Below are 115,343 nucleotides of genomic sequence, written 5' to 3' on the forward strand. Positions count from 1 at the left end.
CAAGCAGGGCGTTCGCGGTCTTCATACGCTGTTCCGCATCGGCGCGAAACTCCGGCGGCAGGCGGTCCGGATGGTTGCCGGCAGCAAAGGACCGGCGCAGACGCTGTAGTTCGGCGCGCTTCAAACCGGGGCGAAGATCAAGCTCGCGCCTTATAGCGTCCGGTGACTGGTTTTGCATGCGGACTGCGATTTCATGCCGCTCTGTTTCAAGAAGGGTCTCAGGCCGCTCAGTCTCGCCGCTCTTTTCCTCAAGGTCAAAGAGGGGAGCAAGATCAACTTCCGGTCGCGATGGTGCGGCACTATCGCTAAACCCTGCGGAGAAGACCGCCGATGCGAGATTGATCTGCGGCCGGATCACGGTTTCTTCCTGACCGGAGCTTGCTTCGGCTTCTTTCAGGACAGTTGCAAAATCCGGGAAGGCCTGCCGCATCGGTCTCAGCGCACCGCAACGGCCGAAAGGGCGGTGGCCAGTGTGCGGGTAAGTATGATGGGCGGGATCGGCTTCTGGAAGACCGGCACTTCGGGATAGCGCGCTGCGAGTTCAGCGGGCAGTCCGCCGCCTGTATGGATGACGACGAATGTGTTGCGGCTTTTCAGCCGGTCGAGAATAGGTTCGACATTGCCGTCAGCCAGGTTCACATCGAGGATGGCGGCGTCGACTTCGTTCCTGCTGATGAGATCCATCGCCTGCCGGACAGTGCCGACCGGACCGACAACCGTCCCGTTCGCATCTTCCACAGTCGCGGCAACGTCGAGAGCGACGAAAATTTCGTCCTCCACAACCAGTATGCGCCGCTGTTCAAGATCGTTCATCACTGTCTTTCACCTCTACGGGAGCCCACGTTGCGAGGCCCGCGCTTCCATTCAGAAAATGCGCGAACACTAAGGGTGGTTCCCTTCACTGCATGATAATTCACTTATGGTGAATCAAATCTTTACCGCAGGAAGAGGTCCCGAAGACAATCAGCCGATGTTTAGCCGATGCTCAAAATGCTGTGAAAGTCAGCGTGGTCAGGGAACGCACGATATTGGGAATGTTGAGCACGTTCTCATTGATGAATTTGCCGATATCGTGGTCCTCGGTGACGTAGATTTTCGCCAGCAGGTCGAATTCGCCGCTGGTCGAGTAAAGCTCGGACACGATCTCGCGCTGGAAGAGAGTGTCGGCAACCTCATAGGTTTTACCGGGAGCGCACTGCAGTTGCAGGAAAACGGGCTTCATGTCTCTACCTTTCGCATCGGATGGCGGCGTTCGAGGTTTCAAACACGGTCGGGCAGGCGAAATCAAGAGCCATTGCGCGATAGAACCTGCCCACTTGCTGCAAATTCTGTTCGAAACCTGATCGACCGCATGACCAAAAGCTGTGGTCAAATGGAGCGATGGGGCACAATTGCTCTGGTAATATATCAATTTCAGGTGATGATCGGCTTTGCGTCCCAAATCGCTGTTATAGTCCCGCGCTCTGCGTCGGAGTACAATTTTCACCCTACACCGATGCATTTGCGAGGAGTATCCGAAGGTCTCATGAAATTTATGTCTGTTCTGTCCCCGGCTTTTGCCGTCGCTTGCCTTGTCTCTCTGGTTTCGATGGCTTTGCCGGCTTCCGCAATGAATGCTTCTGAAAAAGCGCAGCTCGAAAAGCTCGATCCAGATACCCGTCTGGAGCAGCGTTGCGATGTGGAGGCCATGGAGCGGATAACCCGCGAACAGAATAAATTCTCGGTCGACAAGGTGCTGGCCTACGCTTTTTCCGATCCGGTGACGCAGAAAAACTCCATCGATGCAGAAGGCGCTGCATTCCGCAGCCGCGAGCGCTGGTACAAACTCGCCTTCACCTGCAAGACCGATGATGAGCACATCAATATCACGTCGTTCAAATATGATATTGGCGATGAAGTCCCTGAAGACCAGTGGGACAAGCACTATCTGGTGCCTTGATCAGGCTCGGTTTCCTTTTACTCTAGCGAATTTTCATTCGAATGGCTGATCCCGCCTGTTGCAGGCGGGGCAGGCGCGCGCGACCAATGATCCCGAATATATTGGGCCCGAATATATTGGGGTTGCCTGCCTGTGCGATGTGTGGTCTCACTGTATTAATTATTGCTAAACTTATAACAATAATCGGTTTTCTGGATATGACGCTTAATATCACCGTTGCATTTATCGTTGTCGGCTTGCTGTTTTGCTATCTCAAATGCCGCAAGCTTGGCCTTGTTTCTATTGCCATCGGCATTGTTCTTTATGGCGCAATCGCATCGGCAATTCTGCCTGATTTTCTGATGCAGCGCTTGCAGTCGCCTTATTCATCAAGGCTGCCATCGCCAATCCAGGACAACACCGCCTTTATCATTTTCGGCATGGGGACGCAGACGGTCACCGAGCGTGGTGAGAAAGTGGTTGAGCCGCTTGCCTTTTCTTATGGGCCGATTCTTGCCGCTGCGGGCATGAATCATCAATGCGTCGCGAGCGCTTTGAAGTGCACCTTTATTGTCAGCGGTGCGGATGTGGCCGGGACGGGTGTAACCGAGGCAGCGTCAATCGCCGCACAATTGGTGAAGGCAGGCGTCGATCCCGCGTCCATTTTGTTGGACGGGAAAAGCCGAAACACCTGGCAGAACGCCAAAAATACCGCCGCTATTCTGCGCGCGATCAAGCCTGCCAAAGTCGTGCTGTTGCAGAATGCACCGATCATCAAGCGGGACCTCTTGTATCTGGCGCATTTCGGCGTGACGCCTGAGCCGGTCGCGGCTGGCTTTCTGACGGCAGCGCATACCAATATGTCTTCGGCTGGCCTCTATTTTCTGATAACCGATCTGGCGCTGCATGAAGCGGTTGGCATCTGGCGCTACGACTTTTACAATTACATGGGCTGGAACGAGCCGAAACAGCCACCTCTTGTATTGAACGCAGCTTCGGCGGCGATTCCCGCCCCTGCCCGGTGAGTTAATGATGCTACGTCCGGCGTGTTTCCATAGGGTGCCGGAAAAAATATCCCCGAAATATCCTCAAAAGGGAGTAGATTTTTCGAAGCCGTTTTAAATTTCGGTGAGGTTGTGGCATCCTGTCGTCAAAGACCTCTGATACTGTCCTGACCAATGGATACTCGAGGGATAACCCGTGGGGGGACCCAAAGGAAACAATGGAGGCGGTCGTGAAATTATCGAAACTTTCACTCACTTTGGCGGCATTGGTGGCAGCGGCATCGCTGGCTGGAACCGTTCAAGCAAGCCATGCGGATCAGACGCTTCTGAATGTGTCCTACGATCCAACGCGTGAGCTGTACAAGGATTACAATGCGGCCTTTGCGGCACATTGGAAGAAGGAAACAGGCGAAACGGTCACCATCCGCGCATCGCATGGCGGTTCGGGTGCACAGGCCCGTTCGGTGATTGATGGCGTCAAGGCCGATGTGGTGACGCTGGCGCTCGAAAGCGATATCGACGCCATTGCGGAACGCACGGGCAAGATCGACAAGGAATGGCGCAAGCGCTTGCCGAACAATTCGTCGCCCTATACGTCGACGATCGTTTTTCTGGTGCGCAAGGGTAACCCGAAGGCCATCAAGGATTGGGGCGATCTGGTGAAGGATGGCGTGGAAGTCATCACGCCGAACCCCAAGACCTCCGGCGGCGCACGCTGGAACTATCTCGCCGCATGGGCCTGGGCCTACAAGCAGTATGGCGGCGACGAACAGAAGATCAAGGATTACATCGCTGATCTGTTCCGCCATGTTCCGGTGCTCGATACCGGCGCACGCGGTGCGACGACTAGCTTTGTGCAGCGCCAGCTGGGCGATGTGCTGCTGGCCTGGGAAAATGAAGCCTATCTCTCGGTTGCCGAATTTGGTGAAGACGCGTTCGATATCGTCGTGCCGCCGCAATCGATCCTGGCTGAACCGCCGGTCGCGGTTGTTGACAAGAACGCCGAGGAAAATGGCACCACAAAGCTGGCGCAGGCCTATCTCGAATATCTCTATTCGCCGGAAGGTCAGGCCATCGCGGCCAAGCATTTCTACCGTCCGTCGAAGCCTGATCTGATCCCTGCCGACCAGCAGCACAAACTTCCCGACTTGACGCTGGTCACCATCGATGATCCGATTTTCGGCGGTTGGGCCAAGGCACAGCCTTATCATTTCGGTGACGGAGGCACGTTCGACCAGATCTACAAGCCTGGCAAATAAGAGGCAGCCATTTCGGGGAGCCGCGGCAGACGCGGCTTTCCGTTTAATGCGCAATAAGAGCACAGTCAGCCCGCAAGAACCGGAGCTGATATTTGCAGCCACTGAAAAAGGGAACAAAACAACAGCATGTCTTCGCTCCCTGCACGGGCCAGAGCAGGGTTTCACTTTCGCAAGCCGAGCGTCATTCCAGGTTTCGGACTGACGTTCGGTTTCAGTGTTGCCTATCTGACCCTTCTCATTCTCATCCCGCTGGCAGCCCTCGTGCTGCGCTCCACCGATGTCGGTTTCGCCGGTTTCTGGCGGCTCATCACCGATGATCGCACGCTGAAGGCGCTCGAAACAAGCTTTGGAACGGCGTTTATCGCCGCTCTGGTCAATGTGGTGTTCGGCGTCATTCTGGCCTGGGTCCTGACCCGCTATCGCTTTCCCGGCCGCCGCGTCGTGGATGCGATTGTCGATATCCCCTTCGCATTGCCGACAGCCGTTGCCGGTATTGCGCTTGCGGCCATCTACGCGCCAAATGGCTGGATTGGCAGCCTGTTTGCGCCCTTTGGCATCCGCATCGCCTTCACGCGTCTGGGCATTGTGATCGCGCTGATCTTCATCGGCCTGCCATTCGTGGTGCGCACCGTGCAGCCGATCATGGAAGAAATCAGCCGTGAGGTTGAAGAGGCGGCGGCGACGCTTGGTGCTTCGCGTTTCCAGACCATCTGGCGCGTGCTCCTGCCGAGCCTTCAGCCTGCCATTCTGACCGGCTTTGCGCTCGCCTTTGCGCGCGGCGTGGGTGAATATGGCTCGGTCATCTTCATTGCGGGCAACACGCCTTATGTATCGGAAATTACGCCGCTGCTGATCGTGGTCAAGCTGGAGGAGTTTGACTACGCCGGTGCGACAGCGCTGGCCACCATCATGCTGGTGCTATCCTTCGCGATGCTCTTGCTCATCAATCTCATTCAGGCGCGATCAAGAAAGAAATACGGCTATGGCGAATGAAAAAAAGCGCGCCAGCCGTAGTGCTGTGACCGAAAGCAGACCGACGCGCATCATCCTGATCGCGCTCGCGCTGGCGTTTCTGGCTCTCTTCCTGATTCTGCCGGTAATTGCAGTCTTTGTCGAAGCATTCCGCAAAGGCCCCACGGCCTATGTCGAGGCCTTGCTGGAGCCGGACGCCTGGTCGGCAATCAGGCTCACTTTGACTGTCGCGGCCATCGCCGTGCCGCTCAATCTGGTCTTCGGCGTTGCCGCCGCCTGGGCAATCGCCAAGTTCGAATTCAAGGGCAAGGCGCTCTTGACCACGCTGATCGATCTGCCGTTTTCGGTGTCGCCGGTGATTTCCGGTCTGGTCTTCGTGCTGCTGTTCTCCAGTCACAGCCTGCTCGGGCCCTGGCTGGAGCAACATGGTATCCAGATACTCTTCGCGGTGCCCGGCATTGTGCTGGCGACGGTTTTCGTGACGTTTCCGTTTGTGGCGCGTGAATTGATCCCGCTGATGCAGGAACAGGGAACCGGCGACGAAGAAGCGGCGATTTCGCTTGGCGCCAATGGTTGGCAGACATTTCGCTATGTCACACTGCCGAACGTCAAATGGGGTCTCCTCTATGGCGTTCTGCTTTGCAATGCGCGCGCCATGGGTGAATTCGGCGCCGTATCCGTGGTATCGGGCCGCATTCGCGGTCTCACGAATACCATGCCTTTGCATGTGGAAATTCTCTATAACGAGTATAACTTCGTCGCGGCATTCGCGGTGGCCTCGCTTCTGGCCCTGCTTGCGCTTCTGACGCTGGCGCTCAAGACAATCCTCGAACTGCGCTATAGCGATGAGCTGGCGGGCAGCAACGGGCACTGAAAACAATCTGGGATGCTGATCCCATGCGCTTGAACGCGCTTGAAAGAACGATGGCCGCGAAGCGGCAGGGGAAAGGATTGGGAATGGAAGTTCGTGTTGCCGATGTGCGTAAAGAGTTCGCCCGTTTTCCGGCTTTGCATAATGTGTCGCTGGATATCCGTTCTGGCGAACTGATCGCGCTGCTCGGCCCTTCCGGTTCGGGCAAGACCACGCTGTTGCGTTTGATCGCCGGACTGGAAACACCGACCGAAGGGACGATTTTCTTCGGTGAGGAAGACGCCTCGCAGAAAAGCGTGCAGGAGCGCAATGTCGGATTCGTTTTCCAGCATTATGCGCTGTTCCGGCATATGACGGTTGCGGACAATATCGGTTTCGGCCTCAAGGTTCGTCCCGGTTCAACCCGTCCGGCCACCGGTGAAATCCGCCGTCGCGCACTGGAATTGCTCGATCTGGTGCAGTTGCAGGGGCTTGAAAAGCGCTATCCAGCCCAGCTTTCGGGTGGCCAGCGCCAGCGCGTCGCACTTGCCCGCGCCATGGCCATCGAGCCGAAGGTTTTGCTGCTCGACGAGCCTTTCGGTGCGCTCGATGCGCTGGTACGCAAGGAACTGCGCCGCTGGCTGCGTGAGATTCACGACAAGACCGGCCACACCACGGTTTTCGTGACGCACGATCAGGATGAAGCGCTGGAACTGGCCGACCGCGTTGTGGTCCTGAGCCAGGGACGCATTGAACAGGTCGGCACACCGGATGAGGTCTATGACGATCCGAACTCGCCTTTCGTCTATGGATTCATCGGCGAGTCCAGCACGCTTCCGGTCCGTGTCGAGAATGGCGAAGTCTGGCTGACGGATCGCAATATCGGCCTCACCGCCGAGGGTGCTGCAAGCGGCGAAGCGCAGCTCTATTTCCGCCCGCATGATGTCGAACTACTCGACGGTTGCGGCGGCTGCATCGCTGGCACGGTGGTGGCAAGCCGCCGTTCCGGCGGCAAGCGGCGCGTGGAGCTTGAAGTGGGCGGCGCGCGGGAGCGCATCGAGATCGAAATTCCGGCGGAACACCCGGCTGCGGAGAAAAGCCGCATCGCGTTTCGTCCGCGCTACTGGAAGTTGTTTCCGGCAGGTGGCCCCGAAAAGGCTTCGGCGGGAACTTCGGCAAAAATCGACGCCTGAATCGCTATTTTTGGTTCGATAAACTGACAAAAGGCGGCTGTCGCGCGGTGATTCTTGCGCGACAGCCGCTTTTTTTGTCCTGTCGGGCGTGAATGCGAGCGCGCGCGTAAATTTCCTGCTCGCTTACTCAGAGTGGTATTATTTTAAATTTCAATATGTTACGATTGTAAAAGGCCACGATTTTCATAACGCAACATTACTGTTCGGAAAGAATTGTGCGTTGCGATTTAAACGGTTTGAATATCAGCACAATGCGCCGTCGCATTTTGGCCAAAAGCGGGCGACATGCAGGGAACCGATCAAGGATACTGTCGTTTCCCTAGACTGAATCGAATTTAGTATCCACCGCCGCAGATTACTCATTTCCTTCGGAAAGGCTGTTAAGGCAGATGCCGGAATTGTCTTCTTCGCACTCCAATTCAACCTCAACCGAGAATACATCGTCAAAGCCACCCAAAACGAATAGTCCGATGGAGCCGAAATCCACCGGGCAGGGCGGTTCTGATCAGATTCCGCCGGAACAGCCATCACCGATCCGCGCTCTCTACAAGACAGAAGATGAGCTGCGTGTTCTGGCAAGCACCGTCGCCCGCGGGGAAAATATCCCGCTGCCGGGCTATCTGGCGTTTCCGTTCGATCAGCGCCTGTCCGAAAACGGCAAGCTGATCCTGCACGCCTATCGCGCGTCTGACGCTGCATCGCGTGCCGGTGAGACCATCACGCCTGCCGCGCAATGGCTGCTCGATAACCATTATCAGATCGACAAGAATGTCCAGCAGGCCCGCCGCGATCTGCCGCGCCGCTTCATTCGCCAGTTGCCGCCCTATAAGGCGGTTGAAGGCATGCCGCGCATTTTCGCGCTGGCCTGGCTTTATGTCGCCCATACGGACAGCAATTTCTCGCTGAAAACCCTGACGGCCATCGTCCAGGGCTTTCAGGAAGTCGAGCCGCTGAAAATCGGTGAATTGTGGGCGCTGCCGTCCGCCGTTCGCTATTTTCTGATCGAGAATGCGCGCCGTCTGGCGCTGCGCGTCGACCGCGCCCGCAACATGCGCAATCTCGCCAACACGGCTGCCGACCGCATCGTGGTTGCCGATGGCGCAGAGCTGGATTCCGTTCTGGCGCAATATACGCAGGCCGCCCGCGACAGCACTTTTGCCACGCATCTTCTCTATCGTCTGCGTTCCGCATCCACTGACACCACGGCTGCTGCCAGCTGGCTGGAGCGGATTCTGGAGCAGGAAGGCAGCAATCCGGAAGACGCCATCGTCGAGGAACATGCGCGCCAGTCCACTGGCGGCGTGACGATGGGCAACATCATCCGCAGCCTGAAATCCATCGACGACGTGGATTGGGAAACCTGGTTCGAAACCGTCAACGAGGTCGATGCGATCCTGCGCGATCACAGCGATTTCGAACTCCTCGATTTCCGCTCGCGCAACGCCTATCGCGTGACGATTGAAAAGCTCGCCCGCTATTCGGATATGAGCGAAATCGATATCACCTGGGCAGCACTCAAGCTTGCCGAGGAAGGACAGCGCGCCGAGCAGGCGGGCCATCCGCAAGCCGAAGGCAAGGGCTCCATCGCCTATTATCTTTCGGGCGACGGTCGCTGCGAACTGGAGAAGGTCTGCGGTTACAAGGCGCCCTTTGGCGTCAAGGCGCTGCGCTTTTATCGCGGGCTTGGACTTCTCGGGCTTTTCATCCCGACGGCGATCTTCACGATCCTCATTCTGCTGCTCGTCAATTACTGCATGAGCCGCGCTGGTCTTTCGACCGATCTGCGCACGCTGTTCACGCTGCTGGCGATCTTCCCGGCGATGGATGCGTCCTATTCGCTGTTCAACGCGCTGGTGCCGTGGTTTGTGCAGCCAACGCGTCTGATCGGCTTCGAATATAAGGAAGGCTTGCCTGAAGAAGCGCGCACGCTTGTCGCTGTGCCGACCTTCATCACCTCGCGTGATTCCATCGATGAGCAGATCCGCAATCTGGAAGTCCATTATCTCACCAATCCGCGCGGCGAGATTTATTTCGCGCTGGTCAGCGACTGGGTGGATGCGAAGCAGGAAATCAAGCCTGCGGATATGGAAATCTACGAATATGCGCGTGAGGAAATCGCCAAGCTCAACGAGCATTATACGGGCGGCGACCAGCCGCGCTTCTTCCTCATGCATCGTCGTCGCCTGTTCAACGACAAGCAGAATTGCTGGATGGGCTGGGAGCGCAAGCGCGGCAAGCTGCACGAACTGAATTTGCTTCTGCGCGGCGATCAGGATACGAGCTTCTTCCCGCTGGACGAGCGTCTGCCGAAGGAAATCAAATATGTGATGACGCTGGACGCCGATACGCGTCTGACGCCGGAATCTGTCACCAATCTGGCCGGCAAGCTCAGCCATCCGCTGAACCGCCCGGTCATCGACGAAAAGACCGGCAAGGTCGTTCGCGGTTATGGCATCCTGCAGCCGCGCGTCACGCCGTCGCTCACCACCGGCGACGAAGCGTCGTTCCTGCAGCGCGTCTTCTCGGTCAATCGCGGCATCGACCCTTACGTCTTCGCGGTTTCCGACACCTATCAGGACCTGCTGGGCGAAGGCACCTTCACCGGCAAGGGTCTTTACGACATCGATGCCTTTGAGGCGGCGCTGAAGGATCGCGTGCCGGAAAACACGCTTCTCAGCCACGATCTTCTTGAAGGCGGCTATGCCCGCGCTGCTCTGGTCAGCGATGTGGAAGTCGTGGAAGATTATCCGACCGGCTACAATGTCGACGTGTCGCGCCACCATCGCTGGGCGCGCGGCGACTGGCAGCTTCTGCCATGGCTGTTCTCCACCAATCGCGGCGTCAGCGCCACGACCCGCTGGAAAATGGTCGACAATCTGCGCCGTTCGCTGAACCCGATCCTGTGGCTTCTCGCTGCTGTGGTTGGCTGGAGCGTGCTGCCGCTCGGTGCGGCTGCCGTCTGGCAGGCCTTCCTGATCGTCAGCATGTTCGTGGCGCCGACTTTCGGCATCGTCACCAATCTGATCCCGGTGAATATGGATTATTCGCTGAAGGGTCATGCGCAATCGGTACTGACCGATATTGCGCTCGGCACGGCAGATGTGGCGCTGCGCACCACCTTCATCGCGCATTCGGCCTTCCTGATGGCCGATGCCATTGCGCGCACAGTCTATCGTTTGTTCGTTTCGCGCCGCAATCTTCTGGAATGGCGCACGGCTGCTCAGGCCAAGACCTCACCCGACACGCTGCTGTTCTATTTCCAGCTCATGTGGCCAGCCATGGCTATTGCGGGTCTGGCGATCCTGTTCCCGCTTGCTGCGGAAAGCCATGCCGCGCTCATCGCAGCACCTTTTGCGGTGATCTGGTTCGTCTCGCCGCTGATCGCATGGCTCGTCAGCCGTTCGGCCAAGCCGCAGGACACACTTGAAGTTCTGTCGTCCGACAAATCGGATCTGCGCCGTTATGCGCGCCGGACATGGCGTTACTTCGCCGAGTTCGCCAATGAGGAAAACCATCATCTGCCGCCGGACAACTTCCAGGAAGATCCGGCACCGATCCTGGCCCAGCGGACCTCGCCGACCAATATCGGCGTCTATCTTCTGTCGATTGTCGCAGCGCGTGATTTCGGCTGGATCGGCTTCGATGAAACGGTAGAGCGTGTCGAGGCGACCGTCGATACGCTGGAAAAGATGGAGAAGTATCAGGGCCATCTCTACAACTGGTACGAAACCAACACGCTGAACCCGATGCGCCCGCTCTATGTTTCGGCGGTCGATAGCGGCAATCTCGCCGGCCATCTGGTGACGCTGTCTTCGGCGCTCGAAGAATGGGCGGAAGCACCGTCCGTCTATGTGCAGGGCGATCTCGACGGCATCCTCGATGTGAATGACATCCTTGAGGAAACCATCGCGAATATCCCGGACGACCGCCGCATCCTGCGTCCGCTGCGTCGCCGTCTGGAAGAGCGTACCGCCAATTTCCGCCGCGCCGTGCGCACCATCAAGGAAGAGCCGGAAACGGCATCCTTCCGCACGATCAACCTGTCGCTTTTTGCCAATGACATTGTGCGTCTGATGGAAGAACTCGACAGCGAGATCGAGACGCCCGCCAGCGGCGAGGCCAAGGAATGGGCGCGTATTCTGGTCGACACCTGCCAGGCGCATACCGATGACGCCATGGGTGAACGCGATACCGACGCACTGCGCGAACGCCTGCGCGATCTCGCAACCCGTTCGCGTCAGCTGGCCTTCGACATGCAGTTCGGCTTCCTTGAGCGCAAGGAGCGCCGCCTACTGTCGATCGGCTTCCGCGTGCAGGAAAACGAACTGGACGAAAGCTGCTACGATCTTCTGGCTTCCGAAGCGCGTCTGGCGAGCCTGTTCGCCATCGCCAAGGGCGACGTACCGGTCGAGCATTGGTTCAAGCTGGGCCGTCTTCTGGTGCCGGTCGGCTGGAAGGGCGCTCTGCTCTCGTGGTCCGGCTCGATGTTCGAATATCTGATGCCGCCGCTGGTCATGTCCGAGCCGCTCGGTTCGCTACTCGACCAGACCAACAAGCTCGTCGTGCAGCGCCAGATCGACTATGCGACCTCGCGCGGCTTGCCATGGGGCATTTCGGAAGCGGCGTTCAATGCGCGTGATGCGCATATGAACTACCAATATTCCAATTTCGGCGTGCCTAACCTGGGTCTGCAGCGCGGCCTGTCGCGCAATGCGGTCATCGCGCCTTATGCGAGCCTGCTGGCATCGCAATATCAGCCTGCCGCAGCTGTGGCCAACCTCAAGCGTCTGGCCAAGCTCGGCGCGCTGGGCCGCTATGGCTTCCACGATTCCGTGGACTTCACCCCGTCACGTGTTCGCGAAGGCGAAACCTGTGCGGTCGTGAAGAACTATTATGCCCACCACCATGGCATGGCGATCATCGCGGTCAACAACGTGATCTTCGAAGGTCGTATGCGTGAGCGTTTCCACTCCGATCCGGTGATTGAAGCAGCCGAACTGCTGTTGCAGGAAAAGGCGCCGCGCGAAATCCCGATGATCTACGCCAAGACGGAAAATCCGATGCGCGTGGATTCGGGCGGTTTCGACGATGCGCCGATGCGCATCATCGACAAGCCGTTCAAGGCACCGCGCACCACGCATATGATGTCGAATGGCCAATATGCGCTGATGGTCACCGCCAATGGCTCCGGCTACAGCCGCTGGCACAATTGGGACATCACCCGTTTCCATGCCGATGCGTCGGAAGACCTTCAGGGTTCCTTCCTGTTCCTGCGCGATATGGAAAGCGGCTATTGGTGGTCGGCAACTGGCGAGCCGGTGCGCAATCCGGACGAAGAAACCAAGACAGTCTTCACCGAAGACAAGGCGGAATTCTACAAGACCGCCGGTGACATCAAGACCGTCATGGAAGTGATCGTCTCGTCGGAATATGACGGTGAGGGCCGCAGGCTCGACATCATCAATACGTCTGCGCGTGACCGCATCATCGAAGTTACCTCTTATGAGGAACTGGTGCTGACCGACAAGGACAGCGATGCCGCCCATCCGGCCTTTGCCAAGATGTTCGTCGAAACCGAGATCGCCGATAACGGTTCGACCATCTATGCCAAGCGCCGCAAGCGCGCGCCGTCCGATCCGGATATCCATGTGGCGCATTTCGTCACCGATCTGACCGGCGCTGTCCGTGAAACCGAGGTCGAAACCGACCGTCGCGCCTTCATCGGTCGAGGCCGCAGCTTGCGGGATGCGATCGCGTTCGAACCGGGTGCGAAGTTTACCGGCAGTCAGGGCTGCGTGCTCGACCCGATTGCTTCGGTGCGCACACGCGTTCGCGTTCCGGCGCACAAGAAGGTCAGCCTCGTTTTCTGGACCTTTGCCGGTGGCAGCCGCGATGCAGTGGAACATGCCGTGGCGATGCATCGCCATCCGGAAAGCTTTGCCCGCGAGTTCTCGCTGTCTTGGACCAGCTCGCAGGTGCAGCTCTATCATATCGGTATCAAGCCGGCAGAAGCTGCCGATTATCAGAAGGTCGCGGCCTATCTGCTCTATCCGGAGCGGACCTTGCGCCAGCCGCCGGAAACCATCGCCAGCGGTCTCGGCAAACAGTCCGATCTGTGGCCGATGTCTATTTCCGGCGATTATCCGATCTTCGCCCTGCGTATCGACAATGAAGCCGATCTTGAGGTGTTGCGTGGCGTGTTGCGCGCGCAGGAATATTGGCGCAGCAAGGGCCTCACCGTCGATGTGGTGGCGGTCAACGAACGCGCCTTCTCCTATGCGCAGGACACACAGCGCGCCATCGACTGGATCGTGGAAGGCTTCCGCGCCCGGGGTGGTGGACAACCGCACATCTTCGCGGTGCGCCGCGACCAGATGAGCGACGAAAGCTACAACACGCTTCTGGCTTCGGCGCGCATCGTCATGCATGCGCAGAACGGCTCGCTTGCCGAGCAGCTGCGTCGCAGCGAGGAAATCACGGTGGATCTGGCCGCGCGCGACGCCAAGTCGGCAACGACCGGTCAGGCTGCGGTTCAGGGTCTCGGTGCTGCGGGCCTTGCGCCAGCGGTTATCGAGCGCGGTTCCGGCAGCACGGAAGAACGCCGTCCGGTCGTCAAGCCGAAGGTCACCAATCGTCCGGCTCCATCGGGCGACGATCTCCAGTTCTGGAACGGCTATGGCGGTTTTGCCGAGGACGGCAGCTATGTTGTGCGGGTCAATGGCCTGACCAACACGCCGCATCCGTGGATCAACGTCATCTCCAATCCGTCCTTCGGTTTCCATGTCTCGGCGGAAGGTTCGGCCTTCACCTGGGCTGGCAACAGCCGTGACTATCAGTTGACCCCATGGGCCAACGATCCGGTCACCAACCGTCCGGGTGAGGCGATCTATATCCTCGACCGCGAAACGGGCCGCACCTTCGCGCCAACGTCGAATGTGCTACGCGACGAGGCAGTGACTTATGAAGCCCGCCACAGCCATGGCTACAGCACCTTTGCAGCGCAACATGGCGAGCTGGCGCTGGAACTGACCCATATCGTCGATGCCGACAAGCCGGTGCGCCTGTCGCGCCTGACGGTCACCAACAAGGGCCGCTCCAAGCGCAAGCTGCGCGCCTATGGTTATGTCGAATGGGTGCTCGGCAATGCCCGCGCCAAGAACGTGCCGTTCATCGTGCCGTCGCATGATGACGAACTGGGCGCGCTCTTTGCGGGCAATCCGTACCATCCGGACAAGTCGGGCCAGATCGCCTTCTTTGCGGCGACTGAAAAGCCGCAATCGGTGACGGCTGATCGCAGCGAGTTCATTGGCACCACCGGTTCGGTGGACAGGCCGGAAGTCGTGCTTGCAGGCAAGGCGCTATCCAATACAGTGGAAGCCGGACGTGATCCGTGCGCGGCGCTCGCGCTCGACATTGAAGTCGGACCGGGCGAAAGCCGTGAACTGGTGTTCCTGCTCGGCAATGCTGCCGATCAGGCGCAGGCGAAGAAGCTGATCTCCGATACAAGGACTGTGTCCTTCGAAGACAAGCTTCAGGCAGCGAAGAACCAGTGGGAAACGCTCTTCAACCGCGTGCAGGTGAAGACGCCGGACCCATCATTCGACCTTCTGGTCAATGGCTGGCTGCCTTATCAGGCGATTGCCTGCCGTATCTGGGCGCGTGCTGCCTTCTATCAGGCTAGCGGTGCTTTCGGCTTCCGCGACCAGTTGCAGGACACGCTGTCGCTGCTGCTTGTCGATCCAACGCTTGCCCGCGCGCAGATCCTCAATGCCGCATCGCGCCAGTTCCCTGAAGGCGATGTCCAGCATTGGTGGCTGCCTGCCACGGGTGCCGGTGTGCGCACGCTGATTTCGGACGATGTGGTCTGGCTTGGCTATGGCACGTCGCTTTATGTCGAGACGACGGGCGACCGTTCGATCCTCGATGAAAAGCTGCCTTTCCTTGTCGGGCGCAAGCTGGAAGAGGGCGAACATGACGCCTTCTATGAGCCGGAAATCTCCAAGGACACGGTGAGCCTTTACGAGCATTGCGCGCTGGCGCTCGACCTCGCGGTTGATCGCACCGGCCAGCATGGTCTGCCGCTGATCCTCGGTGGAGACTGGAACGACGGCATGAACCTTGTCGGCGTGAAGGGCCAAGGCGAAAGCGTGTGGCTCGGCTGGTTCCTGGCCTATACGCTGCGTCAGTTCATCCCGATTGCCGAGGCGCGCAAGGACAAGAAGCGTGTCGACATCTGGAAAGCGCATCTGGAAAGCCTGACGGCTGCTCTGGATCGCGATGGCTGGGATGGCGAGTGGTATCGCCGCGGTTTCTACGACAACGGCGCGCCGCTTGGTTCTAAGGATAGCGACGAATGCCAGATCGACGCCATTGCGCAGTCCTGGAGTGTGTTGTCCGGTGTTGCTGATCCAAAGCGCGCTGAACAGGCGATGGTTTCGCTCGAAAAGCGTCTGCTGGATGATGAGGGCGAATTGCTTCGTCTCTTCACACCGCCTTTCGACAAGACCGTGCAGGAGCCGGGTTACATCAAGGGCTATCCACCTGGCGTTCGCGAGAATGGCGGTCAGTACACCCATGGTGCAACCTGGGCCATTCTGGCGCTGGCCCGCATGGGCAAGGCGGCGGAAGCCTGGCGTCTGTTCTCGCTGATCAGCCCGGTCAATCATGGCCGCAACCCGGATGTCTATCGTGTTGAACCTTATGTGATCGCAGCCGACATCTACTCCGTCGAGCCGCGGCGCGGACAGGGCGGCTGGACCTGGTATACGGGTTCGGCGGGCTGGTTCTACCGCGTGGCAACCGAGGGTATCCTCGGCGTGACCAAGCGCGGCGACAGGCTGCATCTCGATCCGGCATTGCCGCCGGAATGGGACGGTTATGAAGCCGAGCTTCGCTTCGGCGAGGCGCTTTATCGGGTCAAGGTTGTCGCCGGTGCCAAGGATAAGGCGATCAAGCTCAACGGTCGCAAGGTCGGCAAACCGGATGAAGGCGTGCCGATCAAGCCGGATGGCGAACACGAAATTGTGGTAGAGCTTCCCAAACAGAAGTGAACCGATTAAAAAGGCGGGTGAAAACCCGCCTTTTGCACGACTCAGGGCAGTTTATTTTTGAGCATTGTCCCACGCAAAACCGCTACGCACTTTTGCTGGAAATGCTTTAAGTAAAACTGGGTCCTTGTGCCATCGGATACTTGTTATTTGCTGGAGGCCGTGATGGCCAGAACTGATATCGCGCGCCGCGTCTATAACCATGCCTGGAAGCTCGATCCGATTATCCGCAGCCTGCTGGATACGGATTTCTACAAGCTTCTGATGCTCCAGATGATCTGGGGTCTTTATCCCAAGGTCGACGCCACTTTCTCGCTCATCAATCGCACGACCTCGGTACGTCTTGCCGACGAGATCGACGAAGGCGAACTGCGCGCGCAGCTCGATCATGCGCGCACGCTGCGCTTTTCCAAAAAGGAAATGATCTGGCTGGCGGGTAATACGTTTTATGGCCGCAAGCAGATTTTCCAGCCTGAATTTCTGGCATGGCTGCATGATTTCCAGCTGCCGGAATATGAGCTTCGTCGCAAGGACGGGCAGTATGAGCTGCATTTCCACGGGCCATGGTCCCACACCTCCATGTGGGAAATTCCAGCACTTGCCATCATCAACGAGTTGCGTTCGCGCGCGGCGATGAAAAATCTCGGGCCGTTCTCGCTCGATGTGCTCTATGCCCGCGCCAAGGCCAAGATGTGGAGCAAGGTGGAGCGGTTGCGCCTGCTGCCGGACCTCAAAATTTCGGATTTCGGCACCCGCCGTCGCCATTCTTTCCTATGGCAGCGCTGGTGCGTCGAGGCGTTGAAGGAAGGCATCGGCGATTCCTTCACCGGTACCAGCAACGTGCTTCTGGCCATGGATACCGACCTCGAAGCGCTCGGCACCAATGCGCATGAATTGCCGATGGTGCTGGCGGCTCTCGCCAAAACCGATGAGGAACTGCGCAGCGCGCCTTATCGCGTGTTGCAGGACTGGAACCGTTACTATGGCGGCAATCTGCTGATTGTCCTGCCGGACGCCTTCGGCACGGCGGCTTTTCTGCGCAATGCGCCGGACTGGGTTGCCGACTGGACGGGTTTCCGTCCCGACAGCGCCCCGCCCGTCGAAGGCGGCGAGCGCATCATTGAATGGTGGAAATCACGCGGCAAGGACCCGCGTGAAAAGCTGCTTATTTTCTCCGATGCGCTGGATGTCGATACGATCGAAGACACCTATCGACACTTCGAAGGCCGTGTGCGCATGAGCTTCGGCTGGGGCACCAACCTCACCAATGATTTCATGGGTTGCGCGCCGAAAAACATCGAAGGTCTGAATGCCATTTCGCTCGTCTGTAAGGTGACGGATGCCAACGGCCATCCGGCAGTCAAGCTTTCCGATAATCCGCAGAAAGCGACAGGCGATCCAAAGGAAGTGGCGCGTTATCTCAAATTCTTCGGCAATGAAGAGCGGGTCGAGCAGCTCGTCAGGGTTTAACGAGCCGCATTTTACGGTCCTATTCCATCAGTCGCGCTGTGCCGGACAGGCGGATCGATCCGCCGCGTTCCGTGCCGATCTGGGCGCGAAGATGCGATGGGCTTCCCATGTCCTCGCCCTGAAACACTTCGATCTCGCCGCCATGCGGCCAGCCGATATCGCGCAGATAGGCAGCAAAGGCTGCCGTGGAAGCGCCCGTTGCCGGGTCTTCATAGACACCGCCAGCAGCAAACGGATTGCGGCTGTGGAAGCGCTGTGGCGTTTCCGAATGGATGAGCAGGATGGTCGTCCAGCCCTGCCGTTTCATCATCACGCGGCCACGCGCCAGATCATAATGCATCGAGGCAAGCTTTTCGCGTGAGCGCAGCGGCAACAGGATATGGTCTGCGCCCGCATGGATCAGCGCAGGCGGAATGCCCGGCGCAAGATCATCCTTGTCGTAGTTGAACAGCGAGAGTGCCTGCTCCACCTCGACTTCGGCGGCGGCACGGTTGCGCGTCGGCGGCGATTGCAGGCTGGCGGCGAACAGCTCGCCTTCCTTGCGACCGTCAACGCTGATGGTGCTGCCATTGAGTTTCAGATTGAAATGTCCATCGCCCATGCGCATGGCCAGCGCTGCACCGAGCGCAATGGTGGCATGGCCGCAGAATGGAACTTCCATTTCAGGCGCGAAATAACGTACGCGCCAGCTTTCGCCATCCGGCATGGCGAAAGCCGTTTCAGAAAAGCCAACCTCCTTGGCGATTTTCTGCATTTCCTCTGGAGAGGGAAGGCGGTCCGCAATCAGCACGCCTGCTGGGTTGCCGCCCTGATTGCCTTGCGAGAAGGCTGCGATGCGCAAGACGTCCACTGAATTGTCCTTCGCCATATTCGATTCTCTCCCACCCACTCTCTATAGAAGGCGCGAATTGAGTCGGGTCAATGGCGTAGGTTAGAAGGTGCTGTCTTATCTGTAGATGACGGAATCAATCCCGCATTTCTGCGGCCCAAGGCGGGTTTGCGCCTGCGCGAGAAACGGTGACGGCCGCAGCCCGAACGCCAAGCGCAACAGCGGAATGAATCTGGTCTTCGTTCAGATTCTCGATTGAACCCTTGTTGAGCAGGCCCTGATTGTGCAGGCTGACGAGGATGCCCGCATTGACGGTATCGCCCGCGCCAACTGTGTCCACGACATCAACCTTGACGCCCGGCACACGCACCGTTGCACCGGCCGTATAGGCATCGGCGCCATGAGCGCCCTTGGTGATGACGATCAGCTTTGGACCAAGCTTCAGCCATTCGGCGGCGATTTCATCATGACTGCCATGTTCGCCAAACCAGATGAGATCTTCGTCCGACAGCTTCACGATATCGGCCAGCGCGATCATGCGCTTCATGCGGGCCAGATGCTTCTCGCGGTCGGTGATGAAACCGGCACGGATATTGGGATCGAGGAACATGACGCGCTTTGGCGCTTCACGGGTCATCAGCGTTTCATAGACGCTGCCACACGGCTCGGAAATCAGGCTGATGCAGCCAAACAGCATGGCGTCGATGCTGTCATCCACGAAAGGCATATCGCTTTCGGAAAGCATGCGGCCAGCCGTGTTCTCATCGTAGAAAGCGTAGCGCGCCTGACCGTCCACAAGGCGGACGAAGGCAAGTGTCGTGGGGCGATCCGAAATGGCGGCAAAGGAATAATCCACATTCGAGCGGGCCAGCGTGTCACGCAGCACTTCGCCGAAGAAATCCGATGAAATGCCGGAGAAGAAGCCGGTCGGCACGCCAAGCCGCCCAAGCGCTATGGCCGAGTTGAAAACCGAACCGCCCGCAAAAGGCACGAAGGCTGTTTCGCCGGTCGCGGTTTCGCGTGGCAGCATGTCGATCAGGGCTTCACCGCAACAAAGGATCATGGCTCGGTCTACTGTTGAATTGGATTTTAAATCGATTAAAGCGAACTAAACAAAAAGCGCGGTGTTTTTCAACAGCCGCGCTTTGTATTTTTGTCAGACGTGCTGGCCGCCATTGATGTGTATTTCCGATCCTGTGACATAGGACGAAGCCTCGGTGCACAGGAAGTAGATTGTTTCTGCGACTTCCGAGGTTTTGCCGAGGCGGCGCATGGGCAATTGTTCGACCAGCTTTTCCGTGCCTGGCGACAGGATCGCTGTGTCGATTTCGCCCGGCGCAATGGCGTTGACGCGAATGCCATAGGGACCGAAATCCGAAGCCATTTCGCGGGTCAGCGAGGAAAGCGCTGCTTTCGACGTGGCATAGGCGGTGCCCGCAAAGGGGTGAACGCGGCTGCCAGCAATCGAGGTCACGTTGACGACCGAACCCTGTGCGGCTTCAAGTTCCTTGAACAGACCGCGCGCCAGCATGATAGGGGCCATGAAATTGACCTGAAACACGTCGCGCCAGACGGCCATCGGTGTTTCGATCGAGTTCAGGCGGCGTCCAGCCTCGGCTTTCGGCGAAATGCCCGCATTGTTGACGAGCGCGTGCAGCTTGCTGCCATTGGCTTCCAGCCGACGGCGGATTTCGGCAATTGCCTTGCCGACATCTTCCTGATCGGCCAGATCGACCTTGATATGGTCTTCCGGGCCAGCGGGCCATGGGCAATTATCGGAGAAATCCTGCCGTGAGCAGGTAATCACGCGCCAGCCAGCACGTGAAAAACGCTTAACGGTCGCATGGCCGATACCGCGGCTTGCGCCAGTCAGAACCAGCGTCTTGCGCTCCTCGTCAACCTTCGGGCCTTCGGACTGGGACGCGTCTGTTTTGGTCATTTGGGTCATGGGAAAACCTCGCTCTCAAATCTTGAATAGACCATGCCGCTCAAGATTTCGAGGGGAATTAGCAACTGCGTGAGGAAGGTGCTTCACTTGATCGCGACCGGGGAGAGGATTGTCATCAGCTCCCCCGGTTCTCGCCAATCCTTACTGCGAATTGCCCATGATGATATCGAGCAGTGTGGTCGAGCCGCCCTGACGTCGCTGCGGTTGTTGGGCTGGCTGCTGCATCGGCTCGCCGCCGACATCGCCGGGCGGCATCGGGCGATAGGTGTCATCATAACCGCCGGGTGCATTGCCCTGTGGGCCGGGTGCATTCACAGGATACGGGGCCTCTTGCGGCGACGCCTGCTGAATGTCGCCGCGCATGGTGGTCTCAGGCGCGGGCGGCCAATAGCCATCGTCGCCGTTTCCAGCCATCGGCTGATCACCATAACCGCCTTGCGGCATCATGTTGGGATCGTAAGGCGCATTCGGGTCCATGCCGTCGCTGCCGCCAGGAACGACATTCTGGATGTCGTAATGGCCGGGCAGTTCTGCAATGGGCACGCCTTTGTGCGCTACCTGCATGAAGCTCTTCCAGGCGGCAACGGGCAAGGTCGAACCGAAGACGCGCTTCATGCCCTTGCCGTCGTCATTGCCGAACCAGACGCCAGTGGTCAGATTGTACGTGTAGCCGACGAACCATGCGTCGCGGAAATTCTGGCTGGTGCCGGTTTTGCCCGCTGCGGGCCAGCCGCCAAAGGCTGCCTTGCGCGCCGTTCCGTCCTCGACGGTCCGCCGCAACATGGCGTTCATCATGCCGACATTACGCTCGTCAATGACGCGCGGGCCGATGGCGTCGTCTTTTTGATAAAGCACCTTGCCGTCGGCATCCGTCACCTTGGTGATGAAATAGACCGGCGCGCGATAGCCGCCATTGGCGAAGGGCACATAGGCATCGGCCAGTTCGAGAAGGGTCACTTCCGAGGTGCCAAGCGCCAGCGAGGCGTTCGGGTCGAGCTTCGACTGCACGCCGAGGCGATGCGCCGTATCGACCACCGTCTGCGGGCCGACTTCCATCACGAGCTGGGCAGAAACCGAGTTGAGTGAGTGCGACAGCGCGGTCGCCAGCGTCACTTCACCCATATATTTGCCGTTGTCGTTGCTGGGCGTCCACTTGCCGATCCGCACCGGCGCATCATTGCGCACCGAATCCGGTGTGCGGCCCTGTTCCAGCGCCGAAAGATAGACGAACGGCTTGAAGGAGGATGCAGGCTGGCGGCGCGCATCCGTCACGCGGTCAAACTGGCTGGCGGCATAGTCCACGCCACCGACCATGGCGCGCACCGCGCCGGTGCCGTCGATGGAAACGAGTGCGCCCTGGCTGACATTCATCTTCTTCCCGTTCTGGGAAATCTGATCCTTGATCGCTTCTTCACCGGCTGATTGCAGATTGAGATCGATTGTCGTTTCAACCGTGATATCGGTCTTTGCCTCGCCGATCAGCGCCGGCAATGCGGACACGACCTTGTCGGCGACATAGTTTTCCGAGCCCTGCCAGAAGGACGGCGCCCGCGTCGGCGGTTCGCTTTCGGCGATGGCCACCTGCTGGTCGTCGATCATGCCTTCTTCGCGCATCGCGCCCAGCACCAGCTTGGCGCGGGCGGCGGCGGCTTCGGGATCGCGGGCGGGCGACAGGCGGGATGGCGCTTTCAGAAGACCGGCCAGCGTGGCCGCCTCCATCAGGTTCACATCCTTGGCCGACTTGCTGAAATAACGCCGGGAGGCAGCATCGACGCCATAAGCGCCCGAACCGAGATAGACCCGGTTCAGATACATCTCCAGAATCTGGTCCTTGGTGTATTTATGCTCAAGCCACAAAGCGAGCATCACTTCCTGAACCTTACGCTCCAGCGTGCGGTCAGGCGAGAGGAACAGGTTCTTGGCCAGCTGCTGGGTGAGCGTGGAGCCGCCCTGAACAGCGCGGCCCGAAACGGCATTGGTGACAATGGCGCGGGCAAGGCCGATGGGGTCGATGCCGAAATGCGAGTAGAAGCGCCGGTCTTCAATGGCCACAACGGCCTTGGGAATGAAGGCGGACATTTCGTGCAGGCCTATTGCTTCGCCGCCGGTGGTGCCGCGATTGGCAATCAGTTTTCCACTCACATCGACAATGCGCACATTGGGCGGCCTGTCGGGGATTTCCCAATCCGTCGTCGGCGGCATCTTGGCGGCGAAATAGACGAGCACACCGGCAAGGCCGATGCCGCCCCACAGGCCAAGAACGAAGCACCAGTAAATCGCACGGCGCAGAAAGCCGAAGAAGCCGCGCGGCTTCGCCTTGCCGCGGCGTGCTGCACGCGGTTCACGATCCCGGGACGGTGTCCGTTTGCGTTGCTGCGAGCGCGCCATACGCTCCTCCTCATCGACATGGAAATCGTCCTCGTCAGTCCTTTTCTGTTCGTTGCCGAAAGAAGGGTCGATGCGTCCGTTCCTGTCGTCTCGCGATGCCATATTCTGCCTAAGTTGCCCACCTGCGCGCCGGTTCGTCATGCATGCGAACCGGTCATTTTCCAAAAATATTTCTGCATTGCCGTCACGTCGTCGGCGAATGCGAACAAGGGTCTACCCGGTGCAGGGTAAATGCGGCGGTTTAAAGGGACGTAAATCGCCTGTTAATAAAAAGCCCGCCGTGAGGCGGGCTTTATCAAATTGTCGACGAATTATTCGCCGCGCGGCTTCTTGCTGTAGCCGCCTTCGGATTTCCGTGGGCCCTTCTTGAAGCCGTCGCCGCGAGGCTTGTCACCCCATGACTTCTCGCCACGCGGCTTGTCGCCCCACGATTTTTCACCATAAGGCTTTTCACCACGCGGTTTGTCGCCCCAAGGCTTGTCTCCGCGCGGCTTGTCGCCCCACGACTTTTCGCCATAAGACTTTTCACCACGCGGCTTGAAGCTCTTGCTTTCGCGGCGTCCGGCATCTTCGCCAGCACCGGCAACCGCAGGGCGGATCACCAGACCCTTTTCGCCCGTGCCGCGCTCGGCAACAGACTGACGGAATTCTTCGGCCTTCGATGCAGCGATTTCAAAACGGGTTTCGCCGTCGAGAATCTTGATCGAACCGACATCGCGCTTCGACACGTCGCCTGCCTTGCAGATCAGCGGCAGCAGCCACTTCGGATCGGCGCGATGCTTGCGACCGGCAGAAACCGAGAACCAGACGCCGTCGAAATGCGCATTGCGGTCGAAGCGTTCGCCCGGCTCGCCGCGTTCTCCGCGATCAAAGCGGTCGTTGCGCTCGAAACGGTCGCCACGGTCAGAACGCTCGCGCGGCTTCTTGCCGCCAACCGGATGAACCGGCGCGTCCGACACTTCTTCCGGTGCTGGTGCCAGCGACAATTCGCGATTGAGATAGGCGGCAGCCAGCTGTTCCGGCGTGTAACGCTCCAGAAGTGCCTTCAGCACGTCCTGATGTTCTTCCTCTACCGGCTGGCCGAAGGCCTCGGAATTGAGAATGCGTTCGTTGTTCTTGGCCTGAACGGCGGCAATGCTTGGTGCAGGAATGGTCTGCGCATCAAGCTTTGCCATATGCAGAAGGCGCTCGGCGGTACGGCGGCGCGAGAACGGCACGACCAGCACGCAGGTGCCCTTGCGACCGGCACGGCCGGTACGGCCCGAACGGTGCAGCATGGTTTCAGGATTGTTGGGCAGATCGGCATGGACAACCAGATCGAGATTCGGCAGATCGATGCCGCGTGCGGCAACGTCGGTCGCCACGCAAACGCGGGCGCGACCGTCGCGCATGGCCTGAAGCGCGTTGTTGCGCTCGGCCTGGCTCAGTTCGCCCGACAGGGCCACCACGGCAAAGCCGCGGTTGGAAAGGCGGCTTGCCATATGCTTCACTGCTTCACGGGTCGAGCAGAAGATGATCGAGTTCTGTGAATCGTAATAAAGCAGCGTGTTGATGATCGCGTGGTCGCGCTCATGCGGCGGAACCGGCATGGCGACATAATCAATGTCGGCATGCTGGCTGGTTTCGCTCTGCACGGTGAGGCGCAGCGCATTGTTCTGGAAACGCTTGGCCAGCTGGGCGATGGGCTTCGGCACGGTTGCCGAGAACATCAGCGTGCGGCGGTCTTCCGGCGCTTCACCGAGGATGAATTCGAGGTCTTCGCGGAAACCCATATCGAGCATTTCGTCGGCTTCGTCGAGCACGACGACGCGCAGCTGCGACATGTCCAGCGCGGAGCGGGTGATATGGTCGCGCAGGCGGCCCGGCGTACCAACGACGATATGGCTGCCGCGTTCAAGCGCGCGGCGCTCGGTGCGGATATCCATGCCGCCAACGCAGGATGCGATGCGCGCGCCGGTATCGGCATAAAGCCATTCCAGTTCGCGGCGCACCTGAAGCGCCAGTTCGCGCGTTGGCGCGATGATCATGGCAAGCGGTGCACCTGGTTCGCCGAAGCGAAGCTCGTCTTCCAGAATGGTGTTGGCCATGGAGAGGCCGAAGGCAACGGTCTTGCCGGAGCCGGTCTGGGCGGAAACGAGAAGGTCGGAATCGAGGGTTTCAGGCGCCAGCACGGCGTTCTGAACGGCGGTGAGGGTGTTATAACCGCGAGCGGCAAGAGCTCCGGACAGTGCCGGAGCGATGGTTTCGGGCAGAGACATGGACAACTTTCACAAAAGCTTCACAAGTCGCAAACCCATTGGCCGTAAACCTAACGTTCACGGCTCCCCTGGCGACCACCGAAGCAACAGAATTGCCGCTTCCCTATAGGGTTAAGATCGTCAGGTCAACCGGGCGAGGCCTTAATGGGCCTCATCCCAGTTATGCGCTGCACGCGCATCAACATGCAGCGGAACCGTGAGGAACACTGCCGGAAGGGCTGCATTCTCCATGATATGCCGCACCAGCGGAATGGTTTTTTCCACTTCATTTTCAGGCACTTCGAAGATCAATTCATCGTGCACCTGCAGCAACATGCGGGCAGCAAGTTTTTCGTTTTCAAGCGCATCTTCCATGCGAATCATGGCGCGGCGGATAATATCTGCCGCCGAACCCTGAATAGGCGCATTGATGGCGGCGCGCTCGTTGAAGGCGCGGACCTGCGGATTGGAGGCGCGAATATCGGGATAATGGGCGCGGCGTCCGAAAATGGTTTCGACGTAGCCATGTTCACGCGCGAAAGCCTTGGTGGCTTCCATATAATCCTTGATGCCGGGGAACCGCTCGAAATAGGTGCGGATATATTGCCCGGCTTCCTCACGCGGGATGGAAAGCTGGTTGGCAAGGCCAAAGGCGGAAATGCCGTAGATGATGCCGAAATTGATCGCCTTGGCGCGGCGACGCACTTCCGATGGCATGCCTTCCACCGGCACGCCGAACATTTCCGATGCGGTCATGGCATGAATATCGACGCCATCGGCGAAAGCGTGCTTCAATTGCGCAATATCGGCCACATGGGCCAGCACACGCAGTTCGATCTGGCTGTAATCGGCGGAGATCAGCTTGTTGCCCGGTTCCGCGATGAAGGCCGTCCGGATCTTGCGACCTTCGGCGGTACGCACCGGAATGTTCTGCAGGTTCGGCTCGGATGAGGAGAGGCGACCTGTCGAGGTGGATGCCATTGCATAGGATGTATGGACGCGCTTGGTCTGCGGATGGATGAAGCCCGGCAGCGCATCCGTATAGGTGGATTTCAGCTTGGTCAGCTGACGCCAGTCGACGATCTTGCGCGGCAGCGGATGGCCCTCGGCGGCCAGATCTTCGAGCACCTGCGCCGAGGTGGACCATTGGCCGGTCTTGGTTTTGGAAGCGCCAGGCAGGCCCATCTTGCCGAACAGGATATCGCCAAGCTGCTTGGGCGAGCCGATGGTGAATTTCTCACCGGCCAGTTCGTAGATTTCGTCTTCGTAACCGGCGGCAGCCTGTGCCAGATCGCCGGACAGGCGCGACAGAACCTGACGGTCGACGGAAATGCCGCGCTCTTCCATGCGGGCCAGCACATCGACCAATGGGCGTTCAAGCCGCTCATAGACTGAGATGAGACCTTCCGCCGCCAGACGCGGTTTCAGGGCTTGCCACAGGCGCAGAGTCACATCCGCATCTTCGGCTGCGTAAGCCGTCGCACGGTCGATATCGACCATGTCGAACGTCACGGCGCTTTTGCCGCTGCCCGCAACATCCTTGTAGGCGATTGGCGTATGTCCGAGCCAACGCTCCGAAAGCGGGTCCATGCCGTGGCTGCCTGTGCCAGCGTCGAGCACATAGGAAATCAGCATCGTGTCGTCGAAGGATACAGTGTTGACGCCGTGACGGCGCATGACCAGCCAGTCATATTTCATGTTCTGCGCGATCTTGAGCACGGAGGCGTCCTCAAGAACGGCTTTCAGCGCTTCAAGCGCCTGATCGAGCGGTATCTGCCCCTCGACCATGCCGCCGCCGAGCAGATCGCCCTGACCGGATTTGTGCTGAAGCGGAATATAGGCGGCCTTGATCTCTTTGCTGTTTTGGGGAACGAGGGCCAGCGAGAAGCCGATCAGCTCGGCCTGCATCGGATCGAGCGAATTGGTTTCCGTGTCGAAAGCCACGAGGCCGGTCTCGACAGCTTCGGCCAGCCAGTGCTTGAGCGTTGCGATATCGCGAATGCAGGTATAGGCGCTGGTGTCGATCTTCTGTGCAGTGGCTTCTGCAGCGCGCTTGTCCGCCAGCGCTTTCGGCGTGTAGCCATCGACAGCCGGGGCAGCAGCAGATGGCGCAGTGGCGTCAGTGCCGGTTGCAGCCGTGTCCGCAGCCTTGGCTGGCACATCGACATCGGGACCATGCGCATCCGCGCCCCATTCGGTTTCGACATGACACGGCTCGACGGCGGAAGCATCCGTATCGGTCGCTTCGGCAACGCGCCGCGTCAGTGAGGTAAACTCCATGGCCTTGAGGAAGCCGATCAGCTTCGGGCCATTTTGCGGTTCGAGAACCAGAGCGTCCAGATCGACATCCAGCGGCACATCGGTCTTGAGCGTGACCAGCTCACGCGAAATCTTGGTCTGATCTGCGAAGGCTATAATGTTCTCGCGGCGCTTGTTCTGCTTGATTTCCGAGGCGCGGGCCAGAAGCGTGTCGAGATCGCCGAATTCTTCCAGCAATTGCGCTGCCGTCTTGGGACCGATGCCCGGAATGCCCGGCACATTATCCGTGCTGTCGCCGGTCAGCGATTGCAGGTCGATCATCTTTTCCGGCGGCACGCCCCATTTTTCGATCACTTCCGGGATCGAAATCTGCTTGTCCTTCATGCTGTCATACATCGACACACTTGGCGTCACGAGCTGCATGAGGTCTTTGTCGGAGGAAACGATGGTGACATCGCCGCCCGCTTGTTCGGCGAGGCGCGCATAGGTCGCGATCAGGTCGTCGGCTTCGAAACCGGCCTTTTCGACACAGGGCAGATTGAAGGCGCGGGTCGCCTGACGGATCAGGCCGAATTGCGGAACAAGGTCTTCCGGCGGGGCGGTGCGATTGGCTTTGTATTCAGGATAAAGCTCGTTGCGGAACGTCTTCGACGAATAGTCGAAAATCACCGCGAAATGGGTCGGCACCACGCCGACATCGGTGTTGCGTGCATCTTTCAGCAGCTTCCACAACATGTTGCAGAAGCCCGATACGGCGCCCACCGGCAAGCCGTCGGTCTTGCGGGTCAGCGGGGGAAGGGCGTGATAGGCGCGGAAAATATAACCCGAGCCGTCAACGAGAAAGAGATGATCGCCTTTTTTCATGGCTTCTTTTTATCCTTCCGCACTTTCGGACGCAAAACCGTTTCGCATTTTTGCTGAATTGTTCCGGGATCAAGAGGCCCGGAACTGGAGGCCAAGAACTAAAGGAAAGCAGTCGCAAAGGGAACCGGCTCCGTGTCAGGAGAAACAATGATCCACGCGAAAGAAATCTATCACGGTAAGATAACGAGTTTGTTACAGATTTGTAATCTTCCGTGCCCTTGAATAGCCACGATTGAAAACCAAATTTTAGTCATCGACAGTTCGTCGGTCGCCGGTTTTCTGACCCGTCCCCCGTTGGATGCCGGATGCTAGCGGCAGCCTCATTCCCCTCTCCGGGCTGCCGCTTTGAGTGTAGTGATATGGCCGCTGTGGTATCCCCTCACCGCAGCGGCCAAATCATATCCAGGGCACCTTTTCCCTCATGCTTTCGGACAGTTTTTCTCAGGCGAGAAATCCCGGCTGCCATCCGGTTTGAACACTTTCGGGTTCGGATCGTAAAAGGGGCCGACGACGAGCGGTTCTGCCGGTAATATGGACTGGTCTTCACTGGAAACGACGGTGGTTGCAAGTGTCTGCAACAAGTCTCCATTCCTTGCGGTCACGCGAATGGAAACATCATAGGGCTTGTCCTTCACGATGCAGTGCAAAGGCCCGGTCTCCAGCGAAAGCTGGTCCTGATTGGGAAAGACTGTCCGGTCGACCATGACTGGCGCGCCCTGCGTAGGATTGTCAAAGGCCGCAGTAACCGTCGCTCCTTCTTCCACCGGGCCGATCTTGCGCAGCGTGACCAGAAAGGTCGCGCGGGCAATGCGATAATTGAAAACCACGAGCCGTCCCGAAATCTCGTAAGGTCCGGTCGTCTTTTCGCGCTGGCATGCCGCCAGCAGCGGAAAAGCGAGCGCGATTGCGACGAGCGGTTTCACATCTCCACCTCCCGATTGCGATAATAGTGGCGGCTGGCCTTGGCCCGGTTGCCGCAAACCGTCATGTCGCACCAGACGCGACTGCGATTGCGGCTCTGATCGAGGAAAAGCCAGCCGCAATTGGCGCAGATTTTCAGGCGATCCGCATCGGCTCCTGACTGGCACTTCGCCATCAGCCGGAGTGCTGAATGTGCGGCAGCCTGCTCCAGCGCCATGGGCGATGTGGTCTGGCGCAGCACATCGGCTATGCATTCGAGAAGATCGGCCAGCAGCCGGTCATCAGCTTGCGCACGAACGAACGCGCGAAAATAGCTGTCGATGGCTTCTCGCAGGGAAAGAAAACGGCGCAGATTTTCCGGCCCGACCGGGACAAGCGGCAAAGGCAGGTCTTTCTCTGCGCAGAACGTTGCCGCCGCGTGCGCAAAGCTTTTCAGATTAGCCGGCTCGGCAAAACGATCCACGCTGCGCGCCGCGTCGCCGCGCAGAATAATGCTATTGGCAATATCCAGCGCCAATGCGCCGCCGGAAAAACGATGCGGGGTCCAGGAAAAGCTCATGGCACATTATAACTGGTAAAAACCATTTTGACAGTTATAATCTGGCCAGTGTAGCGAGGGCGTATCCATGGCCTACCTCTTGCAGCAATTCGCCAATGCGGTGCCGCTGGCGGCAACCTATGCCATGCTGGCATTTGGCTATGCGCTGAGCTTCGCCGTCCTCAAGCGCGCAGATATCAGCTATGGCGCGCTGGTGGCCTTTTCCGGCCAGCTTCTTCTCATTTTCACGGCGTTTGGCTGGAGCAGGCTTTGGCTGGTTCTGCCTGCCGCGATTGGCGTCGGTATAGCCGGGGCGCTGTTTTATACGCTTGCTGCCGGAGCGGTGATTGCGGGTCTCGTCATGCGACCGCTCAGTCGGGCGTCTCCCAATATGGCGATGGTGGCGGCATTGGGCGTGGCCGTGGTGCTGATGGAAAGCGTTCGTCTCGCGGCTGGATCGCGGAACCTCTGGCTGCCGCCCTTGTTGCAGGACAAGATCATCTTTTGGGGCGAGGGCAACAAGGCGGTCGTGCTGACCACGATGCAGATCATCAATACGCTTGTCATGGCATCCATCGTGCTGATCGGCAGCTTCGCCTTGCAGCGCAGCCGCTTTGGTCGCAACTGGCGGGCGGTCCGCGATGATGTGCTGGCGGCTGAGCTTTGCGGGGTCAATGCAGGGCGGGTCTTCCTTGCCGCCTATATGGGCGCGGTGCTGATTGCCGCGCTGTCCGGTATTCTGATGACCGCCTATTACGGCACGATGAGTTCCGGCGACGGGCTGCTGCTTGGCCTCAAGATATTGATGATTGGCGCTGTGGGCGGCTATTTCTCTCCGCTTGCTTCGGCAGGCGGTGCGGCCCTGCTGGCTTTTGCCGAAACCTTCTGGACAGCCTTTGCGCCGCTTGTCTGGCGCGAACCGGCAATATTCGCATTGCTGGTCTTTCTCCTGAGCATCAGCCGTGGCGAAAGTCTTTCACCCTGACAAAGGCCTTCAATTTGCGGTAATCACTCGCGAATTGGGTTTCCAGCGGGAAGTGCTGGTTGTACTGTGCCGCCAGTTTACGTTTCGACTCGTCAGGAAGTTTCCATGTCCCAGCAACCGTCTGCGCAATCGCTCGACAAAGTACTCAGCCACCTCGACGCCAATCTTGATAACAGCCTCGAACGCCTGTTCGAACTGCTGCGTATCAAGTCGATTTCGACAGACCCGGCCTACAAGGCCGACTGCCGCAAGGCTGCGGAATGGCTTGTGGCTGATCTGAAGACGATTGGCTTTGATGCCAGCGTGCGCGACACGCCGGGCCATCCGATGGTGGTTGCGCATCATGACGGCGCCACGCCCAATGCGCCGCATGTGCTCTTCTACGGTCATTATGATGTGCAGCCGGTCGACCCGCTCAACCTGTGGGAAAACGATCCTTTTGATCCTGCGATCAAGGATGTCGACGATGCCTCGAATGGGGGCCGCAAAATCCTGACCGGTCGCGGCACGTCCGACGACAAGGGCCAGTTGATGACCTTTGTGGAAGCCTGCCGCGCCTATAAGGCGATCAATGGCAATCTGCCCGTCAAGGTGACGCTGCTGTTCGAAGGCGAGGAAGAATCCGGTTCGCCGTCGCTGAAGCCGTTCCTCGATGCAAACAAGGCGGAACTGAAAGCCGATGTGGCGTTGGTCTGCGACACCTCGATGTGGGACACGGAAACGCCTGCCATCAGCGTCGGGCTGCGCGGTCTGGTTGGCGAGGAAATCGTCATCAAGGCTGCCGACCGCGATCTGCATTCGGGCTTTTTCGGAGGTGCTGCGGCCAATCCGATCCATATTCTGAGCAAGATTCTGGCCGATCTGCATGACGAAACCGGACGCATCACCGTTCCGGGCTTCTATGAAGGCGTGGAAGAAACCCCGTCGCAAATCCTGCAATCCTGGGAAGGTCTCGGCCGCACGGCGGAAAACTTCCTCGGGCCTATTGGCCTTTCGATCCCGTCCGGCGAAAAGGGTCGCAGTGTTCTGGAACTCACCTGGGCGCGCCCGACGGCGGAAGTGAACGGCATTATCGGCGGTTATACCGGCGAGGGCTTCAAGACTGTTATCGCAGCGCAAGCCTCGGCAAAGGTCTCGTTCCGTCTCGTCCACAAACAGGACCCGGTGAAGATCCGCGAAGCCTTCCGCGCTTTTGTGCAGGAACGTCTTCCAGCCGATTGTTCGGTGGAGTTCCACCCGCATGGCGGTTCGCCAGCGATCCAGCTGCCTTATGATTCACCGCTGGTTTCCAAGGCCAAGGACGCGCTGTCCGACGAATGGCCGAAGCCAGCCGTGCTTATTGCCATGGGCGGCTCGATCCCGATTGTCGGCGATTTCGACACGTTCCTTGGCATGGAATCGCTTCTCGTCGGCTTCGGTCTCGAAGATGACCGTATCCATTCGCCCAACGAAAAATACGAGCTGAACTCCTTCCACAAAGGTCAACGCTCATGGGCTCGGATTATGGCGGCTATCGCCGCCAAGTAGGGCTCGCATTATGGCGGCTGTCGCCGCTAAACAGGCCCGCATTACGGCGGCAACTGCCGCGAAACAAGGACAACTGAATGACCATCCGTTTTCATAAAAACGATCTGCCGAACCTCGATCATTATCAGGTGGATGCGGTCGCCATTGATACCGAAACGCTGGGGCTGAACCCGCATCGCGACCGGCTCTGCGTGGTGCAGATTTCACCCGGCGACGGCACAGCAGACGTAATCCAAATCGAAGCGGGTCAGAAGAAAGCGCCCAATCTGGTCAAGCTTCTGAAAGATCGTTCGATCACCAAGATATTCCATTTCGGTCGGTTCGATCTGGCGGTGCTGGCCCATGCTTTCGGCACCATGCCGCAGCCGGTCTTCTGCACCAAGATCGCATCGAAACTCACCCGCACCTATACGGACCGTCACGGCCTCAAGGAACTGTGCAACGAGCTTTTGGATGTTTCGATCTCCAAGCAGCAGCAGTCATCAGACTGGGCCGCGGAAATCCTCTCGCAGGCGCAGCTCGAATATGCCGCTTCCGACGTGCTTTACCTGCATCGCCTGAAGGCTGTTCTGGAACAGCGCCTTGAGCGTGATGGCCGCGCGAAACAGGCTGAAGCCTGCTTCAAATTCCTGCCGACCCGTTCGGAACTCGATCTGATGGGCTGGCCGGAAGAGGATATTTTCGCGCATAGCTAAGGCTGGGTGTCTGGCCGCAGATTAAGACGTTTCGAACCGGCGGGTCAGCTTGGCACGCCGGTTCGACATTTCAGCTATTGTTTAATGATGTAGCTATTTGGTCTAATTTTTATGTACAGCGCCGATGTAGCACATTTGCTTCAAATCCGGGATTAGTTTGTCGCATTCCTTTGTGCAGCTTTTATAATCAGAAGATATAATGCATGCATTAGCATAACTGATGCTGGCTGCGCTGATAATTCCGGCAATGGCTAAGTTGATAAAAATCTTCATTGTAAAATCCATCTCAAAAAGTAAAAATAACTCTTTATATTAAAAGAGTTTCTATAAGATACGATGGGATTGTAAAAGTTTTATGAAATCAAAATACAGTATTTTGTAAGTAATATTTCAATAGCATGTTTTATGTTTTAATTTTTGAAGATTAGGTTGCAAATTTTTCTGTTTTCTTTTGCGACGCCTGATCAATGTAGGCCCATGCGGGGCGGCGGAACAGAAACTGTCCATAGCCGGTCCATTGAATAAGCCCATAAAGAATGACTGGACCGACCACGCCGGATGCAGTGGTCAAAAGTGATACTGTGCCGATATCGATGAAGCCGAATTTCAGCAGCACTGTGCGCGCAATGGCCATCGGCAGGAAGAAGGCCAGATAGATCACAATCGAATGCGCGCCGAGCCAGCTCAAGGCGCGATGCAGCCAGTTTCGCGCAGGCAGCAGGCTTAAGATCGAAGAGATCGAAATGATCGCCAGCGCGCCGACCAGTCCCAGCAGAAGCGAAATAATGGGCAGATCGCTGACAGCGCCGCGCCCGTTCAAAAGATCGCTGGCGGGCGCGATCAGCGACGAGAGGCTTTCCGGCACCGGCATGAAGACAAGCTTGTATTCAACAAGGCCCCAGACGAGCAGCCCGGCAATGCCGACGAGCGGGCGCTGGCGCAGCCAGTCGGCGATCTTGAAGATGGCCGGTGCGAAGGCATAGCCGGCGAAGAAATAAACGAAACGCGAGCAGAACTCGTCGATCATCACCCAGCCCGTATGCACAGGCAGGATTTCCAGCACGGCCAGCACTGTAAAGGTCACACCTACCGGCACACGCTTCAATAGTCGCGTCGCGATAAGGAAGACGGGGAGGATATAGATGAACCAGAGCGTCCCAAACGGCTCAAGGAACGCCATGAGATAGGCCTGCACGACGCCCGAAACACCAGCTTCGCTGGCAATGCCTGGCGCCTTGAAGGCAAATTGTATGGTGAGCCACAGAATGTAGAAATAGAGGAAATGCACAACCTTGCGGTCGAGATAACGCCGCCATGGCCGGTCGATGACGAGGCTGAGAAACAGCCCGGAAATCATGAAGAAATCCGGCATGCGGAACGGTTTGGCGAAGGCGACCACATAATGCATCCAGCCTTCAGCGCCGGCTGCCTTTTCGACGCCCAATGTCGAGTGCATCATGACAACGAAGATAATGCAGATGCCCTTGGCAATATCGACCCAGTCGATCCGTTCGCTGCTGCCCGCTATCCGCATATCAGTCTCCCGCCCCATTAAGCCCGACTTTCTATAGCTTGATTGGATCGGGATTAATATAGCGTGCAGGTCTTGCGGTGTTTTTGGCAGTTATTGCCCGATTTTTAACTATAAGAAGCGGTTTCACGGCTTCGTGTACGGCATTTTGCAGATTCTTCTTGCTGTGGCCCCGCTGCTACAGACTTTTGTGAGCAATCGCTTATATTAAGGGCAAGCTTGGTTCAGTAAATTTCCTTCAGGAGGTTCATCATGAAGCTCAAAGCGCTTCTTCTCGCATCCACTGTCGCCCTCGTTGCTGCCACTGGCGCAAAGGCTGCTGACGCGGTTATCGAACAAGAGCCAGCACCTGTTGTCGTTGCTCCGACATTCACCTGGAACGGTGCTTACATCGGTGGCCAGGTTGGCTACGGCTGGGGCAAGGCCGACTTCAGCGGTGACGTTTTCACCAATGACAGCGTGAAGCCGGATGGCTTCCTCGGCGGTCTTTATGCCGGTTATAACTTCGATCTGGGCAACAATGTTGTGCTCGGTATCGACGGTGACATCACCTATAACGACCTGTCGAAGGGCATCCGCGTTTATGACGGCGACCTCGAGGTTGGTTCGTTTGAAAACAAGCTGCGCTGGTCGGGTGCCGTTCGTGCCCGCGCTGGTTACGCCTTTGACCGCTTCCTGCCTTACATCGCTGGCGGTGTGGCATTCGGCGACGTCAAGAACAGCGGCACGATCGACGGTATCGGCTTCTCTGAAAGCAAGACGCTCACCGGCTGGACCGTTGGCGGCGGTGTGGACTATGCCGCAACTGACAATCTGATCGTTCGTCTTGAATACCGCTACACCGACTACGGCGACAAAAACATCGACTTCGGTGGCCTCAGCGTCAAGAACGACTTCAAGACCAACGAAGTTCGTCTGGGCGTTGCCTACAAGTTCTGATCCTTCGTTAAAGGATTGCATGAGAAAGGCCCCGCACATGCGGGGCCTTTCTTTTTGCCGCTGCTAATCCGCCGGTTCCCAAACAGCAGACAAATAAAAAGGCCTCTGCGAACAGAGGCCTTTTTTGTTACGGTGCAGAACTGGATCAGACGTCCAGATTGGCGACGCTCAGCGCGTTTTCCTGAATGAACTCGCGGCGCGGTTCCACTTCGTCGCCCATCAGGCGCGAGAAGAGCGAGTCCGCGTCGGTCGCATCCGTAACCTTGACCTGCAGGAGCGAACGCACATTCGGGTCCAGCGTGGTTTCCCAAAGCTGCTCGGCGTTCATTTCGCCCAAGCCTTTGTAACGCTGTAGCGTCAGACCCTTGCGGCCGGTCGCGAAAATGGCATCGAGCAGCGCCATCGGACCGGACAGTGTGTCCGACTTGTCCTTGCGACGCAGCACAGGTGGCTCGCCGAAAGTCTCGGCAATGCGGCCTGCCACGCGGTCGATCTGGCGGGCATCGGCAGAGCCGAGCAGCGCCATGTCGAGAATGGCAACGTCCTTGACGCCGCGCACCATGCGCTCGAAACGGTAGCCACCGTCTTCCATGACATGGCCGGTCCAGCCGCGCTCGGTTTCTTCCGAAATCATGTCGAGGCGCGTTGCAACTGTATCGGCGGAGCGCTGTGCTGTTGCATTGTCCTTCGACGCATCGGGGTTGAGCAGACCGGCAATTGCCGCCTGTTCCACGACGCGGCGGTCATAGCGCGTATGCAGGCCATGCAGAAGCTGGCGCAGCGTGCGCGCATCGTCGACGACGGCGCGCAGATCGGGACCGGCGCGCACTTCGCCGCTCGCCATTTCAAGGGCCGCTTCTTCCAGACCGGTCTCGATGAGGAAGTCTTCGAAGGCGGCTTCGTTCTTGATGTATTGCGAGGACTTGCCGCGCGACACCTTATAAAGCGGCGGCTGCGCGATATAGATATGGCCACGCTCGATCAGTTCCGGCATCTGGCGGAAGAAGAAGGTGAGCAACAGTGTGCGAATATGCGCACCGTCGACGTCAGCATCGGTCATGATGATGATCTTGTGGTAACGCAGCTTGTCGGCGTTGAAGCCGTGCGTCTCATCCTTGCCGATCGACGTGCCGAGCGCCGTGATCAGCGTACCCACCTGATCGGAAGACAACATGCGGTCGAAGCGAACGCGTTCCACGTTCAGGATCTTGCCGCGCAGCGGCAGGATCGCCTGGTTCTGGCGCGAGCGGCCGCTTTTGGCGGAGCCGCCTGCCGAGTCACCTTCGACGATGAAGATTTCAGACTTGGCTGGATCGCGTTCCTGGCAATCGGCAAGCTTGCCCGGCAGCGAGGTCACGCTGAGCGTGCTCTTGCGGGTGATGTCGCGGGCCTTGCGTGCAGCTTCGCGGGCGGCGGCGGCCTGAATGACCTTCTCGACCACAGCCTTGCCCTGCGCCGGATGCTCTTCAAGCCAGATCGACAGCGCTTCGTTGACGAGGCTTTCGACCACCGGGCGCACTTCCGACGAAACCAGCTTGTCCTTGGTCTGCGACGAGAACTTCGGATCCGGCACCTTGACGGAAAGGACGGCGGTCAGGCCTTCGCGGCAATCGTCGCCGGTCAGCTGAACCTTTTCCTTCTTGGTCATGCCCGACGCATCCGCATAGCCCGTGACCTGACGGGTCAGGGCGCCGCGGAAACCGGCCAGATGGGTGCCGCCATCGCGCTGCGGAATGTTGTTGGTGAAGCACAGCACCTTTTCGTGGTAGGAATCGTTCCACCACATGGCGACTTCCACCGTCATGCCGTCTTTTTCGCTGCGGATATAAACCGGCTCGTCGATCAGCGGCTTCTTGTTCTGGTCGATATATTTCACGAATTCGACCAGACCGCCGTCATAATGCAGCTCATGTTCCTTGGCGTCCGCGTGACGGTTGTCCGTCAGCTTTATGCGCACACCGGAATTGAGGAAGGCCAGTTCGCGCAGGCGACGTTCCAGCGTGTCATAGTCGAATTCGACCATGCTGAAGGTTTCGGTCGAGGGCAGGAAGGTCACGGAAGTACCGGTCTCGCCATCGGCCACGTCGCCCGTCACCGCCAGCGGCGCATCGGCGACGCCGTGGGTAAAGCTCATCTCGTGAACTTTGCCATAGCGGCGGATCTTCAGCTTCAGCCAGACCGAAAGCGCATTGACCACCGAAACGCCCACGCCGTGCAAACCGCCGGAAACCTTGTAGGAATTCTGGTCGAACTTGCCGCCCGCATGGAGCTGGGTCATGATGACCTCGGCAGCCGAAACGCCTTCTTCTTTGTGGATGTCGGTCGGAATGCCGCGACCATTGTCGGTCACTGTGCAGGAGCCGTCGGCATTGAGCGTCACGGTGACAAGCGTGGCATGGCCTGCCAGCGCTTCGTCGATGGCGTTGTCCACGACTTCATAAACCATGTGATGCAGGCCGGAGCCGTCATCCGTGTCACCGATATACATGCCCGGACGCTTGCGAACGGCATCCAGACCTTTCAGAACACGAATGGAATCCGCGCCATATTCGGCGGGGGCTTCGGAATTCATCTCGGGCGTCTCGCTCATGAAAATCTTTCGAAAACGTGCTGCGACTGCAGCCTTGAAGCCTGCTGCAATTGCAGCATCAAAAATACTGTCGAATCACACGACAAACATGGCTTTAATATAGGCGCTAACGGCATATTTTCCAAATTTTCGAGGCAAATTTACCGGGGATTCCGGTCGTTTGAGCGCATCTCCACCGCATATGACGAAACTGGGTACGGATCGGCTTCTGGAAGCGCCACAATTGGCCCTTATATGTCATGAAGCAGGGTATTTGGCGGGGAGTTCGAAACCCGATAGTGCGAGGAGCGCCTGATGGAAACAGCGACGATGATACCGGAAGCGCTCAAGCCCTTCGTGCCGCCAGCGCCACGCCCGCGCGAAAAGCCGGTCGGGCGCTTCGAGATGATGCGTGTCGTCTACAAAAACCCGCTCGAGCTATGGGGTGAGCCATCCTACAATGAACGGTGGATTTCCGTCAGCTGGTTCGGCCTCAAGACCATCATCGCCAACGATCCCGGATTGATCCGCCATGTGCTGGTGGATAATGCCGCCAATTATCCGATGTCCGCCATCCGCCAGCGCGTTCTGCGTCCGCTGCTGCGCGACGGTCTCCTGACGGCTGAGGGGCAGGTGTGGAAGCGCTCGCGCAAAGCCATGGCACCGGTTTTCACGCCGCGTCATATCGGCGGTTTTGCGGAAGCCATGCGCGACCGTTCGCGCCTGTTTGTGGAACGCTACAAGACCAGCGGCATGATCACAGATGTCGCGCATGACATGACGCTCCTGACCTACGACATTTTGGCCGAAACGCTGTTTTCCGGCGAGATCGCGGGCGATCCCAATGATTTTGCGCGTCAGATCGACAAGCTGTTCGAAACCATGGGTCGCGTCGATCCCTTTGACTTGCTTGGACTGCCCGACTGGTTGCCACGTCTCACGCGTTTGCGCGGCCAGCAGTCGCTGGACTTTTTCCGGGCGCTTGTCTCGGACACGATTGCCATGCGCAAGGCGCGTATGGATAAGGGCGAGGCGGTGCCGAGCGACTTCCTGACGCTGCTTCTGCGCGCCGAAGGCCCGGAAGGCCTGAGCCGTTCCGAGATTGAAGACAACATCATCACCTTCATTGGTGCCGGTCACGAAACGACAGCGCGGGCGCTTGGCTGGACGCTTTATCTGCTCGCCAAGGCCCCCGAAGAGCGCGAGCGTGTCCAGGCGGAAATCGACGCTTTCTTCGAAAAGGGCGGGCGCGATCTGCCGCCGCATGAGTGGCTGGCCAGCCTGCCTTTCACGCGTGCGGCTTTCGAAGAGGCGATGCGCCTTTATCCGCCTGCGCCATCGATCAATCGAGAGGCGGCGGAAAACGATCGCTATGGCGATCTGGAAATACCGAAAGGCGCCACCGTTCTGGTCATGCCATGGGTGATCCACCGTCACCGGCTATATTGGGATCAGCCGGATGCTTTCATGCCGCAGCGCTTCTGGCCGGAAAACCGCGAACGGCTCGACCGTTTCCAGTATCTGCCGTTCGGCGCTGGCGCACGTGTTTGCATCGGGGCCAGCTTTGCCTTGCAGGAAGCGGTGATTGCGCTGGCGACCCTGCTCGAGGGTCACCGCTTCGACGTTCTGGAGACAACAAAGCCGTGGCCGGTACAAAAGCTAACCACGCAGCCGCAAGGTGGTCTGCCAATGAAGGTGATCAAGCGCTGACAAATTCTGTTACCCAAATTACTGCGAATATTCCACATAAGAGTAGAGTATCGTTTCTCCAATATGACGGTACTTTCTTCTTAAATGATTTTAAATAAAAATCGCTAAATCCAGGTATTCTGCAGAATGAAAGTCTATTCCCATGGCGGTTTGTGATATGCTTGTAGCTTCGGCTTTTGAGTGTATTTGCTGGGAAATTACTCCTATTGGGAGGCTGGTTCCTCTAACGTGGATTTCATCATTGTTAATGTATGTGAGCATTCTATTTGATATTGCTTTGAATTCTTTTTCAAATACTATATCTCTTAATTTATTTAATTCATTATATTTATCAAAAGTCACATCTTTTTTTAAATTCTCGTAGCTTCTATTATTTAGCGTGAGAGTGATAAATCTTTTCCTAAATTTATCATTTAGATCTCTAAATGGGACTGCATTATGAGTATTTGTTTTTATCCTATAAAGAAAACCGTTAACTATTTTATTCTTTTTAAAGGGTAGGGGATCAGTCGGATCATAGGCAATCTTATGCTTCAGTCCTCGGATATAACCTAGTGATTCATTTAAAGGTCTATATGTACTTGAATCTTTATGGAAATAATAATGCAGCCCCTCTCTGCTCGCTGCTGCATATACTGTGTCGTCTCCAAATTGACGAGCGATACCAGCTGTCTCGGGATTTGTGCTAGCTGTATGAGGGCCCAGCTTTTGAACATCATATGGCCCCCGACTGTCATATCGATAGGCTGTCAAAGGGAAGGCTTCGGCTTCAAAACTACCCCACCTCGAAGACGGGGTTGGCCAAAAGGATTCGTAATCAAAATCAGGCATATATTAGTTTATCCTGTTCTATAAAAATATACAGGATAAACTAATATATGCTTGTTTGAACTGCTGTGTCTTACAGGCGCGCCGCATGCCAGCGAAGATGGTCGTCCATGAATGTCGAAATGAAGAAATAGGAATGATCGTAGCCCTCGCGCATATTGAGCGTGAGCGGAATGCCAGCCTTCTTGCAGGCTTCTTCCAGCAGCCACGGGCGCAGGCCGTCATTCAGGAAACCGTCTGCGGTGCCCTGATCGACAAGAAACGCCGGAAACCTGTAGCCATCCTCGATCAGCAGTGACGCATCATAGGGACGCCATGCGCGCTCTTCGGCCCCAAGATATTTTTCCAGTGCCGGCTTCGACCATCCGGCGGTCGACGGCTGCACGATGGGGGCGAAAGCCGAGGCCGATTTGAACCGGTCGGGATTTTTCAGCGCAATCGTCAGCGCGCCATGGCCGCCCATGGAATGGCCGGTAATGGCCTGCCGCGCCATATCGAGCGGAAATTCAGCCGCAACCAGTTCGGTCAGTTCCTGCGTGATATAGCTATACATCTGGTAGTTCTTGGCGAAAGGCTCCTGCGTCGCGTCGACGTAAAAGCCTGCACCCTTGCCAAATTGCCAGTTGTCCGGCTCATCCGGTACGTCATCACCGCGTGGGCTCGTATCGGGGCAAATAACGGCAATTCCCAGTTCTGCGGCCAATTGCCGATATTCGCCTTTGTCCATCACGTTTTGATGTGTGCAGGTCAGTCCGGACAGATACCAGAGCACCGGCACCGGTCCGTTTGCAGCCTGTGGCGGCAGGAAGACGGCAAAGGTCATGTCGCACTGGGTGGTTTCGCTTTTGTGCCGATAGAGGCCTTGCGTTCCGCCAAAGCACTTCGCAGTCGAAATCGTTTCCAGGGTCGTTGTCATAAGAATTCCAGTTCCTGATTTTGCGCGCGGATTGGGCAACATCAGCTGCCGAGCGCTACGGCGGCATTGACCGCTGCCGCGACGAGAATGGTGTTGAAGAAATAGGATACCACACTGTGCATCAGCGTCAGCCGCCGCATGGTGGTGGTGGTGACGTTCGTATCCGATGTTTGCGCGGTCATGCCGATGACATAGGCGTAATAGGCGAAGTCCCAACCCGATGGTTCCGGCGTGCCGGGAAAGTCGAAGCCGCCGCGATAGCGGCTGGCATGGCTGCTGTCATCGCCGGCCGGATCGCGCGGCTGCCAATAGGCATGGGCGTAGTGAATGGCCGTCAGCATGTGAATGGTTGCCCAGCCGAGCGGCACCGATGCAAGCGTGGTCACCAGCGTGAAACTGTCGGCCTGCGGGTGCCTGTTGACCACGATGAACAGCGACACAACCGCCACGATGACAGTTGCGAAGGTCACCAGAAAGATGATCCAGACTGGCTCATCGGTGCTGGCCGCGTGCTTTTTGAGAAATGCCGCCGTGAGCTTCGGCATGACTGTCAGGGTGAGTGCCAGATAAAGCACGAAGAATGTGTTTGCGCCGATGACCGGCGCAAGGGGGCTTTTCAGAAGCCAGGAGACAATAAAGGCTGCCGCGCCGCCGATAGCCGCGAGATAGAAGGACATATGGCGGCGCAGCAGGAACATTAGTTGCTCTTTCTTTGCGGTTGCAGCCGCATGTCTACGTGCGGGATGCCGTCTTCCAGATATTCGTCCGAAATGGCTTCGAAACCAAACGAGCTGTAGAATTTCTGCAAATGGCTCTGGCCGCCCAGCTCGATGGCGGTGCCGGGAAAGCGTTCTTCCGAAAAAGCAATTGCTTCCTGCATCAGCCTTCGGCCGAGCTGGTAGCCCCGGTAATCCGGGGCCACGACCACACGTCCGATCTTGGCGGGTTTGCCTTCGCTTTCCGGCGGCAGAACCCGCAATGCGGCTGCGAGTTCGTCGCCGTCAAGAATGCGCAGGTGGTAAGCGCCAATGTCCTTGCCGTCGATTTCCGGATAGGGGCATTTCTGCTCCACCACGAAAATATCCACGCGCAATTTCAGCAGCGCATAAAGTGCGCGCGGGGTAAAATCGTCCAGCTCGTCCCAACGGGATATCAGCGTCTTTTCGCTCATCAGTAAACAATCACCGAACGGATCGACTTGCCTTCATGCATCAGGTCGAAAGCCGTGTTGATTTCATCCAGCGGCATGGTGTGGGTGATCAGATCGTCAATGTTGATCTTGCCGTCCATATACCAGTCGACAATCTTCGGCACGTCGGTGCGACCGCGCGCGCCACCGAAGGCGGTGCCTTTCCAGACCCGGCCCGTGACCAGCTGGAACGGACGCGTGGCGATTTCCTTGCCTGCTTCGGCAACGCCGATGATGATGGATTCACCCCAGCCGCGATGGCAGCATTCCAGCGCCTGACGCATGACATCGGTGTTGCCGGTTGCGTCGAAGGAATAGTCCGCGCCGCCATCGGTCAGGTCCTGAATGGCCTGAACCACCTTGTCATTGCCCACTTCACGCGGGTTGACGAAGTCGGTCATGCCGAACTTCTTCGCCATTTCGACCTTGGACGGGTTGATATCCACGCCGATGATCTTGTCCGCGCCGACCATGCGTGCGCCCTGAATGACATTGAGGCCGATGCCGCCAAGGCCAAACACCACGACATTCGAACCCGGACGAACCTTTGCCGTGTAGATCACTGCGCCGATGCCGGTGGTGACGCCGCAGCCGATATAGCAGATCTTGTCGAATGGCGCGTCTTCACGCACCTTGGCGACCGCGATTTCCGGCAGAACGGTGAAGTTCGAGAAGGTCGAGCAGCCCATATAATGGAACACTTCGCCGCCATCGCAGGAGAAGCGCGTGGTCTTGTCGGGCATCAGGCCCTGGCCCTGAGTCGCGCGGATCGAGGTGCAGAGGTTCGAGCGCTGCGACAGGCAGGTTTTGCACTGGCGGCATTCCGGCGTGTAAAGCGGGATCACATGATCGCCCGGCTTGACGGAGGTCACGCCTGCGCCGACTTCGCGCACGATGCCTGCACCTTCATGGCCGAGAATGGCCGGGAACTTGCCTTCGGAATCAAGACCCGACAGCGTATAGGCGTCAGTGTGGCAGACACCGGTTGCCATGATTTCGACCAGCACTTCGCCAGCCCGTGGTCCGCCAATCTCGACGGTTTCGATGGTGAGAGGCTTCTTTGCCTCCCAGGCAACGGCTGCACGTGATTTCATGACGATGTTCCCTTCCAGTTGAACAGTAGAGCATTTCCAGCAAAAGTGCGAAACGGCTTTTGCATAGGGAAATACGTAAAAACAAACACTTGGCGCTCTATTTCAGATAGGTGCGCAAAATTTGCATGATTTGATCGATCTCGGCATCCGGGTCTGTTGCGACATCCCGCACGATGGTCTCACGCGCTTGCCCGAATGTCTCGCGGAAGTGACTTTCCAGAACTTCCGCCATCAAGCCATTGGCCGCGCCGCGCAAAGCTGCAATCTGCTGCAGCAGCGCCGCACATTCCGTGCCCGCTTCCACGGCGCGTTCGAGCGCTTCCGCCTGTCCACGGATGCGGCGAAGGCGCGTCAGCGCACGCTTTTTGTCTTCCGGTGAATGCGGCATGAAACCTCTCGATCTTGCGGGAAACTATATACTATGGGGGAGTATGTCAATTGCTCCTGAATTGGCTTCTGCAAGAATGGTTTTCTCTGCAATTGGCACGGCCCGGATTTTAAGCCTTAAGCTTGAGATGCAGCAGCGGATAAGGGCGTCCCTGATCATCGGTTTCCGAGCGACCTGTCTCGACAAAGCCCAGATGGCGATAGAAGCCCACGCCTTGCGTGTTCTGCTCGTTCACATCGACGGTCAGCGCGCCGCGTTGTTTGGCGTATGCAATCATATGCTTGCCAATGCCCTTGCCTCGCTGGTCGGGCGAAATGAACAAACTGTCGATATTGTTGTCGGTCATTCCCATGAAGCCGACAGGTTTGCCGTCGTTTTCAATGACATCGACTTCCACATTCGGCAGATATTGCTCACCGACCAGCTTTTCGAGTTCATTGAAATCGTCGGGGCTCAGAAAGTCATGCGTGGCGCGCACGCTGGCTCGCCAGATTTCGGTGAGGGCCGGGGCATCAGCCGGAATGGATTTTCGGATATGGATCATCTCTGTTCCTTGTGTGATAAGCACTGAACTGACGCATTATCTTACGGAAATTCATTTGACGAGCCTGCCCGATCTTCCCGTTACACGCATTCTACCGCAATTGGATGCGGCGATGAACGCCCATGCAAGCGCGGTGCTTGTTGCGCCGCCGGGTGCGGGCAAGACCACGCTGGTGCCGATCCACATGCTGGATGCGACATGGCGCGGCGATGGGCGCGGCGCTGGCATGATCGTGCTTCTGGAGCCGAGGCGTCTTGCCGCGCGTGCTGCCGCGCGCCGCATGGCGCAGCTTCTGGGCGAGGAGCCGGGCGAAACAGTCGGTTACCGGATGCGTCTGGAAAGCAAGGTGTCGAGCAGGACGAAAATCCTCGTCGTCACTGAGGGTGTCTTTGCGCGGATGATCCTTGATGATCCCGACCTCAAGGGCGTGGCGGCAGTGCTGTTCGACGAGTTTCACGAGCGCAGCCTCGATGCGGATTTCGGGCTGGCGCTGGCGCTTGATGTGCAGGCTGCCTTGCGCGACGATCTGAAAATTCTGGTCATGTCCGCAACGCTCGACGGTGCGCGTGTGGCGGCCCTTCTGGGCGACGCGCCGGTGATCGAAAGCGAGGGCCGGGCTTTCCCCGTCGATATTCGTTATGGGGAACGGAAAGCCGAGGAGCGCGTGGAAGACGCAATGGCGCGCAGCATTCGCGATGCGCTGGCGGATGAGATGGGCAGTATTCTGGCATTCCTGCCAGGGCAGGGCGAGATCGAGCGCACGGTGCGCCTTCTGGAAGATCGTGTGCCAGCTCATGTGATGCTTGCGCCGCTTTATGGCGCGATGGAAGGCCGCGATCAGGACGCGGCGATCAAGCCCGCACCGGAAGGCAAGCGCAAGGTGGTTCTGGCGACCTCGATTGCCGAAACCTCCATCACGATTGACGGCGTGCGCGTGGTGATCGACAGCGGGCTTGCCCGTCTGCCGAAATATGAACCGGCCACCGGCCTGACGCGGTTGGAAACCGTGCGCACATCCCGTGCCAGTGCCGATCAGCGGGCGGGCCGCGCCGGGCGCACAGAACCGGGTATTGCTATTCGTCTCTGGCATCAGGGGCAGACGGCATCACTGCCAGCCTTTTCGCCGCCCGAGATTCTGGAGGCGGATCTGTCTGGCCTCGTGCTCGACAGTGCCGCATGGGGCGTGACCGATCCGACAACGCTGAGCTTTCTTGACGCGCCGCCGAAACCGGCGCTGAACGAAGCCCGCACCTTGTTGCGGCGGCTCGGCGCGCTAGACGAGGCCGGGCGTCTGACCCCCGACGGCGAAGCCATGCGTCAGCTCGCCTTGCCCGCACGTCTTGCCCATATGGTGGCCGAGGCGGGCAAGCGCGGCGAAGCCTCAAAGGCTGCCGAACTGGCTGTGCTTTTGACGGAGCGTGGGCTTGGCGGCAACGAAACCGATCTCGACACGCGTTTTTCGCGCTTTCGCAATGATCGTTCTGACCGCGCCCAAAGGGCCAAGGGGCTGGCAAAGCGTCTTGCGGCCAATGTGCCCAATCAGGGTACGCCCGCAGGATCAGGGATCGGTCGCATGTTGATCGACGCCTATCCCGACCGGATCGCCAGAGCGCGTGGCCAGACCGGGCAGTTTCTGTTGGCCAATGGTCGTGGCGGGGAGGTGGATAGCGCGATAAGCCTCAGCCGCGCGCCCTGGCTGGTCGTGGCGGATATGTCCGGCAAGGCAGGACGCGCGCGGGTTCTTTCGGCTGCCGAAGTATCGGAGGCGGAAATCCGGTCCGCCCTTGGCGACCGGATCGAGAGCGGGCGTCAGGTTGTCTACGATCCTGAAAGGAACGCGCTCAGGGCGCGTGAAGCCGTGCGCATCGGTGCCATCGCCCTTTCGGAAAAGCCTCTGTCGGCACCATCGGGAAGTGCAGCCGATGAGGGCGTGATCGCCGCCGTGCGCGAGCATGGGCTTGGTATTCTGTCCTGGGGCAAGGAAGCCGATATTCTGCGCCGCCGTCTTGGCTGGCTTTATCGCGGGCTTGGCGATCCATGGCCATCCATGGAAGACGAGCATTTGCTGGAGACATTGGAAGACTGGCTGCTGCCCTTCCTGACCGGCGAAGCGCAGCTCGACCGGATTCCCGGCCATGTGTTGAAAAACGGTCTGATGAGCCTTGTGCCCTTCGATCTCCAGCGCAGTGTGGATCAACTCGCGCCGACGCATTTCACCGTGCCGACTGGCTCGCATATTCCGATCCGCTACGATGCCGAAGAACCGGTGCTCGCGGTCCGCGTGCAGGAATTGTTCGGTCTGGGCCAGCATCCGTCCATCGCCAATGGCGAGGTACCATTGTTGCTGGAACTCCTGTCGCCAGCCCATCGCCCGATCCAGATCACCCGCGATCTGCCGGGTTTCTGGAAAGGATCATGGGCTGATGTCCGGTCCGACATGCGTGGGCGCTATCCCAAACATGTCTGGCCGGAAGATCCGGCCAATGCGGAAGCAACACGCCGAGCAAAGCCACGCGGGACATAGAGCATTTCCAGCAAAACATGCATTAACCACCTGCGACCGGATAACGCAGTTCCGCTTGCATTCCTGTCTCCGCTTGCCCCATAAGGGGCAGGATAGAGGGACAGCAGAACATGCACGCAGAATTCGAGAATCGCGCTTCCAATCTTTCGCGTCGTCCGCGATTGACCACGCTGGTTCGCGTGCGCTGGCTTGCCATCGCCGGGCAGACGGCAGCCGTCATGCTGGTGGCGCTTTATCTGCAATTTCCGTTTGCAGTCGGTATTTGTTTTGCACTGATTGCCTGCTCGGCCTGGCTCAATCTCTATCTGGCCTTTCGCTTCCCGACCAATCATCGGCTGAACCCGGAAGCGGCCAGCCTCGTGCTGGCCTTCGATATTCTGCAACTGGCGGGCCTGCTTTACCTCACCGGCGGGCTGCAAAACCCCTTCGTCATCTTGATGATCGTGCCGGTCATCATTTCGGCTACGTCGCTGTCCGCCCGGCATACGCTGACGCTGGCTCTGCTGGTCGTGGCCTGCACTTCCGTGCTTTCCATCCGGCATGAACCGCTGCCCTGGTATCCGGGCGAAGAGCTGAACCTGCCTTTCCTGTTTGTGATTGGTATCTGGTGCGCCATCACATCGGCGCTGGGCTTTACCGGCGTCTATGCCTATCGCATCGCGGAAGAAGCGCGCCAGCTGGGGGATGCTTTGAGCGCTGCGGAACTCATTCTCCAGCGTGAACAGCATCTGACGGCTCTCGATGGTCTCGCCGCTGCTGCCGCTCACGAGTTGGGAACGCCACTTGCCACCATTGCGCTGGTGGTGAAGGAAATGCAGCGTTCCTATGCCAAAAATCCGGTTGATACGGGGCTTGGGGAAGATATTGCGCTGTTGCATTCGCAGACCCAGCGCTGCCGCGAAATCCTGCAAAGACTGACCAGCCTCTCCTCGGAGAACGAGGAGCACATGTCGCGCTTGCCGCTCTCTTCGCTGATTGAGGAGGTGATTGCACCGCACCGCAATTTCGGTGTGGTCATTGATGTGCAGAAAGTGGAAGGGCCAAAGCCGGAGCCGGTCACGCGGCGCAATCCCGGTCTGCTGTATGGTCTCGGCAATCTGGTGGAAAACGCTGTCGATTTCGCACGCGGCAATGTCAGCGTCACCTGGGGCTGGACGGATAATCAGGTCAGCGTGACCATTCAGGACGACGGCGAAGGCTTTAAGCCGGAAATCCTTGACCGCATTGGCGAGCCCTATATGACCAGCCGCGACAATACCCGCAATGGCGGGGGGCTTGGTCTCGGGTTGTTCATTGCAAAAACCTTGCTGGAGCGTTCCGGCGCACAGATTGCTTTCCGTAATCGAAGCAATCCGGGGCAGGGGGCCGAAGTCAAAGTGGTTTGGGCGCGTTCAACCTTCACCCGGGTGTAACGCGAAACCTCTTTTCAAATTTGTTTTTGCTCAACTTCTTGTGTTGTCTTTTAGAATTATTAATCAAATACAATGATTTATAGTCTCGCGCAAAATTCAGTGCCGTAGAAATTGCTTCAACGATTCAATGGCTATTTGACTTTTTGACGCAGGGGTATCAATAAGGGATCAAAAATACAGGCAGGAAGCACCCGATGGACGACTTGAAGCAGGAAGACAGCGAAGCCATAGGCAACGACCCCACCCTTCTTCTGGTTGATGACGACAAACCTTTCTTGCAACGCCTGGCCCGCGCTATGGAAAGCCGAGGCTTTCAGGTGACCACAGCGGAATCGGTTGAAGAAGGTATCGCCGCCGCCAAGGCAGCAGTACCCGCCTATGCCGTGGTGGATATGCGGCTGGGAGATGGCAACGGTCTCGACGTCATCGAAGCCATTCGCCTGCGCCGTTCCGATACGCGCGCCATCGTTCTCACCGGTTACGGCAATATCGCGACCGCTGTGAATGCGGTGAAGCTCGGCGCCATTGATTATCTGTCGAAGCCAGCCGATGCCGATGAAGTCTTCGCGGCTCTGACCCGCCGTCCGGGCGAGAAGGTCGCGCCGCCGGAAAACCCGATGTCCGCCGATCGTGTCCGCTGGGAGCATATCCAGCGCGTTTACGAAATGTGCGAGCGCAATGTTTCCGAAACCGCACGCCGCCTCAACATGCATCGTCGCACCTTGCAGCGCATTCTCGCCAAGCGCGCCCCGCGCTGAGCATGACGGGAAGCAATCCGGCTTTTGGCGGCTTGTACTGAAAGTTTAGTAGTTTCTTAACTTGGTGAAAAATCCAGTAAAGCCAGATGGTTTTGCTGGATTTTTTTATTTACTGAGAGTTTTGAGGTGTTTTCACTGCATTATGTGTCATTCCTAGGGAATTGATCTAAAGTTGAATATAAAAATCTATAATAATAAGGCAACTAGAGCACATCTCGAAAAGTGTGAAACGGTTTTCGGATAAGATGTGCTACAAAAACAAACAGTTAGAGCGGTTCTGAAATCGCTCTAAGGCTATTCGGAGGAGAATACTGCGCTTTTAGAGCCGCAGGCCTAATTCTCTTGCGCCCGAATGCGCTATCTAACATTCAAGGCAACACATGACTGCTCATATTGATGCATCTTCAAGCGCGGCCGCTCGCCGGCGTGCGCTTATCGCCAGTTTGACTGGCAGTTCTATCGAATGGTTCGATTATTTTCTCTACGGCACCGCAGCCGCACTTGTTTTCAACAAGCTGTTCTTTCCTAATTTCGACCCCGTCGTCGGGTTGATGCTGTCTTATCTGTCGTTTTCGCTGACCTTCTTCATCCGTCCGCTGGGCGGCGTGATTTTCGCGCATATCGGTGACCGCATCGGTCGCAAGAAGACACTGGTCATCACGCTGTCGTTGATGGGTGGCGCAACCGTTCTCATCGGCTTGCTGCCGACCTATGAGCATATTGGCGTCTGGGCTCCCATTCTGCTGATCCTGCTGCGCATGGTGCAGGGACTTGGCATTGGCGGCGAGTGGGGCGGTGCTTTGCTTCTCGCTTATGAATATGCGCCCGCCAACCGCAAGGGCTTCTTCGGCAGTGTTCCGCAGGTCGGTGTGACCATCGGCATGTTGCTGGCCACGCTTTCGGTCAGCCTGATGGTGACCTTGCCGGATGAATCCTTCATGGCATGGGGTTGGCGCGTTCCCTTCGTGCTGAGCGCCGGTCTGGTTTTCCTCGGTCTGTGGATCCGTAACGGTCTCGACGAAACGCCGGAGTTCAAGCAGGCGAAGGAAAGCGGCAATGTCGCCAAGATGCCGCTGGTTGAAACGCTCCAGAACCATTGGCGCGAAGTGCTGATCGCCGCTGGCCTGAAGGTGGTGGAAACCGCACCGTTCTATATCTTCTCCACCTTCGTGGTCAGCTATGCGGTGAGCACGCTCGGCTTCGACAAGAGCGCCGCGCTGAATGCCGTGATGATCGGTGCTCTGGTCGCTTCGGTTCTGATCCCGACCATGGGTCTCGTTTCCGACTATGTGGGCCGCAAGACGGTTTATGTCGTTGGCTGCGTGCTGCTCGGCCTGTTCATCATTCCCTATTTCATGCTGCTCGACACCAAGACCGTCTGGGGCCTGACCCTGGCAACGGTCATCAGCTTCGGTGTTCTCTGGTCGCCGATCACTGCCGTTCTGGGCACGCTGTCGTCGGAAATCTTTGCCACCAAGGTGCGCTATACCGGCATCACGCTCGGTTATCAGCTGGGTGCTGCTTTGGCGGGCGGTACCGCTCCGCTGATCGCCACCTGGCTGCTCGCCAAATATGAAGGCAGCTGGCATGCGGTGGCGGCCTATCTGCTGGTGACGGTGCTGATTTCGCTTGTCGCAATCATCGCGATCAGCCGCAGCCGTTCGCGCCAGTAACAGGCAAAACAGACATTTGAGAGTGGGGAAACCACATCGGTTTCCCCGCTTTCGTTTGTTTAGAGCGCATCCCGAAAACCGTTTCACACTTTTCGGGATGCGCTTTAAAAATCACCGCCCGGCATGTCCAATCCGGAAAGCTCTGCATAGGTCAGGCGCGCCGCGCCTGCGCGGGCAAAGCGAAGCATCAGCGCCTTGCGTGTAGCGCCCGCCAGCTTGTGTTCAGGCGCATCGCGCAGGATTTCTGCGCCATAGCCGTCCGAGAGAATGAAGCCGCATTCCTCCGGAAATATCTCGCGCGGTACCGCCGGGTGGGTAGCGAAAAACAGCCGGTCGCAATAGTCGCGATATTCCGGCCATTTGCGGTCGGCCTTCCAGTCCTCGATCGATGATTTGATCTCGACAATCCAGATTTCACCCTTGCGGCTGACCGCGATGAGGTCGGCGCGGCGGCCCGATGCAAGCGGCAGTTCGGGCAAGGTCGCAAGCCCCATATCCAGAAACAGGCGCTGCACACCACGGCGCACAAGCATGGCGTTGTCTGATTGCCGTCCGTCGGACAGGGGATGGGTCTGGTTGGGAATCACGATTGGCATGGCCGCATTTTGCGTGCGGTTGCAGGGCGAAACAACTGAAAACACGCGATTCTTTGTGGTGTTTTTCGAGTATTCGCGGGTAAAACAAGGCCAAAGAAGGCAAAAAAATGGCCTAATAAAGAACTTTTCAATTTACGGTTAACGCACAGTTAACAATACTGCCGCATCTTCAAGCATGAATGGGCGATTCGCTCCTTTTGACGGCACATTTGATTCTACCTTGGGGGAATGCATGAATTCTCGCGTCCTTAAGCTGACGACGGCACTTTTTCTCGCAGGCGCACTTGCTGGCTGCTCTACTGTCGGCGGAACGTTCTACACGGCCTCTTACTCGTCGGTCACCGATGCTGGCTATGTTGTTCCTGCTATTCCGAGCGAAAAGATACCATCGCAGTATCGTCGCCAGATCGTGAAGTATCAGACCGATGAGGCCCCTGGCACGATCATCGTCGATACTCCCGAAAAATTCCTCTATTATGTTATGCCGGACGGCAAGGCGATGCGCTATGGCATCGGCGTTGGACGCGAGGGCTTTGGCTGGTCGGGCACGGCCCGTGTTGCCATGAAGCGCGAGTGGCCGACTTGGACGCCGCCATCCGAAATGATCAAGCGTCAGCCCGAACTGGCAAAGTTCCGCAATGGCATGGATCCGGGTCTCAAGAACCCGCTCGGCGCACGTGCACTCTATCTGTTCAACAAGGGTGGTGACACTGGCTATCGTCTGCACGGAACGCCGGAATGGTGGACCATCGGCAAGGCCATGTCGTCGGGCTGCATCCGTCTGATGAATCAGGACATCATCGATCTCTATGATCGCGCCGAACAGGGCGCAAAGGTGATCGTGAAGCAGTAATCGATGCAATATCGGCGATACACGACATTAAAGTGGTGATCGTGTATCGCCGAAATTATTCTTAAATAACTTAAAGTTTATTTTCAGAGCAATGTAGTTCGCGTTTTATATAGCGGACTTGAAACATTGATGAATTTATACTTTTTCTGTGGCGTCGCAATCGCCATAGTTTGGTACATGATAAGTGCCGCGATATCGTTTTTACTTAATATACGATATGCTTCAAGCCCCGCTATCGGCGGTGTCTGGATTGCTCCCGCAGCGACGTTCCATAAAAAAACGCCGGACTGATGATCCGGCGTCTTTCCTGAATTTTCAGTTTTGAGATCGATCAGATCTGCTCAACCTGCTGGACTTCCGGCACGAAGTGACGGAGCAGGTTCTGGATGCCGTGCTTCAGCGTTGCGGTCGACGACGGGCAGCCGGAGCATGCGCCCTTCATGTTGAGGAAAACGGTGCCGTTTTCGAAACCACGGAAGGTGATGTCGCCGCCATCCTGCGCAACGGCAGGGCGAACGCGGGTTTCAATCAGTTCCTTAATGGTTTCAACGATCTCGGTATCGGCTTCATCGAAGAATTCTTCATCACCATGCGCGGCGGCGGCATCTGCATTGGCATTGCCAGCCATTGCCGAAGCGCCCGACATGAAATGTTCCATGATCGTGCCGAGGATCGCAGGCTTCAGGTGCTGCCATTCACCATCGTCCTTGGTGACGGTGATGAAATCATAGCCGAAGAAAACGCCGGTGACGCCAGGAACGGCGAACAGTTTGGCCGCCAGCGGCGACGTGTTGCCTGCGGTGGCAGCATCGCGGAAATCGGCGGTGCCTTCCGGCATGACCACCTTGCCGGGCAGAAACTTCAGGGTCGCCGGATTGGGCGTGGTTTCAGTCTGGATGAACATGCCAGTTCTCCGCTTTCAATTTTGGAACTGTTCTAATAATCGCGAAACCGCGCGGAAACAAGGGCTATCGCTCTCAGACGCGTTTCAGTTACTATCAATATAGGGTGATTGCACGACGGTTGCAAATTCGTCAGGCCGTGGCGAAAGAGTGATTTTCGAGCACCAGAGCGCGGGTAATTGCTCTTTGCAGCCCGACATCACGAAGAATGCAACTGTTGTGTCAGGTCACCGCATCAATGTCGTCATCGGTCAACCCTGCGGGAACCACGGTGACGGGGATGGGAAACTGCGCGCGGCCAGCGAGCGATTGAACAAGAGGGCCGGGGCCTTCCTTGCCGGAACCGGCAGCAAGAACCAGAATAGCGATATCCTGATCCTCCTCGATCAGGCTGAGCAGCTCTTCGGCTGTCTGGCCCTCACGGATGCTCAGTTCGGGTTCGATGCCCTGATCTTCGCGCACAACAGCGGCGAATTTTTCCAACGCGGACCGTGCTCGATCCTGCGCTTCGGACCGCATGATTTCGCCGACGCCCAAAATTTGCTGGAAATCGGAGTCATCGATAACGAATAGCAGAATAAGCGAGCCGCTCGTGTTTTTGGCACGGCGTGCGGCATAGGCGACGGCGCGCCCGCATTCAGGTGTTTCGTCGATGACGGCTAGAAATTTGCGTCGGTGACCGGATTCCCGGCTCAGTCGTTTTGATACCATGGGCGCAATTTGCCATCAGGATTGGCCGCCCGCAAGCCAGCATTGTTTGCTGTGACCGTAAACGACAGGCGTTTTTTCTAAGCGCATCCCGAAAAGTGTGAAACGGTTTTCGGATAAGATGTGCGTCAAAGCGAAAATGAAGATAAGGGCGACCGCAAAAAAGCGGTCGCCCTAATTGTCGGCATTGAAAATCAGTTCTGCAACCAGCCGATGATGTCGCGCACATCGCGCATGGTCTTCTCGGCGAGAACGCCTGCGCGCTCGCCGCCATCACGCAGAACGCTGTCGATATGGGCCGGATCAGCCACCAGACGGCGCATTTCATGGGTGATCGGCGAAAGCTTGGTCACAGCCAGCTCGGCCAATGCCGCCTTGAATTCCGAGAACTGTCGTCCGCCGAATTCGCCGAGGATATCTTCCTTCGACTGTGAAGCGAGAGCCGCATAGATGCCGACCAGATTGTCCGCTTCCGGGCGACCGGACAGACCGTCCAGTTCCGACGGCAGGCCATCAGAATCGGTCTTTGCCTTGCGGATCTTCTTGGTAATCGTGTCTTCGTCATCGATCAGATTGATGCGTGACAGGTCAGACGGATCAGATTTCGACATTTTCTTGGTGCCGTCGCGCAGCGACATGATGCGCATGGCCGGACCCGAAATCATCGGCTCGGTCAGCGGGAAGAAGCCCGAAACCTTCTCGTCGCCCACCTGCATATCCACGCCGATACCAAGCGATGCGATACGGTCGGAATAGTCGTTGTTGAACTTCTGCGCGATATCGCGTGTGAGTTCGAGGTGTTGCTTCTGGTCTTCGCCAACCGGCACGGCGGTGGCGCGATAAAGCAGAATGTCGGCAGCCATCAGGCTCGGATAGGCAAAGAGGCCAAGCGAAGCATTTTCGCGGTCCTTGCCGGCCTTGTCCTTGAACTGCGTCATGCGGCTCATCCAGCCGATGCGCGCAATGCAGTTGAACACCCAGGCGAGTTCCGCATGCTGCATGACGCGGCTCTGGTTGAAGACGATGCTCTTCTTCGGATCAATGCCCGAAGCCAGAAACGCCGCCGTCACTTCGCGCGTGGATTGCAGCAGTTCAGCCGGGTCGGGCGACACGGTCAGCGCGTGCATGTCCACGACACAATAGATGCATTCTTCGGTCTTCTGGACCTCGACCCACCGCTTGATCGCCCCCAGATAATTGCCGAGGTGAAGATTTCCGGTCGGTTGGACGCCGGAGAAGATAAGCGGTTTGAACGTGCTCATGATAAAATCCTGATGTTGGCCTTCGCCGGTGGAGAGCGAAGGAATTTTTGAACGCAGGTCTTTTCGCAGAGGCACAATCGCCTTTCAAGGACAATTATGCGTCACTTTCAGGCTCCTTCTTGACCGCGCCGCGTTTGACATTGCGACGGATCATGCCGGTATTTGCACCGCCGAGACCGAAGGCGAGGCCGAAATAGACGATCATCGCGGCCAGCACCATGGCGCAGACCGTACCGGCCCGAACCGCAAAGGGAGCGGCGGAAGAAAGCTCATAGGCGAAATGGCCGATGGCATAATGAATGCCGAATGCCATTACGCCCGCCGCGATCAACAGGCGCGGAATGCGGGTGAGAAGTGGAATATCCTGCCCCCAATGGCCGCGCTTCACCAGCGTTGCAAACAGCAGAACGGCATTGACCCAGCCAGCCACGATTTCTGCCGTGGCGATGCCGGTCGGGCCGAGGCGCGGGAACAGCGTGACGGCAAGCGACACGTTCACAGCAACGGAAATGGCCGCGAAGATCATCGGCGTGCGCGTATCCTCGCGGGCAAAGAAGCCCGGAATGAACGCCTTGATCAGCACGAAAGCGGGCAGGCCGAGACCGTAAATCGCCAGAATGTTGGAAACCACGATTGTGGAATCCGGGCTGAATTTGCCGCGTTCGAACAAAAGCCGCACGATGGGTTCCGACATGACGAGAAGCGCTGCTGCTGCGGGAAGCGTAAGAAACAACGTGAACTCGACCGAGCGGTTTTGCAGGTTCGAGGCTTCCTTCATGTGGCCACCACGCAAGGCGCGCGACAGTTCCGGCAACAACACGGTGGCAACCGCAATGCCCACCACGCCGAGCGGCAGCTGATAGATGCGGTCGGCATAGACCAGCGAGGAAACAGCGCCTTCCATGCCGGAAGCGATATTGGTGTTGATGAGCAGGTTGATCTGTGTGATGCCGCCAGTGATCGCGGCAGGCAGCGCCAGCACCAGCAGTCGCTTGACGTTGGACGTCAGGCGCGGGCGGCGGAAGCCGATCTTGATGCCCGCATTGCGCACGGCGAGCCAGACGATGGCAAGCTGCACCAGACCTGCCGCCATCACGCCCCAGGACAGGCCATAGCCGACCGCCAGCGCGTCATAGCCGCGCCACCAGGCAAGCGCCAGCACGCCGATCAGGATGATGTTGAGGAAAACCGGCGCAATCGCCGCTGCAAAATAGCGGTGGAGTGAATTGAGCATGCCGCCCATCATGGCCGCCAGCGACATGCAGGCGAGATAGGGGAACATGATGGTGGCGAGCCGCACCGTATTGTCGAACTTGACCGGATCGTCCATGAAGCCCGGCGCAATGACGGTGCGCACGATAAAGGGCATCGAAAGTTCCATCACGATGGTGATGAACAGCAGCACCGTGAACAACACGCCGAACACTTCTTCGGAGAAGCGGCGGGCGCCGTCCATGCCGTTCTTTTCGATTTCCTTGGCGAAAAGCGGCACGAAAGCGGAGTTGAATGCGCCTTCGGCAAACAATCTCCGGAACGTGTTCGGAAAGCGGAATGCTGCGTTGAAGGCATCGGCCACTGGGCCGGTGCCGAGCGCGGCCGCCATGAACATCTCGCGTGTGAAGCCGAATATGCGGCTCATCAGCGTGCCGGATGCCACTGTGGCGAACTTTTTGACCAGACTCATGCTTTTGAGAAACCTAACTTATGCTGCAGCCTGCGACGAGCGGCCATTGGCCTTGCTGCCGTTTTCGCCGCTGAGCAGTGCAAGAACCTTGCGCCGGATATTGCCCTGGCGGGTGGCGTTGGAAATCTTGTGACCGACGAGGTCCGTTACATAAAAACTGTCGATGACCTTTTCACCGAAGGTCGTGATATGCGCCGAAGCAATATCCAGAGACAGGTCAGAAATAAGGCCGGTCAGTTCCGACAACAGGCCGGGACGGTCCAGACCTTCCACTTCGATGACCGAGAACTTGTTCGACAGCGTGTTGTTGATCTCGACACGCGGTTCCACCGTGAAAGCCTTGGCGTTCTTTTTCGGCTTGGTGCGCTTCGCCAACACATCGGGCAGATGCGCCTTGCCGGAAAGTACGTCTTCGATCACCTTGCCCACGCGTTCGGCGCGGCGACGCTCGTCCTCGTCCAGATCGAATTCACGGCTGATAAGGATCGTATCGAGCGCACGTCCGTCACCGGTGGTGAAGATTTGTGCGTCGACAATGTTGCCGCCTGCGGCAGCACAAGCGCCGGTGATGATCGACAAGAGGCGCGGGTGATCGGGCGCCAGAACGGTGATTTCCGTCACGGCCTCGAAGCTCTGCGGCTTGGCCATGGTGGCAAGCGCGCGACCTTCCCGGTCGGCTTCGCGGATGAAATGCGCATGGCGCACCTGATCGTCGAGGCTGACGGTCAGGAAATAGTTGATGTAATGCAGGCCGAGATAGGCGTCGCGCTCGGCAGCCGGCCAGTCGGAAAGCTTTTCGGCCAGCGCTTCACGGGCTTGCCGGTCGCGGTCGGCGCGCGAAAGCTCGGAGAAGCCGCCGGTCAGCACCAGTTCGGTTTCATAGAAAAGCGTGCGCAGAAGCTGGCCCTTCCAGCCGTTCCAGACGCCGGGGCCGACCGCCTTGATATCGCAAACGGTCAGGATCAGCAGCAGCTTCAGCCGTTCCATCGTCTGCACCGTATCGCCAAAGTCGATGATCGTCTTGCGGTCGTTGAGATCGCGCGACTGGGCCACCATGCTCATGGTCAGATGCTCGCGCACCAGCCATTCCACCGTCTCCGTCTCGGAAGGGGTGAGGCCGAAGCGCGGGCAAAGCCTGCGGGCAATGCGGGCGCCGGCAATCGAATGATCTTCCGGGCGTCCCTTGGCGATATCGTGCAGGAGAAGCGCCACATAGAGCAGGTTACGGTCACGCTTGATCGTCGTGATAAGATGGTTGGAAAGCGGATGCTCGTTTTCCAGTTCGCCATGCTCGATTTCCGACAGAACGGCAATGCAGCGCAGCAGATGCTCGTCCACCGTATAGTGGTGATACATGTTGAACTGCATCATGGCGACGATCTTGCCGAAATCCGGAATGAACTTGCCGAGCACGCCGGATTCGTTCATGCGGCGCAGGATCAGTTCGGGATTGCGCGGCGATGTCAGAACGTCGAGGAAAAGCTTGTTGGCTTCGGGGTTCTCACGCAGATCGCCATTGATGAGTTTCAGCGAGCGGGTGAGCTGCTGCATCGCTTCCGGGTGAAATTCCAGCCCATGCTTGTCGGCCAGCTGGAAGATGCGGATGATATTGACCGGGTCTTCCGAAAACACGTCGGGGTGCGCCGTGTTGATGCGATGATTTTCGGAGACGAAATAGCCATCCGTCGAAAGCTTGCGCTTGCGGCGCGAAAAGGTGAGGAAAATGCGGTTGAAGCCCGGCACGTGCTTGGCCTGCTGCTCCTCGAGTGCGGCGCAGATGATGCGGGTCAGGTCGCCCACATCCTTCGCCACGAGGAAGTAGTGCTTCATGAATCGTTCGACATGGTTCTGGCCGGGATGCGCGGTATAGCCGAGCCGCTGGGCAATTTCCTGCTGAATGTCGAAGGAGAGGCGCTCTTCCGCTTTCAGTGTCGCAAAATGCATGTGGCAGCGCACGGCCCAGAGAAAATCTTCCGCCTTGTTGAAGATGCGCAATTCGGCACGCGACAGCACGCCGAGCTTGACCAGCTCTTCCTTGGTTTTGACGCGGTAGAAATATTTGGCGATCCAGAACAGCGTATGCAGGTCGCGCTGGCCGCCTTTGCCTTCCTTGACATTCGGCTCCACCAGATAGCGCGTCTCGCCTGCCTTGCGGTGGCGTTCGTCGCGCTCGGCAAGCTTGGCCTGGATGAATTCCGGCCCGGTATCCTTGACGATTTCCTCGTCGAAGCGGGTGACGAGCGCGGTGAACAAATCCTTGTTGCCGGTGAGAAAACGCGCATCGAGAATGGCGGTGCGGATCGTCATGTCTTCGCGCGACAGGCGGATGCATTCATCGATATTGCGCGTGGAGTGGCCGACTTTCAGCCCCATGTCCCACAGCATGTAGAGCATATATTCGACAACCTGCTCACCCCATGGGGTCTGCTTGTAAGGCAGCAGGAACAGGAGATCGATATCGGAACCCGGCGCCAGTCCGTTGCGTCCGTAGCCGCCGACCGCGACGATGGCCATGTTTTCCGCCTTGGACGGATTGACCATCGGATAGACCTTGGTGGTCGCAAATTCGAACAGCACCTCGATCAGCGTGTCCATGAGATAGGAGAGGCGACGCGCGCAGAGCGTGCCGCCGCCGTCCTTCATCAACAGGCCTTCCGCATTGGCGCGGCCGCGCACCAGCGCATCTTTCAGCGCTTGCAACACCACCTTGCGCACCGGAAGGCTCGTGTAACTTTCGTCAGTCGAATCCGCCAGCTCGTTGAGCTTGCGACGGAGCGTATCGGGATTGACGATCTCTTCCAGCTTCAGGTCGTGTGCGCTCATGCGGCTTGCAGGTCCGGCTTTTCGGGAAAGGAATTGCGGTGACGGCGATAACGTATAACCGCTTTTAAACAGGATGAATATGCAAAAGCAAAGGCCGGGTTTCCCCGGCCTTCTCATGCATCATTTCTAATATTTAGTTCGTCGCATTATAGGCGGCGATGGCCGCCATATTGACGATATCGGAATCCTTGGCTCCGATGCTGACGATCTGTGCCGGCTTGTCGAGACCGACCAGCAGCGGGCCGATAATGGTCGCACCGCCCAGTTCCTGCAGCATATTGGCAGCAATGGATGCCGAGTGATTGTCCGGGGTCACGATGACATTGGCCGGGCCCGACAGGCGGATGAACGGATATTGTTCCATGAGCTTCGGGTTCAGGGCCACATCAGCGCTCATCTCACCGTCGAATTCGAAATCGACATGACGGGTATGGAGAATGCGCACTGCTTCCTGAATACGGGCAGAGGTTTCGCCGCCCATATGGCCGAAGGTCGAGAAGGCGGTGAGTGCAACGCGCGGAACATAGCCCATGCGGCGCGCCATGCCTGCTGCTTCCACCGCAATATCGGCAAGCTCGTCTGCTGTTGGCTTCTCGTGCACGGCGGTATCCGCGATGAACACGGTACGACCACGGCAGAGCGCGATGGAAACACCAACCACGCGATGGCCCGGCTTGGAATCGACCACACGGCGCACATCGTCGAGGCCGGTAGCATAATTGCGGGTCACGCCCGTCACCATACCGTCGGCATCGCCCAGTGCCACCATGCAGGCCGCAAAATGATTGCGGTCATTGTTGATGAGGCGATGGCAATCGCGGGTCAGATAGCCCTTGCGCTGCAATTTCTCATAGAGATAGTCGGCATAGGCCGAATTGCGGCTGGACAGACGCGCATTGATGACCTCGATACCGGGGCGCTCAATATCCATACCGGCGGCTTTTGCGGTTTCCTTGATGCGCTCGTCGCGACCGACGAGAATGGCTGTGCCCAGCCCCTGGCTCACATAGGAAACGGCGGCGCGCATGACCTGTTCTTCTTCACCTTCGGCGAAGACGATGCGCTTTGGCTGGCGGCGCACGCGCTCGTAAATGCCGCGCAGCGTCGAGGCGATCGGGTCGCGACGCGCCGACAATTCGCGCTTGTACCCTTCGATGTCGGTGATGATGTGACCGGCAACGCCGGTTTCAATCGCGGCCTTGGCAACGGCTGCGGAAACTGAGGCGAGCAGACGCGGATCGAATGGCACCGGAATGATGTAGCTCGGGCCGAAGCGCGGACGGCTGCCCTGATAGGCGGCGACCACATCGTCCGGCACATCTTCGCGGGCAAGTTCGGCCAGCGCATTGACGGCGGCGATCTTCATCGCATCGTTGATCGTCGTGGCACGCACATCGAGAGCGCCGCGGAAAATATAGGGGAAGCCAAGCACATTGTTGACTTGGTTCGGATAGTCCGAGCGACCGGTGGCGACGATGGCATCATCGCGAATGCGGGCGACTTCTTCCGGGGTGATTTCCGGGTCGGGATTGGCCATCGCGAAGATGATCGGGTTTGGCGCCATGGCGCGCACCATTTCTTCGGTCAGCGCGCCCTTGGCGGAGAGGCCGAAGAACACATCGGCATCCTTCAGGGCGTCAGTCAGCGAACGACGGTCGGTCTTCACCGCATGCGCCGATTTCCACTGGTTCATGCCTTCTTCACGGCCCTGATACACGACGCCCTTGGTGTCGCACAGGATAATGTTTTCCGGCGCAAAGCCCATGGCCTTGATCAGTTCGATACAGGCGATGCCCGCCGAACCCGCGCCATTGCAGACGAGTTTGGTCGTCTTCATGTCGCGCCCAGTCAGATGCAGCGAATTGATCAGACCGGCGGCGGCGATGATCGCGGTGCCATGCTGGTCGTCGTGGAAAACCGGAATGTCCATCAGTTCGCGCAGGCGCTGCTCGATGATGAAGCAGTCAGGCGCCTTGATGTCTTCCAGATTGATGCCGCCGAAGGACGGGCCGAGATAGCGCACGGCGTTGATGAAGGCGTCGATATCGGTGGTGTCGACTTCAAGGTCGATGGAATCGACGTCGGCAAAGCGCTTGAACAGAACGGCCTTGCCTTCCATGACCGGCTTCGACGCCAGTGCGCCGAGATTGCCGAGGCCGAGAATGGCAGTGCCGTTGGAAATGACGGCGACGAGATTGCCCTTGGCCGTATAGTCATAGGCGCGCGCGGCATCTTCCGCGATGGCTTTCACCGGCACGGCGACGCCCGGCGAATAGGCCAGCGACAGGTCGCGCTGCGTGGTCATGGGCTTGGTGGGGTTGATTTCCAGCTTGCCGGGACGGCCCTGCGCGTGAAAGTCGAGCGCTTCTTTCTCACTGGCTGTGGGTGTGCGTTCTGGCGTGTTGCCCTTCGGCGTCGAGACTGGCATGTTCCCTCCGGAATCTTGTGCGGTCGCATTCGATAGCGCCAGTCTGGAAATGTGTAAACAGCGCTTTTGGGAATAGTTATTCATTCAAAAACGAATGAATGCGTCATTGAAAGCAATCCCAGGAAAAGTGTGAAACGGTTTTCCGTCCGGGATTGCGAAGAAATAAAGTAACTTTGAGTGCGTGAAACGCGCAATAAAAGAAGCATTTCCAGCAAAAGTGCGAAGCGGTTTTGCGTAGGATAATGCGTAACAATAGAAGGTTTTATGGCATGGACGTGCGGGGCGAAAACGATAAGCCGGAAGCGGAAGAAAATACCGCGCAGGAAACGGTTGTTCGCCTCACACCCATGATGGAGCAGTATATCGAGATCAAGGCGGCGAATGTTGATTCGCTCCTGTTCTATCGCATGGGCGATTTCTACGAACTGTTCTTCGACGATGCTGTGGAAGCATCCGCCGCGCTCGGCATCACACTCACCAAGCGCGGCAAACATCTGGGTGAAGACATTCCAATGTGCGGTGTCCCGGTCCATGCCGCCGATGATTATCTGCAAAAGCTCATCTCCAAGGGCTATCGCGTCGCCGTCTGCGAACAGGTCGAAGATCCGGCGGAAGCAAAGAAGCGCGGTTCGAAATCCGTGGTGCGCCGCGACGTCATCCGTCTGGTTACACCCGGCACGCTGACCGAGGAAAAGCTGCTTGACCCCTCCGAGGCCAATTTCCTGATGGCGCTCGGCCGCACCAAGGGCGATCGCGCGCTGGCACTGGCCTGGATCGACATTTCGACGGGCACATTCCGCGTTGCTGAAACAACAGAAGAGCGACTTTTTGCCGATATCATGCGCGTTGATCCGCGCGAGCTGGTGGTGGCCGATACGGCGTTTCACGATCCTGAACTGCGCCCGTCTTTCGATCTGATCGGCAAGGCAGTGTCGCCGCAGCCCGCAACCCTGTTCGATAGCGCTGCCGCGCAGACGCGCATTCAGCGCTATTACGATGTGGCGACGCTGGATGGTTTCGGCCAGTTCAGCCGCTCGGAACTGTCGGCCATCTCCGGCGCCATCGCCTATATCGAAAAGACGCAGATTGCCGAACGCCCACCGCTGATGCGGCCGGAGCGCGAGCATGAAGGCGGCACGATCTTCATCGACCCGGCAACGCGTGCCAGTCTGGAACTCGTTCGCACCATGTCGGGCAACCGCGATGGCGGCTTGCTCAAGGCGGTGGACCGCACTGTCACCGGGGGTGGCGCGCGGCTTCTGGCCGAGCGCTTGACCGCACCGCTGACCGATCCCAAGGCAATAGCGATGCGGCTTGATTCCGTGTCGTTCTTTCTCAGCGAACAGGCGCTTTGCGATGCGCTGCGACGCGAGCTGAAAGGTGTGCCGGATATGCCGCGCGCGCTGTCGCGTCTGGCGGTGGGGCGTGGCGGTCCGCGTGATCTGGGAGCCTTGCAGCGCGGCTTTGAGGCGGCGGGCACGCTGGTCTCTTTGCTGGAAGGTTCGCTTCTGCCGGAAGAGTTGGGCGCGGCGCGGGATGCGCTTGAAGCCATGCCTGCGGCTTTCGCGGCGCATGTCGACCGGGCGCTGGCCGACGAGCTACCGCTGTTGAAGCGTGACGGCGGTTTCGTGCGCGAGGGCTACAATACGGAACTCGACGAAATGCGCGCCTTGCGCGACCAGTCCCGCCGTGTGATCGCCGGCTTGCAGGCCGACTATATCGAGGAAACCGGTATCAAGTCGCTGAAGATCAAGCATAACAATGTGCTTGGCTATTTCATCGAAGTGACGGCAAATAATTCCGGCGCGATGACCGATACGGATGCTGCCAAGGGCCGCTTCATCCATCGCCAGACCATGGCCAATGCCATGCGCTTCACGACCACGGAACTCGCCGCGCTTGAAAGCAAGATCGCCAATGCTGCCGACCGTGCGTTGTCGATTGAACTGGCGATCTTCGAGGAACTGACGGCTGAAGCCGTTTCCCATGCCGACAGCATCCGCGCAGCCGCAGCCGCCCTTTCGGTATTCGATGTTTCGGCAGCGCTTGCCGTGCTTGCAGACGAGCAGGGCTATTGCCGCCCACTGGTTGATGACAGCCTGTCCTTCAACATCGTCGCGGGTCGCCATCCGGTGGTGGAACAGGCGCTACGCCGTCAGGCAGCCAATCCATTCGTCGCCAATGATTGCGATCTATCGCCACGAAGCGACGGCGGCAATGGCGCAATCTGGCTGCTGACCGGTCCGAATATGGGCGGTAAGTCGACCTTCCTGCGCCAGAACGCGCTGATCGCGATCCTCGCCCAGATGGGCTCATTCGTGCCTGCGGGTGCGGCACAGATCGGCGTGGTGGACAGGCTGTTCAGCCGCGTTGGCGCTTCCGACGATCTGGCGCGCGGGCGCTCGACCTTCATGGTCGAAATGGTGGAAACAGCGGCGATCCTCAATCAGGCTGGCGAGCGTTCGCTGGTCATCCTCGATGAGATCGGTCGTGGCACCGCCACCTTCGACGGGCTTTCCATTGCCTGGGCTGCCGTTGAATATCTGCATGAAAAGAACCGCTGCCGGGCTTTGTTCGCCACGCATTTCCATGAAATGACGGCGCTGTCGGAAAAGCTGGAGCGGCTTTCCAATGTTACGATGCGGGTCAAGGAATGGGACAATGATGTCGTCTTCCTGCATGAAGTGGCCAAGGGCGCTGCCGACCGGTCCTATGGTGTGCAGGTGGCGCGGCTGGCCGGTCTGCCGGAAGCAGTCGTCAACCGTGCGCGCGATGTGCTGCACCAACTTGAAGCTGGTGAAACATCCGGCAAGGCCGACAAGCTGATCGATGATCTGCCGCTGTTTTCCGTTGTGCTACAGCAGGAAAAGCCGAAGCCACAGGCATCGGCAAAGGACAGCGAACTGGCAAAGGCTGTGGCGGGCATCAGCCCAGACGAGCTGACGCCCCGTGAAGCGCTCGACCTGATCTACAAGCTGAAGGAACTGGCCGGAAAGGCGTGAGGGGTTCTGGCCTGGTAGGGCGCCCCAGTCTGTTTGAGATTCTGGTTATGACGAGCCGAAAATGGTGATGTTTGCGACCCGGAGCGGAGTGTACTTTTGGGTACATGTGCACCGGAAGCGCAAAACACCGCCATTTGCAGGCCGTCAGAACCGGAATATCTACAGACTACACGAAGCGGTTTGCTTCAGCGCCGTAATAGGTGATGTAGCGGCTGGAGATGCGCTCTATCGGCAGAATGATGAACACATCGGTCGTGCCAAATGCTTCATCGATCACCGCGCCGTCGCCGATCATCGCGCCGAGGCGCAGATAACCCTTGACCAGCGGTGGCATGGAGAACAGCGCGACCTTGTTATTGATCGCTTCCTTCGGCATCAGGTCCATTGGCTGATAGCGATGCGGCAGCGCGCGCACATCCCAGTCGGGCGTGGCGCGGCAGTTCTGGTGCAGGAACGACAGGCCAAGCGCATGGGCGGCAGGAACCGGCCCATGGAAAGAGGCGCAGCCGAACATCACGTCAATCGAATGGCGACGGCAATAGGCCCATGCACCCTGCCACAACAGTTCGACCGTGCGCTTCGAGCGGTATTCCGCCTTCACGCAGGAGCGGCCAAGCTCAAGCAGATTGAGATTGGGGCGGGATAGCGCTAAGCGCTGCACGTCATATTCATCCGCCGAATAGAAACCGAGCGCCTTGTCGGCCTGATCGCTGCGCATCAGCCGGTAGGTGCCGACGATCTGCTTATGCTCAGGGACCGGCAGGGCAGTATCATAAACGAGAAGGTGATCGCAGATCGTGTCGAAACGGTCGGCATCGCGAAGCTCCACGGCCTCGATAGATTCCTTGCGCGCGCCCATTTCTTCGAAGAACACGCGGAAACGAAGTTCCTGCGCGGCTTCAATGGCTTCACGGGAGTTTGCAAGTCGCACTTCGAGCGAGCCGATACGTCCGAGAACGATCGGGTCATCACCGGTTGCGAATAGCGCCTGTTGTGCTTCTAAGCCTGACATGACCGTATCATCAATGATTTGCTGGCCCATTCCAAGCAGTACTGTCATGATGATTCGCTCCTGATTTGTCTATTCACGTATTCCTGAACCTTTTCTCACTGATTAAGCAGTGAAATCGGCCTTCTCATTCGTAGGACGGCGGCGCAGATGAACTGCAGCTTGCCGTGGTACTAGAGAGCGAGTGCTACGTGAGGATGACAGAAGCGTGTCACCAATGTGTCATTTCGGATAGGTGCCGCTTATCCCCTTCAAATTGCTTTAAAATTACGATCTTCACGTTATGCGAAAGCCCGATAACGATCAAGTTATCCACGCCCGGCAACAAATTGGGCGTCATATTAGCTTATCAACGGGCAGCGCGTTCGCGCCGCCAGCCGAGAAATTCTTCCAGAATGATCAGTGCAGCACCAATGGTGATAAAGGTGTCGGCTAAATTGAAGACGGCGAAAGACCACGTCGGCAGGTGGAACAGGATATAATCCACCACATAGCCGTGCATCACGCGGTCGATCAGATTGCCGACCGCGCCGCCGATCACCAGTGCAAAACCATAGCGGGCGAAGACGCGGTCCTGCGCATTGGTCCACCAGAGATAGAGCACGAAAACGATGACCGCAGCGGTAATCGCCACCAGACCCCAGTCGTGCAACCCTGCGAGCATCGAGAAGGCGATGCCTTCATTATGCGTGCGAAACAGCGCGAGAAACGGCAGCAGGTCGATCTGCTGGGCGTAATCCATGCGGGTTTCGACCAGATGCTTGACGCCCTGATCAATCAGAACCGTGAGAATGACGACGAGAAGCGAAGACAGAACCGCGTGACGCTTCATCATTATCCCCTTGCGTCCAGGGTGAGCGCCTCACGGCGGATTTCATAGAGCATGACGCCCGTGGCGATTGCCAGATTGAGCGAGTCGGCGCGGCCCGCCTGCGGAATGCGTGCAAGCTTGTCGCACGCATTGGCGAGATTGTCCGGCAGGCCCTGCTGCTCATTGCCCATCATCAGCACGACCGGCTTGTTGGCATAGGGAATGGTGCGGTAATCGACAGCGCCCTTCAGATGCGTGCCGACGATCAGACCGGAGAAACCCTTGCGCCAGTTGAGGAAGTCGTTTTCCGTCGTCTTGTAGAGCGGTACGGAAAAGACCGAGCCCATGGTGGCGCGCACGGTTTCGAGCGAATAGGGGTCGGTGGTGTCGCCGATCAGGATGACGCCCTTCGCACCGACCGCATCGGCGGTGCGGATGACCGTGCCGAGATTGCCCGGATCGCGCACGCGGTCGAGCGCGATATAGACGTCGTTATGCTTCGGCTTGAGGCTTGCCAGCGACTGGTATTGCTGTTCGAAAACACCAACCACCACCTGCGGATTATCGCGGCGGGTGATCGCGGCAATCACCTTTTCGGTCACTTCCAGCACCAGTCCGCCCTTGGCGAAGGTGCGGGCGGCAACCTGCTCAACCATTTTGTTGCCCTTGCCGGATTTGGCGAAAACCAGCGTCTTGATGCGCCAGTCCTGCTCCAGCGCGTCGATGACGAGCTTTAGCCCTTCGGCCAGAAATACGCCTTGCTGGTCACGGAATTTCTTCAATGCCAGCGAGCGCAGATCCTTGACGATCGGGTTGGTCAGGCTGGTGACTTCCTTCACCTGCCCGACTTTGGAGTGTCCCGATGCATGATCACCGCGCGAACCGCTGTTTCTGGAAAAATCGTCGTTACGGCTCATTTGGCTACCCAGCGGCTGAACATGGATGTTGAAAGCGCGCGTCCAGCAGAACGCTCACGCAGGATAAGCTCGCCCGATTCGACCGTGCCGCCAAGGCCGGTGAACCGGTCGCGCATCAGTTCGTGAATGGCGAAGAAGGAGGCGCGGATCGAATAGGCGGTCAGGATCACGGCAAGCGGCTTCTGCGTCAGGATCGAGCGGCACGTATCGACCATTGCAGGCAGGTGCTCGAACAGTTGCCAGACTTCGCCGCTCGGGCCGCGTCCGTAAGCGGGCGGGTCGAGCAGGATGATGTCGTAGAAACTGCCGCGCCGTTCTTCGCGCGCCACGAATTTCATCGCGTCTTCGCAGATCCAGCGGATCGGCTTATCCGACAGCCCCGCCATTTCCTGATTTTCGCGCGCCCAGATAATGGCTTTCTTGGAGGCGTCGACATGGGTGACTTCCGCACCGGCGCGGGCGGCAACCAGCGAGGCAATGCCCGTATAGCCGAACAGGTTCAGCACCTTAACGCTACGCCCGGATTTTACCCCGTCGCGAATGAGGCCGTCCATGTAAGACCAGTGCGCGGCCTGTTCTGGAAACACACCGACATGGCGGAACGAGGTGAAGCGACCGTGGAAGGAGATGCCGTCATGCTGCATCGGCCATGTTTCGCCGAGCGGCACTTTCGGGAAAGCCCAGCGTCCAATGCCTTCTTCATCCGTATTGCCGGTGAAGACCGCGTCGGCCTGATCCCATTCCTTCTGCGGCAGGCTTGGCAGCCAGATCGCCTGACCTTCCGGGCGAACAATGCGGTAAGGACCGTATTGCTCAAGCTTCAGTCCGTTGCCGCTGTCGAGCAGCGCATAATCGGCGGATGGTTCGGTTTCGAGGATGACCGGCAATTTTTCGCCCGGACGAGGGCCGGTATAGGGCTTGATTTCGCGCAGTGGCGCGACAACCCGTTCGCGTTCTTCAGCGGCTACGGGTTTGGGTGCGGCCTTGGCAAATTGTGGGCGCGGCTTCTTGAAGGCCGAACCTTTACCCGGATTGGCAGAATCGAACTTGTTCTCATGACGCGGCGCATCATGCTTCGCGCGTTCGAAACCGCGATCCTGTTTGCCGCCCGACGGCTTTTTGCCTTTTCCCTTTGGCGCTTTCACCCGAAACTCCAATCACAATGATTGCGGTCTAGGTAGGATAAACAAGGCCGGTGTGGAAGGGGGAAACGACGTTCTTTCGCGTGCGCAGGCCATTTCAAGGCCGTAAAACCCGGAAGTTCTGCTTCCGGGCCTGAGAAAAGCGGGCGTTTCAGGAGTTCGCGACCGATGTGTTGCGCCTTTCGGCGGCTTCGGCGCGTTCGAGAAGACGGGTCGCTTCCAGCTTGCGATCACGCGCTCTGCGGCGATGCTTGCCCTGCGTTAGCCAGGTGACCAGCGAACCGATCACCACGCCGACCAGCAACGCGCCAAACAGCCAGATGAACAGCGGCGCGCTGTAGGACAGGGCCGGATTGCCCGGATTGAACGGATCGACCGTCAGAATCGTGGTGGCACGATTGGCAACCGACAGCGCGATCAGAATGACCGCGAGCGGGACCAGAATGACGATTGCGACGATACGTTTTGCCAGCATGATCTTCTATCAGACGGCGCCGTTGAGACGGTCGCGCAGTTCCTTGCCGGTCTTGAAGAAGGGAACCCACTTTTCTTCCACGTCCACCGTTTCGCCGGTGCGCGGGTTGCGGCCGCTGCGGGCCGGACGGTTCTTGACCGAGAAAGCGCCAAAGCCACGCAACTCGACGCGGTTACCGTCCGCGAGGGCATTGGTGATCTCGTCGAAAACCGCGCCGACGATGTTTTCGACATCGCGCTGAAAGAGATGCGGATTGCGGCTGGCGATAATCTGAACGAGTTCCGATTTGATCACGGCTTTAAACCCCTGTTTCCTGTTTTTGTACTGTCAGGCCTGACGCCAGACATTGTTAGGTCGCTGAATTTACGTCAATTTACGTCTGGCTTTCCATCAACGTGCCAAACCGAGAGAAGTCCGTCAAGAAAGATGCGATCCTTTGCTATCTCCTTGAGCATACTATCGGCTTCCTGAGGCACACCGATGAGCCGCGCACCGGCATGAATGAGGAGATCGCGCAGCGAAAATCCTGTTTCACTGTTGACCGGCTTCCATTCAAGACGAGGCAATTTGGTGGAAACACCCTTAGTGCCGAGCCAGGCCACGGCTTCGTCTTCGCCGCCAAGCTCGTCGATGAGTTTCTTTTCCAGCGCCTGACGGCCTGTGAAAACCGCACCATTGGCCAATGCAAGCGCCTGTTCATGCGTGAAGGAGCGGCGCTTTTCCACAATGTCCACAAACCATGCATAGGAATCCATGATCATATTGCGGATCATGCCTTTTGCTTCTTCGCTGGCCGGGCTGAAATAATTCGGTTCCGCTTTCAGCGGCGCGGATTTGATGGTTTCGACTTTCACGCCGATCATATCGAGAAGCTTGGAAAGGTCGGGATACTGGAACAGCACGCCGATGGAGCCGACGATGGATGTCTGCCGCGCCACGATATGGTCGGAAGCGCTGGCGATCATATAACCGGCAGACGCCGCCAGCGTGCCGACCTGCGTGACGACTGGCTTCTTTTCGGCGATTTTACGGACGGCTTCATAAATGGCTTCGCCGCCGACGGTGGTGCCACCGGGCGAATCGAGAACCAGAATCACGCCCTTGACCGCATCGTTCTTGGCAATCCTGTCGAGGCGCTTCAGAAGCTCTTCATTCTCGAAAATGGTGCCTTCGATACGCACCTTGGCGATGTGCGGCTGGGTGAAATTTGTGCCGCGCATCGACCATGAGGCGAAACCGACGACGAGAAGGGCGAGCAGAAGCAGAAATGCCACGCGCCAAACGGTCAGCTTGCGGCGCAGCTTTCGTCTTTCGATCAGTGCTTCGGCGTCCTGGGCCATTCTGTCCATCCATTCGTCTTTATAAATGCGACCCGCCTCGATGGGCGGTCATGAAAATCCATGTCGATCTTTGTGCCTTCAATTAAGTCAGGCGGCAAGACGCTTCAATCTTGTTACGCATTTCAAAGAGATAGTGCTGCACAACTGCATTGTCATGACATTCGTGTGCGAGATTCTGTCTCTAACCAGAAACAAGGCGTTCAATTGCAAGTTACGCATGTGCGTGTCGCGCTGTAACGCAGGACCATTTTGTGGTATCAAAGAGTTGATTAGCATTCTACCTAATTGGTGGCTGTGCTGATTACGATGAATTATCAATGAGATAGCAAGGCTTGTCTATGTTTTTTGGACAGGTGCGATATTTTGCGCCGCCATCACGCTATTGAGCATCCGGGCAAATTATCCCAAATAAACCATATTGAAGTGAAAGAGCGCCTATTGATTGCAGGTAGTGAGCCTCTACATCGAGCGCATTCTGATCTTTGACTGGAAATTCTTGAATTGACTACAGTGGATTATCTGAAGGACGTCATGACTACCGACACCACTAACAGCCCTGTTGCGCAGACCGCAGCCCCTTCCGGGCGCGGCAAGGGCGGCGTGCGTTTTGGTGCGTCCCAGAAAGCCGAGTCGCTTTTTCATGCTGCGCAGCGCCATTCGGTTCGCGTGCGGGTGCTGAAAACCGCCCTGCCGGTTGCCGCCATCGCGCTTGCAGCCGTTTTTTCCTGGTATACGTTTCTCGCAACGCCAGCCACGCCGATCAAGGTCGAGATGAATACGGGCGGCGAAAATGGCAAGCTTGTCATGTCGAGCCCGCATTTGAACGGCTATAATAAGGACAACAAGCCTTATTCGATGACCGCTTCCAGGGCGACGCAGGAAGCCAACAATAGCGGTGTCATCACGCTTGAAGGTATTCAGGCCGAATTGCCGGTGGGCGACCGGGGCGTGGCCAAAGTCGAGGCTGCATCCGGCATTTACGATAATGCGAATGGTCGTTTGCAACTTGATAAGGACTTTATCGTAACCACGAATGAAGGTTTGCGTGCTGTGATGCACTCGGCGGATGTCAATCTGAAGAGCGGACAGATCACAACTGACAAGCCGGTCGATATTCGCAACGGAAATACGCATATTCTGGCCGACAGCATGCAGGTCAAGGACAATGGCAAGGTTCTGATTTTTGAGAACCGCGTTCAGATGACCGTTGACGGCAGCGTGATTTCGGGAAACAAGGCGCCCTGACCGGGCGCTGGATAAGGGCATATCAAGCGTTCAACCGTACTTTTTGGAAGGCGCGGATTTGTTTTTGTACGCATTTTGTGAAGCCTAATGTTCCCATTTGGCGGCAAAGTGCTTAATGTTGCATCTGGACGCAGGTTGTTCAAAGCTTAAGCGCCTGCATTCGGGGGACTGAAGATTTATGGAACGTGAGACGGGCAAGATGATCAAGGGCACTATGGCTCGCACGATGCGGGCAGGATTCGCAGTTCTGGCGCTTGGCATCGTTGCCGCTCCTTTTGCCGCTTCGGCGCAGGAAGCCGCAGGCGGCGCAGTGAACGGGCTCAAGCTTTCCAACAGCAAGGCACCGGTCAAGATCGACGCCGACAAGCTGGAAATGCGCGACAAGGAAGGCGTTGCGGTTTTCACCGGCAATGTTTCCGTTGCGCAGGGCGATGCCCTGCTGAAGGCAGGTCTGATGACCGTCTATTACAACAAGGCTGCCAAAGACGATAAGGGCGAAGCCCCGAAAGAACCGGCAAGTGCGGGTGTTGGTGGTCTCGATTCGTCGAGCATCGATCACATCGACATTTCCGGCAAGGTTTACCTGAAGTCCGGCACGCAGGTCGCAACGGGCGATACCGGCCGTTACGACGCGAAGAATCAGATCATGATTCTCGAAGGCTCGAAGGTCGTTCTGACCGACGGTGACAATGTCGTCACCGGCTGCAAGCTGACGGCGCATCTCGATACCGGCCGCGCCAATGTCGAAAGCTGCAAGAGCGGCGCGAACAGCAAGGGTCGCGTGTCGATCATTATGGCGCCGAAGGATCAACAGCAGGGCGGTGCCGCGCCCAAGCAGAACTGACCGGGGCGTCACGCGTGGGATTGTTCTGGAACAAGAAAGCCGGTGAACCGCAGGCGGTTGCCGAGAGTGCCGACTCTTCGGGCGGTGCGCATGGCGTCATGCCAGCACAGCCGGGCAAGACGGCGCGCCTCAAGGGAACGCTGGTCGCGCGCGGTCTCTGCAAGAGCTATCGCGGTCGTCAGGTCGTCAATGGCGTGTCGTTCGGCGTGCGCGCTGGCGAAGCGGTTGGCATCCTCGGTCCGAACGGTGCCGGCAAGACAACCTGTTTCTACATGGTGACAGGTCTGGTTCCAGCCGATGCCGGTTCCATCGAGATTGACGGTTTCGACGTCACATCCATGCCGATGTATCGTCGTTCGCGTCTTGGTATCGGCTATCTGCCGCAGGAAGCGTCCATTTTCCGTGGACTTTCGGTCGAGAACAATATCAAGGCCGTGCTTGAAGTGGTCGAAAAGGACCGCAAGAAGCGCGCTTCCGAACTCGACGCGCTGCTGGAAGAATTCCACATTGCGCATCTGCGCAAGGCGCCCGCCATCTCGCTTTCGGGCGGTGAGCGGCGTCGTCTGGAAATTGCCCGCGCGCTTGCTTCGCGCCCGAATTTCATGCTGCTCGATGAGCCCTTCGCGGGCGTCGATCCCATTGCGGTTTCGGATATTCAGCAGCTCGTTCGCCATCTGACCAGTCGCGGCATCGGTGTTCTGATCACCGACCACAATGTGCGTGAAACGCTCGGTCTGATCGACCGCGCCTATATCATCCATGCCGGTCAGGTGCTGACCCATGGCCGCCCGGCCGAGATTGTTGCCAATCCGGATGTGCGTCGCCTCTATCTCGGCGATCAGTTCACGCTCTGATTATTCCTGACTGAAAAATCCATTTGACCCGCAAGCTTCGGCTTCCGGGTCTATTTGAGCTGGCTAACATAAAAGCCGCTCCAAAAAATGCATCAATCTTGCGACTATTTTCCCCTTTTGCCCCAAAACTGCACATTCTGAATTGACAAGCAAGGATCATACCAGTTTTGATCAGGGAGAAACCCCGGTCATCAAGGCCGGGTGAAATAGCGGCTCGGGGTTTTGGTCGACCAGTCGTTCGCAGGGGGAATAACGCGTCGTATGGCTCTGTCGCCCAAGCTAGATTTCCGTCAGTCACAATCGCTGGTGATGACACCTCAGCTGATGCAGTCGATAAAACTGCTTCAGATGACGCATCTTGAGCTTGAGCATTTTCTCGATCTGGAAATTGAAAAGAATCCGCTGCTGGACAGAATAGAGGCAGCGAATGATGATTTCGCAGGCGCTGACGCTGCCCGTGACGATGATCGCTCTTCTGCAAGCGGCGACCCAACGGACGACCGCCAGTCGGAGGAGGACGGCCCGTTTGACGAGGGGCAGGCGGACTGGTTTAAGACCGATGCGCCGGACGCCGCTGAAAATCTCTCCACCACTTTCGACAGTTCGCTGGAAAACATTTTTCCCGACGATCCGGGCCGTTATGACGAGATCAATCCCGACCTTGCCGCCCAGTGGAAATCGTCGACGCTCGATGCCTATAGCAGTGGCAGCGGTGGCGGATATGATCTTGATCAGGTGACGGCGAGCCGGGTCTCGCTTGCTGACTTTGTGGGCGAGCAGATCGCCCTGACCTTTTCGCAGACCTCTGACCGTTTCATCGCCATGGCTCTCGCCGATGCGCTGGACGAGAGCGGCTATCTGCGCGTGGACATTATCGGGCTGGCGCAAAATCTGGGCGTGGAGACCGCGCAGGTGGAGCGCGTTCTGGCCGTGATGCAAAGCTTTGATCCGCCTGGCATTTTTGCACGCGATCTGCGCGAATGCCTTGCGATCCAGCTGCGCCTGAAGGACCGTTTCGATCCGGCCATGGCGGCACTGGTCGATAATCTCGATCTGCTGGCGCGGCGCGATTTCGCCACGCTGAAAAAGCTCTGTGGTGTCGATCAGGCCGACATTCTCGACATGCTGTCCGAGATCCGCACACTGGATCCAAAGCCGGGCGCCTTGTTCGAAGTTGCGGTGGCCGACGCCATCGTGCCCGATGCGGTCGTCACGCCCTCGCGTGACGGTGGCTGGGCCATCGAGCTTAACCCGGCGGCCATGCCGAGGCTTATCGTCAACAATGAATATTATGCCGAGGTGAGCGCTTCGGTGAAGGCTGAGGAAAAGACATTCCTGGCCGATTGCATGCAGACGGCGAGCTGGCTGGTGCGCAGCCTCGATCAGCGCGCGCGAACGATTTTAAAGGTGACACAGGAAATCGTGCGCCAGCAGGACGGGTTTCTGCGCCACGGCGTCACCCATCTCAAGCCGTTGAACTTGCGCATGGTGGCCGATGCGGTGGGCATGCATGAATCCACCATCAGCCGCGTGACGGCGAACAAGTTCATGGAAACGCCACGTGGCGTGTTTGAATTGCGCTATTTCTTCACCGCTTCCATCGCCTCGTCGGAGGGCGGTGACGCCCATTCTTCCGAAAGTGTTCGGCATCGTATTCGCCAGATGATCGACGCTGAAAAGCCAGATGATGTCCTGTCTGACGATGCAATTGTTGATGCGTTGAAGAAAGACGGTGTGGATATTGCGCGAAGAACTGTCGCAAAATATCGGGAATCGATGAATATTGCTTCATCGGTTCAGCGCAGGCGTGAGAAGAAAGCCAAGCTTTCTGTTTCTTAGAACACATCCCGGAACGCGAAACTGTTTTCGGACGAGATGCGTGTCAAAACAACTGTTTAAACCACCGGTTACCCGGTGGTCCGGAATAGACGATTGTACCTCCAGAGCGATTTTTGACCGGTTCAACCCCAAGAGAATGCTCTGAAATTTTGAACTTGAAGCACCGTTCGATCAGAAAAAATCGATCATGATCGCAAGAACCGGCAGCGCTTCGAGTTGGCCAACTGGCAGGAGGACCAATTGACAAGCGCCGTTTCAATCAATAGAAGCCCGGCTCGCGCTGCAACGCTTGCCCGAAAAAGCTGGAATAGTCCGGTTTTGCGGGCTTTTGCGAATGTGGCACAAAATATGCATCGGCTTTTTCTGAAAGAGTTGGCGGATGTCCGAGTGCTTAAAGGAAAGGCAGTTTAGCAGAAACGGCAACGATCACGCGTTTGGGGCGTTGCATAAGACAAGGAATGTTCAAGGTGCCGTTTGACCGGTTATTGATCGGAAAAGCGTGGATTTTGAAGGTGTTTCAGGGTTTCGACCGGCAAGCCGGATCAAGTCTGAAAAACCCGTAGGATGAATGCCATCTTTGATGACGGTTCGCTTTGCGCTTCGCTTGCCTTGTGATTAGACTAAGCCCTGTGGTGTAACGCAAATGAGGTGTGCCAAATGACTCTGCGTGTATCTGGAAAGCATATGGACGTCGGTGAAGCTTTCACAACCCGGATCGTAGATCGGGTGAATGAAACGGTCGGCAAATATTTCGATCATGGCTTTTCCGGGCAGGTAACGGTCTCGAAGTCCGGCTCACGGTTCAGTGCGGATTGTACATTGCACCTCGACAGTGGTGCGACGCTACAAAGCACTGGTGATGCGCAGGATCCGCAGCTGGCTTTTGATGCGGCAGCGGACAAGATTGAAACCCGCCTTCGGCGCTATAAGCGCCGTCTGAAGTCGCGTACGGCTACCCAGCCAAATGCGATCTATGACGACGTGGCATATCGTGTTATGGCACCGCTGCCGGAGGAAGAGGAGGAGCTTCCGGCCGATTATGCGCCTACCATTGTGGCGGAAACGTCTGTCGCCCTGCGCACCATGTCGGTGGCTTCGGCGGTGGTCGAGCTTGATCTGATTGAGAACCCGGTTCTGGTTTTCCGGAATGCGGGCAATGATGAAGTAAACATCGTCTACCGTCGAGCGGACGGCAATATCGGCTGGGTTGACCCATCGACGGTTACCCGCCAGGCCGCGCCTCGCGTCTGACGGCAAACCCGAAGCGCACGTTATGCGTAACCGCTGTGAAGGGCGGGCCCATTCGTGGGTAGTTGCGTGCGCTTCCTAAAACCGGGCCGAAAACGGCCTGATTGAAGAAGGAACGGAGAGAATGGATCTTAGTGATCTGATTCAGCCGGGGGCGATTATCCCCGCGCTGAAAGCCAGCTCCAAAAAGCAGCTTTTGCAGATTTTGTCTGAAAAGGCTGCGGAACTGACCGGTCTCCCTGAGCGTGAAGTTTTCGAAACAATTCTCCAGCGTGAACGCCTCGGTTCGACCGGGGTAGGCAGCGGTGTGGCTATCCCGCACGGCAAGCTGGCGAATATCGGCAAGATTGCCGGCATCTTCGCGCGCCTTGAAACGCCGGTTGATTTCGAGGCGCTGGATGATCAGCCTGTCGATCTCGTTTTCCTGCTGTTGGCCCCGGAAAATGCCGGGGCTGATCATCTGAAAGCCTTGTCGCGCATTGCGCGTATGCTCCGCGACCCGGATATGGTCGCCAAGCTGCGAGGCACACATGATGCACAGGCGCTCTATTCATTTCTGACAGCCCAGCCGGCCTCCAACGCCGCCTGAGCCTAAAAGCGCCGGATTTGTTTGTACCGGCGCTTTGAAATCGATTTTTGTGAAGCCGTCACTCGTTCAGAGTGGCGGCTTTTTCTATTTCCGCTATGCCGTATAGTATTATTAGGCTCGCTTAAAATATGGATTATACGATGAATAGAACTCGTGTAGAAGGATTTTGTAAAACTCATAAAGATGGAAAATAAATTGAAGAAATATGTTTCAGCATTGATTGCTGCGATAGTATTTTCCGGTTCCGCATTGGCTGCTGAAAATAAAATTGAGTGTGTTGAGCGTGTGGGAAAAGAGTGTATCGCGAAGCACGGGAGTGATTTTCTGGGGTTCAATGCAGATTATCATGATTGCTTAGCGAAGAAATTGCCAGTTTGCCCGGAATTTGATAATTAGTTTTAAATACAAATATAATTAGAAAGCATTGACGAATTAATTAATTATATTTTCCACGATTTATATATAAAAAATTATAATAATATAACAAATAGGAATATAAATTGCAGAAGTTTATTTTTTCATTGGTTGCTATTCTGTCTATTTCAGGTGCGGCTCATTCCGAGGAATTTAAGATTTGCTACGATGCTGCTGTTAAATATTGTGATGCGATACATCGTGATGTATTCTCAGAGAGAAATAAAAAATGCATCAGCCAAAGAACGATTCTTTGTGAAAATGATAATATCCCACCAAAATAATTAAATTGTTTTTTGTGAGGGGTTTTTATCGAATTAAGGGATGTCTTTTAGCTTCGGTTCAGCAGAAGTGAATGCTGATAGCACCGATCAATGCTTTAAGCGGGGAAATGGTGGCTTGCGATAAGCTTCACCAAGTGGCCATCAATAACGGTCACTGCGACACTCTCCATAAGGCATGTAAGAGGTGCGTCAATAGTGCTCGCGACCGCTGCTCGAAGCAGTAAAAGGTGCGCGTCTGACGCCAGCCACACAATGGTGGCGATAGCGGCTCTGCATAGCGTGGAGCCGCTATCGTTGCATATTCAGCAGGGCTGCCATTTTAGTTGAGCAGCACCGTGCGTAATTCGTGTTCGTGTGCGCCTTGCAGCGCAGTAGCGCGGACATCGGAGAGCACAATCGGCTCGCCGCTTGCGCCAAAGAGAGCCCAGAGTTCAAGACCAGGCTCGATTGGTGGGAGGGCAGGGAAGCTGCGTGCAAGATCGTCGGAGCGGATCTTACGTACGTAGGCAATTTCACCTTCGCCCAGATGAGCGAATTCATTTTCGGTGAGAACCTGTCTGTTCATGGTCTTAGCCTCCATTTGAGCGGCACACCATTCACGGCTATGCCGCACCAGAGCTTCACGATAGTTATCATAGCCTTAATGACTGAACGAAACCTGAACGTTTTTCAGTCTTTCACAGCTATGTTGATTTTCTTGATCAGCCGTTCCGGTTCCGGTCGGTCGAGATCGACAGCGAGAAGACCGTTTTTCAACTCGCAACCCAGCACCCGCATGCCATCGGCCAGCACGAACACACGCTGAAACTGACGGGCCGCGATGCCGCGGTGCAGATATTCGCGTTCGGTGTCGTCGGTCTGCCGCCCGCGAATGACAAGCTGGTTGTCTTCCGTCATGACGTCGAGATCTTCGCTGGAGAAACCTGCCACGGCAAGCGTGATGCGCAAGCGCTCAGAGCCTGTTTCACCGCGTAGGCGTTCGATATTATAGGGCGGGTAGCCATCGCCGGATTTGGCAATCCGTTCGAGTGTCTTTTCCATCGTGTCGAATCCGAGCAAGAGAGGGCTCGAAAACGGAGTCATTCGTGTCATTGCATCAGTCCTTGATGAGAAGCGACCGTTATGAAGAGAACCCGTTCGGCGTATCTCTCCGCTAACTGATATGGCTTGTGAAAAGCCCGACTTCAAGGGCCAATGCCGGAATCCCCCTTTGTCATATCGTAAAACGACGATGGGGCAGGGCGATACCCGCCACTGTTGCGGGGCGGATAGTGTCAAACTTAGCATATACTGAAACGCGCTCTACCGTCGTGCCTCGGCCAAGGCTGCGCGAAAGGCGGTGGCGAAGTTTTCGCGATCGTCGGGGTTCAGAAAGCTGCCGATGGCGACGTGCTTGTCGCGGCTTTCAACGCTCATATTCGTAATGCCGATATCCGGCTTTCGCGCCACGCGAAAGCGCGTCCAGAAGGGGTTGAACTGATGCGCCGTCATTTTGCCGGAAGGGGCATATTGGCGGATATGCAGGGCTGCGCGCGAAACGGAAATCTCTTCACGCGCCCGGGCAGAGCGGTAATTCCAGCGAAAAGCCAGATAGATCAACAGTACATCGAGACCGAAAAAGCCGAAGATCGGCCATGCGCCGATGGACCAGAACAAAGTTCCGACAAACAACCAGCAGCCGATAAGTGCCGCCATCAGGACGGTGAAGCCCGTGCGCCCCAGCGAGCGGTAGGGCGTCAGCAAGGCTTCAAAAATAGGGGTCTCGAACCTGTCCGGTTCCGCGCCGTCTGGATGGTGCATTGAAGTCTGAACCCTTGACCTGAAAGCCGCCTGCGTCAAGCTGCGGGTTGTCTTCCAGGAACAGACCTCAGTATAGAGACAGAATGCAAAAGGCCAAAATCAAATCGCCCGTGACAGTTTCCGTCGCCGCAAGCAGCCCGGCAGCGAGCCCCGCCGTTCGTCGCCCGCGCCGCGTGGCCGGTACGCTTTATACGGCTGACGAGATTCACGAAATCTTCCGCCGGTTCTCCGTGCAGCGCCCGGAACCGAAGGGCGAACTGGAGCATGTGAACGCCTTCACTTTGCTGGTGGCGGTGGTGCTATCTGCTCAGGCAACGGATGCGGGCGTCAACAAGGCGACGCGCGGTCTGTTTGCCGTCGCCGATACGCCGCAGAAAATGCTGGCGCTGGGTGAGGAAAAGGTCGGCAATTATATTCGCACCATCGGCCTTTGGCGCAACAAGGCGAAGAATGTCATCCTGCTTTCGGAAGCGCTGATCCGCGACCATGGCGGTGAGGTGCCGGGCGACCGCGACGCGCTGGTCAAGCTACCGGGTGTCGGACGCAAGACGGCCAATGTCGTGCTCAACATGTCGTTCGGCCAGCCGACCATGGCAGTGGACACGCATATATTGCGCATTGGCAACCGGATTGGTCTGGCGCCGGGCAAGACGCCGGATGCGGTCGAGGCCATATTGGTGCGGGTCATTCCGGCGGAATATATGCTGCACGCCCATCACTGGCTGATCCTGCACGGGCGCTACACCTGCAAGGCGCGCAAGCCCGAATGCGAGCATTGCGTCATCGCCGATATCTGCAAATCGCCGGACAAGACCTGCGATGTGCCTGCCGCGCTGATTCCGCTCCCGCCTCAGGCGTAAGTTTTGACAGGCTTGGCGGCCTCGCGCTGCGAAATGGCTTTGTGCAGATGCACCATGAGTGCTGCCGCAAAAAGCGGGGTCAGAAGATTGACCAGCGGAATGGCCATGAAACCGGCAATCAGCAAACCCGCCAGAAAAACAGTCACGCCATAATGGGAGCGCAGCGCCTTGGCTTCCGCTTCGCTGCGATAGCGCATGGCGGCAAATTCGAAAAACTCGCGCCCGAGCAGATAAGCGTTGATGACGAAAAAGGCGATCAGGTTGATGCCCGGCACAAAGAGCAGGGCCAGAGCCAAAAGGTTGCCGAGGATTACCACGCCGAGGAATTTCAACGAAACCACGATGGAGCGTCCAAGCGGCAGGGCGTCGCCCGCCGGGTCGTTCGGATAATCCGTGCGCTCGACCACTTCGGCAACATCATCAAGGAACAGACCTGCCACAAGCGCCGTGACGGGCGCGATCATCAGAGCCAGAACAAGCGCCAGCCCAAGCCCCGCCGCAATGGCGGCGACGATACCCAGCCAGCCTGCCCATGCGGGCATGCCGGGCAGCAATTGCTCCAACCACGGCCAGGCATAGATAAAAAAGATTTGACGAATACTGGCCCAGAGACCGGCCAGCAGCAAAAGCGTCAAACCCAGCGTTTTCCAGAAAACCGAGCGAAACTCCGGCGTCAGCAGACGATTCAAGGCTTTCAGGGCGGCGTCTATGATCATTCTTTTTCCGTTTTGAGCCTGTTTTGGCTGTGGACGAAATGAAAATAGGTACGGCCATCGGGCCGCGCAAGCCAGACTACCCACATACCGGGATCGTGGCGGGGTAGCCAAAGAGGGAGCAAAAGGTTAAACCCGCACCCGAATATCTATCCCACCGTATCACGTTCAGGATAGATAGCTGGCGCCAAAGCCTCCTCCTGTCCGAACGGAAGCAGGCTGGAGAATTGAAAAAAGGGGAGCTTCTCGAGCTCATGGCCACATTCGACGTTCTTTGCATCGGCAATGCCATTGTCGATATTCTCTCGCGTACGGACGACTCTTTCCTCGTAGCCAACGGTATAGTCAAAGGTGCGATGAACCTTATCGATGCCGATCGCGCAGAATTGCTCTATAGCCGCATTGCTGGTCCGGCGACGGAAATGTCCGGCGGCAGCGCGGGCAACACGGCGGCAGGCGTTGCCAGCCTCGGCGGACGTTCCGCCTATTTCGGCAAGGTGGCGACTGACCATCTTGGACGTGTCTTCGCGCATGATATCCGCGCGCAGGGCGTGGCCTTTGATACGCGTCCGCTGGAAAAGGGTTCGCCAACCGCCCGCTCGATGATTTTCGTGACGCCGGATGGCGAACGCTCGATGAATACCTTCCTCGGCGCCTGTGTCGAGCTTGGACCGGAAGACGTCGAGACCTCCAAGGTCGCCGATGCCAAGGTCACCTATTTCGAAGGCTATCTGTGGGATCCGCCCCGCGCCAAGGAAGCCATCGTGATGGCTTCGAAGATCGCGCATGAGGCTGGTCATGAAGTGGCTATGACGCTCTCCGATCCGTTCTGTGTCGACCGCTATCGCGAAGAGTTCCTCGACTTGATGCGCCAGCGCACGGTCGATATCGTTTTCGCCAATGAAGACGAAGCCAAGTCGCTCTACCAGACCAAATCGCTCGAAACGGCGATTGCCTCGATGCGCATGGATTGCAAGCTGTCGATCATCACGCGCTCAGAAAAGGGTGCAGTCATTGTGACGCCCGATCAGACGCTGACCGTTCCCGCCATAGAGATCGACGAACTGGTCGACACGACCGGCGCGGGCGATCTTTATGCGGCTGGCTTCCTCTATGGTTATACCAAGGACCGCTCGCTGGAAGATTGCGCACGGCTCGGCTCGCTTGCCGCCGGTCTCATCATCCAGCAGATGGGCCCGCGTCCGCTGCTGAGCCTTCAGGCCGCTGCAAGTCAGGCTGGCCTGATCTAATCTGACTATTCGGACCGAATGATCCGGTCGCGCTGGAGTTCTTCTTCGGTGCGACCGGGACGGCTTTTATAAACCGGCAGGTTCCAGCCGAAATAAAGCGCTCCGCCGCGCACGGTAAAACTGGTCAGCGCCGCGACCACTGCCGAAAAGAACGGATCGACGCCAAGGCGCGCCAGCCCGACATAGAGGCAGGCTCCCGCCAGCGCCGCCGTGATATAGATTTCCCGCCGCATGATCACCGATGGCTCTCCGGCCACCATATCGCGCAGGATGCCGCCCAGCGTGGCGGTGAAAATGCCAGTGACGATGGCAACCGGTGCGCTGACGCCGAGCGCAAGTCCCTTGGCCGCACCCATGACCGTATAGGCCGACATGCCGATGGCATCGAGCCAGAGCAGCACGCGATAGCGTGATTCCACCATATGAGCGGTAAAATAGACCGCGAAGGCGGCCAGTGTGCCCGCCAGCAGGTAGATCGGCTCCTGAACCCAGAAAACCGGTGTGCTCAGGATCAGATCGCGCAGCGTTCCGCCGCCGATGCCGGTGATATTGGCAAGAAAGATGAAGCCGACAATGTCGAGCTGTCGCCGCGAGGCGGCAAGCGCGCCTGTTGCCGCGAAGACGAAGACACCCGCAAAGTTCAGAAACTGTACGACGGTCACGCGGCTCCCCCAGCAAGATATCTGACGCGATTTTCTATTGCTCTGCGCGCCTTGGCAATATGGCTGCATGAGTGCAGGTCAGCAGATACAAAAAAAGCGGCGGATAAACCGCCGCTCTTTTGTAATTTCGATGACGCTGCTTATCAGCTGTTGCCTTCCGCGCCGCCGGCCTCGGCAGCAGCCTTCGGGCCGCCCTTGGAAACGCCGACCATGGCCGGTCGCAGGACGCGGTCGCCAATGGCGAAACCAGCCTGCACAACCTGCACGACGGTGTTGTTCGGCAGATCCGGGTTCGGCACTTCGAACATGGCCTGATGGAAGTTCGGATCGAACTTCTGGCCTTCCGGCTCAAGCTTGGTGACGCCGTGGCGTTCCAGAGCCTGCAACATGGCGCGTTCGGTCATTTCCACGCCTTCGGCCAGAGACTTCAGGCTGGCGTCGGCTTCCAGCATCTCGGGCGGAATGGTGTCGATGGCGCGGCGCAGATTGTCGGAAACCGACAGCATGTCGCGAGCAAAATTGGTCACCGCATAGGTGCGGGCATCCTGCACGTCGCGCTGGGTGCGCTTGCGCAGGTTTTCCATTTCGGCAGCAACGCGCAGAACCTGATCCTTGAGTTCCTTGTTATCGGCTTCGAGCGCGAGAATCCGGTTTGCGGTTTCATCAGCCGCATTGTCCGCTTCGTCTTCCGCAACTTCGGCGCTGGCTTCGGCCTTGCGCGCTTTCAGGAAATCGGCGGCAGCCCGGTTCAGCGCCTCACGATCCCGTGGATTGTTGATGTCGCGCTGCTCAAGATCGGGGTTCTGGGTTTTGTTCTTTTCGTCAGACATAATGCTTCTTCCGTCTTGAATATCGTCTGGGGCGGATATCGAGTTTCATGCCATTAAAATCAAGGCTTAATTTCTGGTGACCCGGTAAGATTGACACCTCACCGCAGAAGTCTAGACACGATCTGGGCCGTATAGTCCACCATCGGAACGATACGCGCATAATTGAGGCGGGTCGGGCCGATGACGCCGAGCGCGCCGATGACCCGCTGTTCGCTGTCGCGATAGGGCGCGACCACCAGCGACGAGCCGGATAGCGAAAACAGCTTGTTTTCCGAACCGATGAAAATGCGTACACCCGAACCTGTTTCGGCCAGATCCAGAAGCTGGACCATGCCGTCCTTGGTTTCCAGATCGTCGAAGAGATGGCGCAGACGCTCGATATCTTCCTGCGCGTGAATGTTCTCCAGAAGATTGGCGCGGCCGCGCACAATCAGCCGCGACGGCTGGTCAGAGCCGGTGCCGCCCCACACGGCGAGGCCCTGTTCGACAAGTTCCTGCGAAAGCTGGTCCAGCTCCTGACGGGTTTCCTCCATCAGCACCTTCAGCTCGGCCTTGGCTTCGGAAAGCGTGTGGCCGTGAATATGGGCGTTGAGGAAATTCGAGGTTTCCACCAGTTGCGATGCACTGATGCCGACCGGCAGATTGATGACGCGGTTTTCCACATCGCCATTCTGCATCACCAGCACGGCAAGCGCACGGGTCGGCTCCAGCCGCACGAATTCGATATGTTTGAGCGCGCCTTCCGTCTTGGTGGCAAGCACGAGACCCGCGCCACGCGACAGGCCGGACAGGACCTGACTTGCCTCGGTCAGCACGCTTTCCACCGAATTGCTGTTGCCGGCGGCGCGCACCTGCGCTTCGATGGACGAGCGTTCGCCCGGCGGCAGATCGCCGACTTCCATAAAGGCATCGACGAAAAAGCGCAGGCCGATCTGCGTCGGCAGACGGCCCGCCGACACATGCGGGGCATAGATCAGCCCCAGATGCTCCAGATCGCTCATCACATTACGAATGGTAGCAGGCGAGAGCGAATGCGGCAGCAGGCGGGACAGATTGCGCGAACCGACCGGGTCGCCGTCGTTGAGATAGCTCTCGACGACCAGCCGAAAAATTTCGCGCGACCGCTGGTCGAGCGAATTCAGAAGCTGATGTTCAGGCGATTTCATCATGATAGAGCGGCGAACCTGTTGATTGCTTGCCCTAAATATAAGGTTGCGGCGCGAAGCGTCAAAGGCTTTAGCTCCAGACTGGCATTCCTCTCAACACTTCTCGACATGTCTTTGGGCTGGCGAAGCGCAAAATTCCTTTCTATTTGCGCCCGGGGAGCCTAAAAAGCCGCACGGAAAACTTTGAATCCCCAAAAACTCGATCAAGGAAATTGATATATGCGTCCATCCAAGCGTGCTGCCGACGAAATGCGCGCCGTCTCTTTCGAGCGCGGCATCTCCAAACATGCGGAAGGCTCCTGCCTGGTCAAATTTGGCGACACGCATGTTCTGTGCACGGCAAGCCTTGAGGAAAAGGTTCCGGGCTGGATGCGCAACACCGGCAAGGGCTGGGTCACGGCGGAGTACGGCATGCTGCCGCGTTCGACCGGCGACCGCATGCGCCGCGAAGCCGCCACTGGCAAGCAGGGCGGACGCACGCAGGAAATCCAGCGTCTGATCGGACGATCCTTGCGCGCTGTCGTTGACATGCAGGCGCTGGGCGAAGTGCAGATCACGGTTGACTGTGATGTCATCCAGGCCGATGGCGGCACGCGCACCGCAGCCATCACCGGCGGCTGGGTGGCCTTGCATGAATGCCTGCGCTGGATGGAAGCGCGCCAGATGGTGCGGGTCGAGAAGGTGCTGAAGGATCATGTCGCCGCCATTTCCTGCGGCATCTATGAAGGCGCTCCTGTTCTGGATCTGGACTATGCGGAAGATTCCGTCGCCCAGACCGACAGCAATTTCGTCATGACCGGCGCGGGCGGCATTGTTGAAATTCAGGGCACTGCCGAAGGCGCGCCTTTCTCGGAAGAAGAGTTCCTGAACCTGATGAAGCTGGCGCGCAGCGGTGTCGATCGTCTTGTGTCCCTGCAAAAGATGGCCGTAGCTTAACAGCCTGAATCAAAAAAAGGTATTTGCAGCCGCACAGGACGACTTTTGGAACAGGCTCTGCTAGGACAGGGTCTGCTCCATCTGAATGAGGAGACCTGATCCATGCGCGCTGCACATATTCTTGAAACGGCACTCTATGTCCGCGACGTCGCCGAGGCGGTAGAATTCTATCGCAACACGATGGGGCTGGAACCGGTGGGCCAGCTCAGCGAGCGCAACGCTTTCTTCCGCTGTGGTGAGGGCATTTTGCTGCTCTTCAAGGCGGAAGAAACCTTGAAGCCGCCTTTGCCCGGCAATTTGCCTGTGCCGCCGCATGGCACAACGGGGCCGGGTCATGTATGTTTTGCTGCAAGCCGCGCGGAGATCGAGGGCTGGCGGAAACATCTGGAAAAGCATGGCGTTGCCATTGAGGCCGATTTCGATTGGCCCAATGGCGCACATTCGATTTATTTCCGCGATCCATCCGGCAATTCGCTGGAGATTGCCGAACCCAAACTGTGGAATTGAAAATGAGAACGCTGGAAAAGGGCAAGCTGATTGTCGCCTCGCACAATGCAGGCAAGCTGAAGGAATTCGACGGGCTGATCGGTCCGTTCGGCTTCGATGTCAGCTCTGTTGCAGCACTTGGCTTGCCGGAGCCGGACGAGACCGGCACCACGTTTGAGGAAAACGCCTATATCAAGGCGCTTGCTGCGGCTGAAGCCACCGGCCTGCCCGCATTGTCTGACGATTCCGGCCTGATGGTCGATGCGCTGGATGGTGAGCCGGGCGTCTACACGGCCGACTGGGCCGAAACCGAAGACGGCACGCGTGATTTCAACATGGCGATGCGCAAGGTCGAAGATCTTTTGCAGGAAAAGGGTGCGACGACTGCGGACAAGCGCGGCGCGCGTTTCGTCTCTGTCATCTGCCTTGCATGGCCGGATGGCGAAGCGGAATATTTCCGCGGCGAAGTGGAAGGCGTGCTGATCTGGCCACCACGCGGCACGACCGGCTTTGGCTATGATCCGGTGTTCTTGCCGGCGGGCCACGAAAAGACCTTTGGCGAAATGACCGCCGATGAGAAGCACGGCTGGAAGCCGGGCGACGCCGAGGCCCTGTCGCACCGCGCCCGCGCCTTCAAGCTTTTTGCCGAAAAGGCGCTCAACGTGGAGCCGGCTTCCGCGAAATGAACAAGCTGTTTCCCTCTTCACCGGCGTTAGTGGACGGCGTGAGCACGATTCCCATCGCGCGTGCGAATGGGGAAACTGCGTTCGGCGTTTATGTGCATTGGCCGTTCTGTCTGGCCAAATGCCCTTATTGCGACTTCAACAGCCATGTCCGTCACAAGCCGGTGGATCAGGCGCGTTTTTCTGAAGCCTTCCGGCGCGAGATGGAAACGCTGCGCGAGCGCACCGGCCCGCGCACGGTCACCAGTATTTTTCTGGGTGGCGGCACGCCATCGCTGATGCAGCCTGAAACGGTGGGCGCTCTGCTCGATAATATTGCGTCGTATTGGTCTGTCGCACCCGACATCGAAGTGACGCTGGAAGCCAACCCGACCAGTGTGGAAGCCGACCGTTTTCGCGGCTATCGCGCGGCAGGCGTCAATCGCGTGTCGCTCGGCATTCAGGCGCTCAACGATCCCGATTTGCGCCGTCTCGGGCGCATGCATTCGGTTGAGGAAGCCAAGGCCGCCATTTGTCTGGCGCGCGAGATTTTCCCGCGCCTGTCCTTCGATCTGATCTATGCGCGCCCGAACCAGAGCATCGAGGCATGGCGCGAAGAGCTGAAGGAGGCCATCGGACTGGCTGCCGATCACCTCTCGCTCTATCAGTTGACCATCGAGGAAGGCACGCAGTTCTACAATCTCTGGAAGGCCGGAAAGCTGACCACGCCGGAGCCGGACCACGCCGCAGCGCTTTATGAAGAAACGCAAAGGGTGACGGCAGAACATGGTCTCCCGGCCTATGAGATTTCCAATCATGCGGTGCCGGGGCGTGAGTCGCAGCACAATCTCGTCTATTGGCGCTACGGGCAATATGTCGGTATCGGCCCCGGTGCGCATGGGCGTTTCGTGGAAAACGACGTTCGCACCGTGACGATTACCGAAAAGCATCCGGAAACCTGGCTCGACAAGGTTGATCGGCGCGGCCACGGCATTATCGAGGAAGAATATCTTGATGGCGGGCAGGAGGGCGACGAGTTCCTGATGATGGGGCTTCGTCTGCGCGAAGGCATCGATCTGGATCGCTACAAGCGGCTGTCGGGTCATGATGTTGACCAGAAGCGTCTGGCGAAACTGATCACCGAGGGCATGATCGAGCCGATGGGCGGCAGCATCATTCGCGCAACGCCGGACGGTGCGCTGGTGCTGGATGCGCTGGTCGCGGATCTCGCGGCATGAGGGATAAGCAATGACTGAAGATATGGGCGCCCAGAATATTGACGATGGACGGCGCGATTATGTGGTGGGCGGCACAGCCATGCGCGCCCGTCCGTTGGAACCAGCACTTTATATCGTGTCGACGCCGATCGGTAATCTTGGCGACATGACGCTGCGCGGCATCGAAACGCTCGCCGCAGCCGATGTTCTGGCCTGTGAGGATACACGCGTGACCCGCGTTCTCCTCGACCGTTACGGCATTTCCCGCCGTCCAATCAGCTATCATGAGCACAATGCCGCCGAAGCCGGTGAAAAGCTGATTGCCGCACTGTCTGCGGGCAAAAGTGTTGCGCTGGTGTCCGATGCGGGCACGCCGCTCGTCTCCGATCCGGGCTTTCGTCTGGTTGGCGAAGCACGCGAAGCGGGTATTCGCGTTATTCCCATTCCGGGTGCTTCCGCTGTTCTGGCTGCACTTGCCGCTTCCGGCCTGCCAACCGACGCCTTCATGTTCTGCGGCTTTCTTCCATCCAAGCACGGGCAAAAGCAGACGAAGCTCGAAAGCCTCAAGGGCATCGATGCGACGCTGGTGTTCTATGAATCGCCAAACCGGACAGCGGCGACGCTGGCCGAAATGGCCCAAGTGTTTGGGCCGGATCGTATGGGCGCGCTCTGCCGCGAACTGACCAAGGCCTATGAAACCATTCGCACGGCGCCGCTGGGTGAACTTTCAGCGGAGTTTGACGGAGAAGATCGCATTCGCGGTGAAGTGGTTCTGCTGGTCGGCCCGCCGACGGGCAACACCATTCCGCAAAGCGAGGAAGATATCGACAAGCTGCTTCTGTCGCTTGCCGCCGAACTGCCACCATCCAAGGCCGCAGGCGAGGCAGCGCGTATGACTGGCGGGCAGAAATCGGTTCTCTATCAGCGCCTTATGCAACTGAAATCGGATCAGCGATGACAGACCTCCGCGAGAAAAAGCGCATTGCTTTCTTTCGCGGACACAGCGCCGAACGCTTTGCTTCCGTGCTGCTTCTTTTAAAAGGCTTTCGGATCGTTGCGCGGCGCTATCGAACGCGGCTCGGTGAAATCGATCTGATCGCCCGGCGGGGCAATCTTGTGCTCATTGTCGAGGTCAAGGCGCGCAGCAGCCTGGAAGCCGCGCATCTCGCCGTCACACCGCAGGCCATGCGCCGTATCGAAGCCGCAGCCGATCTCTGGCTGCAACGCCAGCCTGACCATGCCCGTCTGTCGGTGCGTTTCGATCTGATTGCTGTGCTGCCGCGCCGCTGGCCCAAACATGTTCCGGCCTTCTTCACGAGCGGCGATTATCGGTAACCGATATCTATAAGCCTATGTAAATCCTATAAAAAATGTGGGATATATTTCTGGCCTTATGGGAAATTAAAATCCCGCAATCGGCTGTTTTGAGAAAAAGTGATGCTCGCCGTGATTTTCACGCGCAAGCCCGTTTCTTATAAATCTCCCGCTCTCCATGGATAATGGCGCCATCTTTTTACCAGACGCATTTCCGTAACTGAAACCGGTATCGGCTTTCGCTGGAAATGCTCCCAAGGATCGTGCCGTGTCTCTACCGCAAAAGCGTTTACTGGCTGATTTTCCTGCCTTCTTCCGGGTGTCGGAAGAGGTGGTTGTCGTCGTTGGCGGCGGCGAGGAAGCTTTGAACAAGGCGCGCCTCGTGGCGCAGACGTCCGCACGCCTTCGCATCATTGCTGAAGAAGCGGAACACCATCTGGCCGATTTCATCGCGAGCCATGGTGCGGAGCATATTGCAGCACCTTTTGCGCTGGAACATGTCGCGGGTGCAAAGCTTGTTTTCGTGGCGACCGGCGATGAAGCGCAGGATCGCGCCATTGCTGCCGTGGTCAAGGCCGAGAAGGTTCCGGTCAACGTCGTTGACCGTCCAGCACTGTGCGATTTCCTGACGCCTGCCATCGTCAACCGTGCGCCGCTGACGATTGCGATTGGTTCGGAAGGAAGCGCCCCGGTTCTGGCGCAGATGGTTCGTGCGCGTATCGATGCTGCCTTTTCGCCGCGTCTTGGCGAGCTTGCGCATTTTGCCGAAAGCTGGCGACCACTGGTCGAGCGGGCGCTGCCCAAGGGTCTGGCGCGCCGCAGTTTCTGGCGCGGGTTCTTTTCGGGCCGTGTCGCCAGCGCCATCGAAAATGGCGACCGCGTGGAAGCCTACAAGGCTGCGAGCGACCTGATCGAGCAGCGTGACAATGCTGCCGGCTATGTCTGGCTGGTCGGCGCCGGTCCGGGTGCCGAAGACCTGCTGACCCTGCGCGCCCATCGCGCTTTGATGGAAGCCGATGTCATCGTGCATGATGCGCTGGTGCCGGACGGCGTCATTGCCATGGGCCGTCGTGACGCCGAGCGCCTTGCCGTCGGCAAACGCAAGGGTTGCCATTCCAAAAGCCAGGAAGAGATCAACCGCCTGCTGGTTTCGCTGGGGCAGGAAGGCAAGCGCGTTGTGCGGCTGAAATCCGGCGATCCGCTGGTGTTTGGACGCGCAGGTGAGGAAATGGCGGCGCTGCGTGCTGCCGGTATCGGTTTCGAAATCGTGCCCGGCATCACCTCGGCCTTTGCTGCCGCTGCCGATATGGAATTGCCGCTGACGCTGCGCGGTGTCGCTTCGTCGCTGGTGTTCACCACCGGCCATGACATGACGGGCGATGTGCTGCCGGGCTGGGCGAAGCTCGCCGTCTCGGGTGCAACAATTGCCGTCTATATGGGCTCCACGGTCGCGGCATCGGTTGCTGCGCGCCTGATTGGTGCGGGCCTGCATGAAGATACCGCCGTGGCGGTGGTGGAAAATGCGAGCCGACAGGACAAGCGCCTGTTCCACGGCACGTTGAAGGATTTGCCGGATCTGGAAAACCGCAAGGAACTTTCCGGCCCGGTCATGGTGATCATTGGCGATGCCGTCGCCGGTGCCGCAATCGACAAAGCCGAAGCGCTGGCCCTCAAGCCGGTTTCCGTCGCAGCCTAAACCCGCAGGATGCGCGGTTAACAAAAGTTTGGAGTTTGGAAATGGTCGTAAAAGTTCTCACTGCAAACCGGCTGATCGACGGGCAGGCTGTGTGGCTCGGTGCAGACGGTTCGTGGCAGGAGACCATCGACGGCGCGCTGATCGCCCGCCATGCGGAAGCCGTGACGGCGCTTGAAGAGGCGGGCAAGGTTGCAGCGAAAGCCAATCTGGTCGTCGATGTGAATGTGATCGATGTCGAGGAGCGCGAGGAGGGGCTTTACCCGATCCGCCTGCGCGAGCGTATTCGCCTTTCCGGCCCGACCATCGTTACCTTCGGTGATCTGCCCCTTGATAAGCCTGCTTTGAAGCGCGCCTCGTAATATCTGTTGACGCATTTCCGGACGCAAAACGGTTCCCACTTTTGCTGGAAATGCTCTGAACCCGGATTTAGACTATGTATCGTTATGATGAATTCGACCGCGATTTTGTTGCGGCCCGCGTTGCCCAGTTCAAGGATCAGGTCGAGCGCCGCCTGACTGGCGAGCTGACCGAAGACCAGTTCAAGCCGCTGCGTCTGATGAACGGCCTCTATCTGCAATTGCACGCCTATATGCTGCGCGTGGCCATCCCCTATGGCACGCTGTCGAGCCGCCAGCTGCGCAGGCTTGGATCGATTGCGCGCGACTATGATCGTGGCTTCGGCCATTTCACCACGCGCCAGAACATCCAGTATAATTGGCCCGCCCTGAAGGACGTGCCGCGCATTCTGGAAGAGCTGGCGGAAGTCGAGATGCACGCCATCCAGACCTCCGGCAATTGCATTCGCAACGTGACCGCCGATCATTTCGCAGGCGCCGCCGCCGACGAAGTGGCTGATCCGCGTCCATTTGCAGAAATTTTGCGCCAGTGGTCGTCGCTGCATCCGGAATTTTCCTATCTGCCGCGCAAGTTCAAGATCGCCATCGTCGGCTCGGATCATGATCGTGCGGCCATTCAGGTGCATGATATCGGCTTGCAGTTGAAGAAGAACGAGGCAGGCGATCTGGGACTGGCCGTCTATATTGGCGGCGGTCAGGGCCGCACGCCGATGGTGGCGAAGAAGATTCGCGACTTCCTGCCCCTCGAAGACATGCTGACCTATGTGACGGCCATCGTGCGCGTCTATAATCTGCATGGCCGTCGCGACAACAAATATAAGGCGCGTATCAAGATCCTCGTCCATGAAACGGGCGTCGAAGAACTGACCCGCGAGATTGACGCCGAATGGGAAGATATTCGTTACGGCGAGCTGAAGCTGCCGCAGCGCGATATCGACGCTATCGAAAGCTATTTCCGCATGCCGAACCTGCCGCAACGGCCGGAAGGCTGGGAAGTGCTGGCGGTTACCCAGAAGGCCGATGCGGAATTTGCAAGCTGGGTGGCGCGCAATGTCACGCCGCACAAGAACCCGGATTACGCGGTCGTTACCATTTCGCTGAAGCCCATCGGCGGTATTCCCGGCGATGCGAGCGCCGAGCAGATGGAGCTGGTGGCGGATATTGCCGAAACCTATTCCTTCGATGAAATCCGCGTCAGCCACGAGCAGAATCTGGTTCTGCCGCATGTGGCCAAGGCCGATCTCGCAGCCGTCTATGATCTGCTGCAATCGGATGGTCTGGTGACGCCGAATGCCGGTCTCATCACCGACATCATCGCCTGCCCGGGCCTCGATTATTGCGCCCTTGCCAATGCGCGCTCCATTCCGGTGGCGCAGCGTATTTCCGAGCGCTTCGGCGACCAGCAGCGCCAGCTTGAAATCGGCGATCTCAAGATCAAGATTTCCGGCTGCATCAATGCCTGCGGCCATCACCATGTCGGCCATATCGGCATTCTGGGCGTTGAGAAGAAGGGTGAAGAACTCTATCAGATCACGCTTGGCGGTTCGGCGGATGAGCATTCGACTATTGGTGAAATCACCGGTCGCGGCTTTTCGTCGGAAGAAGTGGTGGATGCCATCGAAACGGTGGTGGACACCTATCTGTCCCTGCGTGAAAGCCCGGAGGAAACCTTCCTCGCCGCCTATCGCCGCGTTGGCATGGAGCCGTTCAAACGCGCGCTTTATGGAGAAATAAGCCGTGCAGCTTGATGCTGAAGAAAGTGCCAGCGCCGAAGCCCGCCTTCTCGAGGCTAGCCACGGTGCGTCTACCCCGCAGGAAGTGATCGCGCTTGTCACGCGCGAACTCTATGAGGGGCAGATCGCGGTCGTGTCTTCCTTCGGGGCGGAATCGGCAGTGCTTTTGCATATGATCTCGGAAATCGACCCTGCGACGCCGGTTCTGTTTCTCGATACGGGAAAGCACTTTCGGGCGACGCTCGATTATCGTCATGATCTGGTGGACCGGCTGGGTTTGACCGATGTGCAGGATATCCTGCCGCTCGAGGATAGCCTCAAGGCGGACGATCCGTTCGGCGCGCTGTCGATGACCGACAAGGATCGCTGCTGCTTCATCCGCAAGGTGGAGCCGATGGCGCGCGCCGTGGCCCCTTATCGGGCTTGGATGACGGGCCGCAAGCAGTTTCAGGCATCGACGCGCGAAAGCCTGCCGGTGTTTGAATCGGTCGGCCCCCGTATTCGTATCAATCCGCTGGCGCGTTTGCAGGCAGCCGATCTCAAAGCCTATGCCGAAAAGCATGATCTGCCGCCGCATCCCCTGACGGCGCAGGGCTACCGTTCCATCGGCTGCATGCCCTGCACGCGGCCCGTGAACGACGGCGAAGATCAGCGTGCCGGACGCTGGGCGGGATCGGAAAAGACAGAATGCGGCATCCACCTGTCGGGTCTGTCCGACAGCTTGAAGAATTTGGGAGCAGGTGACCGGAAATGAGCGATATCAACGAAACCAAACTCTGGTCTGCCGATGGCTTTCGCGATGACGATTATGTCTTTGCCGACGATCTTGAAGCGGCGGGCGACGCTCCGGCTGTCATCATTCCGCTCGCCGTCTGGCTTGGACTGGAGGAGGAACGCCGCCGTGCCTCCAATCGCCGGATTGGCGTTTCGGTTGCACCGGGCGAAGCCATTGAACCGCTGCTGAATGATCTTGGCAGCCTGCCGCTGATCGCCTTGCAGTTCCCGGCTTTCAATGACGGTCGCTCCTATTCCAAGGCTGAGATTTTGCGCCGCGAAGGTTTTGCTGGCGAATTGCGCGCCGTCGGCGATGTGCTGATCGATCAGGCTGCGCTGATGCTGCGCACCGGCTTCGACAGCCTTCAGGTGACGAACAAGGTTGCCCAGAGCCGTCTTGGCGAAAACCGTCTGGTCGACACGCCCGGTTACTACCAGCCGGGGCGCGGCTCCGTGCCGGAAGCAGGCGGGTTTGCCTGGCGTCGTGTGAAAGCGGGCTGAATTTCGCCCCTGAGCGTCTGCAAATGGCACTCTTTGCGTATAATCCCAAAAAGTCTGCAACTTTTTGGGATTATGCGTCTCCGCTTCCGGTGCTCGAAAGCCACCATTTTCGCCTGCTCAGGAACGAAATTGGGCGCGTCGGGCCGGCAATTATTTGCCATTTTTTTGGCTGTCTTGATGCGCTAGATACGCCTTGTCACTTACAGGGAGTTGAGGCGTGATCCGGCACATTGTTTTTTTCAGCGTTAAGGAAGGTCAGGATATCGAGACCGTCAGGAAAGGGCTGGAGCAGCTTGCCACCATCCCCTATTCCGAAGTCTTCGAAGTTCTGCCGAATTCCAGGGTCGATCCGATGTGCGACCGCATCGATCTCGTGGTCTATGCCGAGTTCAAGGATGAAGAAGCGCTTTTCGCTTTCAAGAAGCATCCGACCTACGATGCCACGACACAACTCGTGCGCCCGATGCGCGAATTGCGCTTCTCGGCTGACGTGGTTACTGACAAGCGGTAGTTACCACTCCGCTTGCGGTCGCTCCTGAAGCGGCAGGCCGCCAAACAGGTCGGGCTCGCTGGAGATTTTGGCGCGCTCGATATTGAGAAGCTTCAGTTTGGTCGCCGTGCCCCCAGCCGCCGAAAACCCGCCAACCTTGCCGTTGGACCCGAGAACCCGGTGACAGGGCACGATGATCGGAAACGGGTTTTTGCCAAGCGCATAGCCAACCGCCTGTGATAGGCTGACATCGCCAAGCCGTCTCGCAATCGCACCATAGGTGGTGGTTTCACCGGCCTTCAATTCGAGAATGATCTCGTAAACCTGCCGGTTAAGGTCGGGCAGGGATTCGAATGCCAGCGGTGTTTGCGAAAAATCCGGCGATCCTCCGTCGAGAAGCACACGCACTTTTTCAATAGCCTGCGCCACAAAGGCTGGCACATCAGCCTGTGCTGCGGGAAACTGTTCGCCCACCCGCTCGCCAAGACGGTAGCGGGTTTCCTTCTCGTCCGTATCGCCGATTTCGACACCAATGACTTTTGCGCCGCGCCAGGCAATGCCGCACGCGCCGATAGGTGTTTCAAAAATGGTGATTCCAGACGGTTCCATGCGTATCAATATAGCACGGATTTTACGGCTGAACGGCGGTCAGAAACGATAACGTGTAACATTTGCAGCGAATGGCGCTGCGAAATGGTTGAAGAACGCCACGAATAATGATTGTGTGAGCGAGAAGGTCAGGATGGCGGCGTGAGAGATTCCACGCCCTTAAATGGCCAAACGGGTCGCTATAAGTTTCCGTCGCAGTTTTCGCGAGATCGGAACCGAGGAATTTAAATGGACGATTATGAGCGTTATGCCACGGGGTTAATGATCGTTTTCGGCGCGCTGATCATCGGCGGGTTGATGGCGGCAAACCTTTATCATGGCGACAAGCCGGGTTTTCTCTTCGCGCTCGGTGCGGCGGTTGTGGGCTGGTTTTCAGCTTTCGCCGTTCTTTTCGACAAGCCGCGCGTTTATGGCGTGATGATTGCCGTCGCGATCGGGCTGGTGGCGGCTTCCATCGGCGCCTATGTCACCTGAGCAGCCATAAAGATTCCAAGACGGTTTAGAGAAAAGCCCCGCATTGCGGGGCTTTCTTCGTTGGTTGCGGCCTTACAGATAAGGCGAATAGCACTGGCGGCGCGGCCCGTAATTGGGCTGGAAGGTGTTGTCATAGGCGCGATAGGACCGGTAACGGTTGTAGCACCAGCGGACATGCGGATTGCCGCCGCGATAGACTGGCGCCGGGCGGTGACGATAAACCGGGCCCGGTCCCCAGTAACGCCGGTCATGCCGATAATAGGGCCGATAGCGAGGCCGGTCGTAACGCCAATAGCGCCGGTCGCCTCGATAATCGTAATATTGCACGGTCTGCACATTGGGGGCTGAGGTCTGTGCCGACGCGGTGGCCGGTGCCGCCATCAGGGAGGGCTGTGCTGCATTGGCCGTCCCGGCCGCGGCTGAAAGCCCCATGCCAAGCGACAGACATGCGGCAAACAGGGAATAACCAAACCTTTTCATAGGTCGCTCCTAATAAAAGCAAATCATCCGTGCGGAAATTTTGCGTGCCCATTGTGGCGGAGCGGTGGCTTTGAGCGGTCACGATTTCTTTCTGTCCGGCAACAGATCGGTGAGGTGGGTCCGGGTTGGTCGCATTGTCTCGCGGCCTCTTTCTTGGGTGCACATATCGCGTCCTGAAAGCTGATCAATAATTGACATAAAGATATGTTTATGCCATTAAGCGACCTTCTGCGATTATGCATATCAGAATACAGGCGGTACTCTTATGGCGTCTTCTCTCGACGATCTCTTCGGTGCAACGGCTGCAAAGCCGGATGGTTCGGAGGTGCTGGCCGCGCTGACGAAAGCAGCGCGCGAGCGTATTTTGATCCTCGACGGCGCGATGGGAACGCAGATTCAGGGTCTTGGCTTCCATGAAGAGCATTTTCGCGGCGAGCGTTTCGGCGCTTGCGATTGCCAGCTTCAGGGCAATAATGACCTTCTGACGCTGACCCAGCCCAAGGCTATCGAAGAAATCCATTACGCTTACGCTATTGCGGGCGCGGATATTCTCGAAACCAACACATTCTCGTCCACGACGATCGCCCAGGCCGATTACGGCATGGAAGAGCAGGTCTATGAGTTGAACCGCGACGGTGCGCGTCTTGCGCGTCGTGCGGCCCTGCGCGCCGAACAGAAAGACGGTCGCCGCCGCTTCGTTGCCGGTGCGCTTGGACCGACAAACCGTACCGCCTCGCTGTCGCCGGATGTCAATAATCCAGGCTTCCGCGCGGTCACCTTTGACGATCTGCGCATCGCCTATGCCGAGCAGATCCGTGGGCTGATCGATGGTGGTTCCGACATCATCCTGATTGAAACCATTTTCGACACGCTGAATGCGAAGGCCGCCGTCTTCGCTTCGGAGCAAGTGTTCGAAGAGAAGGGCATTTTCCTGCCGGTCATGATTTCCGGCACGATCACCGATCTTTCCGGCCGCACCCTGTCCGGCCAGACGCCAACGGCATTCTGGCATTCGCTGCGTCACGCCAAGCCGTTCACCATCGGTCTCAACTGCGCGCTGGGCGCCAATGCCATGCGCGCTCATTTGGATGAATTGTCGAATATCGCCGATACGTTCATCTGCGCCTATCCGAATGCCGGTCTGCCGAACGAATTTGGCCAGTATGACGAAACGCCGGAAGCGATGGCCGCCCAGATCGAGGGCTTTGCCCGCGACGGTATGGTCAATGTGGTCGGCGGCTGCTGTGGCTCGACGCCGGAACATATCCGCGCCATTGCCGAGGCCGTTGCAAAACACCCGCCGCGCAAGCCTGCCAAGGTTGCGCCGCTGATGCGCCTTTCTGGCCTTGAGCCTTTCACGCTGACCGAGGACATTCCCTTCGTCAATGTCGGCGAGCGCACCAACGTGACCGGCTCCGCCCGCTTCCGCAAGCTGATCAAGGCCGGTGATTTTGCCGCCGCCCTTGATGTGGCGCGCGATCAGGTGGCCAATGGCGCCCAGATCATCGACATCAATATGGATGAAGGCCTGATCGATTCCGAAAAGGCGATGGTCGAATTCCTCAATCTGATCGCTGCCGAGCCGGATATCGCCCGCGTGCCGATCATGATCGACAGCTCCAAATGGGAAGTCATCGAGGCTGGCCTGAAATGCGTTCAGGGCAAGCCGGTGGTCAATTCCATCTCGATGAAGGAAGGCGAGGAAGCCTTCATTCATCACGCCAAGCTCGTGCGCGCCTATGGTGCGGCGGTCGTGGTCATGGCGTTTGACGAGACCGGACAGGCCGATACCGAAGCGCGCAAGATCGAAATCTGTACGCGTGCCTACAAGATACTGACCGAGCAGGTCGGTTTCCCGCCGGAAGACATCATCTTCGATCCGAATATTTTCGCGGTGGCGACGGGTATCGACGAGCACAATAATTATGGTGTCGACTTCATCGAAGCGACCCGGCAGATCATGACGACCTTGCCGCATGTCCATGTATCGGGCGGCGTGTCGAACCTGTCCTTCTCGTTCCGTGGCAATGAGCCGGTGCGCGAGGCAATGCATGCCGTGTTTCTCTATCACGCCATTCAGGCGGGCATGGATATGGGCATCGTCAATGCTGGTCAGCTGGCGGTTTACGATGCCATTGATCCGGAACTGCGCGAGGCCTGCGAAGATGTGGTGCTGAACCGCCGTTCGGATGCGACCGAACGCCTGCTGGAAATCGCCGAACGTTTCCGCGATTCCGGTTCGAAGGAAGCCAAGGCGCAGGATCTCGCCTGGCGCGAATGGCCGGTGGAAAAGCGCCTTGCCCATGCGCTGGTCAACGGCATTACCGAATATATCGAAGCCGATACGGAAGAGGCGCGCCAATCTGCCGAACGGGCGCTTCACGTTATCGAAGGCCCGCTGATGGCTGGCATGAATGTGGTTGGCGATCTGTTTGGCGCGGGCAAGATGTTCCTGCCGCAGGTGGTCAAGTCCGCCCGCGTGATGAAGCAGGCGGTGGCTGTTCTCCTCCCTTACATGGAAGAGGAAAAGCGCCTCAATGGCGGCGAAGAACGCCAGAGCGCCGGCAAGGTGCTGATGGCGACCGTGAAGGGCGACGTGCACGATATCGGCAAGAATATCGTCGGTGTCGTGCTGGCCTGCAACAATTATGAAATCATCGATCTCGGCGTCATGGTGCCTTCGCAGAAGATTCTGCAAGTCGCCCGTGACGAAAAGGTCGATGTCATTGGTCTGTCCGGCCTCATCACGCCATCGCTTGATGAAATGGCGCATGTGGCGGCGGAGATGGAACGCGAAGGTTTCGATATTCCGCTTTTGATCGGCGGGGCGACGACCAGCCGTGTCCATACGGCGGTGAAAATTCATCCGCGTTATGAGCGCGGTCAGGCGGTTTATGTCATCGATGCCAGCCGCGCGGTTGGCGTTGTTTCCAGCCTGCTGTCGCCGGAAGCCAAGGGCGATTATGTCAGTGGCGTTCGTGATGAATATGCGAAGGTCGCTGCCGCTCATGCTCGCAGCGAAGCGGAAAAGCAGCGCCTGCCGATAGCGCGTGCCCGCGCCAATGCGCACAAGCTCGACTGGGACAGCTTTGCTCCGGTAAAGCCGACCTTCACCGGCACGAAGACTTTCGACGATTACGATCTGGCCGAAATCGCGCGCTATATCGACTGGACGCCGTTCTTCCAGACCTGGGAGATGAAAGGGCGTTATCCGGCGATTCTTGAGGACGAAAAGCAGGGCGAGGCCGCGCGCCAGCTCTGGTCCGATGCGCAGGCCATGCTGAAGAAGATCATCGACGAAAAATGGTTCACGCCGAAAGCCGTGGTCGGCTTCTGGCCAGCCAATGCGGTGGGCGACGATATCCGGCTGTTCACCGACGAAAGCCGGAAAGAGGAGCTTGCGACCTTCTTCACCTTGCGCCAGCAGCTTAGCAAGCGCGATGGCCGTCCGAATGTCGCCATGTCCGACTTTGTGGCGCCGGTGGAAAGTGGAAAGCAGGATTATGTCGGCGGCTTCGTCGTTACGGCAGGCATTGGCGAAGTGGCCATTGCCGAGCGTTTCGAGCGCGCCAATGATGATTACTCCGCCATTCTGGTGAAGGCTCTGGCCGACCGTTTTGCCGAAGCCTTTGCAGAACTGATGCATGAGCGCGTGCGCCGCGAATTCTGGGCCTATGCGACGGATGAAACCTATACGCCGGAAGAGCTGATCGGCGAGCCTTATCAGGGTATTCGTCCGGCTCCGGGCTATCCGTCACAGCCGGACCACACCGAAAAGACCACACTGTTCCGTCTGCTTGATGCCACGGCTGAGACCGGTGTGGAACTGACCGAAAGCTACGCCATGTGGCCGGGCTCGTCAGTTTCGGGCCTCTATATCGGCCATCCGGAAAGCTATTATTTCGGTGTGGCCAAGGTGGAGCGCGATCAGGTCGAGGATTATGCGAGCCGCAAGGGCATGAGCGTTCGCGACGTCGAGCGCTGGCTTGCGCCAATCCTCAATTATATTCCCGGCGATGTTGCCGACGAAGCCGCATAGTCGAAGCGACTGTTACAACCAAAAGAAGAGGGCCCTGCGATGCGGGGCCCTCTTTTATTTTAGGCGCTTTTCCGTCGACCATAGCCAGACCTGTTTAAAAACGGCTGTTTTTCAAAAGGTTCCAGCTTTTTTGAAAGCAATCTTTCTGGAGAGGCTTACAGGAAAATGCTATTTAAGGCTGTGCGTTCGAAATTTTGTGAGCGTAAAAGTTGTATTGTGCGTAAGTTATTGAAAACATTATTAGGATGGCAGCAATGAAATGGGAATTGTTATGCGATGCCATGCAGTCTGCGGATAATGCGGACAAACTGTTTGAATATGTAAAAAAATATGCCCGCGAAATCGGCTTTGACCATGTTTCATATGTCATGTCGGTTCCGTCCTTGAATGGGGCGGTCAAATGGGTGCGTCACGAGGACATGCCGAAAGGCTGGACTGAACTTTATACCGCCAAGAAATATGTCGAGGTCGACCCGCTGGTCCGGCTTGGTCTGCACAGTATCGACCCGCTGGTCTGGTCGCCGAAGCTTTTTGCCGACACGCCGCAATTATGGGCCGATCTGCAAAGCTATGGACTGAAGGTGGGCATTTCGCAGCCGTGCTGGGCTGCACAGGGCGTGTTTGGAATGCTGACATTCCTGCGCAGCGGCCTGCCGCTGACCGCAGCCGAGGTCACAGCGCTGCGGCGTCAGTTGCAGATGGTGACCAATCTTCTGCATCTGTCGATGTTCACACTGGTCGATGTGCCGCGAATGAATTGTGCCAGTGAAGTTTGCCTGACGGCGCGTGAGCGTGAAATCCTGCGTTGGACGAGTGAAGGAAAAACTGCCGAGATTATCGGGGCGATCCTCAATATTTCTACGCGTACCGTGAATTTTCATATCAGCAACGTGCTGACCAAGCTTGTTGCCGTGAACAAGGTTCAGGCTGTCGCGAAGGCGCGCACCTTCGGCCTGCTCTGATCCACTCTAAGCCCCGCGGCGGTTTGGCCCGTTGGGTGCTTTCAAGATCTTCCTCTCAAAATGAACGCCTATCCGTCCCGCGCATCGGATGATACCCGTGTGGCACGCAGCTTTTTGAGCAAGAATTTACCCGGCTTTTGCTCCCTAAAAGCGCTAAATATCACAATTTTAGTAGGATTTTCCGCCATTTAAGCGAAATTCCGCTTTTTGCCGGCTGCGCAAGTTTGTTCCCGCCTTGTGGCCAAGACTGCAAGTTTTTCGCGCAGGTTCATCGGAATACGCGAAAGCGTTCTTTCACTTTTGGGCTTCTTTTCACGACAATGCGGCCAACTCAGTCAGGGTACCGATTTCGCTCCGTCAGAACCGTAATCCTGCTTTCTCGTCTCTATCCGGTTTCCGGGAGTAAATGTCGTGCATCATGCATCCCTGACCAAGAACCTGACGCATCTGCAGCGTCTTGAAGCAGAAGCGATCCATATTTTTCGCGAAGTCGCAGCAACCTTTTCCAATCCGGTGATGCTCTATTCGGTGGGCAAGGATTCGTCGGTCATGATGCATCTGGCGATGAAGGCGTTTTATCCAGCACCACCGCCATTTCCCTTTCTGCATGTCGATACGACCTGGAAGTTCCGCGAAATGATCGAGTTTCGCGATGCGCAGGCGCGCGAAAAGGGCTTCGAGCTTCTGGTCCATATCAATGAAGATGGCGTGCGCGATGGCGTCGGCCCTTTCAGCCATGGTTCGAATGTCCATACCCATGTGATGAAGACGGTCGGTCTGCGGCAGGCGCTCGACAAGTACAAGTTCGATGCAGCCTTCGGCGGCGCGCGCCGTGATGAGGAAAAGTCCCGCGCCAAGGAGCGCATTTTCTCGTTCCGCAATGCGCAGCACGGCTGGGACCCGAAGAACCAGCGTCCCGAAATGTGGAAAGTCTACAATACGCGCGTGGCAGCCGGTGAATCGATCCGCGTCTTTCCGCTGTCGAACTGGACCGAACTCGACATCTGGCAGTATATTTTGCAGGAAAATATTCCCATCGTGCCGCTCTATTTTGCAGCCCGCCGCCCGGTGGTGGAGCGCGACGGCATGCTGATCATGGTCGATGATGACCGCATGAAGCTGCGGGATGGTGAAAAGGTTGAAGACCGGCTTGTGCGTTTCCGCACGCTCGGCTGCTACCCCCTGACCGGGGCGATTGAATCCAGCGCCTCAAGCCTCTCGGATATTGTCGAGGAAATGCTGATCGCCCGCACGTCGGAACGTCAGGGCCGTGCGATTGACCGCGATGAAGCGGGTTCCATGGAAAAGAAGAAGCGCGAGGGCTATTTCTGATGAACGCCGCGATAAAGCCCTTGGGCCAGCCTTCCGTAACCAGCGCAGCCGTGACCGCGTTTCTGGCCGATCAGGAACGCAAGACGCTGCTGCGTTTTCTCACCTGCGGCTCCGTCGATGACGGCAAGTCGACGCTGATCGGGCGTCTGCTCTATGACACCAAGCTGATTTTCGAAGACCAGCTTGCCGCGCTCAAGAATGACAGCCGCAAGTTCGGCACGACGGATGATGATTTCGACTTTGCGCTGCTGGTTGACGGTCTGGAAGCCGAGCGCGAGCAGGGCATCACCATCGACGTCGCCTATCGGTTCTTTTCGACGCCGCGCCGCAAGTTCATCGTCGCCGATACGCCGGGCCATGCGCAATATACGCGCAATATGGCGACGGGCGCTTCGACCGCCGATCTGGCCGTGGTGCTGATCGATGCGCGGCAGGGCGTGCTGACGCAGACGCGCCGTCATTCCTTCATCGCCTCGCTGCTTGGCATTCGCCATATCGTGCTGGCGGTTAACAAGATCGACCTCGTCGATTTCTCGCAGGAAGCGTTCGACCGCATCGTTGCCGATTATATGAGCTTCGCCAAAGACCTTGGTTTTGCCAGCATCCAGCCGATCCCGCTTTCGGCGCGTTTCGGCGACAATGTCACCAGCCTGTCGCCGCGCATCGGCTGGTATCAGGGGCCGCATCTGCTGGAACATCTGGAAACTGTGCGCATCGATACGGAAGCCGCAGCCAAACCGTTTCGTTTCCCGGTGCAATATGTGAACCGGCCCAATCTGGATTTCCGCGGCTTTTCCGGCACGGTAGCCTCCGGTTCGATTGCGGCGGGCGACACGGTTGTCGTGGCCAAATCGGGCAAGCAGTCGCGCGTGAAGCGTATCGCCACCTATGACGGTGATCTGCCTCGTGCCTCGGAAGGCCAGGCTGTCACGCTGGTGCTCGAAGACGAGATTGAGGTTTCGCGCGGGAATATGCTGGTTGGCGCAGAAGCGCGACCGGACGTGGCGGATCGCTTCGCGGCCAATATTGTCTGGTTCGGCGAAGACGCCTTGCAGCCGGGACGCTCCTATCTCTTGCGCACGGAGACCGACCAGACGCCGGTGACGGTGAGTGAAATCAAGTATCGGACGGATGTGAACACATTTGCGCGCGAGGATGCGGCGCGTCTCGATCTCAACGAAGTCGGCTTCTGCTATCTCCAGACGGCGGACCCGATTGTGCTCGACCCTTATGCCGACAACCGCGTTACCGGCGCTTTTGTGCTGATCGACCGTGTGTCCAATGCGACGGTCGGCGCAGGCATGATCGACAGCGCGCTTCGTCAAGCGACCAATGTGCATTTGCAGGCTTTCGACCTCGACAGCAAGGCGCGGGCCGCACAGAAATTCCAGAAGCCGGCGGTGCTCTGGTTTACCGGCCTTTCCGGTTCGGGCAAGTCCACCATCGCCAACCGGCTGGAACAGCGCCTTCACGCGCTCGGCAAGCACACTTATCTGCTGGATGGCGACAATGTCCGCCATGGCCTCAACAGCGATCTCGGCTTTTCCGATGCGGACCGGGCGGAAAATATCCGCCGCGTCGGCGAAGTGGCGCGGCTGATGGCAGATGCCGGGCTGATCACGCTGGTTTCGTTCATTTCTCCGTTCCGCTCCGAGCGCGACACCGTGCGTGCGCGAGTCCCGGAAGGGGAGTTCATCGAAATCTTCGTCGATACGCCGATTGAGGAATGCATTGCGCGCGACCCGAAAGGCCTCTATGCGCAAGCGCTGCGCGGTGAAATCAAGTCCTTTACGGGCATCGATTCGCCTTACGAAGCGCCGGTTTCGCCAGAACTGCGTCTCGATACGACGGGGCGCAATGTTGACGAACTGGTCGCGGAAGTAGAAAAGTATCTGGCCGAACGCGGTGTCATCGGCAGTTATGGTAGCGATTCCTGGTCGATCTGAGCGATGAACATTCCAGCCTCTCCCAAAGCAGACCCCAACGGCGCAGCCTTGCTCGCCGTTTTTGAAGAGGCCGTTCTTGAGGCTGGCCGGGTCATCATGAAGCATTATGTCGATGGCTGTGCCGTCGAGCGCAAAAAGGATGAATCGCCTGTCACCGAGGCAGACCGTGCCGCCGAGGCGATCATCCTCGCGGCATTGTCGTCGGTAGCACCCGATATCCCGGTTGTGGCGGAGGAAGAGGTGTCTGCCGGTCGGCTTCCAGCTCATCTCGGACGGCGCTTTCTGCTCGTTGATCCCCTCGACGGCACCCGGGAATTTCTGCTGCGCAATGGCGATTTTACCGTCAATATCGGCCTGATTGAAGATGGTGTGCCGGTCGCGGGCATTGTCTACGCTCCGGCCCGCAATCTGCTGTTTACGGGTGCGGGCAACCGCGCCGAGGAAGCGGAAACGACTGCGGATCACAAGATCATCCGCCGCCGTGCAATCCGGGCGCGGGCGGTTGCCGAGCAACGCATTGCTGTTTGCAGCCGGTCGCATAATACGCCTGAAACCGAGCATTTCCTGCAAGCAAACCAGATTTCCGGTCATGTCTCGGTCGGCTCGTCCCTGAAGTTCTGCCTGATTGCGCGCGGTGAGGCGGACATTTATCCGCGTTTTGCGCCAACGATGGAATGGGATACGGCGGCAGGTGATGCGGTGATGCGTGCGGCAGGCGGCATGACCGCCACCATCGACGGTAAGCCGTTTGTCTATGGACAGCGCGCCGGGCAGGGCGTGAAGGGCTTCGCCAATCCGCACTTCGTCGCTTATGGCGCAGGCTTTACGCCGGTCTTTCCAGCCGAAGTGCTCTGATCCTGTGACATTTATGAGCGGTCGCGATTGTGACCGCAAAAAAACTGCATCATGCTCTTGCGGCATCAAAAATGCAGCGTTATAAGCCGCCTCAACGGTCGCACCGTCTGGTTGCGACCAACTGGTTCGGAGTGTAGCGCAGCCTGGTAGCGCACCTCGTTCGGGACGAGGGGGTCGGAGGTTCGAATCCTCTCACTCCGACCATTCAGATGCTGGAAGCTGTTCCCGATTTTCCAGAAACCTCTTCTCTTCACGAATATGTGTTTAACGCTTTCGGTCGAAAACCGACATGCGCATGAACTCGCCGTCATATTCCGCGAGCGCAACAAGGCGTGCGCGATCGAGAATCTCGACCCGGTTTGAGCGGAAGAGGACGAGCCCTTCCTCGCGCAGATCCCGCAACATGCGATTGAGGTGGATCGGCGTCAGTCCCAGCGCATCGGCCAGCTGATATTGCGTCAGGGGACAATAATAGGAATCGGGATCGTCGATACAGCAGGCTTTGACCCGGTCCGACAATTCCAGCAGCAGATGTGCGGTGCGCACAAAGGCACTGCGGCGACCGACATTGGTCAGATGCTCAATCAGCATGGCGCGTTGTCGCGACAAAAGCTCGATGAAGATCATTGCCAGACGTGGAACACGCCGGATCGCGCTTTCGAGCGAAGCCAGTGGAATTTCAATGACTTTCATCGGTGTGATGGCGGATATCGTATTGTAGCTATAGCCATCTGCGGTGCGAAGGCCGATGAAATCGCAACGCATCGGAAAGTCGATGATCTGCCTCTGGCCGCCGGACAGATCGCGATAGACACAGCCCCAGCCGGACACGACCATATGCACGTTTCTGACGCGCTCACCCTGTTCTATGATGACGGTATCGGTGGTAAAATTGTTTTCCGTGATGACAAGAGAAGCCAAAGCACCAATCGCATGCGCATCAAGGTCCGCCAGAATCGGAGAAGATTCCAGTAAGTCGATCAGCACCCCCACCGAAGGTGCCGCAATGCCTCTACCACTATGCATAACACTTCCGTACTAAACGAAAGATATAGTTTTATATCTTCCTGCTGTTTAAGTCGCTCTTACGGACAACATAAATTTTCGAACTTGCTAACATAAATTAATGACATGATTGCTTTGAGGTAGCAATATTAGCCTATGGAATGGCGGGAATTCGTCAATATAAGTCATAAGCATCATTTAAATACCGATCTTGCGGCGGGGCAGGACCGGCGGATCACTGTGTAGGAGTTAGTAAACCTTCGTGCCGGGGAGACGCGCCGATGTTGGATGCCAGGGGTGCCAGCCTGTGGGCTGTACCGAAAGAACGAGACAATGGAGCGGTTGGTGTCGGCGTTCTACCGAACAGTGACCGCCATCTGCTACTCGTATGCAAAAGCAATCTGGAGCGGGAGTGCCTTTTCAACGGCCTCCTGATGAATGGGCTGAAAATGCCGGTGACGTGCTACGCCTTTGTAGAGCAGGCGAAGGCGTTCAACGGCAGTGCTGTCATTTTGCTGCATATCGGCGCCAAGCGGCTTGCCGATCCGTTCTTCTCCGAAGAAATCCGCTCCCTCGTGGAAATGTGGTCACCATCGCCGATTGTGCTTCTCGCCGAACGTGAGGAATGGGCGCAGGTGGTGCGGGCCATGGAAATCGGCGCAAGAGGCTATATCCCCACCTCGGTCGATGTTCGTGTCTGCGTCGAGGCCATTCATCTCGCCAGCGCGGGCGGCATGTATATTCCTGCTTCCATGGCCATCAAGTCGCCGCCGCCCGATATCGATGAGGATGTGCTGGGCGAATTGCTGACCGCGCGCGAAATCGAGGTGGTGCATGCGATTCGCATTGGTCGCTCCAACAAGGTGATCGCTTTCGAACTTGGCATGAGCGAAGGCACTGTGAAGGCGCATGTCCATAACATCATGCGCAAGATCGGCGCAGCCAACCGGACCGAAGTGGCCTGCAAGCTGCACAATATGTACAACAGCACTTTGGGCGACGATTGAGCGGTTTCGATTGTCCGTCCGCGATCCCTGTATTCCCGGCTAAAGTATTTCCAGCAAAAGTGCGAAGCGGTTTTGCGTAGGATAATGCGTGAAAACAAAACAGGCTGCGAAAACGGTGCAGATAGGCATAGGCGGTTGCTTTCTCTCCGAAAACAGAGACATTACAGGCTCGCAATTCTAACAAACTCAGCGCGGGCAAAAAATGCAGCTTACCCCTCGTCACAATGCAATTCTGGACCTTGCCCGCCGTCAGGGGCAGGTTCTGGTGGACGATCTGGCTGCGGCTTTTGATGTCACGCCGCAAACCGTGCGCAAGGATCTCAACGATCTGTGCCGCGCACGCCTGCTGCGCCGCATTCATGGCGGCGCGCTTTATCCCTCCGGCGTTGAGAATATGGAATATGAGGCCCGCCGCCGGATCGCCGCCAACGAGAAGGAATCGATCGGCAGGGCGGCAGCCGAAATCATCCCCGATGGCGCGTCCCTGTTCATCAATATCGGCACCACGACCGAAGCTGTCAGCCATGCCCTGATCGACCATAGCGAATTGATGGTCATCACCAACAACATCAATGTCGCCAATACGCTTCGTGTGCACACTTCCATCGAAGTGGTCATTGCCGGCGGTGTGGTCCGCTCGTCCGACGGCGGTATTGTGGGCGAGGCGGCAGTGGACTTCATTCGCCAGTTCAAGGTTGATTATGCCATCATCGGCGCTTCGGCCATGGACGAAGACGGTGCGCTGCTCGATTTCGATTTCCGCGAAGTGAAAGTCGCGCAGGCGATCATCGCCAATGCGCGCCATGTTATCCTCGTTTCCGATTCCACCAAGCTGGAACGCACGGCACCGGTGCGCATTGGCCATATTTCGCAGATCAACACCTTCATCACCGACCGCTGCTCATCGCAGCAGCTGCGCGATTTGTGCGTGGAACATGAGGTTGAGCTGATTGAAACCCTTAATGATAGCGGGGCGGCGACCAAAGCGGGGTAGTTTCGTTTATTTTCGCTTTGCTTTCGTATTAAATAGTTTTATATTCGCTTTGGTGTTCTGAGGCGCGTCGGGTGACGCGCGTTAAAATGAATGTTCGAGCGTCTGTCTGCTGCAAACGCTCTGAAAGCCGCTTTCAAGGTTTGCCATGGCGCAGGAAAAAATATTCGACATTTTCGTTATTGGTGGCGGCATCAACGGATGCGGCATTGCGCGCGACGCGATCGGGCGCGGCTTTTCTGTTTTCCTGGCGGAAATGAACGATCTGGCGAGCGGCACTTCCTCCCGCGCCACCAAGCTGATCCATGGCGGCCTGCGTTATCTGGAGCATTACGAGTTTCGTCTGGTGCGCGAGGCGCTGATGGAACGTGAGGTTCTATGGGCCAATGCGCCGCATATCATCCATCCGATGCGCTTTGTGCTGCCCTATCATAAGGGCGGGGTGCGCCCGGCATGGCTGCTGCGGCTTGGTCTGTTTCTCTACGATCATCTGGGGGGTCGCAAGAAACTCCCGGCGACGCGCACGCTGAATATGCGCACTGACCCTGCTGCTCAGCCGCTGAAGCCGCTTTTCACCAAGGCATTCGAATATTCCGATTGCTGGGTCGATGATGCCCGTTTCGTAGCGCTGACCGCGCGCGATGCATCAGACCGTGGCGCGTCCATTCGCACCCGGACCAAGGTGGTGGCCGCACGGCGCGACAGTCAGGGCTGGACAATCACGATTGAGAACGCCGACACCGGACATCAGGAAAAAATCCGCGCGCGTTTGCTGGTCAATGCCGCCGGTCCGTGGGCCGATAAGGTTTTGCAGGGTGTCGAAGGCGACCGCCAGTTGCACAATGTGCGTCTGGTGCAGGGTAGCCATATCGTGGTGCGCAAGAAGTTTGCCGATCCGCGCTCTTATTTCTTCCAGAACAATGATGGGCGCATCATCTTTGCGATCCCCTATGAAGATGATTTCACCCTGATCGGAACCACCGATCAGGACTATAAGGGCGATCCCGCCAAGGTGGCGATCACTGAAGCCGAAACAGAATATCTGTGTGCTGCAGCAAGCGAATATTTCGCCGAACCTGTGCGGCGCGAAGATGTGGTCTGGACCTATTCGGGTGTGCGTCCGCTCTATGATGACGGCGCCAGCAAGGCGCAGGAAGCAACGCGCGACTATGTTCTGAAAGACGACGCGCCAGCCGGTCTCGCACCGCTCATCAATGTCTTCGGCGGCAAGCTGACGACAGCGCGCAAGCTTGCCGAACATATGCTGGAAAAGATTGAGCATCATCTGGGCAAGAAGGGTGCGCCATGGACTCATGCGGCAGCACTGCCCGGTGGTGATTTCAAGGAAGTTGCTTTCGACAGCGAGTTAAAGAAAGTACAGGCTGCCTATCCATTTTTGTCGCCAGCCCATGCCCGCCGCCTGTTCCGGCTCTATGGAACGCGTGTTCATGTGCTGCTCCGCAAGGCCGCATCGCTCGCTGATCTTGGTCGCCATTTCGGCGCTGATCTCTATGAGGCTGAAGTCTCCTATCTCATTGAAAATGAATGGGCTTGCACGGCGGAAGATATTCTGTGGCGTCGCACCAAGCTTGGCTTGCGCCTCAGTGCCGCAGAGGCGGAAGCATTGAATAATTTCATTCAAAACAAAGAAAAAACCTTGTCACCATTTATTGCGGGTTCCTAATAGCAATCAAATGATTGTAATTTTCAATTATTCTTCTTTAAGATAGTTTACTCATGTACTTTAAGACTTTTTATACTTAAAAATTTATAAATATTACTTTTAGAATGCGGTGCGGATACTGATCGATTCCTCCCGATACAGCTCGGACTGGTGTATTTTTGTCCGGGTGGCATCAACTAGATTGGTTCCGCACCGTTTATAAAAACACACCTCTCACGAGGTGCATACCTCCTGATAAGTACTAACCTCCCAAAGACCACATTTCACGGCCCGGCGATTATTTCTGCCGGGCCGTCTTTGTTTCTTCGCTTTGACGATGCGCTTGCCAGTTGTGGGGGAACAGGCCATTATCAGTGGGAACGTGCCTGGCAGGACTGTTTAGCGGTTCTGTTGTCCGGGAATGTTCAAGGCGAATTCAGCGGTTCCAGCCTTCCTGGGAGGAGAAAGATGGGTGCACCGCAAGAGAGAGTTCATGCGGACCGCGTTCTGTCCGAAATCCACGCCGGCGGTTCTGCCCGCTCGGCGCTGGTCGCGTCGTGGCAGCGTTCTGCCGAACTGCACAAGCTCGACCCTGCCGATCCGGGCACCGTGCGCACGCTTTCCGAAAGGGAGTTCCGCACCGCGCATGAGCGGGTGGAGCGACTGGTCAGCGTGGCGCAGGCCAGTATGGATCGCCTTTACATGGCGGTCGGCGGCGTCGGCTGCTGCGTGCTTCTGGCCGATAGTGAAGGTGTGCCGGTAGAGCGCCGCGGTGCGGCAAGCGACGACGACACGTTCTATCGCTGGGGCCTGTGGACGGGCGCGGTGTGGAGCGAGGAATGCGAAGGCACCAATGGCATCGGCACCTGTATCGTTGAACAGCGTGCGCTCACCATCCATCGCGACCAGCACTTTCACTCACGCAATATCGGGCTGTCCTGCACGGTGGCGCCGATCCACGATCACCAGGGCCGCCTTATGGCTGCGCTCGATGTTTCATCCTGCCGTTCTGATCTGACGGAAGCCTTTGCGCAGCTCATCTCTGTGGCGGTGATCGATGCGGCGCGGCGGATCGAGGCGGAAAACTTCCGGCAGGCTTTTCCAAAGGCCCGCATCATGCTGGCTCCAAGCGTGGACCGCAGCGGCGGTGCTTTGATCGCCGTTGACAAGGACGATCTGGTCATTGGCGCAACACGGGCTGCGCGTCTGGCGCTTGGTCTCGACGATGTGGCGCTGGCGGGCCCGCTGCCTGCTGCCGATATTCTCGGCTGGAATGCCGACCCGCGCGAGGACATGGCGGAGTCGGAACGCGGGGTCATCCTGCGTGCGCTGGCCCGTGCGGAGGGGAATATTTCTGCCGCCGCAGTGCTTCTGGGCATCAGCCGGGCCACGCTGCACCGCAAGCTCAATCGCCTCAAGATCATCCGCCCGCATTGATCCCTTTGCAAAATCACCTGACGCAACTGTCTCAATATTGCGACACATGATCTTGCGAGCGTGAAAACACGGGATGACTCTCCCCCGCTATCGCGCGATCCTCCTTGTCGAAGCGCTGTAGGAGCAGCGTCATTTCGGGAGGAGAATACCATGAATAAGGTTGAATTCAGCCGGACGGTGAAGCCGGCTTTTGCCAAACGTTATGGAAACTTCATCGGCGGCAAATGGGTTGAACCCAAGTCTGGCCGCTATTTCGAAAATACCTCGCCGGTCAATGGTCAGGTTCTGTGCGAAGTGGCACGGTCCGACGCTGCGGATGTTGAAGCAGCGCTTGATGCCGCTCATGCCGCCAAGGACGCATGGGGCCGCACCAGTGCAGCCGAACGCGCGCTGATCCTCAACCGCATTGCCGACCGCATCGAAGAAAATCTGCCTGCGCTCGCTGCTGCCGAAACATGGGACAATGGCAAGCCGATCCGTGAAACCACCGCTGCGGATCTTCCGCTGGCCGTCGATCACTTCCGCTATTTTGCCGGTGTCATCCGCGCACAGGAAGGCGGCATTTCGGAAATCGACCATGACACGGTTGCCTATCACTTCCACGAGCCGCTGGGCGTTGTCGGCCAGATCATTCCGTGGAACTTCCCGATCCTGATGGCGGTTTGGAAGCTGGCTCCGGCACTCGCCGCTGGCAATTGCGTGGTGCTGAAGCCTGCCGAACAGACCCCGGCCTCGATCCTCGTCCTGATGGAACTGATTGCCGATCTGCTGCCGGCAGGCGTGATCAACGTCGTCAATGGCTTCGGTCTTGAAGCGGGCAAGCCGCTGGCATCCAGCCCCCGCATCGCCAAGATCGCATTCACCGGCGAAACCACGACCGGTCGCCTCATCATGCAATATGCCAGCCAGAACCTCATTCCGGTTACGCTGGAGCTTGGCGGCAAGTCGCCCAACATCTTCTTCAAGGATGTGGCTGCCGAAGATGACGACTTCCTCGACAAGGCCATTGAAGGCTTCGTCATGTTCGCCCTCAATCAGGGTGAAGTCTGCACCTGTCCGAGCCGTGCGCTTGTCCATGAATCGATCTACGACAAGTTCATGGAAAAGGCGCTGAAGCGTGTGGAAGCCATCGTGCAAGGCGATCCGCTCGATCCGGCAACGATGATCGGCGCGCAGGCCTCGAGCGAGCAGCTTGAGAAGATCCTGAGCTATCTCGACATCGGTCGTCAGGAAGGCGCGGAAGTGCTGACGGGCGGTGAACGCAATGTTCTGCCGGGCGATCTGGCTGGCGGTTATTACGTCAAGCCGACCGTGTTCAAGGGCAACAACAAGATGCGTATCTTCCAGGAAGAAATCTTCGGACCGGTCGTGTCCGTTGCGACATTCAAGGACGATGCGGAAGCGCTGTCGATTGCCAATGACACGCTCTACGGTCTCGGTGCCGGTATCTGGACCCGTGACGGTACGCGGGCCTATCGCTTCGGTCGCGCTATTCAGGCGGGCCGTGTATGGACCAACTGCTACCATGCCTATCCGGCCCACGCGGCCTTCGGTGGTTACAAGCAGTCAGGCATCGGTCGCGAAAACCATCTGAAGATGCTGGAGCATTACCAGAACACCAAGAACATGCTGGTGAGCTACAGCCCGAAGAAACTCGGCTTCTTCTAAAGCATGTCGCGGAAAAGTGGGAACCGGTTTTCCGATCACGACATGCGTATAAACTAAGTGCGTTATATTCAGGCTATGGCGGCCTGCAAACGGCATTCTTCTCCGCTTCCGGTGCTCACGTACCTTTAAGTACGCTCCGCTCCGGTTCTCGAAGAACACCATTTTCGGCACGCCATAGCCAGAATCTAATCACCCCTTGTCCTCGTCGCTGGGCGTGCTGCAAAGCGGGGAATTAACGTCTCCGCATTGCGTCTAATCAAAGCGTACTTACGTCTTCCAGGTCAGTATTGCGTTGGAAGAACGGCATCGGTTCACCCTCCCAGGGGACTGCGAAGGGGCCTGGGCGAAAATGCCCGGGCAACCCTTGAATGGTCCTGAAAGCTGCATTGCGCGGCAAGCTGGACGCGGCACCCGGGTGCGCCATATTCCTGTTACTCATTTCTTCCGACCCGTATCGGGAAACAGCTTGAAAGAAACTCAATTCGATAACGAAGGAGAGACTTCATGGCCAAGACAATGAAAGCAGCAGTGGTACGAGCATTTGGCAAGCCGTTGACAATCGACGAGGTGCCGATACCCGAACCGGGACCGGGACAGATACAGGTTGCCATTCAGGCGTCCGGCGTCTGCCACACCGATCTTCATGCCGCCGAAGGCGACTGGCCGGTGAAGCCCAATCCGCCATTTATCCCCGGACATGAGGGCGTGGGTTTCGTGTCGGGCGTGGGTGCTGGCGTCAAGCATGTGAAGGAAGGCGATCGCGTTGGCGTTCCATGGCTTTATACGGCCTGCGGTCATTGCCGCCACTGCCTCGGTGGCTGGGAGACGCTCTGCGAGGAACAGCTCAATACCGGCTATTCGGTCAATGGCGGCTTCGGGCAATATGTGGTTGCTGATCCGAATTTCGTCGGCCATTTGCCGAAGAATGCCGATTTCAACGAAATCGCGCCGGTGCTCTGTGCCGGTGTTACGGTCTATAAGGGCCTCAAGGTGACAGACACCAAACCGGGCGATTGGGTGGTGATCTCCGGCGTTGGCGGTCTCGGCCATATGGCGGTGCAATATGCCAAGGCCATGGGAATGAACGTTGCCGCCGTCGATATCGACGACAAGAAACTCGAACTGGCTCGCAAGCTTGGCGCGACGGTGACGGTCAATGCCAAGACCAACAAGGATCCGGC

Annotated in this window: 98 protein-coding genes and 1 tRNA gene (2 of these 99 cut by a window edge); 55 read left to right on the plus strand and 44 right to left on the minus strand. The window is 57.7% G+C overall.

Annotated elements, in window-relative coordinates; genetic code table 11:
• From ACTJKP_RS01900 to ACTJKP_RS01910, 3 genes are all read right to left on the minus strand, one after another.
• Positions 1–430, minus strand: the 5' portion of a protein-coding gene (locus ACTJKP_RS01900; RefSeq protein WP_440629494.1) for a hypothetical protein. Its footprint begins 29 nt before the window's first position; the window shows 430 of its 459 coding nt (coding positions 1–430); its start codon is at positions 428–430; its stop codon lies off the left edge, out of view.
• A gap of 5 nt (positions 431–435) precedes the next feature.
• Entirely contained in the window at positions 436–813 is a 378-nt protein-coding gene (locus ACTJKP_RS01905; protein WP_440629495.1) for a response regulator, read from the minus strand.
• Between the two features lie 172 nt (positions 814–985).
• On the minus strand, positions 986–1,222 hold the full coding sequence (locus tag ACTJKP_RS01910; RefSeq protein ID WP_078339681.1) for an Lrp/AsnC ligand binding domain-containing protein: 237 nt from the start codon (positions 1,220–1,222) through the stop codon (positions 986–988).
• Between ACTJKP_RS01910 and ACTJKP_RS01915 the strand changes: the two genes are divergently transcribed.
• The 9 genes from ACTJKP_RS01915 (at position 1,221) to pncB (ending at position 17,713) form a co-directional block, all read left to right on the plus strand.
• Positions 1,221–1,343, plus strand: a complete 123-nt coding sequence (locus tag ACTJKP_RS01915; RefSeq protein WP_440629496.1) for a hypothetical protein — start codon at positions 1,221–1,223, stop codon at positions 1,341–1,343. The two genes, ACTJKP_RS01910 and ACTJKP_RS01915, sit on opposite strands and share 2 nt — an antisense overlap.
• 182 nt (positions 1,344–1,525) lie before the next feature.
• Positions 1,526–1,939 carry a DUF930 domain-containing protein gene (locus tag ACTJKP_RS01920; protein WP_078339680.1) on the plus strand — a complete coding sequence of 138 codons (414 nt, stop codon included), beginning with the start codon at positions 1,526–1,528 and terminating at the stop codon, positions 1,937–1,939.
• Between the two features lie 197 nt (positions 1,940–2,136).
• A complete protein-coding gene (locus ACTJKP_RS01925) occupies positions 2,137–2,943 on the plus strand; it encodes a YdcF family protein (RefSeq protein WP_440629497.1) in 807 nt (268 codons plus the stop codon).
• A gap of 209 nt (positions 2,944–3,152) precedes the next feature.
• On the plus strand, positions 3,153–4,181 hold the full coding sequence (locus tag ACTJKP_RS01930) for a sulfate ABC transporter substrate-binding protein (protein WP_440629498.1): 1,029 nt from the start codon (positions 3,153–3,155) through the stop codon (positions 4,179–4,181).
• Between the two features lie 126 nt (positions 4,182–4,307).
• Positions 4,308–5,174: a sulfate ABC transporter permease subunit CysT gene (gene cysT / locus ACTJKP_RS01935; RefSeq protein ID WP_078339678.1), complete on the plus strand. Its 867-nt coding sequence runs from the start codon at positions 4,308–4,310 to the stop codon at positions 5,172–5,174.
• Positions 5,164–6,027, plus strand: a complete 864-nt coding sequence (gene cysW / locus ACTJKP_RS01940; protein WP_078339677.1) for a sulfate ABC transporter permease subunit CysW — start codon at positions 5,164–5,166, stop codon at positions 6,025–6,027. Before cysT ends, cysW begins: the two co-directional genes overlap by 11 nt.
• 83 nt (positions 6,028–6,110) lie before the next feature.
• Positions 6,111–7,196 (plus strand): sulfate/molybdate ABC transporter ATP-binding protein, encoded by a 1,086-nt coding sequence (locus ACTJKP_RS01945; RefSeq protein WP_440629499.1) that lies wholly within the window; start codon positions 6,111–6,113, stop codon positions 7,194–7,196.
• 470 nt (positions 7,197–7,666) lie between these two features.
• Positions 7,667–16,246: a GH36-type glycosyl hydrolase domain-containing protein gene (locus ACTJKP_RS01950; RefSeq protein ID WP_440629500.1), complete on the plus strand. Its 8,580-nt coding sequence runs from the start codon at positions 7,667–7,669 to the stop codon at positions 16,244–16,246.
• A 162-nt stretch (positions 16,247–16,408) separates the two neighbouring features.
• Complete coding sequence (pncB, locus tag ACTJKP_RS01955; RefSeq protein ID WP_078339675.1) at positions 16,409–17,713, plus strand: nicotinate phosphoribosyltransferase; 1,305 nt, start codon at positions 16,409–16,411, stop codon at positions 17,711–17,713.
• A 19-nt stretch (positions 17,714–17,732) separates the two neighbouring features.
• Here pncB and ACTJKP_RS01960 read toward each other — a convergent pair whose 3' ends face one another.
• The 8 genes from ACTJKP_RS01960 to ACTJKP_RS01995 all read right to left on the minus strand — a co-directional run bounded on the left by ACTJKP_RS01960 (position 17,733) and on the right by ACTJKP_RS01995 (position 29,718).
• Positions 17,733–18,563: a PhzF family phenazine biosynthesis protein gene (locus ACTJKP_RS01960; protein ID WP_078339707.1), complete on the minus strand. Its 831-nt coding sequence runs from the start codon at positions 18,561–18,563 to the stop codon at positions 17,733–17,735.
• Between the two features lie 115 nt (positions 18,564–18,678).
• Positions 18,679–19,605, minus strand: a complete 927-nt coding sequence (locus ACTJKP_RS01965; RefSeq protein WP_440629501.1) for a carbohydrate kinase family protein — start codon at positions 19,603–19,605, stop codon at positions 18,679–18,681.
• 93 nt (positions 19,606–19,698) lie between these two features.
• Positions 19,699–20,490, minus strand: a complete 792-nt coding sequence (locus tag ACTJKP_RS01970; protein ID WP_078339673.1) for an SDR family NAD(P)-dependent oxidoreductase — start codon at positions 20,488–20,490, stop codon at positions 19,699–19,701.
• 141 nt (positions 20,491–20,631) lie between these two features.
• Complete coding sequence (locus ACTJKP_RS01975) at positions 20,632–22,980, minus strand: transglycosylase domain-containing protein (RefSeq protein ID WP_440629502.1); 2,349 nt, start codon at positions 22,978–22,980, stop codon at positions 20,632–20,634.
• Positions 22,981–23,189: 209 nt separating this feature from the next.
• A complete protein-coding gene (locus ACTJKP_RS01980) occupies positions 23,190–25,136 on the minus strand; it encodes a DEAD/DEAH box helicase (RefSeq protein WP_440629503.1) in 1,947 nt (648 codons plus the stop codon).
• Positions 25,137–25,277: 141 nt separating this feature from the next.
• Positions 25,278–28,238: a DNA polymerase I gene (polA, locus tag ACTJKP_RS01985; protein ID WP_440629504.1), complete on the minus strand. Its 2,961-nt coding sequence runs from the start codon at positions 28,236–28,238 to the stop codon at positions 25,278–25,280.
• A gap of 419 nt (positions 28,239–28,657) precedes the next feature.
• Entirely contained in the window at positions 28,658–29,161 is a 504-nt protein-coding gene (locus ACTJKP_RS01990) for a hypothetical protein (protein ID WP_440629505.1), read from the minus strand.
• Positions 29,158–29,718 (minus strand): CGNR zinc finger domain-containing protein, encoded by a 561-nt coding sequence (locus tag ACTJKP_RS01995; RefSeq protein WP_440629506.1) that lies wholly within the window; start codon positions 29,716–29,718, stop codon positions 29,158–29,160. The genes ACTJKP_RS01990 and ACTJKP_RS01995 overlap by 4 nt, the downstream gene beginning before the upstream one ends.
• Positions 29,719–29,785: 67 nt before the next feature.
• On the opposite strand from ACTJKP_RS01995, the gene ACTJKP_RS02000 reads away from it, so the two are divergent.
• From ACTJKP_RS02000 to ACTJKP_RS02010, 3 genes are all read left to right on the plus strand, one after another.
• Complete coding sequence (locus tag ACTJKP_RS02000) at positions 29,786–30,682, plus strand: branched-chain amino acid ABC transporter permease (RefSeq protein WP_440629507.1); 897 nt, start codon at positions 29,786–29,788, stop codon at positions 30,680–30,682.
• 105 nt (positions 30,683–30,787) lie between these two features.
• Positions 30,788–32,209, plus strand: a complete 1,422-nt coding sequence (locus ACTJKP_RS02005) for a dipeptidase (protein ID WP_440629508.1) — start codon at positions 30,788–30,790, stop codon at positions 32,207–32,209.
• A 77-nt stretch (positions 32,210–32,286) separates the two neighbouring features.
• Positions 32,287–32,904, plus strand: coding sequence for a ribonuclease D (locus ACTJKP_RS02010; RefSeq protein WP_182519156.1), 618 nt, complete (start codon positions 32,287–32,289; stop codon positions 32,902–32,904).
• Positions 32,905–33,328: 424 nt separating this feature from the next.
• Here ACTJKP_RS02010 and ACTJKP_RS02015 read toward each other — a convergent pair whose 3' ends face one another.
• Positions 33,329–34,438, minus strand: coding sequence for an acyltransferase family protein (locus ACTJKP_RS02015; protein ID WP_440629509.1), 1,110 nt, complete (start codon positions 34,436–34,438; stop codon positions 33,329–33,331).
• 249 nt (positions 34,439–34,687) lie between these two features.
• On the opposite strand from ACTJKP_RS02015, the gene ACTJKP_RS02020 reads away from it, so the two are divergent.
• Complete coding sequence (locus ACTJKP_RS02020; protein WP_078339665.1) at positions 34,688–35,374, plus strand: outer membrane protein; 687 nt, start codon at positions 34,688–34,690, stop codon at positions 35,372–35,374.
• Positions 35,375–35,519: 145 nt separating this feature from the next.
• Here the strand turns inward: ACTJKP_RS02020 and gyrB are convergent, their stop codons facing one another.
• On the minus strand, positions 35,520–37,964 hold the full coding sequence (gyrB, locus tag ACTJKP_RS02025; RefSeq protein ID WP_078339664.1) for a DNA topoisomerase (ATP-hydrolyzing) subunit B: 2,445 nt from the start codon (positions 37,962–37,964) through the stop codon (positions 35,520–35,522).
• 294 nt (positions 37,965–38,258) lie between these two features.
• On the opposite strand from gyrB, the gene ACTJKP_RS02030 reads away from it, so the two are divergent.
• Positions 38,259–39,653: a cytochrome P450 gene (locus ACTJKP_RS02030; protein WP_440629510.1), complete on the plus strand. Its 1,395-nt coding sequence runs from the start codon at positions 38,259–38,261 to the stop codon at positions 39,651–39,653.
• Between the two features lie 90 nt (positions 39,654–39,743).
• Here ACTJKP_RS02030 and ACTJKP_RS02035 read toward each other — a convergent pair whose 3' ends face one another.
• The 7 genes from ACTJKP_RS02035 to ACTJKP_RS02065 form a co-directional block, all read right to left on the minus strand.
• Complete coding sequence (locus ACTJKP_RS02035; RefSeq protein ID WP_440629511.1) at positions 39,744–40,484, minus strand: hypothetical protein; 741 nt, start codon at positions 40,482–40,484, stop codon at positions 39,744–39,746.
• Positions 40,485–40,554: 70 nt separating this feature from the next.
• On the minus strand, positions 40,555–41,385 hold the full coding sequence (fghA, locus tag ACTJKP_RS02040; RefSeq protein WP_440629631.1) for an S-formylglutathione hydrolase: 831 nt from the start codon (positions 41,383–41,385) through the stop codon (positions 40,555–40,557).
• Between the two features lie 53 nt (positions 41,386–41,438).
• On the minus strand, positions 41,439–42,095 hold the full coding sequence (locus tag ACTJKP_RS02045; protein ID WP_440629512.1) for a DUF1345 domain-containing protein: 657 nt from the start codon (positions 42,093–42,095) through the stop codon (positions 41,439–41,441).
• Positions 42,095–42,568 carry a GNAT family N-acetyltransferase gene (locus tag ACTJKP_RS02050; protein WP_440629513.1) on the minus strand — a complete coding sequence of 158 codons (474 nt, stop codon included), beginning with the start codon at positions 42,566–42,568 and terminating at the stop codon, positions 42,095–42,097. Before ACTJKP_RS02050 ends, ACTJKP_RS02045 begins: the two co-directional genes overlap by 1 nt.
• Positions 42,568–43,680: an S-(hydroxymethyl)glutathione dehydrogenase/class III alcohol dehydrogenase gene (locus ACTJKP_RS02055; RefSeq protein WP_078339660.1), complete on the minus strand. Its 1,113-nt coding sequence runs from the start codon at positions 43,678–43,680 to the stop codon at positions 42,568–42,570. Before ACTJKP_RS02055 ends, ACTJKP_RS02050 begins: the two co-directional genes overlap by 1 nt.
• Positions 43,681–43,777: 97 nt before the next feature.
• A complete protein-coding gene (locus tag ACTJKP_RS02060; RefSeq protein ID WP_078339659.1) occupies positions 43,778–44,068 on the minus strand; it encodes a metal/formaldehyde-sensitive transcriptional repressor in 291 nt (96 codons plus the stop codon).
• A gap of 109 nt (positions 44,069–44,177) precedes the next feature.
• The gene (locus tag ACTJKP_RS02065) at positions 44,178–44,612 is read right to left on the minus strand and encodes an acetyltransferase (protein ID WP_440629514.1); all 435 of its coding nucleotides are present in this window, start codon (positions 44,610–44,612) and stop codon (positions 44,178–44,180) included.
• A gap of 55 nt (positions 44,613–44,667) precedes the next feature.
• Between ACTJKP_RS02065 and hrpB the strand changes: the two genes are divergently transcribed.
• From hrpB to ACTJKP_RS02085, 4 genes are all read left to right on the plus strand, one after another.
• Positions 44,668–47,136 carry an ATP-dependent helicase HrpB gene (gene hrpB, locus ACTJKP_RS02070; protein ID WP_440629515.1) on the plus strand — a complete coding sequence of 823 codons (2,469 nt, stop codon included), beginning with the start codon at positions 44,668–44,670 and terminating at the stop codon, positions 47,134–47,136.
• A gap of 110 nt (positions 47,137–47,246) precedes the next feature.
• Positions 47,247–48,548: an ActS/PrrB/RegB family redox-sensitive histidine kinase gene (locus tag ACTJKP_RS02075; RefSeq protein WP_440629516.1), complete on the plus strand. Its 1,302-nt coding sequence runs from the start codon at positions 47,247–47,249 to the stop codon at positions 48,546–48,548.
• Positions 48,549–48,742: 194 nt separating this feature from the next.
• Positions 48,743–49,306, plus strand: coding sequence for a global response regulator transcription factor RegA (gene regA, locus ACTJKP_RS02080; protein WP_440629517.1), 564 nt, complete (start codon positions 48,743–48,745; stop codon positions 49,304–49,306).
• A 380-nt stretch (positions 49,307–49,686) separates the two neighbouring features.
• Entirely contained in the window at positions 49,687–50,979 is a 1,293-nt protein-coding gene (locus tag ACTJKP_RS02085) for an MFS transporter (protein ID WP_440629518.1), read from the plus strand.
• A gap of 104 nt (positions 50,980–51,083) precedes the next feature.
• Here ACTJKP_RS02085 and ACTJKP_RS02090 read toward each other — a convergent pair whose 3' ends face one another.
• A complete protein-coding gene (locus tag ACTJKP_RS02090; protein ID WP_078339654.1) occupies positions 51,084–51,575 on the minus strand; it encodes an MmcB family DNA repair protein in 492 nt (163 codons plus the stop codon).
• 232 nt (positions 51,576–51,807) lie between these two features.
• Here ACTJKP_RS02090 and ACTJKP_RS02095 point away from each other — a divergent pair, with 232 nt between their 5' ends.
• Positions 51,808–52,428 carry a L,D-transpeptidase gene (locus ACTJKP_RS02095; protein ID WP_078339653.1) on the plus strand — a complete coding sequence of 207 codons (621 nt, stop codon included), beginning with the start codon at positions 51,808–51,810 and terminating at the stop codon, positions 52,426–52,428.
• A gap of 331 nt (positions 52,429–52,759) precedes the next feature.
• Here the strand turns inward: ACTJKP_RS02095 and ACTJKP_RS02100 are convergent, their stop codons facing one another.
• The 6 genes from ACTJKP_RS02100 to ACTJKP_RS02125 all read right to left on the minus strand — a co-directional run bounded on the left by ACTJKP_RS02100 (position 52,760) and on the right by ACTJKP_RS02125 (position 62,235).
• Entirely contained in the window at positions 52,760–53,332 is a 573-nt protein-coding gene (locus tag ACTJKP_RS02100) for a NifU family protein (protein ID WP_113533727.1), read from the minus strand.
• Positions 53,333–53,552: 220 nt separating this feature from the next.
• Complete coding sequence (locus ACTJKP_RS02105; RefSeq protein WP_078339652.1) at positions 53,553–54,041, minus strand: universal stress protein; 489 nt, start codon at positions 54,039–54,041, stop codon at positions 53,553–53,555.
• A 191-nt stretch (positions 54,042–54,232) separates the two neighbouring features.
• On the minus strand, positions 54,233–55,300 hold the full coding sequence (trpS, locus tag ACTJKP_RS02110) for a tryptophan--tRNA ligase (protein ID WP_078339704.1): 1,068 nt from the start codon (positions 55,298–55,300) through the stop codon (positions 54,233–54,235).
• Positions 55,301–55,394: 94 nt separating this feature from the next.
• Positions 55,395–56,984 carry a murein biosynthesis integral membrane protein MurJ gene (gene murJ, locus ACTJKP_RS02115; protein ID WP_078339651.1) on the minus strand — a complete coding sequence of 530 codons (1,590 nt, stop codon included), beginning with the start codon at positions 56,982–56,984 and terminating at the stop codon, positions 55,395–55,397.
• An 18-nt stretch (positions 56,985–57,002) separates the two neighbouring features.
• Positions 57,003–59,807 (minus strand): [protein-PII] uridylyltransferase, encoded by a 2,805-nt coding sequence (locus tag ACTJKP_RS02120; RefSeq protein WP_440629519.1) that lies wholly within the window; start codon positions 59,805–59,807, stop codon positions 57,003–57,005.
• Positions 59,808–59,940: 133 nt separating this feature from the next.
• Positions 59,941–62,235: an NADP-dependent malic enzyme gene (locus ACTJKP_RS02125; RefSeq protein ID WP_440629520.1), complete on the minus strand. Its 2,295-nt coding sequence runs from the start codon at positions 62,233–62,235 to the stop codon at positions 59,941–59,943.
• Between the two features lie 269 nt (positions 62,236–62,504).
• Here ACTJKP_RS02125 and mutS point away from each other — a divergent pair, with 269 nt between their 5' ends.
• The gene (gene mutS, locus ACTJKP_RS02130; RefSeq protein ID WP_440629521.1) at positions 62,505–65,237 is read left to right on the plus strand and encodes a DNA mismatch repair protein MutS; all 2,733 of its coding nucleotides are present in this window, start codon (positions 62,505–62,507) and stop codon (positions 65,235–65,237) included.
• Between the two features lie 166 nt (positions 65,238–65,403).
• Here mutS and ACTJKP_RS02135 read toward each other — a convergent pair whose 3' ends face one another.
• The 7 genes from ACTJKP_RS02135 to sppA form a co-directional block, all read right to left on the minus strand.
• Positions 65,404–66,297 carry a GNAT family N-acetyltransferase gene (locus ACTJKP_RS02135; RefSeq protein ID WP_176168338.1) on the minus strand — a complete coding sequence of 298 codons (894 nt, stop codon included), beginning with the start codon at positions 66,295–66,297 and terminating at the stop codon, positions 65,404–65,406.
• Between the two features lie 298 nt (positions 66,298–66,595).
• Positions 66,596–67,078: a signal peptidase II gene (gene lspA, locus ACTJKP_RS02140; RefSeq protein ID WP_440629522.1), complete on the minus strand. Its 483-nt coding sequence runs from the start codon at positions 67,076–67,078 to the stop codon at positions 66,596–66,598.
• A 2-nt stretch (positions 67,079–67,080) separates the two neighbouring features.
• On the minus strand, positions 67,081–67,974 hold the full coding sequence (locus tag ACTJKP_RS02145) for a TrmH family RNA methyltransferase (RefSeq protein WP_078339646.1): 894 nt from the start codon (positions 67,972–67,974) through the stop codon (positions 67,081–67,083).
• Positions 67,971–69,119, minus strand: a complete 1,149-nt coding sequence (locus ACTJKP_RS02150) for a class I SAM-dependent methyltransferase (RefSeq protein ID WP_440629523.1) — start codon at positions 69,117–69,119, stop codon at positions 67,971–67,973. Before ACTJKP_RS02150 ends, ACTJKP_RS02145 begins: the two co-directional genes overlap by 4 nt.
• A gap of 148 nt (positions 69,120–69,267) precedes the next feature.
• Positions 69,268–69,591 (minus strand): lipopolysaccharide assembly protein LapA domain-containing protein, encoded by a 324-nt coding sequence (locus tag ACTJKP_RS02155; RefSeq protein WP_440629525.1) that lies wholly within the window; start codon positions 69,589–69,591, stop codon positions 69,268–69,270.
• A 9-nt stretch (positions 69,592–69,600) separates the two neighbouring features.
• Positions 69,601–69,885 (minus strand): integration host factor subunit beta, encoded by a 285-nt coding sequence (locus ACTJKP_RS02160; protein ID WP_061344837.1) that lies wholly within the window; start codon positions 69,883–69,885, stop codon positions 69,601–69,603.
• 74 nt (positions 69,886–69,959) lie between these two features.
• On the minus strand, positions 69,960–70,931 hold the full coding sequence (gene sppA, locus ACTJKP_RS02165) for a signal peptide peptidase SppA (RefSeq protein WP_440629526.1): 972 nt from the start codon (positions 70,929–70,931) through the stop codon (positions 69,960–69,962).
• 531 nt (positions 70,932–71,462) lie between these two features.
• Here sppA and lptC point away from each other — a divergent pair.
• From lptC to ACTJKP_RS02205, 8 genes are all read left to right on the plus strand, one after another.
• Positions 71,463–72,176 (plus strand): LPS export ABC transporter periplasmic protein LptC, encoded by a 714-nt coding sequence (gene lptC, locus ACTJKP_RS02170; protein WP_078339702.1) that lies wholly within the window; start codon positions 71,463–71,465, stop codon positions 72,174–72,176.
• Positions 72,177–72,354: 178 nt separating this feature from the next.
• Positions 72,355–73,020 (plus strand): LptA/OstA family protein, encoded by a 666-nt coding sequence (locus tag ACTJKP_RS02175; protein ID WP_078339642.1) that lies wholly within the window; start codon positions 72,355–72,357, stop codon positions 73,018–73,020.
• A 14-nt stretch (positions 73,021–73,034) separates the two neighbouring features.
• Complete coding sequence (gene lptB, locus ACTJKP_RS02180) at positions 73,035–73,874, plus strand: LPS export ABC transporter ATP-binding protein (RefSeq protein ID WP_078339641.1); 840 nt, start codon at positions 73,035–73,037, stop codon at positions 73,872–73,874.
• Between the two features lie 261 nt (positions 73,875–74,135).
• Complete coding sequence (gene rpoN / locus ACTJKP_RS02185) at positions 74,136–75,713, plus strand: RNA polymerase factor sigma-54 (protein ID WP_440629527.1); 1,578 nt, start codon at positions 74,136–74,138, stop codon at positions 75,711–75,713.
• 657 nt (positions 75,714–76,370) lie between these two features.
• Positions 76,371–76,964 carry a ribosome hibernation-promoting factor, HPF/YfiA family gene (gene hpf / locus ACTJKP_RS02190; RefSeq protein ID WP_078339639.1) on the plus strand — a complete coding sequence of 198 codons (594 nt, stop codon included), beginning with the start codon at positions 76,371–76,373 and terminating at the stop codon, positions 76,962–76,964.
• Positions 76,965–77,085: 121 nt separating this feature from the next.
• Positions 77,086–77,550 (plus strand): PTS IIA-like nitrogen regulatory protein PtsN, encoded by a 465-nt coding sequence (gene ptsN, locus ACTJKP_RS02195; protein ID WP_078339638.1) that lies wholly within the window; start codon positions 77,086–77,088, stop codon positions 77,548–77,550.
• 195 nt (positions 77,551–77,745) lie between these two features.
• Positions 77,746–77,946 (plus strand): hypothetical protein, encoded by a 201-nt coding sequence (locus ACTJKP_RS02200; protein ID WP_440629528.1) that lies wholly within the window; start codon positions 77,746–77,748, stop codon positions 77,944–77,946.
• Between the two features lie 104 nt (positions 77,947–78,050).
• Positions 78,051–78,248, plus strand: coding sequence for a hypothetical protein (locus tag ACTJKP_RS02205; protein WP_440629529.1), 198 nt, complete (start codon positions 78,051–78,053; stop codon positions 78,246–78,248).
• Between the two features lie 319 nt (positions 78,249–78,567).
• On the opposite strand, the gene ACTJKP_RS02210 is transcribed toward ACTJKP_RS02205, so the two are convergent.
• The 3 genes from ACTJKP_RS02210 to ACTJKP_RS02220 form a co-directional block, all read right to left on the minus strand.
• On the minus strand, positions 78,568–78,813 hold the full coding sequence (locus ACTJKP_RS02210) for a DUF1150 family protein (protein ID WP_078339635.1): 246 nt from the start codon (positions 78,811–78,813) through the stop codon (positions 78,568–78,570).
• Between the two features lie 104 nt (positions 78,814–78,917).
• Positions 78,918–79,340 (minus strand): Hsp20 family protein, encoded by a 423-nt coding sequence (locus tag ACTJKP_RS02215; protein WP_078339634.1) that lies wholly within the window; start codon positions 79,338–79,340, stop codon positions 78,918–78,920.
• 210 nt (positions 79,341–79,550) lie between these two features.
• Complete coding sequence (locus tag ACTJKP_RS02220) at positions 79,551–80,048, minus strand: DUF2244 domain-containing protein (protein ID WP_440629530.1); 498 nt, start codon at positions 80,046–80,048, stop codon at positions 79,551–79,553.
• Positions 80,049–80,131: 83 nt separating this feature from the next.
• Between ACTJKP_RS02220 and nth the strand changes: the two genes are divergently transcribed.
• The gene (gene nth, locus ACTJKP_RS02225) at positions 80,132–80,908 is read left to right on the plus strand and encodes an endonuclease III (protein WP_078339632.1); all 777 of its coding nucleotides are present in this window, start codon (positions 80,132–80,134) and stop codon (positions 80,906–80,908) included.
• Here the strand turns inward: nth and ACTJKP_RS02230 are convergent.
• Positions 80,899–81,624 (minus strand): sulfate transporter family protein, encoded by a 726-nt coding sequence (locus tag ACTJKP_RS02230; RefSeq protein WP_440629531.1) that lies wholly within the window; start codon positions 81,622–81,624, stop codon positions 80,899–80,901. The genes nth and ACTJKP_RS02230 overlap by 10 nt on opposite strands.
• 251 nt (positions 81,625–81,875) lie before the next feature.
• Here ACTJKP_RS02230 and ACTJKP_RS02235 point away from each other — a divergent pair, with 251 nt between their 5' ends.
• Positions 81,876–82,871: an adenosine kinase gene (locus ACTJKP_RS02235; RefSeq protein ID WP_440629532.1), complete on the plus strand. Its 996-nt coding sequence runs from the start codon at positions 81,876–81,878 to the stop codon at positions 82,869–82,871.
• Between the two features lie 5 nt (positions 82,872–82,876).
• Here the strand turns inward: ACTJKP_RS02235 and ACTJKP_RS02240 are convergent, their stop codons facing one another.
• The 3 genes from ACTJKP_RS02240 to hrcA all read right to left on the minus strand — a co-directional run bounded on the left by ACTJKP_RS02240 (position 82,877) and on the right by hrcA (position 85,532).
• Positions 82,877–83,533, minus strand: a complete 657-nt coding sequence (locus tag ACTJKP_RS02240) for a trimeric intracellular cation channel family protein (protein ID WP_078339629.1) — start codon at positions 83,531–83,533, stop codon at positions 82,877–82,879.
• Positions 83,534–83,676: 143 nt separating this feature from the next.
• On the minus strand, positions 83,677–84,363 hold the full coding sequence (gene grpE / locus ACTJKP_RS02245) for a nucleotide exchange factor GrpE (RefSeq protein ID WP_440629533.1): 687 nt from the start codon (positions 84,361–84,363) through the stop codon (positions 83,677–83,679).
• 98 nt (positions 84,364–84,461) lie between these two features.
• On the minus strand, positions 84,462–85,532 hold the full coding sequence (gene hrcA / locus ACTJKP_RS02250) for a heat-inducible transcriptional repressor HrcA (RefSeq protein ID WP_440629534.1): 1,071 nt from the start codon (positions 85,530–85,532) through the stop codon (positions 84,462–84,464).
• Between the two features lie 216 nt (positions 85,533–85,748).
• Between hrcA and rph the strand changes: the two genes are divergently transcribed.
• The 12 genes from rph (at position 85,749) to ACTJKP_RS02310 (ending at position 95,715) form a co-directional block, all read left to right on the plus strand.
• Positions 85,749–86,465, plus strand: coding sequence for a ribonuclease PH (gene rph / locus ACTJKP_RS02255; protein ID WP_078339626.1), 717 nt, complete (start codon positions 85,749–85,751; stop codon positions 86,463–86,465).
• Positions 86,466–86,567: 102 nt separating this feature from the next.
• A complete protein-coding gene (locus ACTJKP_RS02260) occupies positions 86,568–86,972 on the plus strand; it encodes a VOC family protein (protein ID WP_440629535.1) in 405 nt (134 codons plus the stop codon).
• A gap of 2 nt (positions 86,973–86,974) precedes the next feature.
• Entirely contained in the window at positions 86,975–87,637 is a 663-nt protein-coding gene (rdgB, locus tag ACTJKP_RS02265; RefSeq protein WP_078339624.1) for an RdgB/HAM1 family non-canonical purine NTP pyrophosphatase, read from the plus strand.
• On the plus strand, positions 87,634–88,851 hold the full coding sequence (gene hemW / locus ACTJKP_RS02270) for a radical SAM family heme chaperone HemW (RefSeq protein WP_440629536.1): 1,218 nt from the start codon (positions 87,634–87,636) through the stop codon (positions 88,849–88,851). Before rdgB ends, hemW begins: the two co-directional genes overlap by 4 nt.
• Before the next feature lie 10 nt (positions 88,852–88,861).
• Entirely contained in the window at positions 88,862–89,788 is a 927-nt protein-coding gene (gene rsmI / locus ACTJKP_RS02275) for a 16S rRNA (cytidine(1402)-2'-O)-methyltransferase (RefSeq protein WP_440629537.1), read from the plus strand.
• Positions 89,785–90,165: a YraN family protein gene (locus ACTJKP_RS02280; protein WP_440629538.1), complete on the plus strand. Its 381-nt coding sequence runs from the start codon at positions 89,785–89,787 to the stop codon at positions 90,163–90,165. Before rsmI ends, ACTJKP_RS02280 begins: the two co-directional genes overlap by 4 nt.
• 247 nt (positions 90,166–90,412) lie before the next feature.
• Positions 90,413–91,840: a siroheme synthase CysG gene (cysG, locus tag ACTJKP_RS02285; protein ID WP_440629539.1), complete on the plus strand. Its 1,428-nt coding sequence runs from the start codon at positions 90,413–90,415 to the stop codon at positions 91,838–91,840.
• Positions 91,841–91,881: 41 nt separating this feature from the next.
• On the plus strand, positions 91,882–92,199 hold the full coding sequence (locus ACTJKP_RS02290; RefSeq protein ID WP_151654317.1) for a DUF2849 domain-containing protein: 318 nt from the start codon (positions 91,882–91,884) through the stop codon (positions 92,197–92,199).
• Between the two features lie 74 nt (positions 92,200–92,273).
• Positions 92,274–93,944 carry a nitrite/sulfite reductase gene (locus tag ACTJKP_RS02295; protein WP_440629540.1) on the plus strand — a complete coding sequence of 557 codons (1,671 nt, stop codon included), beginning with the start codon at positions 92,274–92,276 and terminating at the stop codon, positions 93,942–93,944.
• Positions 93,934–94,683 carry a phosphoadenylyl-sulfate reductase gene (locus ACTJKP_RS02300; RefSeq protein WP_138783883.1) on the plus strand — a complete coding sequence of 250 codons (750 nt, stop codon included), beginning with the start codon at positions 93,934–93,936 and terminating at the stop codon, positions 94,681–94,683. Before ACTJKP_RS02295 ends, ACTJKP_RS02300 begins: the two co-directional genes overlap by 11 nt.
• The gene (locus tag ACTJKP_RS02305) at positions 94,680–95,204 is read left to right on the plus strand and encodes a DUF934 domain-containing protein (RefSeq protein WP_440629541.1); all 525 of its coding nucleotides are present in this window, start codon (positions 94,680–94,682) and stop codon (positions 95,202–95,204) included. The genes ACTJKP_RS02300 and ACTJKP_RS02305 overlap by 4 nt, the downstream gene beginning before the upstream one ends.
• Before the next feature lie 217 nt (positions 95,205–95,421).
• On the plus strand, positions 95,422–95,715 hold the full coding sequence (locus ACTJKP_RS02310) for a Dabb family protein (RefSeq protein WP_440629542.1): 294 nt from the start codon (positions 95,422–95,424) through the stop codon (positions 95,713–95,715).
• Here the strand turns inward: ACTJKP_RS02310 and ACTJKP_RS02315 are convergent, their stop codons facing one another.
• Positions 95,716–96,303 (minus strand): methylated-DNA--[protein]-cysteine S-methyltransferase, encoded by a 588-nt coding sequence (locus ACTJKP_RS02315; RefSeq protein ID WP_440629543.1) that lies wholly within the window; start codon positions 96,301–96,303, stop codon positions 95,716–95,718.
• A gap of 228 nt (positions 96,304–96,531) precedes the next feature.
• Between ACTJKP_RS02315 and ACTJKP_RS02320 the strand changes: the two genes are divergently transcribed.
• Positions 96,532–96,777, plus strand: a complete 246-nt coding sequence (locus ACTJKP_RS02320) for a hypothetical protein (RefSeq protein WP_006465911.1) — start codon at positions 96,532–96,534, stop codon at positions 96,775–96,777.
• Positions 96,778–96,849: 72 nt separating this feature from the next.
• Here ACTJKP_RS02320 and ACTJKP_RS02325 read toward each other — a convergent pair whose 3' ends face one another.
• Positions 96,850–97,257, minus strand: a complete 408-nt coding sequence (locus ACTJKP_RS02325; protein WP_440629544.1) for a BA14K family protein — start codon at positions 97,255–97,257, stop codon at positions 96,850–96,852.
• 265 nt (positions 97,258–97,522) lie between these two features.
• Here ACTJKP_RS02325 and metH point away from each other — a divergent pair, with 265 nt between their 5' ends.
• The 6 genes from metH to ACTJKP_RS02355 all read left to right on the plus strand — a co-directional run bounded on the left by metH (position 97,523) and on the right by ACTJKP_RS02355 (position 106,595).
• Positions 97,523–101,296, plus strand: a complete 3,774-nt coding sequence (metH, locus tag ACTJKP_RS02330) for a methionine synthase (protein WP_440629545.1) — start codon at positions 97,523–97,525, stop codon at positions 101,294–101,296.
• Between the two features lie 254 nt (positions 101,297–101,550).
• Positions 101,551–102,258, plus strand: coding sequence for a LuxR family transcriptional regulator (locus ACTJKP_RS02335; RefSeq protein WP_440629546.1), 708 nt, complete (start codon positions 101,551–101,553; stop codon positions 102,256–102,258).
• A 411-nt stretch (positions 102,259–102,669) separates the two neighbouring features.
• Positions 102,670–103,590, plus strand: coding sequence for a sulfate adenylyltransferase subunit CysD (cysD, locus tag ACTJKP_RS02340; protein ID WP_078339611.1), 921 nt, complete (start codon positions 102,670–102,672; stop codon positions 103,588–103,590).
• Positions 103,590–105,536, plus strand: a complete 1,947-nt coding sequence (gene cysN, locus ACTJKP_RS02345; protein WP_078339610.1) for a sulfate adenylyltransferase subunit CysN — start codon at positions 103,590–103,592, stop codon at positions 105,534–105,536. Before cysD ends, cysN begins: the two co-directional genes overlap by 1 nt.
• 3 nt (positions 105,537–105,539) lie before the next feature.
• Positions 105,540–106,391: a 3'(2'),5'-bisphosphate nucleotidase CysQ gene (gene cysQ, locus ACTJKP_RS02350; protein ID WP_440629547.1), complete on the plus strand. Its 852-nt coding sequence runs from the start codon at positions 105,540–105,542 to the stop codon at positions 106,389–106,391.
• 127 nt (positions 106,392–106,518) lie between these two features.
• Positions 106,519–106,595, plus strand: a tRNA-Pro gene (locus tag ACTJKP_RS02355).
• 60 nt (positions 106,596–106,655) lie between these two features.
• On the opposite strand, the gene ACTJKP_RS02360 is transcribed toward ACTJKP_RS02355, so the two are convergent.
• Complete coding sequence (locus ACTJKP_RS02360; RefSeq protein WP_440629548.1) at positions 106,656–107,417, minus strand: Crp/Fnr family transcriptional regulator; 762 nt, start codon at positions 107,415–107,417, stop codon at positions 106,656–106,658.
• A 260-nt stretch (positions 107,418–107,677) separates the two neighbouring features.
• On the opposite strand from ACTJKP_RS02360, the gene ACTJKP_RS02365 reads away from it, so the two are divergent.
• The 6 genes from ACTJKP_RS02365 to adhP form a co-directional block, all read left to right on the plus strand.
• Positions 107,678–108,403, plus strand: a complete 726-nt coding sequence (locus ACTJKP_RS02365) for a response regulator transcription factor (RefSeq protein ID WP_078339607.1) — start codon at positions 107,678–107,680, stop codon at positions 108,401–108,403.
• A gap of 202 nt (positions 108,404–108,605) precedes the next feature.
• The gene (locus tag ACTJKP_RS02370) at positions 108,606–109,397 is read left to right on the plus strand and encodes a DeoR/GlpR family DNA-binding transcription regulator (RefSeq protein ID WP_440629549.1); all 792 of its coding nucleotides are present in this window, start codon (positions 108,606–108,608) and stop codon (positions 109,395–109,397) included.
• A 145-nt stretch (positions 109,398–109,542) separates the two neighbouring features.
• Positions 109,543–111,078 (plus strand): glycerol-3-phosphate dehydrogenase, encoded by a 1,536-nt coding sequence (gene glpD / locus ACTJKP_RS02375; RefSeq protein WP_440629550.1) that lies wholly within the window; start codon positions 109,543–109,545, stop codon positions 111,076–111,078.
• A 447-nt stretch (positions 111,079–111,525) separates the two neighbouring features.
• Positions 111,526–112,494 carry a GAF domain-containing protein gene (locus ACTJKP_RS02380; protein WP_440629551.1) on the plus strand — a complete coding sequence of 323 codons (969 nt, stop codon included), beginning with the start codon at positions 111,526–111,528 and terminating at the stop codon, positions 112,492–112,494.
• Positions 112,495–112,644: 150 nt separating this feature from the next.
• Positions 112,645–114,162, plus strand: a complete 1,518-nt coding sequence (gene adh / locus ACTJKP_RS02385; RefSeq protein WP_078339603.1) for an aldehyde dehydrogenase — start codon at positions 112,645–112,647, stop codon at positions 114,160–114,162.
• A 504-nt stretch (positions 114,163–114,666) separates the two neighbouring features.
• Positions 114,667–115,343, plus strand: partial view of an alcohol dehydrogenase AdhP gene (adhP, locus tag ACTJKP_RS02390; protein WP_078339602.1) — the 5' portion only. The gene runs 358 nt beyond the window's last position; the window shows 677 of its 1,035 coding nt (coding positions 1–677); the start codon lies at positions 114,667–114,669; its stop codon lies off the right edge, out of view.

Source organism: Brucella sp. 22210, from assembly GCF_052045675.1.
Taxonomy (GTDB): Bacteria; Pseudomonadota; Alphaproteobacteria; order Rhizobiales; family Rhizobiaceae; genus Brucella.

Bases quoted from the DNA above. Each gene is read 5' to 3' on its own strand.
- ACTJKP_RS01905 (WP_440629495.1), bottom strand. From the start codon at position 813: ATGAACGATCTTGAACAGCGGCGCATACTGGTTGTGGAGGACGAAATT.
- ACTJKP_RS01915 (WP_440629496.1), top strand. From the start codon at position 1,221: ATGTCTCTACCTTTCGCATCGGATGGCGGCGTTCGAGGTTTCAAACAC.
- ACTJKP_RS01910 (WP_078339681.1), bottom strand. From the start codon at position 1,222: ATGAAGCCCGTTTTCCTGCAACTGCAGTGCGCTCCCGGTAAAACCTAT.
- ACTJKP_RS01920 (WP_078339680.1), top strand. From the start codon at position 1,526: ATGAAATTTATGTCTGTTCTGTCCCCGGCTTTTGCCGTCGCTTGCCTT.
- ACTJKP_RS01925 (WP_440629497.1), top strand. From the start codon at position 2,137: ATGACGCTTAATATCACCGTTGCATTTATCGTTGTCGGCTTGCTGTTT.
- cysT (WP_078339678.1), top strand. From the start codon at position 4,308: ATGTCTTCGCTCCCTGCACGGGCCAGAGCAGGGTTTCACTTTCGCAAG.
- cysW (WP_078339677.1), top strand. From the start codon at position 5,164: ATGGCGAATGAAAAAAAGCGCGCCAGCCGTAGTGCTGTGACCGAAAGC.
- ACTJKP_RS01945 (WP_440629499.1), top strand. From the start codon at position 6,111: ATGGAAGTTCGTGTTGCCGATGTGCGTAAAGAGTTCGCCCGTTTTCCG.
- ACTJKP_RS01950 (WP_440629500.1), top strand. From the start codon at position 7,667: ATGGAGCCGAAATCCACCGGGCAGGGCGGTTCTGATCAGATTCCGCCG.
- pncB (WP_078339675.1), top strand. From the start codon at position 16,409: ATGGCCAGAACTGATATCGCGCGCCGCGTCTATAACCATGCCTGGAAG.
- ACTJKP_RS01965 (WP_440629501.1), bottom strand. From the start codon at position 19,605: ATGATCCTTTGTTGCGGTGAAGCCCTGATCGACATGCTGCCACGCGAA.
- ACTJKP_RS01970 (WP_078339673.1), bottom strand. From the start codon at position 20,490: ATGACCCAAATGACCAAAACAGACGCGTCCCAGTCCGAAGGCCCGAAG.
- ACTJKP_RS01975 (WP_440629502.1), bottom strand. From the start codon at position 22,980: ATGGCATCGCGAGACGACAGGAACGGACGCATCGACCCTTCTTTCGGC.
- ACTJKP_RS01980 (WP_440629503.1), bottom strand. From the start codon at position 25,136: ATGTCTCTGCCCGAAACCATCGCTCCGGCACTGTCCGGAGCTCTTGCC.
- polA (WP_440629504.1), bottom strand. From the start codon at position 28,238: ATGAAAAAAGGCGATCATCTCTTTCTCGTTGACGGCTCGGGTTATATT.
- ACTJKP_RS01995 (WP_440629506.1), bottom strand. From the start codon at position 29,718: ATGAGCTTTTCCTGGACCCCGCATCGTTTTTCCGGCGGCGCATTGGCG.
- ACTJKP_RS02000 (WP_440629507.1), top strand. From the start codon at position 29,786: ATGGCCTACCTCTTGCAGCAATTCGCCAATGCGGTGCCGCTGGCGGCA.
- ACTJKP_RS02005 (WP_440629508.1), top strand. From the start codon at position 30,788: ATGTCCCAGCAACCGTCTGCGCAATCGCTCGACAAAGTACTCAGCCAC.
- ACTJKP_RS02010 (WP_182519156.1), top strand. From the start codon at position 32,287: ATGACCATCCGTTTTCATAAAAACGATCTGCCGAACCTCGATCATTAT.
- ACTJKP_RS02015 (WP_440629509.1), bottom strand. From the start codon at position 34,438: ATGCGGATAGCGGGCAGCAGCGAACGGATCGACTGGGTCGATATTGCC.
- ACTJKP_RS02020 (WP_078339665.1), top strand. From the start codon at position 34,688: ATGAAGCTCAAAGCGCTTCTTCTCGCATCCACTGTCGCCCTCGTTGCT.
- gyrB (WP_078339664.1), bottom strand. From the start codon at position 37,964: ATGAGCGAGACGCCCGAGATGAATTCCGAAGCCCCCGCCGAATATGGC.
- ACTJKP_RS02030 (WP_440629510.1), top strand. From the start codon at position 38,259: ATGGAAACAGCGACGATGATACCGGAAGCGCTCAAGCCCTTCGTGCCG.
- ACTJKP_RS02035 (WP_440629511.1), bottom strand. From the start codon at position 40,484: ATGCCTGATTTTGATTACGAATCCTTTTGGCCAACCCCGTCTTCGAGG.
- ACTJKP_RS02045 (WP_440629512.1), bottom strand. From the start codon at position 42,095: ATGTTCCTGCTGCGCCGCCATATGTCCTTCTATCTCGCGGCTATCGGC.
- ACTJKP_RS02050 (WP_440629513.1), bottom strand. From the start codon at position 42,568: ATGAGCGAAAAGACGCTGATATCCCGTTGGGACGAGCTGGACGATTTT.
- ACTJKP_RS02055 (WP_078339660.1), bottom strand. From the start codon at position 43,680: ATGAAATCACGTGCAGCCGTTGCCTGGGAGGCAAAGAAGCCTCTCACC.
- ACTJKP_RS02060 (WP_078339659.1), bottom strand. From the start codon at position 44,068: ATGCCGCATTCACCGGAAGACAAAAAGCGTGCGCTGACGCGCCTTCGC.
- ACTJKP_RS02065 (WP_440629514.1), bottom strand. From the start codon at position 44,612: ATGATCCATATCCGAAAATCCATTCCGGCTGATGCCCCGGCCCTCACC.
- ACTJKP_RS02075 (WP_440629516.1), top strand. From the start codon at position 47,247: ATGCACGCAGAATTCGAGAATCGCGCTTCCAATCTTTCGCGTCGTCCG.
- regA (WP_440629517.1), top strand. From the start codon at position 48,743: ATGGACGACTTGAAGCAGGAAGACAGCGAAGCCATAGGCAACGACCCC.
- ACTJKP_RS02085 (WP_440629518.1), top strand. From the start codon at position 49,687: ATGACTGCTCATATTGATGCATCTTCAAGCGCGGCCGCTCGCCGGCGT.
- ACTJKP_RS02090 (WP_078339654.1), bottom strand. From the start codon at position 51,575: ATGCCAATCGTGATTCCCAACCAGACCCATCCCCTGTCCGACGGACGG.
- ACTJKP_RS02095 (WP_078339653.1), top strand. From the start codon at position 51,808: ATGAATTCTCGCGTCCTTAAGCTGACGACGGCACTTTTTCTCGCAGGC.
- ACTJKP_RS02100 (WP_113533727.1), bottom strand. From the start codon at position 53,332: ATGTTCATCCAGACTGAAACCACGCCCAATCCGGCGACCCTGAAGTTT.
- ACTJKP_RS02105 (WP_078339652.1), bottom strand. From the start codon at position 54,041: ATGGTATCAAAACGACTGAGCCGGGAATCCGGTCACCGACGCAAATTT.
- trpS (WP_078339704.1), bottom strand. From the start codon at position 55,300: ATGAGCACGTTCAAACCGCTTATCTTCTCCGGCGTCCAACCGACCGGA.
- murJ (WP_078339651.1), bottom strand. From the start codon at position 56,984: ATGAGTCTGGTCAAAAAGTTCGCCACAGTGGCATCCGGCACGCTGATG.
- ACTJKP_RS02120 (WP_440629519.1), bottom strand. From the start codon at position 59,807: ATGAGCGCACACGACCTGAAGCTGGAAGAGATCGTCAATCCCGATACG.
- ACTJKP_RS02125 (WP_440629520.1), bottom strand. From the start codon at position 62,235: ATGCCAGTCTCGACGCCGAAGGGCAACACGCCAGAACGCACACCCACA.
- mutS (WP_440629521.1), top strand. From the start codon at position 62,505: ATGGACGTGCGGGGCGAAAACGATAAGCCGGAAGCGGAAGAAAATACC.
- ACTJKP_RS02135 (WP_176168338.1), bottom strand. From the start codon at position 66,297: ATGACAGTACTGCTTGGAATGGGCCAGCAAATCATTGATGATACGGTC.
- lspA (WP_440629522.1), bottom strand. From the start codon at position 67,078: ATGAAGCGTCACGCGGTTCTGTCTTCGCTTCTCGTCGTCATTCTCACG.
- ACTJKP_RS02145 (WP_078339646.1), bottom strand. From the start codon at position 67,974: ATGAGCCGTAACGACGATTTTTCCAGAAACAGCGGTTCGCGCGGTGAT.
- ACTJKP_RS02155 (WP_440629525.1), bottom strand. From the start codon at position 69,591: ATGCTGGCAAAACGTATCGTCGCAATCGTCATTCTGGTCCCGCTCGCG.
- sppA (WP_440629526.1), bottom strand. From the start codon at position 70,931: ATGGCCCAGGACGCCGAAGCACTGATCGAAAGACGAAAGCTGCGCCGC.
- lptC (WP_078339702.1), top strand. From the start codon at position 71,463: ATGACTACCGACACCACTAACAGCCCTGTTGCGCAGACCGCAGCCCCT.
- ACTJKP_RS02175 (WP_078339642.1), top strand. From the start codon at position 72,355: ATGGAACGTGAGACGGGCAAGATGATCAAGGGCACTATGGCTCGCACG.
- rpoN (WP_440629527.1), top strand. From the start codon at position 74,136: ATGGCTCTGTCGCCCAAGCTAGATTTCCGTCAGTCACAATCGCTGGTG.
- hpf (WP_078339639.1), top strand. From the start codon at position 76,371: ATGACTCTGCGTGTATCTGGAAAGCATATGGACGTCGGTGAAGCTTTC.
- ptsN (WP_078339638.1), top strand. From the start codon at position 77,086: ATGGATCTTAGTGATCTGATTCAGCCGGGGGCGATTATCCCCGCGCTG.
- ACTJKP_RS02210 (WP_078339635.1), bottom strand. From the start codon at position 78,813: ATGAACAGACAGGTTCTCACCGAAAATGAATTCGCTCATCTGGGCGAA.
- ACTJKP_RS02215 (WP_078339634.1), bottom strand. From the start codon at position 79,340: ATGACACGAATGACTCCGTTTTCGAGCCCTCTCTTGCTCGGATTCGAC.
- ACTJKP_RS02220 (WP_440629530.1), bottom strand. From the start codon at position 80,048: ATGCACCATCCAGACGGCGCGGAACCGGACAGGTTCGAGACCCCTATT.
- nth (WP_078339632.1), top strand. From the start codon at position 80,132: ATGCAAAAGGCCAAAATCAAATCGCCCGTGACAGTTTCCGTCGCCGCA.
- ACTJKP_RS02230 (WP_440629531.1), bottom strand. From the start codon at position 81,624: ATGATCATAGACGCCGCCCTGAAAGCCTTGAATCGTCTGCTGACGCCG.
- ACTJKP_RS02235 (WP_440629532.1), top strand. From the start codon at position 81,876: ATGGCCACATTCGACGTTCTTTGCATCGGCAATGCCATTGTCGATATT.
- grpE (WP_440629533.1), bottom strand. From the start codon at position 84,363: ATGTCTGACGAAAAGAACAAAACCCAGAACCCCGATCTTGAGCAGCGC.
- hrcA (WP_440629534.1), bottom strand. From the start codon at position 85,532: ATGATGAAATCGCCTGAACATCAGCTTCTGAATTCGCTCGACCAGCGG.
- rph (WP_078339626.1), top strand. From the start codon at position 85,749: ATGCGTCCATCCAAGCGTGCTGCCGACGAAATGCGCGCCGTCTCTTTC.
- ACTJKP_RS02260 (WP_440629535.1), top strand. From the start codon at position 86,568: ATGCGCGCTGCACATATTCTTGAAACGGCACTCTATGTCCGCGACGTC.
- rdgB (WP_078339624.1), top strand. From the start codon at position 86,975: ATGAGAACGCTGGAAAAGGGCAAGCTGATTGTCGCCTCGCACAATGCA.
- hemW (WP_440629536.1), top strand. From the start codon at position 87,634: ATGAACAAGCTGTTTCCCTCTTCACCGGCGTTAGTGGACGGCGTGAGC.
- rsmI (WP_440629537.1), top strand. From the start codon at position 88,862: ATGACTGAAGATATGGGCGCCCAGAATATTGACGATGGACGGCGCGAT.
- ACTJKP_RS02280 (WP_440629538.1), top strand. From the start codon at position 89,785: ATGACAGACCTCCGCGAGAAAAAGCGCATTGCTTTCTTTCGCGGACAC.
- ACTJKP_RS02290 (WP_151654317.1), top strand. From the start codon at position 91,882: ATGGTCGTAAAAGTTCTCACTGCAAACCGGCTGATCGACGGGCAGGCT.
- ACTJKP_RS02295 (WP_440629540.1), top strand. From the start codon at position 92,274: ATGTATCGTTATGATGAATTCGACCGCGATTTTGTTGCGGCCCGCGTT.
- ACTJKP_RS02305 (WP_440629541.1), top strand. From the start codon at position 94,680: ATGAGCGATATCAACGAAACCAAACTCTGGTCTGCCGATGGCTTTCGC.
- ACTJKP_RS02315 (WP_440629543.1), bottom strand. From the start codon at position 96,303: ATGGAACCGTCTGGAATCACCATTTTTGAAACACCTATCGGCGCGTGC.
- ACTJKP_RS02320 (WP_006465911.1), top strand. From the start codon at position 96,532: ATGGACGATTATGAGCGTTATGCCACGGGGTTAATGATCGTTTTCGGC.
- ACTJKP_RS02325 (WP_440629544.1), bottom strand. From the start codon at position 97,257: ATGAAAAGGTTTGGTTATTCCCTGTTTGCCGCATGTCTGTCGCTTGGC.
- metH (WP_440629545.1), top strand. From the start codon at position 97,523: ATGGCGTCTTCTCTCGACGATCTCTTCGGTGCAACGGCTGCAAAGCCG.
- ACTJKP_RS02335 (WP_440629546.1), top strand. From the start codon at position 101,551: ATGAAATGGGAATTGTTATGCGATGCCATGCAGTCTGCGGATAATGCG.
- cysN (WP_078339610.1), top strand. From the start codon at position 103,590: ATGAACGCCGCGATAAAGCCCTTGGGCCAGCCTTCCGTAACCAGCGCA.
- cysQ (WP_440629547.1), top strand. From the start codon at position 105,540: ATGAACATTCCAGCCTCTCCCAAAGCAGACCCCAACGGCGCAGCCTTG.
- ACTJKP_RS02360 (WP_440629548.1), bottom strand. From the start codon at position 107,417: ATGCATAGTGGTAGAGGCATTGCGGCACCTTCGGTGGGGGTGCTGATC.
- ACTJKP_RS02365 (WP_078339607.1), top strand. From the start codon at position 107,678: ATGTTGGATGCCAGGGGTGCCAGCCTGTGGGCTGTACCGAAAGAACGA.
- ACTJKP_RS02370 (WP_440629549.1), top strand. From the start codon at position 108,606: ATGCAGCTTACCCCTCGTCACAATGCAATTCTGGACCTTGCCCGCCGT.
- glpD (WP_440629550.1), top strand. From the start codon at position 109,543: ATGGCGCAGGAAAAAATATTCGACATTTTCGTTATTGGTGGCGGCATC.
- ACTJKP_RS02380 (WP_440629551.1), top strand. From the start codon at position 111,526: ATGGGTGCACCGCAAGAGAGAGTTCATGCGGACCGCGTTCTGTCCGAA.
- adh (WP_078339603.1), top strand. From the start codon at position 112,645: ATGAATAAGGTTGAATTCAGCCGGACGGTGAAGCCGGCTTTTGCCAAA.